Source organism: Hyphococcus sp. (assembly GCF_041986965.1).
GTDB lineage: Bacteria > Pseudomonadota > Alphaproteobacteria > Caulobacterales > Parvularculaceae > Hyphococcus.
This window is the reverse complement of the sequence record NZ_JBHIXB010000001.1, coordinates 670,239-780,244: the sequence shown is the minus strand read 5'-3', so window position 1 is coordinate 780,244 and position 110,006 is coordinate 670,239. Positions and strand designations below refer to the sequence as shown.

Here is a 110,006-nt window from a genome sequence, read left to right as displayed (position 1 = left end):
CGACCGCTCCAGGAGCGCCGCCAGCCGGTACTGGCTCGCGGCGTCCCCGCCTCGTGCAAGCGCCTCGATTTCTTTAAGGTTTTCCATTCGATCCCCGTTTGAGGCTTTGATAGCATGGGCCAAGCAAGGTAAAAACCGGCCCGGTTCTTACGGGATGTGAGATTTTATGGACGCCACGCCGTCCTCTTTTGCGAGCGCCGCCGATGGCGACCAACATATCGTTGACGTGCTGATCGAGGAGCGCGCCCACAGGCTGCGCGCATCGCGCTTCTGGCCAATGTACAAAACCCTTCTCTATCCGCTCCTGCTATACAAACCCGCCGTGAAGATGGCGGATGACATCGCCGACAAATCCGCGCGCAATGTGTTCGATTACATCAGCGATCTGTTGACCCTTGATGTGGACGTTTCGGGGCTGGAGCATCTTCCTGAGCAAGGACGCGTTCTTATTGCGTCGACGCATCCCACCGGCATTCCCGACGGCGTCGCCATGTTTGACGCCATCAAATCCCGCCGCCGCGACATGACCTTCTTCGCCAATCGCGATGCGCTTCGCGCCGCGCCCGGCCTTGAAGACATGATCATTCCTGTCGAATGGGTGGAGAAAAAGCGCACCGCGGCGCGCTCGCGCGAGACGCTGGAGAGCGCCATCAAGGCGTTTCAAGAGGAAAAATGCGTCGTTCTTTTTCCTTCCGGACGCCTCGCCTACATGAATGACGACAAAAGGCTGACGGAGCAGGAATGGCTCGCCTCTGTCGCGATCTTTGCGCGCAAATATGATTGCCCGGTCGTGCCGGCGCATATCGATATGCGCAATTCCTGGCTTTATTACTGGTTCTGGAAGCTCAACACCGAATTGCGCGACATCACGCTGTTCCACGAGCTGTTGAACAAAAAAGAAAAGACCTATCGCATCACCTTCGGGCCGAAGATCGATCCGGCGGCCCTGAAAGGCGACGCAAAGGCAGTCGCAGACGCGCTGAGAGAACACGCCATGACGCTTGGAGACACTCCCGCGCCATGGCGGCCGATCGGATAATCTACCGGATAATCTACGGCGTCACCTTGATGGGACGGCGCGCCAGCACTTTCTTGTTCCCCTGAATATAGCGTAGCTCGTAATCGCCCGGCTCTTTGGGCATGCGAAGTCTCGCGGGGCTGCCGCCACGGACATAGACATAGGTCAGATATTTCACGTCCGGCTGATCGAGCTGTGACACAGCAATGTAATCGCCCTGCCCCACCGGCGGCCCTGTAAAGGTCACCTCAGCCACGCTATCCGCCTTGGCCGAGGCCGGCGCGTCGAGCGTCGCGGTCGCCGCCGTTACACTTATCGGCCTGCGCGCAAGCACTTTTTTGTTGGCCTGTACAAGGCGGAGTTCATACTCACCTGCATCCAGCGGCATGCGAATTTCCGCAGGGCTGCCAGACCGCGTGTATTTGTAGTCCGTATATTTGTTATCCGGCGCATCAGGCTCAATCACCGTAACCCAATCGCCCTGGCCCGGCGCCGGGCCTGTAAACTCAACACTCACCGTCTCACCGGCAATAGCCGTGTCTTTTGCAGAAAGCGTCGCCGTCGCCGCGGTGATCGTGATGGGCTGACGGGCGATGACTTTCTTGTTGCCCTGCACGAAGCGCAATTCGTAGTCGCCCGCCTCAAGCGGCATGCGGATCGTTCCGGGGCTGCCGTTCCGGGTGTAATGATAATCGTTATACTTGTTCGCAGGATCATCCGGCGCCGTCACGGTGATCCAGTCGCCCGACGCCGGCTCCGGCCCTGAAAACTCGACCTGCACCTCTTCACCGGAAACCGCTGTTTCAGGTCCGGAGATGGTCGCAAGCGCCACTGTGACGGTGATCGGTTTGCGGGCCAGCACTTTTTTATTGTTTTGCACGAAACGAAGTTCGTACTCCCCCGCCTCGAGCGGCATGCGGATCGTCGCAGGGCTGCCCTGTCTCGTGTAATGATAATCATTGTATTTGTTGTCGGGGGCGTCCGGTTTGACGACCGTGACCCAGTCGCCGGAACCCGCCGGCGGTCCGGTAAACTCAACACTCACTTCTTCGCCTGCAATCGCCGTGTCCGGCGCTGACAATGTCGCCGTCGCGGGCGTCACCTTGATCTCAGCGCTCGCCAGCACGCGGATCGGGCGGCCAAGCATGTAACGAAGTTCATAGTCACCCGGCTCCACCGGCAGGCGAAGCTCCGCCGGGTTGCCTTGCGACGTATAGCGATAGGAAATGTAACTTCCCTTGTCGGCGCCCTTCTCGGCAATGGCGATGTAATCGCCGCGGCGGTCGGGGCCGGTCCAGTGACCTTTGATATTTGTGCCCGCCACGCCTTCTCCGGCCGGCTCAGCGCGCACCGTCGCCTCCACCGGGAAAGTGAGCGCAATTGTCACTGTCTTCCAGGTGTTCTCGGCGACCTTGAATGATTTCAGTTCGCCTTTGAGCCCATCCGCAGGCCGCGTTACGGCGATATCGTATGTTCCGGGCTCAATATCGATGTCGACGCTGCCGGCGCCGTCCTGCGTAAAAACGGGATCGCCGCCGCCCGCCGGCGTCACCGTCCATGTCAGCCCTTCTTCGATGACAAGGCCGCCTTCAAGCTCGGTGGCGCGCAAGCGCACTTTCGTTTCCGTCACGACTTCGGGCGCGGCGACGACTGTTCCTTCCAGCGCTTCGGTCAACTCGCCGGCATTTGACGCCGACACGAACTGGCCGCCCGTATTGTCGGCGATGCAGCGCAACTGCGCCTGGGCGTTTTCTTCCGTCACGTCAAAGCCCACCACATGCACGGTGAAATCCACACCGGCGGCTTCCAGCGCGGCGGCGACGCCGCACGGATCTGGCGCGCAGGTTTCGATGCCATCGGAAACAAGAATGACCGTCGCTTTTTCCTCGGTGTATTTCAGCTTGTCCGCGGCAAGTTTGATCGAATCCGCCATGGGCGTTTTGCCCTTGGGATTGAGCTTTGCGACAGCGCCGGAAATGGCGGCGCGATCCGTTCCCACGGCGGCGAGCTCTTCAATGTCGGCGCAATCGCCCGTGCGTCTGTGGCCATAGGCGATGAGGCCAAGGCGGCGCTCCGCAGGCAGATCTTTCAAAAGATCGGCGAGCACGGATTTGGCGATGGTGATTTTCGCTTCACCCTCAATCTGGCCCCACATGGAGCCGGAAGCATCCAGCACCAGGATGGAATCGCCCGCCCCGGCCTCAGCAGAAGCGTTCTGCGCCGCCGCCGGCAGAGCAGTGATCAAAAATACAAATGTGGAAAAGACTGACAGAATTGCGCGCGCGGCCATGAAACTCCCCTTCTCGATGGCGACGGGGGAACCTAGCGCCCGTCGCGCTCCGGTGGAAGCTTTGAGGGCGCCCTAATTGGCGCGCGGGGCCTTACCCTTTGTTATGATAGGTAAGTTCAAGGAAGACATCTTCGAGATCGGCCTCGACCGTGGTGATGTCTTTCACGGAAACCCCGGCGGTGTTGAGCCGCTCCAGAATCTCGGCGACCCGCGTTTCGCTCGGCTGATAGTGGATCGCCAGATTGCCGTCCGGTTTGAGGTCCACCGATAGCGGGCCAAGATCCGGCGCGGCGGCGACGTCTTCATTCGGCGTCACCATCAGTGTCTTGCGGTCAAGCGAGGAAATGAGTTTTTCCGTAGGCTCGCAGGCGACCACCTCACCATGATTGATGATGGCGATTTCCTTGCACAGCTCCTGCGCCTCTTCGAGATAGTGCGTCGTCAGAACAATCGTTACGCCCTGCTCGTGAAGCTTCAGGACATATTCCCAGAGCTGTTTCCTGAGCTCGATGTCGACCCCGGCAGTAGGCTCATCGAGGATCAAGATCGGCGGCGAATGCACCATGGCCTTCGCGACCAAGAGGCGTCGCTTCATGCCGCCGGACAGCATCCGGACATAGGCGTTGGCTTTATCCTCAAGCCCGAGCGCTTTCAAAATCTCCATGGAGCGGCGCTGGCTTTTCGGCACGCCATACAGCCCCGCCTGGATCTCCATGCCTTCAAGCGGCGTGAAGAACACCTCCATGTTGATTTCCTGGGGCACGATCCCAAGGGCGGCGCGCGCCTGACGCGGATTGCGGTCGATGTCAAAACCCCAGACCGACACCTCGCCCGCGCTTTTTTTCACAAGCCCGGCAAGGATGTTGATAAAGGTCGACTTGCCCGCGCCATTCGGCCCCAACAGACCGAAAATCGTGCCGCGCTTGACGAAAATATCGACGCCTTTCAGCGCCTCTTTCGGCGGCGACTTGCCGTTGCCGCCATAGGTTTTGCGTACGCCCCGCGCGGCGATGGCGTATTCAGCGTTGGTATTGAAATCCATGGAATGATCATCCGGCATGTATATGGCGCTTATCGCGCCGCAGCAGACGAGGGTCAACCATCAGGAGCGGGCGAAGACGCCGCTCACAAAGACTTGACGAGAAGGCCCGGCAGCGGCAATCCATGAGGAAACAAGCCATCAGAAGACCTATCCTGCCATGAGCGAACACCAAACGCCGGCGAAATCCGCCACACCCGATCCGGAAGTCATCTATACGGACAAACGCCGCGTCTCCTGCGATGGCGGCGGCGGGGCGCTCGGCCATCCTGTCGTGTGGTATTCACTCGAAGACGGCGAAGCCGAATGCGGCTATTGCGACCGTAAGTTTATCTATAAGCCAGGTGACAGCCACTAAAACGGGCCGCGAGGAGATGCTTTCATGATTGGCGCTCTCGCCGCCCTTTTTGTTTCCTCCGCCGCACCAGATATTCACGTCGATTTTGACACAAGCTTTGCCAATGCGGTGTTGGCGGAAGTTTGCTCAGACGGCGACATTGACGAAGCCGCGATCCGCGCTTCCGAGACGGCGCAGATCATGGTGGATCATTTTCATCAATTCCGCGACGACTTCACCATGGATGCTTATGTGGAAGCGCGTCGAGCCGCCGCGAACTGCGAAACGCCTGAGCGCGATATTTTCCGCTTTGCAGAGGTCATCGAGCGACGCGAGGAACTCCGCGCCGAGATCACCTTGCTCGAAGACCGGCGTGAGAAAATCGGCGACACGATCGCTGACATGCTTAACGCCTATACGCCTGCGGGAATTTCCTTCTCCGGCGCCGCCGTCGTCGTGACGGGCAGCCCTTCCTGCGGCGGCTGGTCCAGGGGCGCTGCTTTTTTCGTCGATCTTCCCTGCTTGAAAGGCGACCATGACGGCCTCACTTATCTCGCCGCGCATGAAACCTATCACGCCATTCAAAGCCGTTTCATGCCCGGCCCATCGGAAAGCAATGAAACGCTGTCGATCTTTTCAGAGATCATCCGCGAAGGAACAGCGAGTGTTGTCGCGGACTTCAGCGAGATCGACACCGACGGCGCCTACACGCAACTTTCGCAGCAGATCATCAAAACAAACAACCGGCGCATGGACGCCAATTTTGATCTTCTCAACATAGCGTTCTTTTACCTCAGCAACAGCGGGGACGAAGAAGCATCGCATAAAGTAAAAGCCATCGGCCTTTCCGGCTTTTTTGACAGCCCCTTCTACGCTATTGGCGCTGGCATGACGCGCATCATTGACGGCGCTTATGGGCGCGACGCCCTGCTCTGCCTGATGGCGGCGCCGCCGGAACAATTTTTCCTTGCCTATGACCGCGCGGCACAAGAAACAGATGAAACGCGCCTTGGCGCTAATGTGATGGACGCCGCCAGAAAAAACTCCAGCCATAAAAACGCCGCCTCCGCCAAGGCCTGTTTCTAGGCGGTCGAGGGCGGCGGCGCTTCCTCCGGCTTTTGCGCCGCCGGCGCAGGCGTCTCGGTTTCAATTCCCGACAACAAACGACAGGCGACGAGATCGCCGGTGACATTGACGCTGGTGCGCGCCATGTCGAGGAGGCGATCAACGCCGAGCACCAGCGCGAGCCCGTTCAGGGGAATGCCAAAGCTTGTCGCCGTCGCCGACAAAACTGCGATGGAGGCGCCGGGCGCGGCGGGCGCGCCGATCGAGGCGCCGGTGAGCGTGATCATGACAAAGGCGAGATCGCCCGGCGACAAAGAAACGCCTGCGATATTCGCCAGAAACACAATCGCCGCCGACTGATAGAGCGCCGTCCCCGCCATATTGATGGTCGCCGCAAGGGGAATGACGGCACCCGCGAGCGACGGCGAGGCGCCCAGTTTTTCCACCGCGGTTTTCATGGTGAGCGGCATCACGGCGGCGGAGCTTGAGGTCGAAAACGCCAGAAGCTGCACCGGCGCGACGGCGCGCAGGAAATTCCAGGGCGTCATACCGCCCAGAAACGCAACAATGACGAGGTAAACAATCAGCAACATGAAAAGCCCGCCGATCACAACGCCGCAATAAACGGCGAGATCGATCAGCGTGCTGAGGCCGTTGACCGCTGTCGTTTCCGCCATCAGACCGAACACCGCGAGCGGCGCAAAGCGCATCGCCGTGCGAATAACCGTCATGCAGACTTCCAGGACAGCGCCCGCGAGCGCCACCAGCGGTTTCGTCAGTTCACGCTTGTCGCTGGTCACGGTCGCGACGCCGATGAACAGCGCGAAGACGACAATGGCCAGCATGTCCTGATCGAGGATTGAGGCGGAAACATTTTGCGGAATGAGACCTGAAATCATCGACGGCAATTCGCGGCCGATGGCTTCAATCGGGGAGGCCGCCGCTTCCACCGTCGCCGGATCGGGCTTCAGCCGCGGGGTCGGCGGCGTGCCCAGCATCACGCTTTTTCCGGCGGAAACGAGGCTGGCCAGACCGCCGCCAATCGACGCGCCGATCAGCGTCGTGACCAGAACGAACGCCGTCAGCCGCAACCCGATGCGGCGCAGATTGGCGCCAGCGCCCGCTGCGGCGATGCCCATCACGATGGAACTGACCACCAGCGGAATAATGACCATGCGAATGAGCGCGAGAAACAGCCGGCCGGGTAAAGCCAGCCAGTCTCCCGTGGTCTGCGCAACCTGGCGAGAGACCAGCGACAGATCGGGGCCGAACAGCGCCCCCACCGAAACGCCCAGCGCAATGGCGATCAGGACCTGAAGCCATAGCCGTCCGCGAACGAGAACATCAAGACGGCGATTAAGGCGGTTATAGCGAAACCGGGATCTGGGCATTTGCGCCTTGCGTAAAAGCTGCTGCTTTCCTGGCGCGGGTTTTACAGGCTGCTATTAAAAACGCCACTGCGCCAATCGGCGCGGCGGCTTCTAAACGATGCGCGCCACATTTGCGCCTTACGCCGCGTCCTGCCGCGCCAGACGCCAGACTTCGCGCGCTTTCGGCGGCGAGGATTGCAGGATCGCGTTACGGAAGATGCGGCCCAAAAAGCGCACCAGCACAATCGCAAAGGCGAGCATGAAGGCGGTCGCGCCGACAACCTCCCATAAGGGCGGATCGGCCGCCGCACGCATCATCACCGCATAGGGCGTATAGATGGGAATCCAGGTCAACAGCGACGCGATAAAGCCATTGGGATTTTCAAACACCATCACCATGAAGGGCAGCGGCGCGAAGACGAGCAACATCACCGGGCCCATATAGGACTGGGCGTCCTGCAGGGAATTCGACACGGCGCCGATGGCGAGGAAGATCATCGCGAAAATCGCATAGGCGCAAAAGAAATAGAAAAGATAGATGAGAAGCAGCGGCGAGGAAAAAAGCGCCGCAAAGACGGGCCCAAGGAAACTCGCGCCGCCGGCGCCGAGGGCCACCGATCCGGCGAGCCCGCCGAAGAGAAAAATCGCCGGCATGGTGAGCCCCACAGCGGCGATGCCAATCAGCTTGCCCATCATCAACTGCCCCGCCGTCACCGACGAGAGAAGGATTTCAACGATCTTGTTGGAGCGCTCTTCAATGGTGTTGGTGAGCAGGAGATTGCCGACGCCGAAAATAATGACCAGCAACATATAGGTGAGCGCCGCCGGCATCAGGGTTTCGATCCGGTCCTGCATGTCGAGCTGGGCTTCTTCGGCTTCGCGGTCGGGACGATAGGCTTCAAACGGCGCCGCGATGGCGGCGACATCGTCAAGCGCCGCGCGCGGCAAGCCTAGCGCTTCGGCCGCTTCGCGCTTCAGCGCGGCATCGAGGGCGTTGCCGACAAGGTCTTCCAGCGCCGTGTCAGTGAGGTTGCGGCTCCAATATTGCGCCGAGGGCGCGTCCTCGTCATCCTCATTGGCGACGCCGAAGCCTTGCGGGATCAAGACCGCCGCAAAGAGCGGCGCTGCCTCGCCATCCGCGCGAACCACGCTGCGTTCTTCAAGAAGATAAGGACGCAGGATGCTTTCGGCGTCTTCCACCGAAGACGCCGCCGCAAGTTCGGCGGGACCGGCGACTCTTTCGAATTGCCCGCGCGGGGCGGTGAAAGGCGGCGCGCCGGGGCGCAGCATATCGGCGACCGCCGCTTGCGCGGCCGTATATCCACCCGCCTCATCAATCGCCTTCACGCGCGCGTCACTGACGCCGTCCGGCGCGAACGGCGCCGGCAGCGCCTCCGCCGCCTCGGCGGGCGCATAAGCCGCGAGATAGATATTCCAGGCGTTCAGCGTCGCCAGCGCATGGCGCCGTTCAATCTCCCGGTCGATCTCATCTGCATACTGACCGGTTTCATCATAGACGACAAAAACGCGGGTCGGCTTGCTGCGCTCCACAAACCCCATGGCCGCTGTCAGCCCCGCAAGGCCCAGAGGAAACATCACCAGAAAAATCAGAAAGCCGCGCGAGAGGACATATTGCTTGTATTCGCGCCAGGCGATGAGGAGAATCTGTTTCATTCCGCCGCCTCCGCGCGCGCACCCTCATGGGGCGCCAGCGCCTCATCTCCCGCCAGCGCAACGAAGATATCGTGGAGCGTGGCGCCTGCCTGTTCAAAGCGCGTGAGGACAAGCCCGGCGGCAATCGCTTGATGCAAAAAGTCCTGCGGATCGGCGTTTTCTGCAAGCTCGATGTCGTAATCGCTTTCATCGCCGCCGCGTTCGAGCCTTACGGAAAGAACGCCCGACAACGCCTCAAAAGCGGCGGCCGGCGCCGAGGAACGCACATGAATGTGGCGGCCAAACCCCGCCCGCGCTTCAGACAGGGTCCCTTCAAACCGCTTTTCCCCCTTGGCGATGATGAGGAAACGGTCACACAGACGTTCCGCATGCTGCATCACATGGGTTGAAAAAATGATGGTGCGCCCGCCCGCCCGCTGATCGGCGATCAATTGCTCCAGCGTCTGCTGATTGATGGGGTCGAGGCCGGAAAAAGGCTCGTCCAGAATGAGCAGCTCCGGTTCATGGGCGATGGTCGCCAATAGCTGAACCTTTTGCGCCATGCCTTTCGAGAGAGCCTCGTTTTTGGCGCGCGCAAATTCGCCGAGCCCGAACTCTTCGAGAAGCGCATGGGCGCGTTTCTTCGCCGCGCCGCCGGAAAGTCCGCGCAGGCGCGCGAAATAAGCGATAGAGTCGGCGGCCTTCATCTTGCGGTATAGCCCGCGCTCCTCCGGCAAGTAACCGATACGCCGGCGCACCGAAATCGCCGAGTGCGACCCGAGCACCGAAATACGCCCGACGGTCGGCTGCACAATATCGAGAAGCATTCGGAGCGTTGTCGTTTTCCCGGCCCCGTTCGGCCCCAGAAAGCCGTAGATTTCGCCCTGTTTCACCGCAAAGGAGAGATCGTTCACCGCCGTGAAGGCGCCGTATCGCTTGGTGACATTTTCAAGCTGAACGGGAAGATCCGTCATTGGCGAACTTTCTATCGGGAGCGCTTCGGGCGGGCGCTGTAATGTCGACTTGCGGGCGTTAAGGAAAAGCTAAGCTCTTACCAGCTTCCGGTGTTTTCCATCGAGGCCCAGGGCTCCGCAGGGGCGAGGCTCTCGCCTTTTTGAAGAAGTTCAATGGAAATATTGTCGGGCGAGCGCACAAACGCCATATGGCCGTCGCGCGGGGGACGGTTAATCACGACGCCACCATCCTTCAATTTCTGACAGGTCGCGTAAATATCATCCACCAGATAGGCGAGATGGCCGAAATTGCGGCCGCCGTCATAATCTTCCGTATCCCAATTATATGTGAGCTCCACCAGCGGCGCTTTCTTTTCTTTCGCCGCCTCGGCGTCTTCCGGCGCAGCGAGGAAGACCAGCGTAAACCGCCCCTTTTCGTTCTCCATGCGATGCACTTCGACGAGCCCGAGCTTGCCGCAATAAAAATCGAGCGATTGGTCCAGATCCTTCACCCGCACCATGGTGTGCAAATAACGCATATCGTTCTCCCTATTCTTTTGCTCGGATCAGTTCATCGCGCAGATAACCGGGGCGGCGCGAATGAAACCGGCGCATAAAAAACCAGACGATGACAAGCCAGGCGGCCATCACGCCGAAAAAATAATAGAATCCTGCAAGGTCGCGCACGTAATAGAGCGCGGCTTCGGGCGGCGTTTCCTTGAAGATAATCAGCTTGTCGTCTTCGACGAAAACACGATCGGCGACATCGACGGGTTCAGGAATGAAGCCGGCGGCGTCCGCAGCCCAAAGTCCGAGGCTCAGCACCGCAAAGGTGACCGGCAGCGAGATGAAAAAAGACGCGATTGCGCCAAGCGCATATTTCGGAAAACGCGGCGTGTGCACCTTCGCATAAACCTCACGGAATTTATCCTCGGTGATCCCGTCCAGAAACTCCGGCTCATGCTTTTGAAGATGCGCCCATTCGATCGCTGCGCCTTCGGCGACCTCTTCGGCGATTTTCACCCGCCAGCGCCAATAAAGCCCGCCAGCCAGGGCGAGCAGCGCAAACACAACAAGGAAAAAGCCGAGCATTTGGGTCCCGTTCGTTTTAGGAAGGCTCCGTTTAGCCTAGCCCCGCGCTTTTCCCAAGGCGTCTGACAGCGCTTCGGCGAACCGGCCCCGCTCATCCGGGGACAGGAACGAGCCGAGGATCAGGGTCTCGCCCTTGGAGGTGACGCGCACCTGGCTTTCATGGCCCACAGGCCGCTCGATGAAGACCCTTGTCCAGAAGGGCTGGAGCCGCCAGCGCGTCTCGTGGCCTGAGGGGAGAACCCGCGCCACCCACATATCTTCCTCGGTGACCCGCACCCGTTCGCGCAGGCGTCCTTGCCGGTAGCTCAATTTGAAGGCGAGCCAGACCGCAAACACGTCGAGCCCGCAAAACCCGACCACCGGCCAGGCGCCTTTCATGAAGAAATAGGTCCCGAAAAAAAGGTTGGAGAGGATGACGATGGTCATCACCGCAACGAAGCCATTATTCGGCAGCGACCGGTTCGGCGACAGGACGGCGTCAAAGAGGCTGGCGCCCTCGGCGACATCGTCCAACCCCGACGCACTGGAGGCCCGCCCCTTTTGCACCGGGGCCATGGTTTCGTAATGGCGGTTACGCGGCATGGGGAAAACATAAGCGCGGCGCCCCGTTCCCGCAATTCACTTTGCGCGGAACTTTACCTTCCGGTGACGCGCGTTATGGTCGCGCCACCACTTCCAAGAGAGCCAAGATGCCCAAAATGACGCGCGCTATTGCGCGGAAGATTTTCGAGCGCCTCGCCGAAGCGAGCCCTGAGCCCCAGACCGAACTTTATTTCAAGAACCCGTTCACGCTGGTCGTCGCCGTCGCCCTCTCCGCGCAGGCGACCGACGAAGGCGTCAACAAGGCGACCAAGACCCTATTCGAGATCGCGGACACGCCGAAGAAAATGGCGGCGCTGGGCGAGAAAAAACTGGGCGATTACATCAAGACCATCGGGCTGTGGCGCAACAAGGCGAAAAATGTGATCGCGCTGTCGGAAAAGATCATCAAGGATTTCGGCGGCGCGGTGCCACAGACCCGCGAAGAACTGGAGACCCTGCCCGGCGTCGGCCGCAAGACCGCCAATGTCGTCATGAATGTCGCCTTCGGCCAGCCCACCATCGCCGTCGACACCCATATTTTCCGCGTCGGCAACCGCACCGGGCTCGCCCCCGGCAAGAATCCGCTGGAAGTCGAGCTTGGCCTTGAGAAAATCATCCCTGATGATTTCATGCTGCACGCCCATCACTGGCTGATCCTGCATGGGCGCTATATCTGTAAGGCGCGCCGCCCTGAATGCTGGCGCTGTCCCATTTTCGATCTCTGCGGTTTCAAGGACAAGGTGATGTCGCCGGATCAGCCGAAAAAGGAAAAGGCGAAAGCTGTGAAGAAAGCGGCGCCCGCCAAGAAGAAAAAAGCAGCGAAAAAGAAACTAGCCGCCAGGCCGAAACTGCGGACGGCAAAGAAGAAGGCAAAGGCGGGATGACGTCTGTATCACCCCGCCGCTCATCCCTGCGAAAGCGGGAACCTATGCCCCAAGCGCTGACCTGGAATGGATCCCCGCTGTCGCGGGGATGATCGGAGTAAAATATGAACGCAAAGGACCGCCTGATTATCGCCCTCGATCTTCCCTCTACGGAGGATGCGCAAACCGCGATCAACGCCATCGGCGATGAAGGGACATTCTACAAGATCGGTTATCAGCTGATGCCGATCGGCGGGCTCGATCTGGCGAAGCGGCTTTCACAGGAAGGCAAGAAAGTTTTTCTCGATTTCAAATTTCACGATATCGGCGCCACGGTGGAGCGCGGCGTGAAAAGCGTCGCAAAACTTGGCGGCGATTTTCTCACCGTCCACGCCGAACCCGATGTGCTGAAAGGCGCGGTCGACGGGCGCGGCGACGACAAGCGCCTGAAAATCCTCGCTGTCACGGTGCTGACGAGCCTCAACCAGGACAGCCTGACGAAGATGGGGATCGATATCGCGCTCCCCGATCTCGTTCTCAAACGGGCGGAATTTGCCGCGGAAGCGGGCGCTGACGGCGTCGTCGCCTCGGCGAAAGAAGCGGCCGCCATCAAGGCGCGGTTCGGCGACGCGCTCAAAATCGTGACCCCGGGGGTCCGCCCGGCGGGATCGGACGCCAATGACCAGAAAAGGGTGGTGACGCCCGCCGACGCCATCGCCGCTGGGGCCGATCATCTGGTGGTCGGCCGGCCCGTCATCGCCGCCAAAGACCCGGCGGCGAGCGCCGCCGCCATTCAGGACGAGATCGCCAGAGCGTTATAGACGGCGATCATGTCAGCCGCCGTCGGCTGTCACAATGATCATCGCCGAACATGCTGACCTGCCGGTTCTGCGGTAGCTGTGCGGCGTGCTGCTATCGAAATAAATCGCATCGCCTTCATCGAGAATCTGGTCTTCACCGTCGATCGCAATGGTGAGCTGCCCTTTCATCACATAAACCAGCTCAACCCCGTCATGACTGTGGGGCTCTGACGGTTCGGATTTCATGGAAAACTCCGCCAGGAAACCGTTGAGCTTTCTGTCCGTAGCCGGAAAATTCAGACTTTCGAAAAAATAGGTTTCGCCTTTCGCTCCTTGCCGTTCGGGAAAGCGCATCCGCTCTTTCTTGCGTGTGACGGCGATCAAGGGACGGTCGTTATCTTCAACAAAAAAGTGATCGAGACCGACGCCATAGACCATCGCGATGCGCAACAGGGTCGGCAATGTCGGAATGATCTGGCCGCGCTCGATTTTCGACAGCATGCCGACCGAAAGGCCCGAATGCTCCCCCAATTGCGCGAGCGCCATACCTTTATCGAGGCGCAAGGCCCGGACCTTCGATCCGATTTCATATTCTTCGAGGCCTTTTGAGAGCGTATCTGTCAGCATCTGGCGTCCGTTTTTTCTTTAGACAAAAAATAGCGGCGTCGATTTTTCTTTACAAGAAAATACTGTCTATCCTCACGAAACTTTTATTATCATTCAAAGTTATTTTCTTTATATGAAAGCCGTCGACGGCGCTCACCAGCGCCTCTCGCCGGCTCCGGCCCCCACGGAGCGGCATGTGCAGCAAAGGGAGAACACCAATATGAAGATCAATTTTACGAAGACGCTTATCGCCGCTGTCGCCGCTTTCGCGGCCGCCTTCGGCGTCGCTAACGCCGATCATCACGGCAAAGCCAAGAAAGACATCGTCGACACCGCGGTTGCGGCGGGCGATTTCACCACGCTGGCCGCCGCACTGGAAGCCGCCGGTCTGGTTGAGACGTTGAAGGGCGAGGGCCCGTTCACCGTCTTCGCGCCGACGGATGCGGCCTTTGCAAAACTGCCGGAAGGCGCAGTTGAAAACCTGTTGAAGCCTGAAAACAAGGATCAACTGATCGCTGTCCTCACCTATCATGTCCTGCCCGGCAAAGTGATGTCCGGCGATATCGCCGGCAAGACGCTGGACGTGGAAACCGTTCAGGGCTCAACAATTTCTGTCGACGCAACCGACGGCGTGAAAGTCGACGACGCGTCCGTCACGAAAGCCGACATCAAAGCGTCCAACGGCGTCATTCACGTCATCGACGCTGTCGTGATGCCGTAACCCCAAACCCATGAGCGGCGGCCCGGCGCTGGCCGACGGGTCGCCGCCTTCTGACCTCATAACAAACCAGTCCGCGGAAAAAATTCCGTCTTAAAATATAGGGAAAAGGAATCATGACTGCTTTTAACCGCCTGTCCGCCGCGCTTGTTGCGATCACACTCATGTCGGGCGCCGCGCAGGCAGAAGGGTATTACGCCTCGCTATCCGGCGGGGTTTCACTGCTCGGCGATTCTACAAATGACGGCGCTTTTGCCGGCGCCTTCACGACCGGCGAAGGAACGACGATACCTGCGGGAACCGTCCTGCCAGACGGAACGCCGGTTGGCTGGGAAACGGATTTCGACACGGGCTTTTCTGTCGCTGGCGCAGTCGGCAAACGCTATGGCGCGTTTCGCAGCGAACTTGAAGTCGCCTATCAGGTGAACGATGTATCAACTCATGTCGCTGTCGCCGCCGGCGGCATTGCCCTTGATGGTGAAGACGCCGGCGTTCTGATCACCGGATCGCCGAATCTTGGCGTCAGCGTTGGCGACCTTGTCGCGGATGGCCAGGGCGATGTGTCGAATATTTTCGTCATGGCGAATGTCTTTTACGACTTCGACACTGGCGGGCCGTTGAAACCCTATCTCGGCGCCGGCGTCGGCGTTGGATTTGTGGATGTGAATTATTCGCCGTCCGACGTTCCGATCATTCAGGATGACGCGACGGCCTTCGCTTATCAGGGAATTGCAGGCCTCGCCTATGAAGTTTCACCATCGGTGGACCTCACGGTCGCCTATCGATACCGCGCAACAACGGACATATCCGTAGAAGCCGGCCTTTTCTCAGCAGACTTCGATATCGAAAACAGCGCCTCCATCGTCGAGGCCGGTCTCCGATTTAATTTCTAATCCCCTCGGGCGCTTCCTCCCCCCACACGACCCGAAGCGTCCAAACTCGCCGCCGCCATTCCCTTCTATGGCGGCGGCTTTTTTTTACGCCGATCTCAGCTTTCTGTGCGGCCAGCGCCCGGGCGCCCAAGGCCAAATCCGGCGATAGAGCGCTGCTTTTTCTGGAATTTCCGCCCCGCCTCCCCTAAATTAGACCCAACGAGGGGAATAACAGGGACAATTCGGGGCGGAAGGCGGTCTTGGGACATGGGTGATCCGGTCAAACGCATCGAGCGCCGGTCGCGGCGCGCGATTTTTCAGGCTTATCTCGAGAATGCGCGGCGCGAGAAGAAAGACAAAGTCGTCATCACCGATGGCGACGGGCGCAAGCTGACGCATAAGGACATTACACAAGGCGCCTTTGCGCTGGGCGGCGCGCTGGCGCGCGTGACGGAAAAGAATGAGCGCGTGGGCGTTCTCCTGCCCACCAGCGCTGGCGCTGTTATCGGGCTGTTTGCCCTGCTCTCCCGCGGGCGCGTGCCGGCGATGCTCAACTTCACCTCCGGTTCAAAAAACCTACTCGCCGCCTGTAAGGCCGCCGAAGTCACAAAGATCATCTCTTCGCGAAAATTCGTGGAGATCGGCGGGCTTGAAAAGCTCATGGGCGAACTCTCCGCCGTGGTGGAGATCATCTATCTCGAAGATGTGCGAGAACAGATAAGCCCGCGCGACAAGGCGCTGGCGCTTCTGGGGCCCATCTTCCCGTCTGTCCTCGCGGCGACGCCGAACCCTGACGATCCCGGCGTCATCCTGTTCACCTCCGGCACTGAAGGCGCGCCCAAAGGCGTCGTTCTGTCTCACCAGAACATCATCGCCAATATCGAACAGATCTCCGCGCATGTGGAACTTCTGCCTACGGATATTTTCTTCAACCCGCTGCCGACCTTCCATTGCTATGGTCTGACAGCCGGCGCGTTATGGCCGATCCTCAATGGCTATCCGGTGGTGTTTCATCCCTCTCCGTTGCAAACGAAAATCATCCCCAAGCGGATTTTCGAAACCGGCTCGACCGTCCTGTTCGCGACCGACACGTTTCTCTCGCAATATATGCGCGCGAGCCCCGATGGCGGCATGTCCTCTTTGCGGATCGCCGTTTGCGGCGCTGAGCGGGTGCGCGACGAGACCCGTCAGGCGGCGGAAAAACGCTTTGGTTTCGAGGTATTAGAAGGCTATGGCGTCACCGAAGGTTCGCCGGTGCTGGCCGCGAACCAGCCCGGCGACATCCGCTCCGGCACAGTGGGCAAGCTTCTCCCCGCCGTCGAAACGCGGCTTGAGCCTGTCGAGGGCCTTGAGGGCGCCGGGCGCTTGTTCGTACGCGGACCGAATATCATGAAGGGCTATCTGTCGCCGGATAATCCGGGCGTCATCACGCCGCTCGCCGATGGCTGGCACGATACGGGCGACATCGTTTCCATCGATGACAATGGCTATATGTCGATCCGCGGCCGTCTGAAACGCTTCGCCAAAATCGGCGGCGAAATGGTCTCGCTCGCGGTCGTTGAGAACTGCGCCTCCGCCGTCTGGCCGGACAATCTCCACGCCGCGGCGATCATGCCGGATCCGAAAAAAGGCGAGCAGGTGATCCTCGTCACCGACCGCACCGACGCGCAGCGCGGGCTTCTCCTCTCCTGGGCGCAAAGTCACGGGGTGCCTGAAATCGCCGTGCCGAAAAAGATCGTCTCCGTCGACGAAATCCCTGTCCTCGGCACCGGCAAGATCGATTACCTCAAAGTCAAAACGCTTGCCGAAGACGCAATGGCGGCGGCGGAAGCGGCGAAAGAAGAAGCGCCCATGACAGCCTTCGACAAGAAGGAGCTCAAAAAGCGCGAAGCGGCGGAAAAAGCCGAAAAGAAACGGCTCGAAAAAGAAGCCAAAGCCGCCGAAAAAGCGGCGGCGAAAGAGTCGAAGGAAGCGGATCAGGCCACGGAAACCAACGCGCCCAACCTCGAGTCTGATTCTACATCCGAGCCCGCCGCCAGCCCGGCCAATGACGAAACAGGCGAGCGCAAGGACGCTGCGGAATAATCAGGAAACGCCACGCGCCGCATTGGCCGCGCGTTCGGCCTCTTCGTCATTATGGATGTGGTCGTCGCCTTCCGGGTCGTCATGGAGTGACGAGTCGGCCTCAACAGGCGTCGTCGTCCCATCCTGCGCCGTCTCTTCCGAAGCCGCCGCTGCGTCTTCTTCAATCTCTTCCGCGGACTCTTCGACGACAGGCGGCGCGAGCAGAAGCCGCACTTCTTCGGGCGCGAGGCCGGCCGTCGCCTCCTCAATCGGCGGCGGCGACAGCCGCGCATATTCCATAAATTCGCGAATGAGGCGCGCCCAGCCTTGGCGCGTCAGGTTGAACGCGCCCTCGGCCCCGGGGCGCGGATCACGCGGCGCAGAAGCGGCGTGTTCATACCAGATTTGCGCCGCCGCCTCGCCTTTGAGGCCCGCCGCAGCTTTCGCCATCAGGGAAAAGGCCGCGGGGCTCGCCGTCTTCGTCACATGAGCCTCAAGCGCGTCGACGGCGCGCTGCCAGTCTTCGGTGAGCGTCGCGGCGCGCGCCCGCAACAACGCCGCCTCGTCAGAGGCAGGATTTTTCTCAGCAAGTTTTGTCAGTTTCGACGCACGTTTTTCCGGCGTTTCATCCTTGTAAAGACGATCATATAGCTTGATCAGCGCCGGATGAGCGCTGGCGGCGAACCCGGTTTCCAGTAATTTCGCCGCCTTGCCGGTCTTTCCTTCATCCATGGCGATGCGCGCGGCCAGCACGGACGCCGGCGTAAACTCAGGCGCCAGCTTCAGCGCCGCTTCCGCTTCGCTCATTGCCGAGGCCGCATCGCTTTCCGCATAGGCGTCGGCGGTCAACAAGGCTGCGCGGGCGCGGTTGGCGCGCGCGTCGTCGATCACCTTGTTCTTTTGGGCCTGGATCACCGCCTCTCGGGTTTCGTTCCAGGCGCCGCGCTCCAGCCCGAGATCGAACACCGACTGAAACGCCCAGGCGGCGTTAGGGCGCAGGCGGAAAGCGCGCTCCGCATAGCCTTTAGCGGCGCCGGTTTCGCCCGCCGCCATGGCCTGCGCGTAAAGCCCCTTGAGCCCGATAAATTCGGTCTCCGGCGCGGCAAGCATCGCGGAAAAGCTTTCTTTCGCCGCCGCCGCGTCGCCTGAAAGCTGCGCCGCCTGCGCGGTCAGGAGCCGGGTCAGCGCCACGTCATCGAGATTGCGGCGCGCAACCCGCGCGTGATGGGCTGCGTCCTCGCCATCGCCAGCGGCCGCCGCCTCAAGCCCCCGGGTCAGGGCTGCGATGCCGCGCTCGCGCTTCGTCTGTGCGTCCTTGGCTTTGATCTTCGCCGGGATCGCCATGATGTCCTTGATCTTGTGGGTCAGATAGATCGCAACGAGAAAAAGAACTGTAAGGCCGCCGATGATGAGCCCTGACGGGCCGTCGAAATGATAACCGAACGCCTCCCCTGTGATGCGGCTGTCGAGGCTGGCGAAATAGGTAATCACAAAGGCGAAAAAGACGGCGCCCAGCAAAAACATCAGAATACGGATCATGGACGCCCCCTACTCACCTTCACCGGCGATGCGCACCGTGAGCGCTGCGACCGCCGACTTCGCCTCTACGCGCGCGCGGGCCGCCGCCATCCATTCGGACATGGCTTCTTGTGCGGGCAAAGGCAGATCTTCAAGTTGCAAAAGCGCGAATTCAAGCTCGCCCTCTTCCAGCGCGTGTTCCGCGCGAGACAGGATCGCGCCCGGATCGTCGCCGTCGAGCGGACGGGCGGGGCGGACGCTGACGAGATTTTTCGCCCGGGCCACAATTCCGCTGATCCCGCCGCCGGCTTCCGCCTGACCCGCCGCCGCAAGCGCCTTGCGCGCCGCCGCGTCAAAGCCGATCCGAAGGGCGGCGTCGGTCGCGACGCCGGTTTCGGCATGCGCTTCCAGCGCGGCCTCAGCGCCCGGCTCAAACTCTGCGACAGCGGCAAGCTCTTGCGTGAACGGCTCACCCTGATCCACCGCGCGGGAGAGGGCGGCGACAGCAAAGGACGCCTTCATACTGCGCTGGGACATCGTCACACCCTCGCGGCGGACACGGGAAAGCTCACTGCGCATGGCGGCGACTTCGTCTTTCAGGGCGGCCTCACGCGCTCTTGCAGCGTCAAGCTGGGCGCGCAGGTCGCGGATATCGGTGTTTTGTTCGTTATTGATCCGGCGGGCGCTATCAAGCGCCGCGGTCAAGTCCGCTCGCTCCTCCTCAAAGGCGGCGCGCATGGATTCCATTTCCGATTGCAGCGCCACCGCTTCGTCTTCAATCGGGGCGTTGTCGACAGGCGCCGCGTCACTGCCCGGCTCATTATCCGCAACCGTATCGTCTTCGGACGGCTGCAATGACGCCTGCTCTTCGGCGGCGGCCTCTTGCGCCGCCGCTTCAGGAGCATCCTCCTGTAATTCTGTGGATGGAGCCTCCTCCAGATCAGCCTCTGCGCTTTCGGCGCCCTCATTGTCGGCAGCCAGCGCGTCAGCGCCAGCCCCTTCCACAGCATCATCTGTAGGCTGACGATTACCCGGCGCCCCTTCCGCCTCCTCATCGCGGCGCATGGCGTCCTTCGCGCCTTCTTCAACGGAATTGGCGATTTTTGCCGCGCCTGCTTCCGTCACCGGCGGCAGGAAACCGCTGCTTTCGGCCCCGTTCTCCTGCATAGCGTCTCCCGCTGGCGGCGGCGCAAGGTCGTCCTTGGCGAGATTGTCGATCTTCGCTTCCTGTCTCGGAGGCTCTTCAACTTCCGGCGCCGGGTCGGACGCCGTTTCGGATTCGGCGGCAGTCCCGGTCTCTTCTTGCGGCGCAGGCGTTGTGGGCGCCGTTTCTTGCGCCACAGGCGCGGCCTCTTCCACCGATATTTTGTCTTCGGGATTCAACTGAAAACGCCAGACGCCGAAAGCGATCAACGCCACAACTACAAAAGCAAGGAACAGCATGACCCCGGGGGTCAGGGTTGATTTGCGTTTTCCGGCGGCGTCAGAAGAGGGTCCATCTCCCGCATCACCTTGAACCGCATCCGGCGACGGCGAAGCCTCCGGCGCGTCATCTTCAAACGCGTCCTCAGGCGACGGCGTCTCACTGACAAGTTCCGCCTCCACCTCAGGGAGGCTTTCTTCTTCTTTCTTAGCCTGTGGGTCGCCATCCTGCGTCACGTTTCATCCTCAATTGAGCGCGCTTTCTAGATAAGGCCCGCTTTGGCGGCGCTCAAGCGCGGTCGCCCTCGCCAATAATCGTTTCGAGCATGCTTTCCGCCGTCCGGTCGCAGGCTACCACAATCCCGCCCCAGGCAACGGCCGCCGCCGCCTCCGCCACCGCCGCGCTGAGACAGGCGGCGCGCATCTCCGGCAGCCGCGAAGCAAGCCCCGCCTTTTCGGCCAGCGCGAGAAACAACCTCACCGTGCGCGGTGAGAAGAAGGTGACCCAGAGGCCGGACTCCGTGCGAAGGCTCGCTTCAGCCTGCGCCGAAAGGGCGCTTGCGGCCTCCGCGCGATAGAGCGTTTGACGCCGCGCGGCGATCCCGCGCGCGGTGAGCGCCGTCACCAGATCCCCGGCCCGGTCGGCGCCGGCGACGTGCAAAAGGACTTTCCCGACCAGTGCGTTTTCGGAAGCGATATGACCCGCGAGCGCCTCAACATCGCCGCCCGCCAGGCTGACATACTCAAAGCCCGCGGCTTTCGCAGCCTCCCCCGTCACCGGCCCGACGGCGAATACCGGCAAAGACCTTTGAGGCGAATTCGCCGCAAAGGCGCGCACGCCATTGGCCGAGGTAAAAGCGATTGCGCCGACATCGGCGAGGTCGATATCGGCCTTTTCGATCTCGATGCGCATTACCGGGGAGAGAATGGGATCGAGCCCATGAGAACGGCAGGCGTCAGCAAATTCCGACGCGTCAGGCTCGGCGCGGGTGATGAGGACGCGCGTCACACCGCAAGCCTTTTGAAAAAATCGGGACCCGCCTTTTCCCTCAACTCCATCGCGGCCTCGGCGCCGGCCTGCGCGGCAACGAAGGCGCAACCTTCCGTATACGGAAGGCGCCGCTCCGCCGTAAAACGCTCCTTGCCGTCGAGCGACAAGAGCTCACCGCGAAACCGGACCTCTCCCTCCTGCACGATCGCAAGGCCCCCGATCGGCGTGCGGCAGGAACCATCGAGCCCCGTTAAAAAGGCCCGCTCCATAATAACGCAAACGCTCGTTTCCTCGCAGTTGAAAGAGGCTGCAATGGCGCGGGCCTCGTTGTCGTCTTCGCGCGTCTGGACGCAGAGCGCGCCTTGACCCACCGCCGGCAGCATTTCGTCAGTCGCCATGATTGCCGTCGCGTGCCCTTCAAGGTCGAGCCGGTTGAGCCCCGCAAGGGCGAGAAAGGTGGCGTCGGCCTCCCCCCGCTCAAGCTTGTCGAGGCGGGTGCCCACATTGCCGCGCAAGGCGACGATGTCGATATCCGGCCGGTTGGCCAGCAATTGCGCGGCCCGCCGGACCGAGGCCGTGCCGACCTTCGCCCCCTGCGGCAGATCCCAGGGGGTTTTCGCCACATAAGAGATGAAGACGTCTCGCGGATCTTCGCGCGCCGGGATCGCCGCCGTAACAAGCCCCGGCGGACTTTCAGCCGGCATATCCTTCATGGAGTGAACGGCGAAACGCGCAGCGCCCGATAGCAGCGCCTCCTCGATTTCCTTGGTGAAAAGCCCCTTGCCCCCTACATCTGCGAGCGAGCCCTGAAGATTGCGGTCGCCGGAGGAGACATATTCCTGAAGCGGCGCGGCTTCAGGCGAAATTCCCGCGGCCTTCGCGATCATCGCCTGCACCTGCCGCGCCTGGGCCAGGGCAAGCGGCGAGCGGCGGCTGGCGATGGCGAAAGTCTTGTCGTTGCTCACTCGTTTCGCTTTCGCAAATGTGGCGGGCGGCAAATTCTGCGCGGGGCCTTGCGCCGCAACAAGCTTTGCTGTCCATGCGGGGGTTCCTTCCCCGGGGCTTATCCTTGGGGCTTAACGCAGTCCTCCAGCGGGAAGCAAGAAGACAGACTGATGCGGATGCGATGTTAGTTCTGGGTCTAGAGACGAGTTGCGATGACACCGCCGCCGCCATTGTGCGGCGCGACGATGACGGCGCGTGCCGCATTCTCTCCAACGAGGTCTGGGCGCAGCATGAAGACCACGCCGCCTTTGGCGGCGTCGTGCCGGAGATCGCCGCGCGATCCCATGTGGAGCGTCTCGACGGAACCATCGAGCGAGCCGTCGCCAAAGCAGGCATCAGCTTCGCCGATCTCGATGCGGTGGCGGCGACCGCGGGACCCGGCCTTGTCGGCGGGGTGATGGTCGGCCTCACCACCGCCAAGGCCGTCGCCATGGCGCACGGGCTGCGGCTCGTTCCGGTGAACCACCTTGAAGGCCACGCGCTCTCCGCAAGGATGACCGAAGACGCGCCCTTCCCCTATCTCCTCTTGCTCATCTCCGGCGGCCATACCCAGCTGATCCGGGTGACCGGCGTTGGCAAGTATGACCGGCTCGGCACCACCATCGACGACGCCGCCGGGGAAAGTTTCGACAAGACCGCCAAGCTGTTGGGGCTCGGCGCGCCCGGCGGTCCCAAGGTGGAATCGGCGGCGGTGGGCGGTAGGGCCGACCGGTTCGACCTGCCCCGGCCGCTCTTGAAACATGAAGGCTGCGACTTTTCTTTTTCCGGGCTCAAGACCGCCGTGCGCGAGGCGGCGACAGGGCTGGAAAACCCGACCGGTCAGGATCTCGCCGATCTCGCGGCCTCGTTTCAGGAAGCCGCCGCCCGCCATCTCGCCCACAGGACGGAAAAGGCCATGGCCATGATGCCGGAGGCGGGCCGCCTGGTGGTCGCCGGGGGCGTCGCGGCCAACTGCGCCATCAAAAAAATGCTGCAGCAATTGTGCGCAGCAAATTCATGGGGCTTGATCGCCCCGCCGCCAAAATATTGCACGGATAATGGGGCGATGATCGCCTGGGCGGGGGCCGAAAGGCTCGCCGCCGGTCTTGCGGCGCAACAGGACGAAGCTATGGCCATGGCGCCGCGGGCGCGCTGGCCCCTGGCTGATCCCGGCGAGGGCAAGCGCTTCGGCTCCGGCCGAAAGGGGCCAAAGGCCTGATTTCACTTACTTTGCTGCAGATAATTGCTGCAACATGAAGCGCAGCAGAACGGATTATGCTGCGCTTTTTGCTGCAGCAACGCCTGCAGCAATTTCCTTGACGAATTGCTTCAGGGTGACGCCTTCAAGCGAGGCGAGAAAAGCCGCTTCCGCTGCATCGCCCACAGCGGTTAGCGCCGGGGTGATATTGCAGCCCACCGGACAGGCCGGGTCCGGCGCCGCGCGCGGCAAGGGAAAGAGGCCCGGCGCTTCGACAGCCCGGTAAATATCGGCGAGCGTGATTTTCTTCGGCCCCTTGGCAAGGCGGGCGCCGCCGCCTTTGCCAAGATCGGATTGGGTCAGACCGGACTTCGCCAGCACGCCAAGAAGGCGGCGAACGACCGCCGGATTGGTGCCGAGGCTTTTGGCGAGCGCCTCCGACGTCTGCGGTCCGTCGCGGTGACGGGCCAGCAGGCTCATGATGTGGGCGGCGGCGGCGAAACGGGTCGATCCGGGCATGGCGCTCTCCCAGCTGGCTTGCCGCAAGCCTTAGCTGAAAGCGTTGAAATTGTGTAACGCACACAGTTTCATTTTAGCTGGACGGCGAAATCCCGAATTTTTTTGCAAAAAAATAGCGCGGAAGCCGGGGCAGGCTTCCGCGCCAGGGGTGCTGCTTCTAAGGGAGGGTGCGTCCTTAAGGGGATGGGGACGGAAGCAGCAGGGTCTCGGGTTTATCCTTAGCCAGTGATGACGCCGCGGGTGGCGTAATCAGCGACATTGAACAGGATCGCGCCAAGGGCGCCGGTAAGGGTCAGGGTGACGGCCGCTTGAACGGCGAAATTGCGAAATGTGCTCATCGGGTTTCTCTTTTCTTTGTCAGTTCGTTTCTTGATCTTGGCGCCGCGGTGGCGCGTCGGTCTTTTCTGGTTTTAACGCCGCAGGGGCGCATTTCCGGCGGCGATTTCACCGTCGGCAGGCGGGAGATATGCGCCCTATGAAGATTTGTCAATGAACGAAATCATAAATATTCATTGTTTAATCGTAATTTTTTCTAAATAGGTCATTAGGGCCATATATTTCAATGGTTTAAGAGCGACTTCGGATAGCCTGGGGACACTCTCATTAATAATTCAGGGCTATTTATTGAAGCAATCCGCTTCTAATCACGCCTGTTTGCGCTTCTCAAGGGCTGCGCGCTTGGCTGCGCGATAGGCGAAACCATCAAGAATGAGGTCGACTACGCCATTCAGTTCCGCCGCGAGCTCGTCAAAGTCGCCTTCGTGGAAGACCGCCGGGCTGGTGAAGCGATAGCCGGCGTCCTGCAGGATCTTGGCGGTCTCCGCGGCGTTTTCCACAGCGAAGACGCCCGCCGCGTCTCCCTCTATGAGAATCTCGGCGAGCACGCGGCCCTCCGCATTCTCCCACTCGATCCCGACCTTGGGCCGGGACGTCAGAAGCTCGCTGGAGAGCTCATAGGCCTTTGGCTTGTCATGAAAGCGTTCATAGGCGAGCTGAAACTTTCGGAGGAAAAATGATCTCAGCTTTTCCGCCGGGCTTAACGCCCCGTCATCGGCGACGGCGCGGAGCCGCGCCACCTGCTCGCGCCGGAGCACGCGCACGAACATTTCCGCGATGTCGAGCTTGGACGGGAAGTAGCGATAGAGATTGCCCGTGGACATGTTGCAGTCCTGGGCGATCTCCGACATGGTCGTCTTTCCATAGCCATAATGCAGGAATCGCCGGCTTGCGGCGTCGAGGATCTGCTTTGCGGTGTCGTCGAGATTTTCGATAGGCATTGGGGCCCGCATGTTTATGTTGAAATCTTTATAAACCGTTCAGTCGTCATTCGGCAATGAAGCAAGTGAATCGCCTCTTATGAATTCCGGCGCTCCTTTCCAATCGGTCGGCGTTATCGGCGGCGGCGCCTGGGGAACGGCGCTGGCATCGCTCTGCGCCGCCAACGGCGTTGCGACGACCCTGTGGGCGCGGGAAGACGCGGTCATACGCGCCATCAATGAGCGTCACGAGAACACCGAATTTCTGTCGGGCGTTCCCCTGCCCGGGAGCCTCAAAGCCGCGCAATCACTGGGTATGGCCGCGAGTTCAGAGGCCATACTTTTCGTGGTGCCGGCCCAGTTCGCCCGTCCCGTCTTCGCCGACCTCAGAGAAGCGACCCAGGCAAAGCCGGTACCGGTAGCGCTTTGCTCAAAAGGCATTGAGCAGTCCACGGGCATGATGATGACCGAGGTTTTGAGCGCGGTATGGCCGGAGGCTGAGCCCGCCGTTTTGTCCGGGCCGAGCTTTGCGCGCGACGTCGCCATGGGACTGCCCACCGCCGTGACGCTCGCCGCCGGCGACCCGGAGCTTGGCGCGCGCTGGATGGCGACAATCGGGGGGCCCCATTTCAGGCCCTATCTTTCCGACGACCTCACCGGCGCAGAATTGGGCGGCGCCGTAAAGAATGTGCTCGCGATCGCCGCGGGCGTAGTCGTGGGCCGCGGTCTTGGCGAAAGCGCCCGGGCGGCGCTCATCGCTCGCGGCTTCGCGGAGTTTCAACGCCTCGGCGTGGCGCTGGGCGCCAAGAAAGAGACCATGGCCGGGCTGTCAGGCCTTGGCGACCTCATCCTGACCGCCTCCTCGCCGCAATCGCGCAACATGTCGCTCGGGATTGAGCTCGGGAAAGGCCGAACACTCGACGAGATCCTCAGCGAGCGGAATACGGTGAGCGAAGGCGTCGCCACCGCCGGCGCCATTCACGCCCTCGCCGAAAAGGCCGGCGTCGAGGCGCCGGTCTGCGAAGCGGTGGCCGCCCTCGTCTCCGGCGCCAAGTCTGTCGACGAGATCATCGCCGCCCTGATGGCGCGGCCATTAAGATCGGAAACGTAACGATGCCCCAATTTGTTTTGTTATGCCGGGACAAGCCGGACTCCCTCGCCTTGCGCATGGAGACACGGCCCGCACATCTCGAATATTTTCAAACTTATGGAAATAAGCTCCATCTCGCCGGTCCGATGCTCGACGGCAAGGGCGACCCGATTGGCTCTTTGCTGATTATAGAGGCCGCCGATGAGGGGGAAGCGCGCGCCATCGCCGCCGAGGATCCCTACAACAAGGCGGGGCTCTTCGCCGATGTGGGCGTCATCCCGTTCAAGACGGTGATCGAGAATTTTTCGAGCCTTAAGTGAGGGAATTCACGTCAGGGCGTGGCGAAAATAGCGGTTTCCGAGGACCGGAGCGGAATGTGCAAAACGGCACCTGAGCACCGGAAGCGCAGGAAATCGCTATTTGCAGCCCGCGATGGCGTGAATTAGCGGCGGCGCTTGTAGGAGCGGCAGCTCGCCTCATAGGGCCGGCCGGAAAGGCGCGCATTCCAGCCCGCCGTCCAGGCGTCGCCGGCGTCGACCCCGCCCCGGGCCCGGCACTGCTGAAAGCCTGTGCGGTATTCGGGCGAAAGCACATCAGTCTGAGACGCCAGGGAAAAGGCCGCGTCATAGCACTCGCAAACCAGATCCTGCCCGGCGGAGGCCATGATGGTCGGGGTGGGCGCGCTCGGAGAATAGCTCACTTCCGTCGCCGCCGGCGCGGTTTCCACGCCGGAGCCCGAGCTGAAGGAGGTGTTCATCACCGCGTAGAGGGCGACGCCCAGCACAACAAGCGCCAGAACGCCCCCAAAAATGGCTTCAATATTACGCATCTCCACCCCTCGCTCTCGCCGCCCCTCGCCCCAGCGTCCTTGGACCGGGGCGAATGTCCTGTTCGGACGGGACAGATGCTACCCCAAAAGGCGTGGTTAAAAAAGGGTTAAGGCTTGCCCGTGCGGGCCTGTTCGGCCTTGAGGCCTTCCATGATCAGCCTTTCGGCCTCCTCTGCGCCGCGCCAGCCGACGATCTTCACCCATTTGTCGAGCTCAAGGTCTTTATAGTGGGCGAAGAAGTGGCTGATCCGCTCGATCATGATGTCGGGCAAATCCTCATAGGTCTTGATCTTGGCGTAATAGCGGGTCAGGCGTTCCGACGGGACGGCGAGGATTTTCTCGTCCATGCCCGCCTCATCTTCCATCAACAAAACGCCCACCGGCCGGCCGGCGACCACCGCGCCTGGCACCAGCGGCCGGTTGCCCATCACCATAACATCCACCGGGTCGCCGTCATCGGCGAGGGTTTGGGGAATGAAGCCGTAATTGCAGGGGTAGCGCGTCGACGTATAGAGGAACCGGTCGACGAACATGGCGCCGGAGGCCTTGTCGATTTCATATTTGATCGGCTCGCCGCCAAGCGGAACCTCGATCACGACATTGATGTCCTTGGGCGGGTTCACGCCGGGGGTGATTTTTGAAAGATCCATCTTACTCTTTTTACTCTGCGTTCTTGTTACGGCGCGCTAGGAGCTTAAGCCGCAATGCGTTCAGTTTTATGAAACCCTCGGCGTCTTTCTGGTCATAGACCATGTCTTCTTCGAAGGTGACATGCGCTTCGGAGTAAATCGTTTTTGGCGACGCCCGGCCGATGACATTCGCCGAGCCTTTATAAAGCTTCACCTTCACGGTTCCCGCGACCTGTTCCTGGCTCTTGTCGATCGCCGCCTGAAGCATTTCGCGCTCCGGCGAGAACCAGAAGCCGTTATAGATCAGCTCCGCATAGCGCGGCATCAATTCGTCTTTGAGATGGCCTGCGCCGCGATCGAGGGTGATCTGTTCGATGCCGCGATGGGCGGCGAGCAGGATCGTCCCGCCCGGCGTTTCATAGATGCCGCGCGACTTCATGCCGACGAAACGGTTCTCGACGAGATCGAGGCGGCCAATGCCGTGCTTGTGACCATACTCATTGAGCTTGGCGAGAAGCGTCGCCGGAGAATAGGGCTTGCCGTCAATGGAGATGGCGTCGCCGCGGTCGAACCCGATCTCGATCACTTCCGCCTCGTCGGGCGCATCTTCAGGATCAACCGTGCGCTGGAAAACATAGGAAGGCGCCGGCTCGGCCGGGTCTTCGAGCACCTTGCCTTCCGACGAAGTGTGCAGGAGGTTGGCGTCCACCGAGAACGGCGCCTCGCCGCGCTTGTCTTTTGGAATTTCGATCTGATGTTTTTCCGCCCAGTCGATGAGCTTTTCGCGTGAGTTCAGATTCCATTCGCGCCATGGCGCGATGACGCGGATGTCGGGGTTCAACGCATAGGCGTTCAGTTCGAACCGCACCTGGTCGTTGCCCTTGCCGGTCGCCCCATGGGCGATGGCGTCGGCGCCGGTCGCTTCAGCGATTTCCACGAGGCGCTTGGCGATCAAGGGCCGCGCAATCGACGTGCCGAGAAGATAGAGCCCTTCATAGACGGCGTTCGCCCGGAACATGGGAAACACGAACTCGCGCACAAATTCCTCGCGCAGGTCCTCAATGTAGATTTCCTTGACGCCGGCGCGCTCAGCCTTGCGGCGGGCCGGCTCCAGCTCCTCGCCCTGACCGAGATCAGCCGTAAATGTCACGACCTCGCAATTATACTCTACCTGCAGCCATTTCAGGATCACTGAAGTGTCGAGACCGCCGGAATAAGCGAGCACCACTTTTTTCACGTCTTTTTTTTCGGTCATGGGCTTCCCCGTTCGAGATTGCGCGGGCGCTATACCGCACCTGCGAAGGAAGCGCCAGCCGCGATTGCGGAACAGGCGCCGCAGCGTCCGTGTTCGCCTCACAATGCATCGACCGCACGCACCAGCCAAAAGGAGAACGTCATGGCCCGCCCCAAGACCCGTCAGGAAGCGCTCGAAGAGAAGGAATATCTGGGTGAGCCGGGAACGCCCGCCCATGGCGGGACAGCAGGCGGCGACCTTCAGGAAAAGAAAGGCAAGCTCGACGAAATGAAGCGCGCCAAAGAACGCCCGGCCGGCGTCACACGCGTGCGCAAGAGCGACGAAAAAGAAAAGGAGTAAACGACATGGAGAAAAATCACGGGCCCAGCATCAAGGATGATGAGACCTATCAGGCGTTGCGCGACGATGGCGCGAGCAAGGAAAAAGCCGCGCGCATCGCCAATGCGCAGGCAAACGAGTCTCAACACCCCGCGGAAAAAGGCGGCGCAGCCAAACCCTATGAAGAGTGGAAGAAAGACGATCTTTACGATCGTGCAAAAGAAATCGGAATCAAAGGCCGCTCTAACATGACCAAAAAGGAACTGATCAGCGCGTTGCGCAATCATTAAATGAAAACGGCGCCGCTGCCGGCGCCGCTCTTTTGTTGTCATTGCATTCCATTGCGTTCAATCAGCCGCGAATATAAATCTTCCGGCCTTCGGCGTAGCGGTAATACATGCGCATCCGGCGATCATATTTCAGCGGCGGGCGCGCTTCATGGCGGCCCCAGGCGTAACCGCGTCCGCGATAATCGGCGCGGCGCAGCTCCCGCCTGTCGGGCTGATAATAAAAGGCGCGGATCGGACAGACGGTCACCGCCGCGTCCCGGCGGTTTTCGCGGCGGTCATAACGATCTTCGCGACGATCGCGGCGGCCATGGTCTACGCGCCGGTCACGGCGATCCTCAATACGGTCATAGCGGTCTTCGACAAGATCTGGACAGGCGCGCGGATTGAACTTCCATTCTCCTGCAAAAGCCTGCGTCCCGAAAAGAACGAGCCCTGCCCCGGCGACGCTTGCAACAACTTTCCTCAACATGATCTCTACTCCAACTCCCTGAGACGTAAGAGCCCCAAGCCCGAGCAGTCTCATGACAGTGAAACGTGAGGCTGAACCGCCGCCGTCGGCGGGAGTGAAGGTCTTTCCGGGGTCTTTTCATGGCGAAAACAGGGCGGGTTTGCCCCGCGCCCGCCGGGCAGATAGACTTCTCCGCGACGGGCGGCTTAACCCAATGAGGGGGAAAACAATGCGTATCTTGCTTTTCACGGCGGCGTTCTGCGCGCCTTTTTTCGCGGTAGCCGCGGCGGAAACATCGACCCATCAAAGCATCAAGGAAATCGACGTCGAGAACTTCTTCGGCACAGTGAAGATTGAAACGGTGAGCGGCGACGCCGTCAGCCTCGAGCGCATCGACGGCAAGGATGCAGACTATCCGGTTCATGTGACGACGCGCGACGGGGTCCTCATGATCTCGAGCGATGAAGACCCGGACGACATCCGCTGGCAGGACGACGTCAAATGGCGCAAACACCATGATGACGCCTTCCGGGTTTTCCTTGAAGATTATCCGACGCTAACCTTGCGCATTCCCGTCGGCGCCGCGCTTGATTTCGACAGCGCCGTCATCATGCTGTCCGCCGACGACACGCGCGGCGCGCTGTCGATCCGTGAGGGCCATGTTATCGGCGTTGTCGGCGACCTCGCCTCGGCGGATATTTCCATTCATGGCTCCGGCGATTTGAAAGCCGGCGACGTCGAAGGCGATTTCCGGACGGCGATCTACGGCTCCGGCGACCTGACCGCAAAATCCGCCGGGACTCTTACCGCGAAAATTCACGGCTCCGGCGATATTGTTATTGGCGATATTGGCGGGCCCGCCTCGCTCGACATTCACGGATCCGGCGACATTATGCTCGGCCGCATCGACGGCGCGCTTGATCTTTCCATTCGGGGCAGCGGCGATGTGGAGGCGGGCGATGTCGAAGACGGCGCCATGATCTCCATTCACGGCTCCGGCGACGTGGAGCTTGCAAGCCTTCGCGGCAAGGGCGGCGCGGAAATCAACGGCAGCGGCGACATCGAGATCGATGGCGGGCGCGTCGAAAACCTGATGGTCGAGATTCGCGGCTCCGGCGGGTTCGATTTTGACGGCGTCGCCGTCAATCCGACCATCTATGCCGGCCATAGTGGATCGGTTCACATCGCCCGGCATGAAGGCGACATCCGCGCGCGCGGCGACGGCGATATCGAAATCAGCGGCGTCCACTATGGCGATGACGACTGACGCCTGAAGGCCCTTTTTCAATCCATCAACCCCGCAGCATGCAAGCCCGCTGCGGGGTTTTAGCCGCCAAAGGCCAATGCATTTTTTACGATGCTGAGAATGATTTTTGCCGGCTGCCGGGACGCCGGTTAACCGAACGGGAACAGCGGGCGCCGGGCGCAAGGCTCCGTTTCCGCCCCAAACCAAGGCGCCGCGGCGAAACTTTCCGAAGCGCCCGGAATACGATGGCGGCGAAAACGCGCGACAGCGTTAACGCCCCTTCTATAATTTTCAAAAAACCTTTGCCGCCTTTTTAGGCTCCGGGAGGCAACAGTGTCGCGGCCGCCAGCCATGCCAGCTAGGGGAATACCGGATGTCCGACGTCAATATTCCAGCCGCTGACCACCCACAAGAAGAAGCGCCGAAAGCGCCGACCATTCTCATCGCCGAAGACAATGACGTGAACCTGAAGGTTCTCGAGCATTATCTGGCGAACTTTGAATGCCGCTCCATCGTCGCCAAAAACGGCAAGGACGCCGTCAAGCTGTTCCACAGAAATGACGTGGACCTAGTGCTGATGGACATCATGATGCCCGTCATGGACGGGCTCGAAGCCACGCGAAAAATCCGTTCCTTCGAAAAGAAGCGCGGCGAGAAACAAACTCCCATTCTCGCCATTACCGCGCATATTAGACCCGCCGACCAGCATGTCTGCATCGACGCCGGGATGAACGATTATCTTTCAAAGCCTTTGAAGAAAGGCGACCTGACCCATCGCATGAAGATCTGGGCGCCGCATCTTCACGAAGCCCCACCCAAACAGGCCCCGCCCAAACAGGCGGCGCCCGCGTAAGCCTTACGCAGGACGCTTCATTATTCCTCCTTAAAAAGCGCAATCGCCGACAGGGTCATCGCCTCCACCGCCGACTTGATTGCGGGTTCAGGCTCGATGATGAAAAACGGCGAATGGTGCGACGGCGCATCGTCAACTTCCTTTTCCGGCGTGCCGCCAACACTGAAATAAACGCCTTTGACGCCAAGTTCCGGCGTGACGAAATAGGCGAAATCCTCAGCGCCCATACCCTGACGCGGCTCTTCAAAGAGGGCGTCTTCGCCCATTCCTTCAGTGATCGCGGCGCGGACAAGCTGCGCCGTCGCGCTGTCATTGATGGTCGGCGGCGTCGTTTCCGTCTTTGAACGGATCACTTCCGGCATCAGCTTTTTCGGCACGCCAAGAGAAATGGCGACGCCTTCTGCGACCCGGTCGATGCCGTCCAGCAATTGTTCGCGCACCTCATGATCGTCGGAGCGCACAGTGAGCTGCATATGCACTTCGTCGCCGATGATGTTGTGTTTCGTTCCACCATGGATCGAGCCCACGGTGATGACGCCGGCGTCGAGCGGCGCGATGGTGCGCGAGACGACAGATTGCAGCGAGACGACGATCTGCGAAGCGACCAGCACCGGGTCGACGCCCTTATGGGGCGACGCGCCATGGGCGCCGACGCCATGCACGATAATGTCGACGCTGTCGGATGAAGACGCGTAAATGCCGAGGGGAACCTCGATCTTGCCGGCGGGGCTGCCTGCAGAAACGTGAAAGGCGAGCGCGTAATCGGGCTTCGGAAAGCGCTTGTAAAGCCCGTCCTCAATCATGTCCCGCGCGCCGGAAATGCGTTCTTCAGCCGGCTGGCCGATCAGGACGAGCGTGCCCGACCACTGATCCTTGCGCGCAGCCAACTGGCGCGCGGTCCCCACAAGACCGGTGACATGGGTGTCGTGCCCGCAGGCGTGCATCACTGGCTTGACGATCCCGTCGATATCTTCCTGCGTCGCGGTCGATTTGTAGGGAAGGTCGTTGTCTTCCTTCACCGGCAGGCCGTCCATGTCGGCGCGGATCATCACCGTCGGCCCGGCGCCGTTTTCCATCACCGCGACAACGCCTGTGCCGCCAACGCCTTCGGTCACATCATACCCAAGCGTGCGGATTTCATCGGCCAGGCGCTTGGCGGTATTGAACTCGCGATGGGAGAGCTCGGGGTTTTGGTGGAACCATTGAAACAGCGATTCCAGATTGGCGTCGTAATCGGCGGCGACGTCGCTTTTCAGATCGGATTGAGCGGCGGCTGGCGCAGATAGAGCAAGCGCAAGAGCGCTGGCGGCGATGCGAAATGTCATGAAAATGGCTCCCGTGAAGTTCCCGGGCGCCAGTTAACACCAATCCGTCGGCTTTGTCAGACCACGCGCAGAACTATGCTGCAGAAAAGCTCACCATCTGGCGGCGTTCCGTACACCACAGCGCCAGACGGGCGCAGCGGATGGAATCGCGGATGGTCATCACCGGGAGCGACAGCAAGTCTTCGCTCGCTTTGTAGCATTCCATCAGCCGGTAATTGGGAATCCGGCTCGCGAGATGGTGGATGTGGTGGAGGCCGATATTGCCGGAAAACCAGCGCAGCGGCGTCGGCAGCTTATAATGCGAGGAGCCGAAAATCGCGGCTTCAGCATAATTCCATTCCGGTTTCGCCGCCCAATAAGTGTCCTCATATTGGTGCTGAACGAAGAACAGCCAGGTTCCCGTCCAGGCCGCCACCGTCACTACGGGAAGGAAAACCAGCGCCACGGTTCCAAGCCCCAGCCACAGCGAAAGCCCGCCATAAAAAGCGACAAGCGCCAGGTTGAGCGTCGCCACCGAGCGCCAGATCTGGCGCAGCTTCATGCCGTGATAGACTTCGGCGAAAGGCATCGGACCAGCGAGCGGCAACCTTTGCAGGAGGAAAAAATAAAGCGGGGCGCCGATCACGATCATCACGACGGGATGGCGGTAGACGCGGTAGATAATCCGCTTTGCAGGACTTAAAGCGCGATATTCCTCAACGGTCAGCGTGTCGACGCCGCCGACACCGCGCCGGTCGAGATCGCCGGAGCTTGCATGGTGACGATTATGGGCGTCGCGCCAGAAACCGTAGGGCGTGAAGGTCAGGATGCTGATCAAAAAGCCGAGCGCGTGGCTGGCGCGCTTGTTCTTGAAATAGCTGCCATGGCCGCAATCATGCTGGATCGTGAAGAGCTTCACGAGGAGAAGCCCCGCGACCGGCGAGAGCAACAACGCAATCGGCCAGAACCCGGTTTTGACCAGCGCGATCAGCCCTGCGATCGACGCAAAATATAGCGTCAGGGACAATGCAGCCTGTCCGATGGAGCGGCCGAGATCGACCGTCTGGAATTTCGCGCAATGCTCAACGATCCGGCGCAGCATTTCCGCGCGCGCATTGGCGGCCCCTTGCGAGAAATTATGGGCCGCATGATCGGCGGCCTCCTGAAGCTTGGCGAAATTCCGGGAGACGGCGGCAGGCAATGTGTTTGGCATGAAACGCAGAGTACTCGTCATTTACGCCGGTTCTGTAAATCCGGCCAGCGGGTTTCCAATTCGATTTTTAAGCCCTGCTTAACCAGTTTCTCCGGCAAAGGGAAATCGCAGCGGCTCACGTCTGCGGCGCCATCCGCGTGCTAATAGGGGCTTGCAATCACATTGGTACCATGGTACCAATTCATCATGACTGAGCTCCGAAAGACCGTGACCCGCGTCCAGACCGGGGTGCGCATCGAAAAGCGCATCCTCAAGACGCTGAAAATCATCGCCGCCCACAAGGAGATGAGCCTTGGCGACCTTCTTGAAGGGATCGTTTTGCACGCCTTTGAAGGCAAACAGCCCTTCAGCGACGAAACTTTGAAGCTGATCGCCGAGGCGAAAAAATCGGCCGGGCTCGACCTGACCGCTCATGACAGCCACCTTCTCGATGAGGCCGCGCCATGACCGTCCCTCTCGTCGCCGTTGAAAAACCCTATCGCCGCAAGCGCACCGCCAGTTTTGACATTGCCGCCAGACCGGACGCCGTCTTCGCCATGATGTGCCCGGTGCGCGAATATGAGTGGGAGCCGGGCTGGCTGACCAATCTCATCCTTTCTGAATCGGGGCTGGCCGAAGAGGACTGCATCTTCACGACGCCTGCCGGCGCTTCCTTCGCCAGCGACGAAGGAAGCGCCGAAGCGATCTGGGTGACGCCGTTTTACGATCCGGAAAAGCGCCGCCTCACCATGATCAAGGTGACGCCGAAAGAATGCGTGACGCGCCTCGATATCGCTGTTGATGAAACAGACGACGGCGCGTCGGTAACAGCGAGTTACGAACACACTGCGCTCTCAGCCAAAGGCCGCATCATCGTCGATGCGCATACGGAGCAATCCTACGCCGCCCTCATGACCGGCTGGCGCGAGGCGCTAAGCGCGTCCCTCGCCTAGACGCTCAGCCGAGTCTTGAAAAATTCGAGAATTTCATCCCGCGCTGCAAGGGTCGGCGAGCCTGCTTCATCGCGCAAATGCACGGTGACAACGCTATGGGGCGTCGTGACATGGCTCTCGAAAAAGGGCGGCAGGCCATCCTCTTTCGCGGCGCTGTCAGGCAGAACACGGCCGATAAAGCGCTTGCCCAAAGCCTTTTCATAAGCCGCGAAGCGAGCCGCCTGGCAGAATTTGTCGCCTTCAAAGCGAAAGCCCATCACGGTGAGATCGTCCTTGTCGAGCCTGGCGCGCACCGCCGCCAGCTCTTCCGGCGGACTTTCGACGGCGGCGGGATCGTCCATGGGCAAGGAGGGCTGCGCGAGGACCGGCGCCAGCATGGCCGGCTCGAGCATCATCGACAGGGCGAAATTACCGGTGAAACACATGCCGACGGCGCCGACGCCCGGGCCGCCGCATTCCTGATGCGCGAGGCGGGCGAGCGCACGCAGCCACTGCGTCACCGGGCTTGACCCGTTTCCGGCGAAAGCGTGAAACTCCGCACTCACGCAGGCCCGCCGAAAGACCGCCGCCCCTTCATCCGCAGACGGAACAACGCCGTCACGGCCAAACAATGACGGCATGTAGACCGTGAACCCCGCCTCGCGAACCCAGCGGGCGAAACGCGCCACATGAGGGCTGATCCCCGGCATCTCGGTCATGACGATGACCGCAGGGCCGGTTCCGCTCACCAACACCTGCTTTTCCACATCTTCAAGCGTGATCGCGCGCCGATCGAAATCGTCGAGCGGATCGTCTTGCAAAAGACTTTGTGCGGTCATGGGGCCCTCCTGATACCGAATTTGGAACTCAGGGTGTTTTGCGCTAGCTAATACCGGATGTCAAACTCAGCTTCGCCAGACGCCTCCATCCGCCGCCGGGCGCTTGTCCCCAAGGAAGCCTGCCCCATGGCCATGGCCGCTGAAATTCTCGGCGACCGCTGGACGCTGCTCATTCTCCGGGAGGCGTTTTACGGGGTGCAGCGCTATGACGACATGCGCGCCGATCTGGGGGCGCCGCGCTCCATGCTGACGGACAGACTGGCCAAGCTGGTGGAGATGGGGCTTTTGGAGCGCCGGCCTTATCGCGAACCCGGCAAGCGCACCCGCGAGGCCTATGCCTTGAGCGATGCCGGGCGCGGCCTCGCTCTCACCCTGATGGCCCTCACCCAGTGGGGCGAGACTTATGTCCTGAAAGGCCCGGCGCCGGTCGAGATCATCGACCGCAAAACCGGCAAGCCTTTGCGCGTAGCGCTGGTCGACGAAAAGGGCCGTCCCGCGAAACTCGAAAACGCCGTGCTGGCGCCGAAAGCGCCTTAACGGCATCATTGCTTCCCAACGATAAAACAAACGGGAGAAAGCTATGGACTGGGCCGACGCCTATCTGCTGATCAATGCGCTGGTCGTTCCCGGCTGGGCGCTGCTCATTTTCCTGCCGCGCTCCAAACTCACCGCCGGTGTCGTTCATTCGATGCTTTATCCGGCGATGATGGGCGCCATTTATGTGGCGGCGCTCGGCGCGGGAATCTTTCTCGGCCAGTCAGCAGACGGCGCCGGCTTTTCCTCCATCGACGGGGTCGCCGCGATCTTCGATCACCCGAACGGCATCATCATCGGCTGGACGCATTATCTCGTCTTCGACCTTTTTGTGGGCGCCTGGATCGGACGTGATGCGATCCGCAGCAAACTCCCGCATCTGGCGGTCATCCCCTGCCTGTTGGGGACCTTCATGTTCGGGCCTGTCGGCCTTCTCGGATATCTTTTGCTACGGTTCTCGTTGCGCAAAAAATTCTCGCTGCAGGAATAATGGGCGAAAAGAAAAAGGGGACGCACTCATGACCAAAACGCTTGGCGCACTGCTGGACGATTTCAACGATTTTCACGCCTGGCTCGCTCATTCGCAGGCCTCCATCTGGGTGCTGAACGCGGTCTCGCGCTCGCAGCTGCTCGATCATCTGGGCGATGAACCGACGCCCATGGAGGAGCTTGCGGCGCGCGCCGGCATGAAGACGGACATGCTGCGCCGCGTGATGAATTTCCTCGCCTCGCAGGAAGTCATCGAGATCGACAGCAAAGACCGCGTCAGCCACACGGCGCGCTCACGCGCCTTTCAGGCGCGGCAGGAAGTGGTGCGCTGGCTCAATGTGAATTTCCCGCCGGGCCTGAAGCTCGATCAGGCCATGAAGACCGGCGTCTCCTCTTTCGAGCAGCATTACGATAAACCGATCTTCGATTATCTGAGCGACCGGCCTGCGCTCGCGGATGAATTCGGCAAGCTGATGTCGAGCATCACGAACGCCTTTGAAACCTTCATTTTCAGCCAGCACCAGTTCAAGCCCTTTACCCGCGCAGTTGACATTGGCGGCAGTCACGGGCGGCTAATGACGCGCCTCCTGACCGAATACCCTTCAGCGACGGGCGTCATCTTCGACCTTCCGGGCACGGCGGCGCAGGCGAAAGAAAACCTCGCCGCCTCGCCGCTGAAAGACCGCATCGACATTGTCGGCGGCGACTTTTTCAAAGCGGTGCCAGAAGGCGGCGATCTCTATTTGATGAAACAGATTCTCCATGACTGGGGCGATGAGGAATGCGTCGCCATCCTGAAGAACATCCGCGCGGCGATTGCGAGCGGCGGCCGCCTCGCCATCATCGACTTTCTGCTGCCCGAAAAACCCTCGCCGCATCCGGGCTATGCGCTCGACATCAATATGATGAACCTTTTGACCGGCGGGCGCGAGCGCCGTCTTTCAGAATTCGAGGACATGCTGTCAGCGGCCGGCTTCAAGCTCGACCGCGTCACCGAGAACCCGCGCGGGCAGAGCCTCTTTGAAGCCGTCCCTGTCTGATGAAGGCTGCGCCCTAGGGCGTCCACCGCCCTGCCGTCGCCGCCACCGTCGGGGGAGAGGGAAAGGCGAAAACAGGCAGGACGGCGGACATGGTTGCGGCGGCGGCAAGGAGAGCGGCGCCGCCGCCGGAGGGATTAAGCGTCCAGCGCGGCGCGAACACCGGCGGCGTAGTCGGGGTGAACCTGCGCAAAGAGTGCGAGCTGCCGCTCGACAATTGCGTCCGGAACCCCCTGCATCGCCTCGGCGATGTTCGAATAGAGCCGCTGTTTCTGCGCATCGTCGAACAGGTTGAAGAGCGCACGGGGTTGCGAGACATCGTCATTGCCTTCGCGGTGATCATAACGATCGGCGTCACCCGAAATCTTCAACGGCGGCTCTGCGAAGCTTTTGTCTTCGCGCGGCGCGCCGTCGACGGAGTTCGGTTCATAATAAGCGTCCGCATTACCCGTTTGCTGGCCCTTGAAGTTCATCACGCCGTCCTTGTGATAGTGATGGACAGGGCAGCGCGGCTGATTGACCGGCAGGCTCTCATAATGCGTGCCAAGGCGGTAACGATGCGCATCGGCATATGAGAAGATCCGCACCTGCAACATCTTGTCCGGAGAGAAACCGACACCCGGCACGACATTGGACGGGCTGAACGCCGCATTCTCGATTTCCGAGAAATAATTTTCCGGGTTGCGGTTCAGCTCCATCACGCCGACATCGATCAGCGGATAGTCGCCATGGGGCCAGACTTTCGTCAGATCGAAGGGATTGAACGGCGCCGCTTCAGCTTGCGCCTCGGTCATCACCTGGATTTTCAGATCCCATTTCGGATGGAAGCCGCTTTCGATGGCGCCGAAAAGCGCCTCCTGATAGGCCTCGCGGGTCTTGCCGATTTTCACCGACGCTTCGTCATTAGTGTAGTGGTCATGGCCCTGACGGGTCTTGAAGTGATATTTCACATAGACCCGCTCGCCCGCTTCATTGACCATGGAATAGGTGTGCGAGCCATAGCCGTTCATATGCATCGGCGTCGTCGGGATGCCGCGATCGGACATCAGGATCGTCACCTGATGCAGCGACTCCGGCGACAATGACCAGAAATCCCACATGGCGGTCGCGCTTCTGAGATTGGTTTTCGGATGACGCTTCTGGGTGTGAATGAAATCCGGAAACTTATAGGCGTCGCGCACGAAAAAGACCGGCGTGTTGTTGCCGACCAGATCCCAGTTGCCTTCGTCCGTGTAAAATTTCAGCGCAAAGCCGCGGACGTCTCTTTCCGTGTCCGCTGCGCCCATCTCGCCGGCGACAGTGGAAAAACGCGCGAGCATCGGCGTTTCCTTGCCGACCTTCGAAAAGATGTCGGCGCGCGTGTATTTCGTAATGTCGTGGGTGACCGTGAAGGTCCCGAACGCGCCCCAACCCTTGGCGTGAACCACACGCTCCGGAATACGCTCGCGATTTTGATGGGCGAGTTTTTCGAGAAGCTGATAATCCTCCACCAGCAAGGGCCCGCGCGCGCCCGCCGTCTTTGAATTCTGGTTGTCCGCAATCGGCGCACCCGCCGTGGTCGTCAGTCTCGAATCCGTCGCCATGATCTTTCTCTCCGTTTCTCCAGCTCGAAAAGAGCGGGGGTTGAGGAAGACATGGCGCTGGGCGATTTATAGATCAAACAGATAATTTAAATCAGAAACATTGGCTTTTTCGATTCAAGTTACGGCGTGCGTCGCCGCTCAGGGTCGGCAAGAACGATGTTGCATCGCAGCATGAATGGTCTATGGAGGGCCTCGCCTTCCTTTTCCCGCGCCCTGCACAAGGTCCCCCCCGTGACGAAAACAACCTTCGCCGCGTTCGCCGAACGCTTGACCTTTGCCGACTGGACGACGTCCGATCTCAGCAAGTTCACCCCGGCTCTCCTGAAAACCGAAATCCTGTCCGGGCTTACGGTGGCGCTGGCGCTGGTGCCTGAAGCGGTCGCCTTTGCTTTTGTTGCGGGCGTGCATCCGCTGGTGGGTCTTTATGCGGCGTTTATCGTCGGCCTGATCACCGCGCTGATCGGCGGCCGGCCGGGCATGATTTCCGGCGCCACCGGCGCCCTTGCTGTCGTGATGGTGGCGCTGGTCGCCGACCATGGCGTTGAATATCTGTTCGCGACCGTCGTCCTCATGGGCGTATTGCAGATCCTGGCGGGACTGTTTCGCCTTGGAAAGTTTATCCGCCTGGTGCCGCATCCGGTGATGCTCGGTTTCGTCAACGGGCTCGCCATCGTGATCTTCCTCGCCCAGCTCAGCCAGTTTCAGATTCCGGGCAGCGCCGCAGCGAACGCCGGCGAAGGTCACGCCATGGGCGTCACCGGCGAATGGATGACCGGCGCGCCCTTGTTCATCATGCTGGCGCTGACGGCGCTGACCATGGCCGTTATTTGGGCGACGCCGAAACTCACCAAGGCGATCCCGGCGCCGCTGGCCGGCATCGCGCTGACCACCGCCATCGTCATCGGGCTCGGGCTTGAGGCGCCGCGTGTCGGCGATCTCGCCTCCATCAAGGGCGGCCTGCCGGCGCTTCACCTGCCGCTCGTGCCGCTTAATTTTGAAACGCTGGAAATTATCTTTCCCTATGCGCTGATCCTCGCCGCCATCGGCCTGATTGAAAGCCTGCTGACCCTGAACCTCGTCGGAGAAATCACCCATCAGCGCGGCGGCGCCTCGCGCGAATGCGTGGCGCAAGGAACGGCCAATCTGGTCACCGGATTTTTCGGCGGCATGGGCGGCTGCGCCATGATCGGCCAGTCCATGATCAATGTGAAATCGGGCGGGCGCACGCGCCTCGCGGGCGTGGCGGCGGCGCTGTTCCTGCTCGCTTTTATCCTGTTCGCGTCAAAGCTGATCGAACAGATCCCGCTCGCCGCCCTTGTCGGCGTCATGTTCATGGTGGTGATCGGCACTTTCGCCTGGCAGTCCTTGCGGATCATGCGGCGCATCCCGCTCACCGACGCCTTTGTCATCGTCCTCGTCACCGCCGTGACCGTCATGCACGACCTTGCCGTCGCCGTGGTGGTCGGCGTCATCGTTTCGGCGCTCGCCTATGCCTGGAACAACGCCAAACGCATTCACGCCGTCACCCGCGAGAGCCACACTGAGGCGGGCGCCAAGGTCTATGAGATCGAGGGGCCGTTATTCTTCGGCTCCACAGACGGTTTTGCGGAATTGTTCACGCCCGACAAGGACCCGAATGTGGTCATCGTCGACTTCATGCGCTCACGCGTCGTCGATCAGTCGGCGCTGCAGGCGATTGAGGATCTGGCGAACAAATATGAAGCGCGCGGCAAGACCATCCGCCTGCGTCACCTGACCCGCGACTGCCACAAGCTGCTCAATCACGCCGGGCAATTGCTGGTGGATTCAGACGACGATCCTGAATATGCGCTGGCCGTGGATTACTCAGTGCGAACGGGGATTTTCGGCGGCGGGCATTAGAGACCGCCCGCCTAAAGACACCCCTCAACATACTGGATCGCAGGGCCCCCGGCCTGGATCGTTTGAACCTTGCCTTCCTTGTCGATGACATAGCGGATGCCGCGCGCGGTCTCATCCTGCACATAATCGGGACCCGTCTGACCGGTCTTCCAGACGGTGATATATTCCGCCGGCGCCTCAACATATTTATGCGGCGTCACGATGGCCTCGCCGTCATATGCTTCCTTCACTTCTTCAGCGGATGCGCCGAGACCGAGCCCCGCATCCGTTTTCACGGCGGCGCCGCGCATCAGCTTGATCCGCGCCAGCTTTTCATTGACGAGCATGAGGAGAAACCCGTCCGGCGCGTCTTCCGGCCGGTATTCATCGCAACTTTCCGGCTCAGGCCCGCCAACCGCGTCCGGATTGGCGTCAGGACCGTAAGCCGCCGTAATCTCTTCGCGCGTCATGCCGATGCGCAGGCCTTTCCAGCCATCCGGGGTCAGCGCGTCCGACGACGCCGGCGTCGGCGCAGGGGCCGGCTGGGGCGCGAGCCGCTCCGCATCGGTTACATATTCAGCCTGTTCTTCTCTATCGCCGCCGCAGGCGGCAAGGCCAAGGGCAAGCATCGCAGCAAAAAGGGTTTGTTTCATATCAGGGGCCTCCGGTCTTTTTTATCGGGCCTGATGGAGGCAACAGCGTGGCTGCTGAAAGGTTCTCACAAGGCGAAATGCTGCGGCTTATGCTGCGCAACAAAACTTCCCTGATACTAGCTTGCATCCGACAAAATCGGACAAAAGGTTAGGAGCCGGCCGTCACGGCCTCGGCGTCGGCCAGCTCTTTTGCGGCGGCGGCTTCAGCCTCTTCGGCGATCTCATCGAGGTCGACCGCATCGCCCGGCTCATCCGCGCCTTCGGCCTCATCCGCCGCGTCAGCAGCGTCAGCGGCGTCATCGATGAGATCCTTCACCGCTTCTTTTCCGTCGAGCTCAAGAGCGGCGACATCTTTCCTGGCGTCGTCCTGATTGGCTTTTTCGACCTCATCGGCGAGTGCGGCCTCCGCAGTCAGGAGCCCGTTCACCTTATAGGCGCCGGTGATGACCCCACCCACATCGCCCTCGGCCAGCGCTTCGGAAAAGGCTTCCTTGCTCTCGCCAAGTTCTGTCGCAACCTCGATCTGTTTGTCGAGCAGAGTCTCACGCTGTTTGATCTTGAAAAGGTCGTATCCGGATGGTTTTTCCTGAACGCCGCCGGTGACATCGACAATCAGCGCGGGCGCATCGGAGCCGCCCGCACGGGCGGGGCCCGCCGGCGCGAGGGAGGCCCGCGTCTGGCTCATCAACGCCGCAGCGATATTCGCGCTTTGAATTCCGACCATACCGGCCCCGGATAACGGTTTCAGACCGGGGTGAGCTTAGAGATTCTTGCTTTCGGCGCCCTGAACCCGTTCGGTTGGATTTTATCCAATCGGCCGATGCTCCATGCGCCCAGCCAAATCCGTCACCGTGATTTTATCGCTTTAAAAGACCTGCGGCTCAATGCAGCTGGAAATGCCGCCGGGCGCTTAGCGCTGTCAGAAACAGCATGATTACTGAAAAAAATGACTGCAGGGTCGTCACAAGCCGCACCATGAATTTGTTGAATGCCCCATTGCCGAACAAAAGCTCGCTTTCGAATGTCGAAGATCCGAGTTCGGAAACAGCCCAATGACTAAACGGGCGGAAAACCGCGCGCGCCGAAAAGTCCAGGGCCTCGAACGAAACGCTTTCAACCGGCGTCTCGTGTGAAAACAGCCCCCACCACCCGGCGTATATTTGCGCCATGATTAGCGTTACGACAATAACGGTTATCAGCGGACGCCACATGGAAGCGCCAAAGTCGCTCGTTATCTGGTACATTCTGGATAGAACATGTTCAAACCGGCCGGTCTTGTCCTGGCGACGGCGCGCCAAAAGCTCAAGGCGGTAAAGGCGTTGCTCCCCCAACTTGTCGCGGGCGTTCTCCAAAGCATGCTTTAGTGAACGCGCGCCATTTTCCAGCGCACGATAATGGAGCGGGATTCGTTTCCTGTATTCGACGAGATAGTTTCGAATAAATTCTTTTTTCTGGGCGCGCGACATGCCCCCATCTCTGTTGTCAGGACCGCGATAGGCTATCGGCGGCATATTGAAAAACCGGGAAGCAACCTCGCTCGCCGGATCGTCTTCAGCGCCGAATTGAAATGTAGCGGACTCTGCCGCACGACCGTCATCATCAGGCGATATCGACAGACCAGAAGAGTCTTGCTGGGATCGACGTTTACGTTCAGCCTCACGGCGCAATTCTTCTTCCTTCACGGCCAATGCGCGCGCCGCGCTGGCTTCCGCAATCTTGGGGCTGCGGACATTCTTGATTATCTTTCCAATTGCGGCGTTGTTATAGACAACATCATCGTTCAGCCTGACCTCGCTATAAAAAATGGCGCCGTCGAAAGCTGCGAAAGCGCCGAAATCCGCCCCGCTAAAATCGGCAAGTCTCTGAAACTGCGCATCCAGAAAACACTGTACATAGTCATCGGGAAGATCGGGCCAGGTCGCAAAGCGAAAGAGGCAGGCTTTTTCGAACGCGACGCCGCTGAACCGCACTAAATTCTCGAAAGATGCGTTTGTGAAATGAGCGTTTTCGCGGAAAGCCGAGTTGAAAAAGTTTGCAACGCCTTGGAATTTTACATCCGTGAAGTTTGCCGCCCTGTTAAACGCCACATGCCGAAAATATACAGAGTCGGCGAAGCTGGCGTTTGCAAAACCGGCGCTGGCGTTGAAAACAGCGTTGTCAAAATTTGCGCCGTTATTGAATGTCGCTTTCGAAAAATTGGCGCTCTTATTGAACACTGCACCGTTGAAATAAGGCTTCCCTTCAAAAATGACATCTCCAAAATATGCGGATTGAAAATTTGCGCCAAAAAAATCCGACCGACCGCCAAAAACAGCGTTTAGAAAATCTGCGTAGCGAAAAGTCGCGTTGGAAAAACCAACATCTGATAAGCGAGCATTCCAAAAACTGGCGCTGCCAAATTCTGTGCCGGCCCATTTATATCTTAGCGATAGCCAAGCGTGTTTCGCATGAATCGAGATTGGCGCTCCATCTTTTTCCTTGACGATAGGAATTCTAGGAACATCCTGCGCCACAATGCCTTCAAGATGCGCAACGCGCCTTGTTTCCAGCGCATCGGTCAGTTTTTGCGAGAACGCCTCCAAGGCTGCTGTACGTTCTTCCCTCGACCAATCAGCCTTACCCGTCGGTTCGCCATTGCGCCAATGAAACGGCAAATGAATGCGCGTCCACAAGGTGCCATCCGGAGCCTCGATCAGATGGTCTGCTTGATCCGCCCAATAATCCTGAAGCGTCCCGGGGCCAGACCAATTGCTCTTATGAGCCAGCCCTTCCCAGGAATAGTCTTCCTCCCACCAAGCCGCCCACCAAGCCGCTTCGCGGTCTGCCGCCGTTTCTTGCATGTTGCCCCCGACAAGAACTTTCCCCTTTTAAGTATTGCCTAGAATACTCATAAAGAAAACCGTCGGAGGAACTTGTCAGATAGAGCCCGGCAAATACATCACCTTATTACGTCTTGTCGCCGAGCCTTAGACCTTCTCAAGCTGGAATGACCTAAAACGCGCCAGTAGCGACAGGCGGATTGGAAATCCTTCCTCAGACCCTCGCCAAAAAAGCTGCGATAAGGTATTGAGAAACTATGTTCCGTCGGATGCTCACCGCCCTGGCCGCTGCAGGTTCAGCGGCTTTCGCCAGCGCCCTCGCGCAAGACCGTGAGTTCGTGCCCACCGGCCCGATCCAGCCATTGCAGAAAGGCACCACAGCGCAAACGGCGAACCCGGGGCGCACGGTAGTGACCTCCTCATCCATGGTGGGCGAAGGCGCCGGTATCGGGCGGAGTTGGGGCACGCCCATCATCTCCAATGGCCGCCGCGAGGACGAAACACTTTTCGTCAAACACCAGATGAAGTTTGTGAATCCCGACCGGCAGAAGTCGGCGACGGTGCGCATTTCCTGTTTCGCCCTTGATGGAAAACCCGCAGCACCTTCCGGCAAGGTCACCCTGTCGCCGCTCAGCGCAACCTATCATGTCTTGACGACGAGCTTCAACGAAGCCGGTGTTGGCGAGGGATGGTGTTATGTTCAGGCGTCGCTCCCGATCATAGCAACCGGTCAGGTTATCACCTTAAGTTCGCGGGCCCTTGCGCAGGACCGGTTGGAGACTTTGGAGATTCCCTATTTTGTTCTCGCCAAATAGGCCGGGCGCATAAGGCGCCGCGCTAGAGGCTGCTTTACGATCCGCCAGAGAAAGGCGGTCCTACTCCGCCCCCAGCAAATCCATCACCGTGAAGATGTCCTTGTCGCCGCGCCCGCACATATTCATGAGCAGGATCTGGTCGCGATCCATTTCGGCGGCCTTGTCGATGGCGCGGGCGAGCGCATGGGACGGCTCCAGCGCCGGAATGATGCCCTCTAATTTTGCGCATAACTGAAACGCGTCGAGGGCTTCGCTGTCCGTCGCGGAGATATATTTCACCCGGCCGGTCTCATGCAGCCAGGAATGTTCCGGCCCGATGCCCGGATAGTCGAGCCCCGCCGAAATCGAGTGGGCGTCCTGGATCTGGCCGTCGTCATCCTGAAGCAAGTATGTCCGGTTGCCGTGCAAAACGCCGGGCCTACCGCCGGTAAGGCTGGCGGCGTGTTTGTCCGTATCGACGCCGAGGCCCGCCGCCTCAACCCCGATGATCTCGACATCCTTGTCATCGAGGAACGGGTGGAAGAGGCCGATCGCGTTCGAACCGCCGCCGATGCAGGCCATGATGACGTCAGGAAGGCGGCCCTCCATCTCCTTCATCTGCTCTTTCGCCTCGACGCCGATCACCGACTGGAAATCGCGCACCAGCTCCGGATAGGGATGCGGGCCGGCGGCGGTGCCGATGATGTAAAAGGTTGAGTCCACATTGGTGACCCAGTCGCGCAGCGCGTCATTCATGGCGTCTTTCAAGGTCGCCGTTCCCGAGGTCACCGGCACTACCTCAGCGCCCAGGAGCTTCATGCGAAAGACATTCGGCTTTTGCCGCTCCACATCCGTCGCGCCCATATAGACGATGCAGGGAAGGCCGAAGCGGGCGCAGACGGTCGCCGTCGCGACGCCATGCTGGCCGGCGCCGGTCTCGGCGATGATCCGGGTCTTGCCCATGCGTTTGGCCAGCAGGATCTGGCCCATGCAGTTGTTGATCTTGTGCGCGCCGGTGTGGTTCAGCTCGTCGCGCTTGAAGTAAATTTTCGCGCCTTTTTTGCCGGTAGTTCCTGATTTTTCATCAGCCATACCACGGACATACTTGGTTAACCGCTCGGCGTAATACATCGGCGAGGGCCGGCCCACATAATGTTTGAGGTAGTACTCCAGCTCAGACCGGAAGGACGGGTCGTTCTTCGCCGAATTATATTCCTTCTCCAGCGCGAGGACGAGCGGCATCAGGGTCTCGGCGACAAAGCGCCCGCCATAAATGCCGAAGCGGCCTTCCTCATCGGGTCCGGTGCGGTAGGAGTTGAGTTGGGTCACGTCTTCATATCCGTCAATCTGCTTGGGCCTCTTAGCACCCAAGGAGATTTTGTCATCCCGCCCCCCGGATCAAGTCCGGGGCAAGCTGTTACACGAGCCCAAAAATCGAAAGATTTTTGGCTGCGAGCGTTAGATCCGGGATCTATGACTAGAGATCCCGGATAGCTCAATTTTTCACCCAAATCATAGATTTGGAAAAAATTGGCTTCCGGGATGACAAGGGAGGCTATGCCCCGCCTACTCCACCGCAGGCGTGACCTTCGGGTAACGCACGAGGAGATCAACCCGCGCAATCGCCTGCCAGTCGCTGGGGTGGACGAGCCAGATGACGCCGGACGGCACCTCATCCTCACGCCCCCTCGCCGTCGCGCCATAGAGCGGCGCGATGTTGGAGTGGCTCGACAGGATAATGTTGGCGCCGGGATTGGCGGCCAGCTCTTTCGCAACCTTCGCCTTCATGGCGGCGACATCCGTCGCTTTCTCGCTGATCTGAGACGGGTGCGGCTCAACCGGCGCGCCCGCGGCGGCGAGCGCCGCCGTATCCCAGGACCGGCACATGGGGCTGGTATAGGCCTTGGCGATTTTGACGCCGTTCTGCTTCAGGATCTCGCCAATCGCCCGCGCCTGAAAGAAACCTTCGGCGTCGAGGCCGCGCCCCTCGGCGAGCTTGCAACCCTTGGAAAGGCCGACCGCCCCGGCCTGTCCGCCCGGCGAATTGGCGTGGCGCATGACGATGACATAGCCGCCGCGTTTCAGCGCCTCAAAGGCGACGGAGGCCGCCGCCTCGTTCTCGCGCACAATCGGACCGGTGGCGCAGGACGCCAAAAATGCTGCAGCAATTGCTGCGCACAAAACCCGCAACATAAGGCTTTCCTTCTTTATGCTTTCGCAGCCGAGATAAAGGCTTTGACGAGCGCGTCATCCTTTTTGCCCGGCGCAGTTTCAACGCCCGACGAAACATCGACGCCGAGAAAACTTTCCCGGGCGCCCTGCCCTTTGACGGCGTCAGCGACATTGTCCGGCGTCAGGCCGCCGGCGACGATATAGGGCGTTTCGCCCTCATAGGATTTCAGCAGCGTCCAGTCGAAGGAAACGCCATTGCCGCCGGGACGACCGGCGCCGGGCGGCGGCTTGGCGTCAAACAGCAGAATGTCCGCCGCATCCTCATACTCTTTTGCGCCGCCAATATCGGCGGCCTCGGTGACGGGGATCGCCTTGATCACCTCGATCCCGAATTCCTCGCCAAGCTCGCGGCAACGCTCGGGGCTTTCATGGCCGTGAAACTGGAAATGGGTGAGCAGCGGCGCCGCCTCTGACAATTCCTTCTCCCCGGCGTCGACAAACAGGCCGACAATGCGCGGCATGTTAAAGCCCTCGTCAAAGGCCGCCTGTTTGAGATCGAGAATGATCTCTTCGGCGGCCTCGGGCGTCACGAAGCGCGGTGATTTCCGGAAAAAGACGAAGCCGAGATAATCGGCGCCCGCCCGGGCCGCCGCAATGGCGCTGTCCGCGTCCTTGAGGCCGCAGATTTTAACGTGAGGTCCGCTCATAAGGATCAGATCTTGGGGATGACATCAGATGCTGGTTGCTTCGAGTTTGGGGGGATCGGCCGGATCGTCGGCGTCTTCATGACGCGCCGTCTTGCCGCGGGCGGCCTCGTCCCGTGCTGTCAGGACCGCCAGTTCCTTTTTCGCCGCGCGCAGTTCGCGGCGATTGTCTCTCGCCTGGGCTCTCGCCTCACGCCCCGACAGCCACTGGCCGGCCGCGCCCAGGGCGACGCCCAGAAACAGCATGCCCATCAGCCAAAACCATAACGGCAGGGCAGGCGTCGACAGCGCCGGGTTCTCCGGGCGGAAAGGATCGAGGCTGATCGGAACCAGCGTGCGGTTCGCCACGAGGAACAAAACCGCCACGATCAGGATCGGGATCCAGACTATGCGAAACAGCCATTTGCTCATTGCCCGGCATTTTCTCACATTCTCAAGGGTCTAGGCAACGCTCATCACGGATTGATTGGCGCAGGGATTGGAGGTTTTCCTGCACTGCGCTATCTCGGCATCAGGAAAATGCAGAAAAAGCCGCTGGAGGCCGCCATTTTTATCGAGATTGAAAATCTTCTGACCGATCAGGAGCTCGCCCGGCTGGACCAGATTTTCGCGACCGGGAAGTTCGCCGACGGGCGGCTGTCCAATCCGCACAACCAGACCAAGTATAATCTGCAAATCGACACCACGACCGATTTCTACCGGGAATCGAGCAATCTCCTCGGCCAGTGCCTGTTGCGCTCTGAGGAAGTGCGCAATTTCGCCTTCGTCAATCGCCTCGCGCCTCCCCTGATGGTGCGCTACCGGCCGGACATGAAATACGGCAAGCATCCGGACAACGCTTTCCTGCCGATGCAGCCGACGGCGCTGCGCTCCGACATTTCCTGCACCATTTTTATCGCCGACCCCTCAACCTATGACGGCGGCGAGCTGACCATCCATCTCGGGTCGAAACCGATCTCGATCAAAGGCAAGCGCGGCTCCGCCGTGCTTTATCCGTCAACGACGATCCATGAGGTCCAGCCGGTGACCCGCGGCGAACGCCTCGTCGCGATCACCTTCATGGAAAGCCAGATCTGCGACGAGAAAAAGCGCGATCTTCTTTACACGCTGAACGAGGTCGCGGCGCTTGAAGGCCTTAAAATGGAGTGGGACAACCGGGTGCGGCTTGAGCATGTGCGCCAGTCGCTGCATCGCATGTGGTCGACCTCCTGACGGAGGAAGCCGTTACGTCCAGCGATCAAGAACGGCTTTTGCAGATGGCGACGCGGCGCCGAGACGGTCGAGCCAATCAAGGCCCTTTTGAATTTCAGCGCCATGGTCGCGGCGCGCATCGGCGATGATGCGCGCGCGCAAGGCCGCGTCATATTCATGATCCGGCGATTTCGAATAACGCTTCATGATCGGGCCGGCGATGGCGGCCGCGATCTTGTCCTCGGGCGCCGCCACGCCGAGCGCCGTAGCGATGGCGCCGAGGGTTTCTGCCGGCGCCGTCAACAGGGCGTCGAAGTCGAAGACCGGCAGGCGCGCGCGCGCCGCCGCATCCGTTTCCGCCAGCCAGCAGAGCGCGGCAAGCTCGCCATTTGAAAACTGCGCCAGCGGCGGCAGGGGGATATGCGCGTTGAGGCGGCGCCAGCGCATCTGCGCGAAAGCGCGCAAATCATTCACCGCGTTGCGGCCCGCAAGAAGAACGGCGAGGTGAATGTCCGCACGCTGCGAGACATAAACCGCCTTGGCGCCGGCCGGCAGAAGATCGGCGGCAAGGCCGGTGCAGATGCTGGTCGCCTTGACGACCGCCGCGGACGCGCCGCGGGCCCAGAGCCTTTCGAGCAGCGACAGTCTTTCCCGCGCCTTTTCAGGCGTCAGCATGGCGCCGCCGCCCTCGGCCCGGTCGAAGGCGAGGGCGCGCAAGGGCAAAGGCTCGCGCAGCGCAATCGCATCGCCTGCCGCGCCCAGAAGCCGCGAGACAAGCGTCGAGCCGCAATGGCCCGAATGGAAGATATAGCTGACAGGCGCCGACGGCAGGGCGGCCGCCGCCGCGGCGACCTGCTGCGCCGGGATCCAGACGCCTTGTGTTTCCCGCGTGAGGATGCGTTCGTCGAGAAAGCTCGCCTCGCGCAAAGTCGCCACAGGTAAGCGCGCCAACAATATCTGATCCATCGCCGGCGCATATTGATGGGGAAAGACGCCCGGATCGCCGCCAAGCGCCGAGAGAAACTGGTTCGCCAGATTGGTGTTCATGGCCCTTCCGCCGATGGCGGCCTTAGCGCGGGATCTTAAGCCGTCTTATTCCGCAGGTCCGCGCGCGGCGCCGGAAAACCGGCCTTCGCCATTAAGACGGTCGCGAAGCTCCTTGCCCGCCTTGAAGAAAGGCGACCATTTCTCTTCGATATGCACCGCTTCACCGCTTCTCGGATTGCGGCCGGTGCGCGCCGGCCGGTGCTTGACCGAAAAGGCGCCGAAGCCGCGAAGCTCGACCCGGTCGCCGCGGGCGAGGGCGTCGGAGATTTCCTGATACACGATGGAGACAATGCGCTCGATGTCCCGGTGAAACAGGTTCGGGTTTTCATCAGCGAGCTTTTGAACGAGTTCGGACTTGATCATGGCGGCTCCCCTTGCCATTGGCCGCGGCGCCAAAAACACCGCGAAATTCAATTGGTTACACTGTCAAAAGGCGGATGCGGCGTCAAGGCGCTTTTGTTAGGCGGGTCAAGGGATTAAGCCATTTTCATGGGAATGACGCGTGACGATGAAACATCCTTTGGCTTTCGCACCGTGAAAACGGGCGATAAGGCGCGCCTGGTGCGCTCGGTCTTCGACAGCGTCGCGTCGAAATACGATCTCATGAACGATCTCATGTCGGGCGGCGTTCACCGGATCTGGAAATCGGTGCTGCTTGACCGGATCGGACCGCAGCCGAACGAACGCCTGGTGGATGTCGCGGGCGGCACCGGCGACATCGCCGCCGGGTTTTTAAAGCGCGCCGACGCGCGGCCCTCCGCGGACAGGAAACCGCCAGCCAAGGCGATCATTTGCGACATCAATTACGAGATGTTGAAAGCGGGCGAAGACCGCCCCGACATGGCGGCCTTCGGCGATCGCCTGACTCGCGTTACGGGCGACGCTGAAACTCTTCCGTTCCCGGATAAATCATTCGACGCCTATACGATCGCTTTCGGCATCCGCAATGTCACCGACATGAACGCCGCGCTCCGCGACGCCTATCGCGTGTTGAAACCGGGGGCGCGTTTTTTCTGTCTGGAGTTTTCTCATCCGATTACGGACGGATTGCAGAAAGCCTATGACGCCTATTCCTTCAACGTCATCCCCAAGCTCGGCGAAATGGTCGCCAATGACCGCGACAGCTATCAGTATCTCGTTGAATCGATTCGCAAATTTCCGGCGCAAGACGCCTTCGCCGCGCGCATTCGTGAAGCCGGTTTTTCAAACGTCAAATATGAAAACCTGACCGCCGGCGTCGCCGCGATTCATTCCGGCTGGCGGGTATAGGCGGAACCGATGTTTTCCGCCCTCGCCGATTACGCCCGCCTTTTCCGCGCCGGCTGGACCCTGTCCCGCCGGGACGCGCTTATCCCCCATGAGTTTGCGCATATGGCCCCGGCGCCGGTGCGGATGGTCGGCGCGCTGTCGCGGATCGGCGCCAACCGGACCGGGCGGCCGGGCGAACGCCTCGCCCATGCTTTCGAAAAACTCGGCCCCGCCTATGTGAAGCTCGGCCAGTTCATGGCGACGCGGCCTGACATTATCGGCTTTGAACTCGCCGCCGATCTCGGCCGGCTCCAGGACAAGATGCCGGCCTTTTCCGAAGAGGCTGCGCGCAAGGAGATCGAGGCCGCCTTCGGCAAGCCCGTGGATGCGCTATTTGACGATTTTTCCGCGCCCATCGCCGCCGCCTCCATCGCACAAGCGCATCAGGCGAAATTGAAAGACGGCCGCAAGGTCGCCGTCAAAATCCTCCGGCCACGGATTGAACAACGCGCCGGAGACGAATTTCGCGCTTTCGCCCGCGCAGCGCGCAATCTCGAAGCGATCTCCAAAACCGTGCGCCGCATGGAGCCGGTGAAATTCGTCGAGACCCTGAAAGCCGCCGCCGCGATCGAACTCGATTTGCGGATGGAGGCCGGCGCGGCTTCAGAACTCGCCGAAGATCTCGCAGGCGAGCCCAACACCCGCGTGCCGGAAGTGATCTGGCCCTTCACCGCGCGGCGCATTCTCACGGTCGAATGGATCGACGGCACGCCCATGGGCGATCTCGCCGCGCTCGACCGGCGCGGCGTCGACCGCAAGGCGCTGGCGAAACTTGTCATCCACGTATTTCTGAAACAGGCCCTCCATACGGGCTTTTTTCACGCCGACATGCATCAGGGGAACCTGATCGTCGACAATGAAGGCCGCCTCGCGCTGGTCGATTTCGGGATCATGGGCCGGCTCGACGAGAACACCCGCAATGTGTTCGCCGAAATTATTTATGGCTTCATCACACGCAATTACGCCCGTACGGCGGAAGTCCATTTCGCCGCCGGCTATGTCCCGCCCGGTCATTCCATGGACGCCTTTGCACAAGCGCTGCGCGCTGTCGGCGAACCTCTACAGGGGCGCAACGCCGCGCAGGTCGACATGTCCCGCGTGTTGCAACAGCTCTTTGACGTCACCGCCCTGTTCGACATGCATCTGCGGCCCGAGCTCGTCCTCTTACAGCGCACCATGGTGACGGTCGAAGGCGTGGCGCGGTCCCTCGATCCGGAAATCGACATGTGGGCGGCGGCGACGCCGGTCGTCAAAGACTATGTGAACAAGGCGATTGGCCCCATGGCGCAGGCCGAAAAGCTGAAAGCCGCCACGGCGAAAGCGATCGAGGTGGCGCCGAAGCTCCCGCATTATGTGGAGGCCATCGGCAAGGCGGCGGAAATCTATGCGGCCCAAGGCGCGGCGCCGAAGCCGGCGGAGAACGCCCGCGCTTCCCGCCTCGCCCTCTGGGCCGTCGCCGGCGCCGTGGCGCTGCTCGCCGCCGCCGCCTTCATTCGATAAAATTTGAATTACATTTCTAAGCGTTTTTTCGCAGTCCTATCCGATAGGTAAGTTTCATACGAACGGGAGGGCGACAACATGTTCGGCTTTAAGTTCGGGGGAGCGAAAAAACAGGAACCGGCGCCCGATTGCGAATTCATCATCGCGCGCCTGAACGCCAAAGTGCAGCCGATTGACCGCGGCGATTATTATGAAGACCCGTTGACCGAAACGCTTGAAGCCAAAGGCCTCGGCGAGGTCACGGGCGGCGGCACGCAGCTTTCCAGCGAGCCCTGCGGCATCGAGTTTTGCGATCTTGAAATTCGCGTTCATGAGTCCGGCGATCAGACCGTCGCGGCGATTATTGAGCGCCTGGAGGCTCTCGGCGCGCCCAAGGGCTCGCGCCTCATCATTGAATCGACCGACCGCCAGATCCCCTTCGGCGTCGCCGAAGGCGTCGCGGTCTATCTCAACGGAACCGACCTCGCCGACGAAATTTATCGCGACTGCGACGTTAATCATGTGATCGACGAGTTCGACCGTCTGTTAAAAGGCAAAGGCGCCTTTCGCGGTTACTGGGAAGGCGAGCGCGAAACCGCGCTTTTCTGCTACGGCGCGTCCTTCTCTGAGATGAAAGCCGCGCTGGAGCCGTTTCTCGCCGAATACCCGCTTTGTGAGCGGGCGCGGGTCGAGCAGATCGCGTGACTTTGAGGGCCCGAAGCCCTATTTAGGGGCCATGGACGCCAAACGTATTCTTCTCATCATTGGCGGCGGGATCGCCGCCTATAAAAGCCTTGAACTCATCCGCGAGCTTTCGCGCCGGGGGATCAAAACCCGTGCGATCCTGACGCGCGCGGGCGCCGAGTTCATCACGCCCCTATCCGTCGCCTCGCTGACGGGCGAGAAATGTTTCACCGATCTTTTCGACCTCACCGACGAGGCGGAGATGGGTCATATCGAGCTGTCGCGCTCGGCGGATCTGGTTGTCGTCGCGCCCGCGACAGCCGACCTCATGGCCAAGACTGCAAACGGCATCGCCAATGACATCGCTTCAACAGCGCTCCTCGCCACCGACAAAAAGGTCATGTTCGCGCCGGCGATGAATGTCAGGATGTGGGAGCATCCCGCGACCAGGCGCAATCTCGAAACCCTGAAAAATGACGGCGCGATGATTGTCGGCCCCGACAAGGGCGACATGGCCTGCGGCGAATACGGATTTGGCCGCATGGCGGAGCCTGCAACCATCGCCGACGAAATCGAGGCGTATTTCCTGAAAGATTCCCACGGGCCTTTAAAAGGCCGGCGCATTCTGGTCACTGCGGGCCCGACCGTGGAGCCCATCGACCCGGTGCGTTTCATCGCCAACCGCTCATCGGGCAAGCAGGGCTACGCCATCGCCGAAGCGCTCAGAAATCTCGGCGCCGAGGTCACGCTCGTCACCGGCCCGACCCATGAAAAAATTCCGGCGGGCGTCGAAACCATTCAAGTGAAGACCGCGCGCGAGATGATGGACGCCTCCAACGCCGCCCTGCCGCTCGATTGCGCCGTCTGTTGCGCCGCCGTCGCCGATTACCGCCCGGAAATCGAAACGACCCACAAGATCAAGAAGGAGCGCGGCGGCCTCACCAATATTCCGTTGACGGAAAATCCGGACATTCTGAAAACCCTGTCGCAGATGAAAGAGGGCCGCCCGCGCCTCGTTGTGGGTTTCGCCGCCGAGACCGACGACGTCCTCGGTCATGCGGAAGCAAAGCGCAACCGCAAGGGCTGTGACTGGATCGTCGCCAATGACGTCTCCCCCGGCGAGCACTGCGCCATGGGCGGCGACCGCAATTCCATCATCCTCATCACCGACAAGGGCGACGAGGAATGGCCGGAAATGTCGAAGATGGAGGTCGCGCGCAAACTCAGTGAGCGCATCGCCGACGCCCTCAAGGGCCCCGCCCTCGTCAAAGCGGCCGAATAGGCGGCTTTACCGGGGCGATGGGGGGCGTTCTCGACTTTCTGACAGGGATGATCGGCGGCCGGCCGATCGAGATCGTCGCCTTCTTTCTCGGCATCGCCAACATCACGCTGCTGGTGCGCCGGTCGATCTGGAACTATCCCTTCGGGATCGCCATGGTCTCGCTCTATGCGTGGATCTTTTACGGCGCGAAACTTTATTCCGACGCGCTCCTGCAAATCTTCTTCTTTGTGGTGCAGGCCTATGGCTGGGCGCACTGGCTGACCCGGCGCGATGAGGAAGGCCTCGTCATTGTCGCCCGCCTGTCGCCGCGCGGCGCCGTCACCGCGGCCCTCGCCGCTGTCGCCGGCACCGCCGCGCTGGGCGGGGTCATGGAGACATACACCGACGCCAGCTTTCCCTTCTGGGACGCGTCCGTTGCGGTGTTGTCGGTCATCGCGCAGATCATGCTCGCCCGGCGGCTTCTCGAAAACTGGGCGCTTTGGGTCGCAGTCGACATCATCGCCATCGGGCTTTATTGGACCAAGGGTCTTTACCCCACCGCCGTGCTTTACCTGATGTTCCTCGTGATCTCCGCCATCGGCTATTTCAACTGGCGCCGCGCCTATGACCGCGGCGAGGCCGTGACGTGAGCGAACGCGCGCAACAACGCCTGACCCTCCTTGGCCCGGAAAGCGTCGGCAAGACCATCCTGGGCGAGCGCCTCGCCAAACGGTTCGACACCCGCCTCGTGCGCGAATATGGCCGCACCTTCGACGAGAAGATCATGCAGCCGCGCTATAAGCACGGCAAAGGCTGGCGCGAGGACGACCTCATCAACATCACCGAAACCCACGCGGCCATGCGCGCCGCGCTCTCACCGCTCGCCGGCGCCCTGCTGATCGAGGACACGGACGCGCTGATGACCGCGGTGTGGGCGGAATATCTGTTAGGCGAGCCGTCGCCGGTAATCGAGGCCATGGCGCGCGCCACCCTCGCCGATCATTATCTGCTTTTAACGCCGGAAACGCCGTGGACGGATGATGGCGTGAGATATGCGGGCAAACAGGAAGAGCGCGAGTGGTTTTTCAACGCCGCCAAAAAACGTCTCGACGCATGGAAGGCGCCTTACACCATCATCTCCGGCGCCGACTGGGACGACCGGGAGAGGCAAGCGGTGAAGGTGGCTGAGATGCTTCTAGCAAAGTAATCATATACAGATCGCTAGAATCGCAGTGATCTTGCTTTCATGAACTTAGATTCAATAGAAAAAAGAAAGCTCTATTCAAGGTGGTTTGAAGGGTGGTGGGCCGAGAATTTCTCGGTAAGCGGGCCCCGCACAGGAGCTATTTATCACCAAAATACAATCAATATGAAATCCTACCCCCTCACTTGGAAAGGGGAAACAAGAGAATTTTTAAAGCTTTACTATCCTTACTATGATGGCGATTGCCGCCCCACTCCCAGGCATAAGGATTTTAAAAATAGCGGGGAATTCCCCAAGGCGCAGCTAGATGAATTGCGCCAGGAAAATAAATTCAGCGAAACCTTCAAAGCAATTTATTCGAAAGCATCCAACACCTCAGAAGGCTGTGCCGATGGAATTATTTTTCCAGAGAACCTTGATTTGGGGGATAAGGATTCAGTCACGCTGACAATGCGCTATGCGAGTATGCCAAAGTTTCTCAGGCTTAGAGTGCGCACAAGCGGCTATGCAAACTGGCACAAAGCTGATTTTTCAAAAGCAATCTTCCCCTTCGGATTTGATTTTGAACGTACGCAATTCAACAAAGTTACAAAATTTTGTTCAGCAGTATTTCTCGATGATGCAATTTTTAGAAGCGTTCGCTTCATGGGTAGGTCAGAATTTATAAATGCTGAATTCGCGCGTCTAACAAGCTTTGATGGAGTTGAGTTTGCTGCATCAACTGAATTTGATTGGGTTATCTTCCATGGCGTAGCAAGGTTTCGTGGATACTCTAAGTATGTAACGGAGGAAACTTCACCAAGTCAGTTTCATGTGTGCAGCTTTAAAGATGCCGCATTTCACGATGATGCGATTTTCAACAACCGAGTCTTTCGTGATCGCACGGATTTCTCAGATGTGCGATTTTACAAGGCCCCACGGTTTCATCAATGCAGTATTCATCAAGACACTGCTTTTCCAGATGAGAATGGCTTTATAGAGCGGCACAATAAAACCGCACCTTCGGCCAACAAGGAAATAGAGCGCGCATACAGAACCTTGCGGTTAGAAATGCAAAGGACTGGTGCGCGAAACGAAGAAACTATGTTTCAGGCTTTTGAATTGGAGGCTCGAAGTTATCGTCGTGACACTGGCGCCCCGTTCCCTGAAAGAGTAATGATACGAGACTACGGATTAACCAGCAAATACGGACAAAGTTTGCTACGTCCACTTCTCGTCGCGATTTTTTGCGCAATTATTTTTTTTGGAATCTACTATTGGTTTTCTCAAATTGCTCAACTTGCCGACGATAAATCAATATGCACCGCTGATACCCCGCTTGAGGACGTTGCCGTATTTTCTCTGAAACAAATCCTCCGCCCATTTCATATTTGGGGAGATGGTTTTGATCGTTTCATTGCAAGTGAAAGTGTTCCCTGTTGGCTAAAAAGAACGGAACACACCTTTCCTTTGACATTGAGATTATACGCCACACTCCAATCTCTTATTTCTGTTTTCATGATCGGCTTGTTTTTCGTAGTCCTGAGAAGAAAATTCCAACTATCGTAGATTTCACTCCGCCCCAATAACGGGAAAAACACCCCAAAACCGCGAATTCTTCGATATTTCCCTGTGTCGGTGAATAGTTATCCACCACCTCCAGACCTCCCTTATGATCGAAAACAGTCCGGACAACGGAGAGGCGGTGAGCGCTGCCGTAACTCATCGGTCCGGATCGCGGCGCGCAAGAGGAAAGGCCTGCAATTACGGAGGGCGTTTCCTGTTGGCCGGTCGCAGAGCCCGGGCTTTCTGGCGGCGTGAACTTTGACGCGTAAAAACCGTCAGGGGTCGTCATTACGGCCGGGCCCGCCGACGCTGAACAACGCCGCCCGCGCGAGGCGCAAAGCCTCCGCACTAAAATTGATCTGGAAGTTTTGCGTCTCGCGCAACCTCTCCATTTCACGCGTTCGGACTCTCATGAGTCGCGGCGATGTTTGCGTTTACCCCCCTCTCCCCCTTGGGGGGAGAGGGGGCAGCCCGAAGAAACGAAGACTGTTGAAAGTAATTTAACCGTGTACGGATTTTTGAATGAATATAGGTGCGACTTTGAAAGCATTCGCCCTCACCCCAACCCCTCTCCCGCCAGCGGGAGAGGGGCTTTAAGCGCCAAGCTGATTCAGCAACGCCTGCATCGCCTCCGGCGGCGGCGCCTCGGCGACGACCGGCTCCTTGTTCTTTGAAATCGGAACGATAAGGCGGCGCGCATGGAGCATCATCGGCTGCGCCCGGTCTTCCTTGGAAAGCTCTCCATACTGAGGATCGCCCAATATCGGCGCGCCAAGACTTTCCAGATGCACGCGGATCTGGTGCGTGCGCCCGGTTTTCGGTTTCGCCTCGATAAAGGCAAGGCCGTCTTTTTGCGCCAGCGTGCGATAGGTGGTGACGGCGGGCTGGCCATCATCAGCGATGACCACCCGCCAGCCGGACCCGCGGCTTTCTTTTTTCAGCGGCGCATCAATGGTCCCTGACAGTTTTTCGGGAACGCCTTTCGTGATCGCCCAATAGGTCTTTTCGACCTCGCCGCCGGAGAAGAGTTTTCCGAGTTTGCGCAAGGCTTTCGGGTGGCGCCCCAGCGCGAGGCAGCCCGAGGTGTCGCGGTCGAGCCGATGCGCCAGCGCCGGATCGCGCGGCAGGCCGAAACGCAGCGCCTCAAAATAGTTTTCGAGATTGTCGCCGCCACCGGGCCCGGCATGCACCGGCAAGCCCGCCGGCTTGTCGACAATGAGCATCAGCCCGTCGCGGTAGAGGAGACGATCCAACAAGAAATCCGGAGAATATTTCGGCGCGGAGGCCATTTATTTTTGAGCGCGCAGGAAGTCGCGCAAGGGTTTGAGCCCCTCGACCACATCCTCATAGACGGGCCGCTTGAACGGCACGATCAGCCCCGGCGCCTCTTCCAGTTCGCCCCAGCGCCAGTCATCGAATTCCTGATGATCGTCCGCTTCCAGATCAATTTCGCCGTCCTCGCCGGTGAACAGCATCGCCGCCCATTTCTGGCGCTGGCCTTTCCAGTCTTTCTTTTTTTCTTCAGCCGGAAAACGATAGGCAAGCCAGCCGGCGCTGATGCAGAGCAGCGTTGCGGAGGAAACGCCGGTTTCCTCTTTCAGTTCGCGATAGGCGGCGGCGGCGATGTCTTCTTCCGCATCGACGCCGCCCTGGGGCATCTGCCAGCGATACCGCTCCGGCTTGCCGCCGGCATCGCCCCCTTCGATGACGCGGCGGCCGAACCAGACCTGCGCCTTCGCATTGAAAAGGACGATCCCGACATTGGGACGGAAGCGTTTGAATAGGTCTTTCTGGCTCATCGCCGGGCCTGTCTTAAGGGAAAAGGGCCTTCCCCTTACCTGCCCGGCGCGGCGGTGCGCAAGAGCGCCGAGGCCGGGGCCTGGGCGATGCCTTTTTTCTCAAGCCCGCGCGACCAGGAGGCGATCTCGTCAATCGTGGCGGCGTAGGCGTAAGTTTTGCCGAGCGCAAAGCCGTCGCGTTCGGCGGCGCTTTCAAGGGCCGCGAGCTCGCGCTGCACCTGGCGCAGATCCGCATCGTCAATAGCGGCGGGAATCATGCGGGTGACGGTGGCGAGCGGGAGGCCGCCGGCGCTGCGCGCGGCGGCGCCGGTGTCGTCGACATAACCGACGCCGGAATTTTTCAACCGTTCAAGGATCGGAGCGAGCGCATCGGCGTCGGCGGAGAATTTGGCGCCCATATAGTTTGTCGCGGCGAAATAGCCGCCAAAACGCGCCAGCAGCCAGTCGAGGCGCTGAAGGTTTTCCTGCGGCTCGCGGGAGGTCAGGAGCGCCGCCGCGCCCAGCGCCTGCGCGTTGGCGCCATAGCTCTCCATGGGCAGTTCAATCAGCACTTCATGGCCCGCATCGCGCGCTTTCTTGGTCCAGAAGTCGAGATTTTTGGCGTAAGGCGCAAAAGACAGCGAGATTTCGGGCGGCAGATCGTCGATCGCCCGCTCTGTCACCGCCGCGTTGAGGCCGAGCCCGCCGACAACAATCGCAACGCGCGGCTTGGACCGGGCGCCGTCAAAGGGCTTTGCGTAATAACTAACAGGCCGGCGTCCGTCGGCGGCGACGCGCGGCGTCTTGCCGAGCGCCGTGACGCGCAGGAGAGCGCTGTCGGGATCGGGAATGGGCCGCGCGACCGGCGTCAGCGACGCGGCCGTGACGGATGTTGCTTTCCTGGCGCCGGGGATGGTGATGATGACGTCGTCGGCGCTGTATCTGACGCCGTCATCTTCCGGCTCGAGATCGCTTTCATCATAGAGCAGGCCGTCTTCTTCATCCGTACGAAGATCATTAGCGCCCGGATAGATCAGGACGAGACCGTCCTCGGTCTCCTCACCGGACGGCGCTTGCGCAAGCTGCTGGGCGCCCGCCGGAGGCTCGCGCAGGACCGGCGCCTCAATGCGCTCTTCCGTTCCGGGCGCGGGCGGCGTGTTGCGCGCAAAAATCTCAATATGGTCGACGGGAAGCGCGATGCGGCCGGGCCCTTCGCCCGTGCGCGCAGAATAAACGAAGACACCGACCGCGCCCGCAAACAGAACGAGCGAGCCGAGCCAGGCCCAGGTGAGGCGGCTCAGAACCGGCGCTTTGATACGTCTGCGGCGAGGCATAAGTCTTCAGACAGCTTTCGACACACGCTAGCGGCGCCGTCCCCGGCATGGGGCGGCGTCCAACAGCTCACCCTAGAGAAAATAGGGTTAACCAAACGAAAACAGGGCCCCTTAAGGGCCCTGTTTCCCGTTGAAATATCGATATGTCGCCTAGTGGGCGGAGGCGTGCTCGGTGCGCGCCGCGCCGGCGTCGGCCAGCGCCTGTCCGTAAACGGAGGCGTCCGCCAGAATTTCAAGCGCGCGCTTGAGCTGGCAATCGACCGGGGTCTCGCCGTCTTCCTCGAACGAGCAGAGGAACGGCTCGACTTTCGGCTCGCCGCCCTCACCGTCTGCGGCCGCGACCTCCTCGGTTTCGGCCTCTGCATCCGTGTCTTCCTCGGCGACATCGAGCGCATTCGGCAGATCTTTCTCGCCCGGGCGTTCGATCAGCTCATCCTGACCCGGATAGATCACCGGCATGGCGATGTCGGGCTCGATGCCCATGGCCTGAATGGAGCGGCCGGAGGGCGTGTAATAACGCTGGGTGGTGAGACGCAAAGCGCCCTGAAGCCCGTTCTGAAGAGGGATCACGGTCTGGACCGACCCCTTGCCGAACGACTTGGTGCCGAGCAGCAGCGCGCGGTTGCGGTCCTGCAGCGCGCCGGCGACGATTTCCGACGCCGACGCGGAGCCGCCATTGATCAGCACGATCACCGGCTTGCCGTTCAGCTTGTCGCCGGGCGTGCCCATTTCACGCATGGTGTCGCGCGGACGGCGGCCGCGGGTCGAAACAATCTCGCCGCCGCTCAGGAACGTGTCGGACACCGCCACCGCCTGGTCGAGAAGGCCGCCCGGATTGGAGCGCAGATCGAGAACAAGGCCTTTGGCGCCGCCGGGGATATCCTTGTCGAAGCTCTTCAGCGCTTTCATCAGGCCGTCGCGGGTCTGTTCGCTGAAATTGGTGATGCGCACATAACCGAACTGGTCGTTCTCCACGCGCGAGATCACGGACGGGACATTCACGATGTCGCGGACCAGGGTCAGATCGAACGGCTCTTTCTCGCGGTCGCGGACGACGCCGATGTCGATCTTCGTGCCCTTTTCGCCCTTGAGCTTGGAAATCGCTTCGTCGAGGGACATGCCATAGACATCCTCGCCGTCGATCTCGACGATGAGGTCATCGGTCTTCATGCCGGCCCGGGCGGCGGGCGTGTCGTCAATAGGACTGACGACTTTCACATAGCCCTTGTCCGGGCCTTCATTGTCCATCTGCACCGTAATGCCGAGACCGGCGAAGGAGCCGCGCGTCTGCTCCTGCATAGTCTGATAGTCTTCCGCGGAGAGATAGCTTGAATGCGGGTCGAGGGTGTCGAGCATGCCGTCAATGGCGCCTTTGATGAGGTCGGCGTCCACCGGGTCGGCGACGTAATTTTCATGCACCTGCTCAAAGACCTCGCCGAAGAGATCGAGCTGGCGGAACGTATCGGCTGAAATCGACGGCCGCGCAAAGACGGCGCTCGACAGGACGCCAAAGACAAGGGCGCCGCCACAGGCGGCGGCCACGAGGGCGCCGCTGGAGTAGCGCTTGCCGCGCGAATGAACCGTCGAGGAGCGAAGAGCGTGTTTCGGGCTTTTGACCATGGGTAATCTACACCTTGCTAGGGCCTCCGATCAGCGGAGGCTTTCGATAGTTTTACGGGAGAGCCACAATGCCGGGTTAACAGGCTCTCCATTTTTGCGGATTTCGAAGTCCAGCACGCCCCCGCTGGACATTTCCGCCACCGGCTCGCCGGCTGTGATGCGCTGGTTTTCCTCAACCAGGAACCGGCCAACGCCCAGAAACAATATATGGTAGCCATCGCCCACGTCCAGAAGGATGAGATTGCCGACGCCGGGCCAGCTTTGAGCAAATTTCACCCTTCCCTCAAATGGCGACGTCACAATGGCTTGATCTCGCACGGAAAAACGCAGGCCCTCGAAAATTCCGCCTTCCGGACGCCGTTTGCCGAAATCTCCCGTTAACCTTCCTGCGACAGGCGAGCGCAGGGCGCCGCGGGCGTCCCCAAAGGCCTTTGCGGTGATCACCGGCTGCGGCTCCACCTGCTTGATGCTGGGCAGATTGGGCGTTGAGGAAACGGGCGCCGGCGCCTCTTTCGGCGCGGGCGGTTTCAGGCGCGGCGTAATCGAGTGGGCGAGCCGCGACAGGCGGTCAATGAGCTCGCGCAGGGAAGAGGCCTGGGCGGCGATCCGCGCGGTCTCGCGCTGGGCGGAGGCGGCGAGCGCCTCAGCCACATTATGCTCCTGCTCTTTCTTGGTGAGGAGTTCGGCGAGGACATCACGGCGGGCCGCAAGGGCGCCGCTCTCCCTGGCGAAACTGGCGCGGTCGCGGTCAAGCTCTTCAGCGAGCGAGGCGAGGCGCTCAATGGCGGCGCGAAGACGCGCGGCGCGCGCCTCCACTTCGGGCGCCGCATCGGACAGGAGCATGGCGGCGCGGGCCGCCTTGTTAGCGTCTTCCGGCGTCACCAGCAGCGCGGGCGGACGCGACATTTCAAGCGACTGGAGCGCGGCAAGCACATCGGAAAGATTTTCGCTTTCCTTTTTCAGGGCAGCTTCGGCTTCGACTTTTTCGGCTTCCAATTCATCAATGGAATCTTCGAGGTCAGCGATCTTGCGTTCCGAGTCCTGAATGGAGTTCGCGGTTTCAATCAGGCTGTTGCGCAGCGCCGAAACTTCGCGCTGCTTGGCGGCGGCCTCGTCTCTCAAGCGTTTTTCTTCTTCTGCGCGTTCTTTCAGCTGTTCTTCGACAGCTTTGAGCTCATCAGAATCGACCTGCGCGCGCGCGCTGAGCGGCGCCGTCACGGCAAGAGCCAGAAGGAAAAGCCGCAAGGTCATGAGCGGTGATAAGGGTGGCCGGACAGGATTGTCATGGAGCGGTATAGTTGCTCCGCCAGCATCGCCCTGACAAGCATGTGCGGCCAGGTTGCTTTTCCAAAAGAGATGAGGTGGTCGGCTTTGTCGCGCAACGCCTTGTCGTGCCCGTCGGCGCCGCCAATGAAAAACGCCGCCGCCGGCGCGCCGTCGTCGCGCAAACGGCCCAATAACGCAGCAAGGTTTTCGCTGGAAATATTTTCCCCACGTTCATCCAGAACAAAGGCTCTGCCCCCTTCCGGGGCGGCGGCGAGGAGAAGCTCGGCTTCGCGTTTTTTGAGCGCAGGCCCCGACAACGCCCTTGGCGCCTCGAATTCCTGCAAAGCGACATCGGAAAAGCCAATGCGGCGCCCGAAGCCGCGCGCCCGGTCAAGATAGTCTTCGACGAGCGAAGCTTCGGCGCGGCCGCGCATTTTTCCGATTGCGGCGATCAGGAGCCGCATGAGCGGGGCTTCCTTACAACTAGGCCAGCTTAGGCGTCAGATTTCGCTGACGCAGAAGAGGGGGTGTGCGCCGCTTCCGACCAGACGCGTTCAAGATTGTAAAAGTCGCGCACTTCGGGACGGAAGAGATGAACAATCACGTCCTCAGCGTCGATCAACACCCAATCGCAAGCGCTCGCGCCCTCGATCCGGGCGCGGCTCATGCCGGCGTCTTTCAACCGCCGCATGACCTTGTCAGCCATGGCGCTCACATGACGCTGGGAGCGCCCGGAGGCGATGACCATGGCGTCGGCGATATCAGACTTGCCGGCAAGCGAGATGGTCACGACATTCTCGGCCTTGTCATCGTCAAGCTCTTGAAGAATGAGGGATAAAATGGCCTGGCTGCGTTCTTCGGGAGAGAGGTTCGCCAATGCGCCCTCTTTCTCCTGCTCCAGACCGGCCTGGCTGGATACCAAGCCCATAGCGGCCTTTCCGGCGGCCGCGGCGCCTTGCTGTGCGTTCAGCTCCGCTCTCCATACGCTGCACGGGAACTTTCCCGTGTGTTAGATATAAGGTCGTTTCCCATCGGCTCCAACCGGGGCGGCCAAATTAGCTGTTGCTTAAAAGGCACGCGCCGAACCAGCCCTTTTCATCCGTCCATGATTTCTCAAGGCGCCAGGGGGTTTGGTTAACCAAACGCTCCAGCTTTTCGAAGGTGAATTTATGAGAATTCTCGGTGTGCAGCGTCTCGCCGGGGACAAACCCATAAGCTTCGCCGTCGATCTCAATCGCTGTCGCGCACTGAGCGCGCAGGTGCATTTCGATGCGATCTTCGACGTCATTGTAAAAGGCGTAGTGTTCGAAATCGTCGAGATTGAGCTTGGCGCCCAATTCCGATTTCATCCGTTTAAGGAGGTTCATGTTGAACGCCGCCGTCACGCCGCGCGCGTCATTGTAGGCGGCTTCCAGAACGGCTTTGTCTTTGACGAGATCAATACCGATGAGGAATTGCGCATTCTCACCGAGCGTTGCGGAGGCTCGTTCCAGAAAATTCTTGGCGGCGCCAAGCGTCATGTTGCCAAGGGTCGACCCCGGGAAATAGCCGAGCCAGTGGTCCGCCGGCGGCAAGACGCTTTTGGGCAGTTCAATCGGCGAATGAAAGTCAGCGCAGATCGCCGCGACCGGAATCGGCAAAACCTCTGCGATAGAAGAGGCGTTTTCGAGAAGGTGGTCGCGCGAAATATCCATGGCGACATAAGCGGCCGGTTCTTTCAGCCCCTTGACCAGCCATTCGATTTTCTCGCTCGAGCCGGAGCCATATTCAAAGATCGCCGCACGCGGTCCGATAGCCGCGGTTATTTCGCCGGCGTTTTCCAGGAAAACTTCTTTCTCGGTGCGGGTCGGGTAATATTCTTCAAGCTCCGTAATTTGATCGAACAGTTTGGAGCCTGCTTCGTCATAAAAATATTTTGGCGAAATGGTTTTTTGCGGCAGCGACAATCCTTCGATCACATCGGCGCGGAAATCACCGAGATCGGGATGAAGATCGAGAAAGAAGGCGAGCGCGCCGCACGGCGCGATAAGGTCATCGGATTGGTCTATGGTTAGAGAGTGACTGATTTTTCTGCTCCTGATGGCGGTTGAAGAAAGCGGGTTTTCCGTATCGGGCAAGAACACCCAGACGGGCGGTTCGGTTGCACAGAGCGACATGGCGTCTTCAGGATCAATCCGAAAGACGCCGAGTTCTTTTGCAGCTTCGCTCGCAAGTGCATCAGTTTCATGACCCGGCCGATTGAAAACGGCGATGGGCACAGTTTCTGCGATGTGACGCCAGTCTTTCCAACGATGAAAATTCTCAAGCCCGTCAGCGCCCATAAGCCAGACAAAGGCGGCGTTAGGATTGATCGCCTGCAACGCGTCCAGTGTCTCGGCCGTATAGGTGAGGCCGCGACGGCGCTCGAAGTCGCTGACGACAATGTCGGGATGATTGGCGACAACTCGCGCAAGGCGCAAACGGTCCTCATAAGCCGCATAAATCTTGGGGTCTTTCAACGGGTTGCCGGGAGTCACCAGCCACCACACAGCGTCAAGCCCCAGCCTTTCGAGCGCCGCGAGCGAAATCTCGCGATGGCCCTGATGCGGAGGATTGAACGAGCCGCCCAGCAGCCCGATGCGGCGGCGCTCTGTCTTCTGGCTTGGCGGCAAGGACCATCCCCGACTACGGCGGGCCCTACTTAAGGGGGGCGGGATCAGAATCCAACCGGCAGCGTCATCAAACAGCCGTTACGGCGTCCATTGGTCTTCTTCCGGTTCCGAAATCTCATCCGGTTTCAGATATTCACCGCGCGCAGCCGCGGCCAGCGCCATCAGCTTGTGCAACAGCGGCTGCATGCCCATTCCGGCCGCCCCCGAAATCACTTCAACATTAACGCCCGAAGCGTCTGCAAGCGCCGCCTTGCGGGTTTCGATGTCTTCCGGCGTCAACGCATCGATCTTGTTCAGCACAACAATCTCCCGCTTTTGCGCAAGTTCGTGGCTATAGGCCTCAAGCTCACCGCGCACGGTGCGATAGGCGTCCGCAACATCTTCCTGCGTTCCATCCACCAGATGCAGTAGCGCCGCGCAGCGCTCCACATGGCCAAGGAAGCGGTCGCCGATGCCGGCGCCTTCATGGGCGCCTTCAATGAGGCCCGGAATATCGGCGAGCACGAAGCTTTGTCCTTCGCCGACGCGCACCACGCCAAGATTGGGGTGCAGCGTCGTGAACGGATAATCGGCAATCTTGGGTTTCGCCGCCGACACCGCGGCGAGAAAGGTCGACTTGCCGGCGTTCGGCAATCCCACAAGACCGATATCGGCGATCAGTTTCAGGCGCAGCCAGATCGTGCGCTGCTCGCCCGGCTGACCGGGATTGGCGCGCCGCGGGGCCTGATTGGTCGACGATTTAAACCGCGCATTGCCGAACCCGCCATTGCCGCCCTTGGCGAGCAACACGCGTTCGCCCGGCGTATCGAGATCGGCAATCAGGGTTTCCTCATCTTCCTCAAAGATCTGCGTGCCGACCGGCACCTTGATGACAAGATCGTCGGCGGAAGCGCCAGTGCGGTTAGAGCCCTCGCCCGGGCGTCCGTTCTGCGCCTTGAAATGCTGCTGGTAGCGATAGTCGATCAGCGTGTTGAGGTTTTCCACCGCCTCAGCCCAGACATGACCGCCCGCGCCGCCATCGCCGCCATTGGGCCCGCCGAACTCGACGAATTTCTCGCGCCGGAACGACAGACACCCCGCGCCGCCGGCGCCGCTCTGGATATAGATCTTGGTGCGATCGAGGAATTTCATGGGGGCCATCTACACGCCCGGCCGCGCCAAACCAACCGGATTCTCACATCACTGCGATGCGCCCGTGCCTTTTGGGCTCCCGCTCAGTATATGTGCAGCCGTTTGAACATCTTCACAGAAAGCCATCATGACCGATACGCGCATCCTTTTTGAACCCGTCGAATTCGCCAATCTCTCCCTCAAAAACCGCATCGTCATGGCGCCCATGACGCGAAGCTTTTCACCGGGGAACATCCCCGGGGACGATGTCGCCGCCTATTACCGCCGCCGCGCCGAAGGCGATGTGGGCCTTATTCTCACCGAAGGCGTCTCTACAAATGAAGATACAGCCACCGGCACGCCCAATGTTCCCAATATCGTCACAGACGCCGCCAAGGCAGGCTGGCGCAATGTCGTTGATGGGGTTCACAAGGCGGGCGGCAAGATCGGCATCCAGCTCTGGCACGAGGGCCCGTTTCGCAACCCTGAAAACACGCCGCATCCCGAAATTCCGTCATGGTCCGCCTCGGGAATCAAAATGCCGGGCAAACCGCTTTGGGAGCCCATGAGCGAAGCGGAAATCGAAACGGCGATCACCGAATTTGTCGACGCCGCCGTCGCAGCGAAAGAGATTGGCTTTGACGCTGTCGAGTTTCACGGCGCCCATTCCTATCTCATCGACAGTTTCTTCTGGGACCAGACCAATCTCCGCGATGATAAATGGGGCGGCGACTGGGACGGGCGCACACGCTTCGCCTCAGAAATCATTCGCCGGACACGAGCCAAGGTGGGCGCTGACTATCCGCTCATCATTCGCCTCTCGCAATGGAAGCAACAGGATTTCGCCGCCAAGACTGCTGCGACGCCGCAGGAGCTCGAGCGATGGCTGACGCCGTTGGTTGAGGCCGGGATTGATGTTTTCCATATGTCGCAGCGCCGTTTCTGGGAGCCCACCTATGAAGGCTCTGAGCTTAACGACGCAGGCTGGGCGAAAAAACTCACGGGCAAGCCGGCGATTTCCGTCGGGTCCGTGGGCCTTTCCGGGGAATTCATCGCCGCCTATGCTGGCGAAGCTTCAGAGCCCGCAAGTCTCGACCGCCTCGTTGAAATGATGGAGCGCGAAGAGTTCGATCTTATCGCCGTCGGGCGGGCGCTTTTGCAGGATCCGGACTGGGCGGTGAAAGTGCGCGACAACCGCAATGACGAGCTTCAGACCTTCACCAAGGACGCGCTCGGGAAACTCTTTTAGGAAACATCTTTATGCTGACGGTTCATCACCTTGAAAACTCCCGCTCGCAGCGCATCCTCTGGCTGCTTGAGGAGCTTGGCGTTTCCTATGAGGTCAAGCGCTATGAGCGGAACAAGCAAACCAACCTCGCGCCGCCGGAGTTGATGCAGGTGCATCCGCTCGGAAAGTCGCCGGTGATCGACGACAACGGCAAGGTCTTTGCGGAAACCGGCGCGATGATCGAACATATTCTCGACGCCCATGGGCGCGGCAAGCTCCGCCCCGCGCCGGGAACGCCTGCCTATGATCAATATCGCTACTGGATGTATGCGGCGGAAGGAACCTATATGCCGCCGCTCGTGTTCACGCTTTTCGTCAATCGCATTGAAACGGCGCCGATGCCGTTTTTTGCAAAACCGATCGCGAAGAAGATCGCCGGGTCCATTCGCGACGGCTATCTTAATCACACGATGAAGGCGCAATATGATTTTCTCGAATCGACGCTGGAAAACACGCCCTGGCTTGTCGGCGACGACATCACTGCGGCGGACATCATCATGAGCTTTCCTGTCGAGGCGTTTTCCGCGCGCGGCCAGGACAATCTGAAAGGCGGCGAATATCCCAATATCGCCGCTTACCTGATGCGGTTTCAGGCGCGGCCCGCCTATGCGCGCGCGCTGGAGCGGGGCGGGCCCTACGCGCTGATGAAGTAACGATTTCGTGTGGCCTTTGTGTGTTGGAGCCATGTCCGCGCCATAATCGCGACTTCCTTTGGACACCGCCTTTTCCTAGACAGGCCGCAAGATAACCGGAGACGATCCATGAGCCTTGCGCTTTTATCCGCGATTTCCCTGATGTGTCTCGACGGCGCCATGGCCGCCCGTCCTGCTCAGGAAATTGTTCTGGCCCAAGCGGAGCAAACGACGGCGGAAACGCCTGCTGGCGCTGAAAGCGCTGCGCCCGGCGAAATCCTCATTGAGGAAATCAGCCAGCCCACAGTGAAAACCGCCGAGCCCGGCGCCGACGCCGTGAGCGCGGACTTGCGCGAGGAGTATGATGGCCCGCTCGCCTTTGAAGACGAAAGCGACGAGGCGGTTGTCGAAAAAGTCATCGCCTGGCTTGAAGGGCTCGATACGCTGAAAGGCGACTTCACCCAGATCGCCCCTTCCGGCGCGATCTCAGAGGGCAAGTTTTACCTGCGCCGGCCGGGGCTTTTGCGTTTCGAATACGAACCGCCCGCGCCGCTGCTGATCGTCGCCAATGGCGGCATTGTCTATGTGCGCGACGAGGAACTTGAAACCACCGACTCCTATCCCGCAGGCAAGACGCCGCTGAAATTCCTGTTGCAGAAAAAAATCGACCGCGATGATGCGCGCGTCGTTTCGGTTGACCGCGGCGTCGACACCGTCGCCATCACTTTTGCTTCCAATGACGAAGAAACCGAAGGCGAACTCACCGTCATCGCCGATGCGCCGGATCTTAAATTGCGCCGCTGGATCGTGCGCGATCTTCAGGGCGGCATCACCGTCGTGACCCTCGACAAGGTGGTCTATGGCGAGCGTCTGGCGAACAGCCTTTTCAGAGCGCCCGAGGCGGGCGGCCGGTTCCTGGACAGGTAGGCCAAAACGGGTCAACCCGGCTTGCCATTTTGTAACAGTGTCACACGCAAGTTTTTTTTCGCCGTCCTATTGAAAAAACGCCTCCTGATGCGTTAATGTAACACTACGCGAGAGGCATCAATGTTGGGCCGGCGTTGCCCCCCCGCTTGCAGGCCCGATAGCCAACCGCGTCGCCGGAATATCCCCTCCCGGCGTAGGCGCAACAGCGCAGCTTGGCGTCCGATCTTCGTGATCGGACGCCTTTTTTATGGGCTCCGCGCGCCCTATGTCTGGCTTGCCGAACCGCCCATCCCGGAAGGACCCTTTCATGGACGAAACCGACCTCGAAGATCTGGAAAGAGAGCTTCCGGGCCTCGCCCGCCTCTCCCGCTTCGCCCGTTCGCTCGACCGCATCCCGTGGTTCGCCAATATCGGCGAGGCGCTGACCCCCGGGGCGAAGGCCGCGGCCCATGACTATTGTTCCGGGCTGGGTTTTCCGGACGCCGAAATCGCCATGCTCATGGACTGGGACGACGCCGCCGATGTCGCGGAAAGCCTCGACTGGCAGAGCCCCGCCTGGGAAGCCGAAGAATCGCTGCGGGCGGATCTGACGGGCCGGGCGCTGGAATTGCTCTCAGAAGACGCGCTGCGCATCGGCATGGCGCTGATCGCAGAGAAAGTCTCCGAGCCCGCAAAGGACGCAGTCGAGGAAGTCTCCTATCTCAGCGATCTCGATGACGAGCAGATCAAGACGCTTTGCGTCGGGGCCGCCGTGCAGGCGGCCAATGGCGCAGCGCTCGCCCTTATCGCCGCGGCGGACAGTGATTTCGACGCCGAAAACCATCCCCTGGCGGCGAAGTTTCGCCTGTTCGAATTCGGCCGCTGGCCGGTTTCCATCACCGGCTCGTCCTTCAACCTGTTCTGAGCTCCATCAGCGCGGCGGCGATCAGGTAGACCGCCACCACGGAAAGGATCAGGCGAAAGCCCCGGCGAAAGGTCTCCTCCGGCATGGCGCGCAGATAGTGCGTGCCCACATAGGTGCCGGCGAAACCGGAGATCAGAATCGCCCCCAAAAGCCACGCCCATTCCCCATAGGCGAAGCCCAGAAGGCCAAAGGCGGTGATCTTCACAATGTGCTGGATCACCATGGCCGCCGCATGGGTGGCCACGATATTGAGCCGGCCGAGCGCCGTCGCGGACAGCATCGCCGCCACAATCGGCCCGGTGGCGCTGAAAAACATGGTGAGAACGCCGGTGACGACGCCGACCGCGAAATAGGTTTTTGTTCCCGGGGCGAAGCTTTTCAGTTTCGGCCCCCAAAGGGTCCAGATCACAAAAGCGCCAACGCCCCCGCGCAAGAGCCAGACCGGCGTTTCCACGGCAAGCCGTCCGCCGATCGCCGCCCCAATCAACCCGCCAAGGCTGAACCAGAGCACGATGGGCCAGACCACCTCCTTGCGCTGGAGGTAGAACCGCCCGGCATTCGCCCCGGCCTGCGCCGCCCCATGGACCGGGACCACGGCCGCCGCGGGGAAAACCGCGCTCATCACGGCGAGGAGCGCCAGCCCGCCCCCAAGCCCGAAAGCGGCCGTGATCGCGCCTGTGAAAAAGCTCGAGAAAACGACCAGCGCCGCGGCCCAGAGGGGGACCGCTTCGGGTAAAAATTGGGCGAGGTTCTCCATCAACCGCCGCTCCTACGCCGCGCCGCGCCTCCCCGCAATTCGCATCCGGCGATTCCTGACGGCGCCAGCCGCCAGAGGGCGGCCATATCCCGTCTTGACGCTCCCCGGCCTCGCCCCTATCCGAAGCCTTGGCCCCGCCCGCTGAGAGTCTGCCCGCCTGATGAAAATCGCCACCTGGAACATCAATTCCGTCCGCCTACGGATCGATCATGTCACTCGCTTCCTTAAAGAAGAAGCGCCGGACGTCTTGTGTCTTCAGGAAATCAAATGCCTCAATGACAATTTTCCCGGCAAGGCGCTCGCCGCCGCGGGATATGAGCATCAAGCGGTGTCGGGACAGGCGGGGTATCACGGAGTCGCCATTGTTTCGCGGCTGCCGCTGAAAAATGTCGAGATCCGAGGGTTTTGCGACAAGGGCGATTGCCGTCATATCGCCGCAAGCGTTTCAGGCGGCATGCGCATTCACAATTTCTATGTACCGGCGGGCGGCGATGAACCGGACCCGAAGAAAAACGACAAATTCGCGCACAAACTCGATTTCCTTGACGAGATGCGCGACTGGTTTGCAGAGCTTGGCCCCCGCTCGAAAGCAGTGCTGGTGGGCGATCTCAATGTGGCGCCGACGGAGAACGACGTCTGGTCTCATAAACAGCTTTTGAAAGTCGTCTCTCACACACCCATCGAAGTTGAAAAACTGAATGCCGTGATTGCGTCTCATGGCTGGGTCGATGTGGCGCGCGAGCTGATCCCCGAGCCGGAAAAGCTTTACACATGGTGGTCTTATCGCGCCAAAGACTGGCGCGCATCGAACCGCGGCCGCCGCCTCGATCATATCTGGGTGAGCCCGGCCCTTAAAAAACCCGCGCTAGCGCTGGGGCGGGAAGGTTATCGGATTCATGACGACGCCCGCGGTTGGGAAAAGCCGTCCGATCACGCACCGGTGTCGTTGAAGTTCGACTTATAGATGCGGTTCAATCGCCGCGATCAGCGCGTCGATATCTTTTTCATCATTGTAAAGATGAACTGAAATTCGCACGGCGCCGAGGCGTGTATCGTGACCGACGCCGGCTTTTGCAAGCGCCGCCGCGGCCGCCTCGTAATCGCGCACCTTGATGAGCGCGGCGGACCCGCGCGCGCCCTGCATTGTCGAGGACAAAAACGCATCCCGCGGCAGCGCATCGAAGAGGCGCGATAAAAGATGCTGATTATGCGCATAGATCGCTTCAACGCCATGAGCGTTGATGATCTCATGCGCCGCAGCCGCCCCGGCGAAGGGCGCAACCGAGGGCGTGCCGCCGGTGAAGCGCGCGGCGCCCGGCGCATAATCAAAATGATGAATGTCGAACTCGAATGGATCGGCGTGGGAAAACCAGCCCACATCAAGCGGCTTGCAGTCCTTCGCCGTGTCGGGATTGGCCCACAGCCACGCCGCGCCGGCGCCGCCGCACAGATATTTAAGCGATGTACCGACAGCGAAATCCGGCCGCCAGTCATTAAGCTTCAAGGGAACGGCGCCCGCCGCCTGAGCGGCGTCCACAAGCGAGAAAACGCCGGCTGCGCGGGCGCGTTTTGCGATCTCCTCGATCGGTGCCAGCACTGAGGAGTTGGAATAGACCTGAAGCGGTACGACCATCTGCACGTCATCGGCGAAGGCGCGGAACCACGCATCCGGGTCCGCAAGACGATCGCCACCGGGAAGAAACTCAAGCTCATATCCATGGCGCGCGCCCTGCTCCAGCGCAAAACCCACTGTCGGAAAGGCGTCCTCGGTCAGGACGATTTTGGTGCGTCCTTTGCGCTCAGGCAGAGAGAACAGAATTTTTGAAACGCCGCCGGAAACATTCGCCTGCGGACAAATGTCCTCCGGCGCCGCGCCAATGATCGGCGCCAGCCCCGCCTTAAAGCGTTCAAGGGCGGCGAACCACGGGTCCCAGACATCGAAGCCTTCGGTTCGCCAGGGCGCGGCGTAACCCGCCATGACTTCGGCCTCCCACGCCTTTGGCTGCGCGCCGACGGAATGGGACAGGAAATAGTGCTTTCCCGGCAGGTGAAACTTGTCCGCGTCCATCAGCCTGCGAGCCGCCGCAATTCATCCCGCGTCATTTCGCCGGGAACGACCGTCACGGGGATCCGGCGCGCGCCGAGATAGGCGGGGTTTTTCGCAAGCGATGACACGAGCGGGCCCGGTCCGGCGCTTTCCGTGGAGGCGCCAAGGACGAGAATGGAAATGGCGGGATCTTCTTCGATCAGTTTGCGAAGCTCCTCAACAATCACGCCTTCGCGGACGATCTCTTCGGGGTCCTCGCCTGACTGCGCTTTCACCTCCGCGGCGAATTCGCGGAGGACCCCTTCCGCCTTTTCATAGGCCTCCGCGCGCATGGTCTCGGCGACCGTGGCCCAGTGGCCGAACTCCGGCGGCTCCACAATGGCGAGCAGCGCGACACGCGCATTGGAGCGGCGCGCCCGCCGGCCTGCAAAAAACGCAGCGAGGCGCGCTTCCGGCGCCCCGGAAGCAATCACCAGAAATTTGATGCGGTCGTCGCCGGCGGCGGCGGTGTTGGCTTCGCTCATGGCGCGCAGCATGCCCTGAAACGGGTTCTGCCGTCCACTTTACCTGTCTGCGCCTGTCCCTTTAGCTGTCTGCGCCCCGACTTGACCCCACCACCCCGAGCCGGTAGGCGCGGATAAAGCAAGGGGCTTTTCATGCGCGGTTATTTCGGCGTCGGATCGGAACGCATCTCCAAGGCAATGAATCTGGGCGCCGTCCTGCGGACCGCCCACGCCTTTAACGCCAGTTTCGCCTTCACCATCAACGCTCATCACAAGGCGCGCGAAGTCAAGCTCGCCGACACGTCGAAGTCGGACGCGCATCTGCCGCTTTATGAATGGAACACACTCGATGAGATGCGCCTTCCCAAGAGTTGCGTCCTCGTGGGGGTGGAGCTCGATGACCGCGCGGTCGACCTGCCGAGTTTTCGCCACCCCTTAAACGCCGCCTATCTGTTGGGACCGGAAAAGGGGAGCCTTTCGCCCGAGGCAAGCGCGCTCTGCACGCATCTGGTGAAAATCCCGACGCGCTTTTGCGTCAATCTTTCCGTCGCCGCGGCGCTCGTAATATATGACCGGATGATTTCCATGGGCGGCTACGCGCCACGGCCCGTCAGCGCAGGCGGCCCGCCGCCGACAGCGGAATGGCGGGCGCCGCGAAGACGATAAAGAAAAACGCCGCCAAAATGGCGGCGTTTTCGCATCATCAAAATTTCGTGAGATTAACGACGTTTGGCGCCGCGCTTTTTCTTCGTGGTCTTGCGTTTCGCCGTCGTCTTGCGCTTTGCCGGCGCTTTTTTCTTGGCGGCTTTTTTACGCGTGGTTTTCTTTTTGGCCGGCGTGGCGGCGCCTTCAGCCATCTTGTCGAGGGCTTCGGCGTAAGCGCGCAACGACTTCATGAACGCGGCCTGCTGCGTTTTCGGAAGCACGGCGAGCGCCGCGTTTTCAGCCTTGGCGACTTTGGAATTGGCGGCCGTGAGCATGCGCTTGCCGGCTGGCGTAATCGACACGGCGTTGGCGCGCGCATCTTCCTTGGTGCGCTTGCGCGACAAAAGGCCTTTTTTCATCATCCGCGCGATCATGTCGGCAAGGGTCGACCGATCGATGCCGGTCTGCTGCACAAGGTCGGTCTGGCTGAGGCCGGCATTCTGCGCGACGACATGAAGCACCTCATACTGGCGCGGCGTCGGGCCATTGGCGCCGACTTCGGTGGAGTAGAGGTCGTGAGCATATTGCTGCGCGCGGCGCAGAAGGTGGCCTGGCGAGTTCTTGAGTGAGTAAGCCATTTTCTTCTCCGTTTTTGGCTACTGGAAGGCGAATAGAACGTGGAAAGGCGATTTTGCGCTATCTTAGATCACCGACGCTCCATCCATGGCGGAAATTGAGAACGCGTTCCGAAACAGCCGCTCTCTTGTTCACGATCTCCACCCTTGTCTTTGCTGCGCCGCCCGAGAGCGTCGCCGCAAGCGCGTGTCCCCGCGCTTTTAAAATTACGCCCGATGCGGACGGTTTCGACTGCTTGACTTCTTGAGGTAGCATATCGCGCGCCGCATTCGAAAATGCAATACCGTCGTATGCGGAAAATATACGTTTTGAACGGATCGTCCGTATGCTTCATCAGGACAGGGACAATGCCGAAAATGCACGAACATGAACCGAAATTCATCCGCACCATTCCATCCGGCGATTCCATGGAGCGCGATGTGTGCGCGACGTGCGGGTTCGTGGATTATAAAAATCCGAAAATCGTCGTTGGCTCTGTGGTCACATGGGGAGAAAAGATTCTTCTGTGCAAACGCGCCATCGAACCGCGCAAAGGCTATTGGACGCTGCCCGCCGGTTATCTTGAGCTGAACGAGACCGCCGAAGACGGCGCCGCCCGCGAAGCGCAGGAGGAAGCCCTGGCCGATATCGAAATCGAACGCCTGCTCGCGGTCTATTCGATCCCGCGAATATCGCAAGTCCAGTTGATGTTTCGGGCGCGACTGAAAAGCGCCGAGATCGGCGCCGGCCCTGAAAGCGAAGAAGTGGGACTTTACGACTGGGCTGACATCCCGTGGCCCGACCTCGCCTTCCCATCGGTCGGCTGGGCTTTGCGCCATTATCGCGAGACGAAGGATCGCAAAGACTTTCCGCCCTTCTCCAATCCCGTGGACGGGCTTTAGGCGCCGGGCTTGTCGTCTTTCGACCCGTCTTCGCCGGTCCCTTTGTCTTCGGGCCCATGCTCTTCAGGCATGTGCTTGGCGATAAAGGGCGCCTGGACAGCCGTGAAGACAAGGCTGACCGCCGTGAAGCCGAAAACCTTGATTTTCACCCAGTTGGCTTCCCCTGCGCATTTGGCGACCTGCTCGATGCCACACTCGGTCAGGAGCCACGCCCAGCCGCCCGACGCCGACACGGGAAGCGCAGGCTCCGGCGGGCACCCGGCGGTGAGCCATCGCCAGGCGATTTCATTCGCCACCGCAAGCGCGGCGAAAAACAGCGAATAGCGGATTGTCAGGATGCGCCAGGCGTCATCAGGCATATGCAGCGCGCCATCAAAAAGCGTGCGCAGGAAATTCCGTTCTGTGCGCAGACCGGCGTAAAGCAGCGCGGCGAAAAGCGCATAGACGATCGTCGGCTTCATATAAAAGAACGTCTTGTTGTGAAGAACCAATGTCAGCGTGCCGAGGACGCCGATAATAACGCCGCTGACAAGCAGCATGGGGGCGATGCGTTTTTCCTTCCAGACACTGTAAGCAAAAGCGAGCGCGAATGACGGCATAAAGGCCGCGACGGCGAGATACATTTCCGAGCCTTCGCGAAGGCACCATTCATGACCGGTAAGAGACCCCGCCAGAGAAACCAGACGGCCGCCGAAAAAATAGGAGATCATAAAAACGGCCAGCGGGCCCATCTCCACGGCGAATTTGGCGCCGCCGGTCAGTTTCTGACCCTTCACTTGCACTTCAGACGTCATTGGAAATCCTTGAATTCAACTTGCGGCGCTATGCGGCGGTGCCCGCCAGCGCCTTTGAAAAGGCATCGGCGTTAAAGCTTTGCAAATCCTCAACACCTTCGCCGACGCCAATAAAGTGAATCGGCAATTTGAATGTGTCCGCAAGGGCGACCAGGACGCCGCCGCGGGCCGTACCGTCAAGCTTGGTCATCACAAGGCCGGTGACACCCGCGATCTCCGTAAAGGTTTTCGCCTGGCTGAGGGCGTTCTGTCCGACCGTGGCGTCAAGCGTCAAAATCACGTCATGCGGCGCCGTTTCATCGAGCTTTTTGACGACCCGCACGATCTTAGCGAGTTCATCCATCAGTTCCTTGCGGTTTTGAAGCCGTCCCGCCGTGTCGATCATCAAAATATCGACGCCTTTTTCCTGCGCCTCTTTCACAGCATCGAACGCAAGCCCCGCGGCGTCGGCGCCGGCCTTGCGGGCGATGACGGGCGCCCCGGTGCGCTCGCCCCAGACCTGAAGCTGCTCGATCGCCGCCGCCCGGAAAGTGTCGCCCGCAGCAAGCATCACCGATTTCCCGTCATCGGCAAACTTTTTCGCCAGCTTGCCGATCGTTGTTGTCTTCCCGGCGCCATTGACCCCGACCATGAGAAGGACATGGGGCTTTTTCACGCCGTCGATCAGAAGGGGTTTTTCGAGCGGCGCAAGGGTCGCAGCGACCTCGCTCGCCAGCGCGGTGCGGACCTCCTCATCGGTAATATCCTTGTCGAACTTGTCTCTGGCGAGCGCCGTTGTAATCCGGGTCGCGGCGGGCACGCCCAGATCGGCGGTGATAAGCAGGTCCGTCAGTTCATCAATCGTATCATCATCGAGCTTGCGCTTGGTGAAGATTGCGGTGACGCCTTCGGAAAGCTTGTCCGAGGACTTGGACAGCCCGTCGCGAAGGCGCGACAGCCAGCCTTTTTTCTTTTCCGGGGCGGGCGCGGGGTGTTCGGCCGGCGGATCGGGTTCCGGCGCCGGTGGGGGGCCGGCTTCCTGTTCAGAAACGGGCGGCGCCGGCTCCCCGGCCGGGTGTAAAGCCTCCGTTTCGGACGGCGCCTCGACCGTTTCCTCTTCGGTTTTTTTCTTTCCGAACAAACCTGACAAAAATTTATTCGCCACGGAGCCTCTGACCCTCTTGAAAAGTTTCTATACTGTATAATTATCTAGGCACGGCCGGAATTCTCCGCGCCGCTTATGGAGACCACTATGGCGAACGCCAAACCACAAGCCAAACCTGCCGACAAAAAGCCGCAAACCAAACCCGCCGGCAAACCATCGCCGAAACCGGCTGGCAAACCTGGTAAGTAACAGGTCCCAACATCTAAAAAGAGCCGCCCCATGAAAAGGGCGGCTTTTTTTGTGAGTAAAAATCACGCCGTCGCCCCCACTGGCGCTCCCGTCAGCACGCCATCGGAGTGTCCGGTGATCCGTACGGAAACCACGTCGCCGACCCGGCCCGGCGCCGCAATGCGAAACACGGCGAAATTCCCAAGCCGCGCCCGGCCGCCGCTTTCAAGGATGGCGTCCTCCGTCCGGCCGATAAGGCTTTCCAGCAACGCCGTTTCCGCCGCTTCCCCCTTCGCGCGAAGGCGGGCGGCGCGGGCCTTCACCTCGCTGCGCGGCAGTTGCGGCATGCGGGCCGCCGGCGTTCCCTGACGCGGCGAAAAGGGAAAGACATGGAGCCAGGAGAGCCCCGCCTCATCGACAATATCGAGGCTGTTTTGAAACATCTCTTCAGTCTCGGTCGGAAAACCGGCGATAATGTCCGCGCCAAAAGCCACCGCCGGGCGGCGCGCGCGGATGCGATCGCAAAGAGAAATCGCATCTTCGCGACTGTGACGGCGTTTCATGCGTTTGAGGATCATGTTGTCGCCGGACTGGAGCGACAGATGGAGATGCGGCGCAACCCGTTCATCACCCGCCATGCGCTCGAACAGTTCGTCATCGATTTCCGCGCCGTCAATGGAGGAAAGCCGCAGGCGGTAAAGGTCCGGGACCTGGTCAAGGATCGCCGCCACAAGAGCGCCAAGACGGGGGCTTGCCTCAAGATCGGCGCCCCAGGAGGTGATGTCGACGCCCGTGAGAACAAGCTCGCGATGACCGGCGTCCACCAGCTTCTTCGCCTGCTCGATCACCTGGACGATCGGCGCCGACCGTGAATTGCCGCGGCCGTAAGGAATGATGCAGAAAGTGCAGCGGTGATCGCACCCATTCTGGATTTGCAGAAAAGCGCGGGCGCGGTCGCCATAGCCGTCGATCATATGGCCGGCGGTGTCGCGCGCCGACATGATGTCATTGACGCGGATGATGTCGCCATCTTCGAAGACCGGCGCATCGCGCGCCAGCTCAGTCCATTGCGCCGCGTCGAGTTTTTCCTGATTGCCGAGAACGGCGGCGACTTCCGGCATTGAGGCGAAGGCGTCCGGCTCCGTTTGCGCCGCGCACCCCGTCACGATAATGCGCGCATCCGGCCGCTCGCGCTTTGTGCGGCGGATTCTCTGACGTGCTGACCGCACGGCTTCATTGGTGACGGCGCAGGTGTTGATCACCACCGCGTCAGCGATCCCGGCGCCGGCGGCAAGCCCGCGCATGGTTTCGCTTTCTGCGGCGTTAAGCCGGCAGCCAAAAGTGATGATGTCGGTGGTTTCCGCCATGGCGGCTATTTGGGCCATTAGGCCCGCACACACAAGGCGCCAGACCGGGCGCCAGGCCGGGCCGCAGACAGGCGGAACGAGCTTTTGATGGCGGCGTTAGCCAGCGACGGCGGCTGTGTCCGTCGCAATATTGTCAGCGCGCCTGTCCGCCTCCCGGTTCGGGAAAGCGATATCGCGCAGCGACCGCATCACCTGATAGAAATCATGACGGGCGACGCAGGCGCCGAGATCCATTGCGCTATTGAGCTCAGGCGCGCTTTCCAGCGCTTCGCTGAGGATCGCCGCGGCTTCCGTATTCGACAACTGTCCGGCGACGGCGAGCTGGGCGATATAATAGGCACGCTTCAAGGGCGTCGTCGCCTCTTCAGGGGTGATGGCGTCTTTGAGGCGGAGGATGTGGGCCCCTTCGGTCTTGACCCGGAGCCGCGCATTGCGATCGCCATTCTCAACGACAACGCCATTAATCATGAGCTCTTCGTGAGGACGCAGTTTCAGGATCAGCCCGCTCATATGCCTCTCGCCTGTTCTAGCTCCGCCGGCAACCGGCCGTTGCGATTACCGCAACCCATGATTGCAGTATATACAACTATAACGAGAAGATTGACAAGCTGTTAAACAAGCGTCCCGGTCAGTTCTCCATGGCGAGGATGATCGAAAACCCGACCACCATGAAGATGGCGAGGGGGAAAAAGGCGCCGATGATCGCCGGGACCACGCCGAGAGAGCCGAAAGCGAGCGCGAGATTTTCGGCGACAAAATAAGCGAAGCCGAGGGCGGCGCCGGTCACCGCCCGGGCGAGCAGAACCCCCTGACGATGCACGCCGAAACCGGCGATGGCGCCCAAAAGCGGCATCACCAGGGTCGCCATGGGTTTGGAAAAACGCGACAAGAGCGCCGTCATGGGCGCGCGGGTGTCGGCGCGGTCATTATTGAGCTGATCAATCTTCGCGGAGAGCTCTACGAGGCTTGTCTGCTCCGGCTCGAGCGTCATGGCGAACAACAGCTCCGGATTGAGACTGTTGGTCCAGATGACTTCGTCGGCCTGGAAAACCGTCTGATCGACAGCGCTGAGATTGCGCACCCCATAAAGCCGCCATGCGCCGTCTTCAAACCGCGCCGAGCGCGCTTCGATCGCGCCATTGAGAAGCCCGTCACTGACATCATCAATCGTGACGCCCGTCAGCACCACGGCGTCGCCATAACGCGCCGCGCTTTCCGCCGCGATAAACTCGCCGTCATAGTTGATGCGGATGTCGGTTCGCGTGTCGCTTTCGGGCGGCAGGTCGACGGCGTAGTCGTTCACCTCCCAGTAGTCGAGAAGCTCGGACGTCCGCACCGTCACTGTTTCGTGAAAGATGAAATGGGTCAGGGTGATCAGCCCACAGACGAATCCCAATGGAAAGAGCACGCGATTGACCGACATACCGGCGGCGCGCATCACCGTGATTTCACTGGTGTGCGACAGCCCGGCGAGCGTCAGGACAACGCCGAGAAGCGCCGCGAAGGGCGTGAACTGGCTGATGATCTGGGGCGTGCGCAAGGAGATATACCGCAGCACCGAAGGCATGCCAGCGCCTTCGGGCGACAGAATGTCGCTCGACCGGTTCAAAAGATCGAGCATCTGCAGAATGATCACAAAAAAGATCAAGAGCCCGATGAAGCGGACGAAGAACATCCGCCCCACATAGTTGGTGAGAATATTGCGCGCGTAGTTCATTCAGCCGCATCCGCCGCCGGCGCGGCGATCCGCACGGTCTCGCTCGTTCGCCGCGACATGACCTTCGTCTTGCGCGCCTGATCGATGGAGCCGCTATAGAGAAACGCCGATAAAAGCGCGAAAATAAGGAATATCCCCCACATGCTGATGAGCGGCGAGAGCACGCCATTGGCCGCGACCACCTTGCCCCATTCCTCCACCACTTCGTGATAGACAATCAGGATGGCGACGCCGAGCACAGGTTTCAAATTGGAGGCGCGCCGGCGCCCCGTCACGCCCATGGCGACGGCGAGGATCGGCAACACCAGAAAGGTCAGCGGGTGCAGAATGCGCCAATGCAGGCCCGCCTTGTATTCCCCGTAAAGCTCGGCGCTTTGCGGCTGGGTGCGCAGATAGCGAACAACCTCGTTGATCGTCGCCTCGCGCTCGTCGCCGCCGCGCTCCCTGAAGACACCGATTGCTGGCAAATCCACCTCAAGATCGAAGCTTTCAAAATCGAGGGACTGAATGCGGTCGCCAAGCGCATTAATGATGACCTGACGCCCGCTTTGTAATTTCAAGAGCAGCGACGTGATTTCAGGCGTTGTTGAGATCGATCCATAGCGCGCGGTAATCACCGTGCGGCCGCCGTCTCGCGCCTTGCGCTCCAGAAAAATATCGCGCGCATCGCGTGTCTCGGTGTTGATCTCGCCAAGACGGATCGTCACGCCGTCGCTGATCTCGATGAACTCGCCGGCGGGGATTTTGATGCCGAGCGCGCCGGAGGTCACGTCGAACCGGATCTGCTGATATTTGTACCGCGCGAAAGGCTGGATGTAGGAAACCAGCAAGAAGTCGAACACCATGATGATGGCGATGAGCATGTAGACCGGCCGCATCAGCCGGCCGAAAGACGCGCCGGAGGAATTCAGCGCATCGAGCTCAGACGACATGGAAAGATTGCGGAAGGCCAGCATGACGCCAAGAAAAGCGCCGAGGGGAAGGGCAAGCCCCAGATAATGCGGCACCAGATTGGCGAGCATCCGCCAGACGACATCGACCGGCCCCTGCTCGGCCAGCACGAAATCAAACAGCCGCAACATGTGCTCCATCAAAAGCAGCATGCCCGCCACCGACAGCGCCAGAATAAGCGGCGTCGATACGGCGCGCAGAATGTAACGGTCAATAAGATGCATGGGCGGGAGCGCACCTGCCGAAAAACAAAAACGGGCGGCGCCCGGCCGGGCGGCGCCGGCCCAGTCATCGCCTGGGACATGGGTCTCTAGCGAATTCCGGACCAATTCGGAAGGCGATGACCCAAAAACGCTGCGCCTTCAAGGAGATTTAGGACGCCACGGCCGCCGCAGCGGCCCTGCTCCGGCTATCGGGCCCGACTTCGGCGCGGGCAAGGTGAGCGGTCGCAAAGAACATGGCGATGTTGAAGATCTGGGAAAGCCCGGCCTCCGCCACCAGCATGCCCGCCACGGCGGCCTCGGGCGCGCCCACAATCGGCGCGAGGGAGAGGGCCGCGCCGAGATAGACAATGTCCTGATTGGGCAGGAATGGGACGCGGGAGAGGACAAGCTGCATCGCAATAAAGGTCATCCACGCCATCACAGGCGCCCCGGGCAGCGCCGAGGCGTACATGGCCGCATGAAGAAGAATGATCAGCGCCTGGCGCCCGCCATGGACGCCGATGAGGCGCGGCATCACCCCTTTAGGCAAGGCCATCAGCTTGTCGCGGAAAATCATGACGAGGACCGAGAGCGTGCCCGCGGAGAGGAAAGCGAGCGCAAAGAGCCAGCGCGCGCCCGGGAAAGCGTCCAGCCCCGCCTTCAGCCCGCCGGTCGCCGCAAGCGTGAGCAAGAGCACCACCGTGGCGGCGTTGGACGCAAAAGCCGAAAGAAGGTTGTTGTCCTTGACGCCGACAAGAATGGTCTTGTGCGGCAAAGATAAACAACGGCGCGCCCAGATGGTCAAAAACGCTTCGCCGGAATATCCCATCACCGCGAAGTTATAGACACGCTTTCGAATGAAGACGAAGAAGTGGCGCACCAGCGGGCGCGACCAGACGATTTCGTAAAGCGCCAGCTCCGATATTGGCAGCGCGAGAAAGCGCAACACAAAGAAAAGATAAAACCACGGACTCTCCGGCAGCGACCCGATCACTTCGCGCCAGCCGACATGGGTGAGCTTGTAGAGAAGATAAACAACAATCGCCGCCAGAAGCGCGTATTGAAGACCTTTGAGGCCCTTTTGCACTTCCTCGCGCTCGCGCAATTTTGACCAGCGGCGCGCAGCGCCATTGGCGGCGGACTTGATCAAAGGAACGATCATGGGCGGACGTCAGGCGGCGCGCTGGCGCGCAGATGTTTCGGCGCGCGCGCGCGCGTGACGGCGGCAGGGCTGAAACTCGTCAAGCGCCTCGTAATAATGCCCGACAAGTTCGGCGAGCACTGCGTCCCAACTGAAGCGCGCTGAACGCTCGCGCGCCGCCTTGCCGAAACGCTGGCGCAAGGGGCGGTCTTCGGCAAGCAGCGCCAGCTTTTCCGCAAAGCTCGCGGCATTGGGCTCGGCCACATAACCGGTGACGCCGTTTTCAATAAGCGAGCGCGATCCAGCGGCGGCGGCCCCCACGGAAGGAAGACCGGAAGCCATAGCCTCGAGCGTCACATTGCCGAAGGTTTCCGTGATGGATGGATTGAAGAAAATATCGGCGCTGGCATAGGCGCGGGCGAGATCAGGCCCTTGCAAATAGCCTGCAAAGACGCCGTCGGGCAGGAGGTCGGCGAAGGTATCCCGTTCCGGCCCGTCCCCCACAATAAGCGCCTTAAGGTTGGGCGCATTGACTTTGGCGCGGTTGAAAGCATCGACGAAAATATCGATGCCCTTTTCTAGCACCAAACGGCCGACAAAGGCGGCGACCACGTCGTCCGCATCAAGCCCGTTAGCTTCGCGCCAGGCCATGTCGCGACGCGCAGGATTGAAGATATCGCCATCGACGCCGCGCGCCCACAACCGGATGTCACGGCCGATCCCGTCGCGCTTGAGCTCGTCAGCCATGGAATGGGACGGCGGATAAACATGTTCGCAACGGCCGTAGAAATAACACATGTAGCGCGTCAGATATTTCTCTAGCCATCTCATGCCGTAATAGCGCGGATAGGTGTCAAAGCGCGTGTGGAAAGACGCGACAGCCGGGACGCCGAATTTGCGCGCATAGTTGAGCGCGCCGAAGCCGGTGTAGTCAGGCGCCGCGATATGAACGATGTCGGGACGGAAACTGTCGAGCGCACGCTTGGCCTTGCCATGCAGGCCAAGACCCAAACGGTATTCGCTGCGCCGGCCCGGCAGGGGAACGGATGGAATAGAGATCAGCTTTCCGGCGTGACTGAAAGCCGGCGTTGACGTCGTTGGCGCAAAAACCAGCACCTCATGACCTTCACGCTCGAGATACGCGACAAGCGTGTTGAGCGCGCGCACCGGCCCATCCATGACGTAATTGTAGTTGCCCGAGAAAATAGCGACGCGCAGCTTTTTTTCAGATGTCATGGAAGGCGCGTTCATTTAAATACTCGTGGTCGCTTGCCGGGCCGTCAGCTCCGGCTCGGGCGGGCATGAGCGCCCGGAAGCTGTCTCGAGAGGCCACAAAAGGCCTCGTGAAGGGCGCGAAACAAGCATTATATGCGCGATTTATCAACTCCCTGTGACGCCGCGACAGCGCGATCAGGTTTCGCGCTGGCCCTCGGTCCAGTCCCAGAACAATGACGAGATGTCAGCGCCGCCGAAGCGCCGGACTTCCTGGACCCCGGTCGGCGAAGTCACATTGATTTCAGTAAGATAGTCGCCAATGACGTCGATCCCGACAAAGATCAGGCCGCGCTCGGACAGGACCGGGCCAATGCGGTCGCAGATCTCCTGATCACGTTCATTCATCTCCACCGCTTCGGCGCGTCCGCCCACATGCATGTTCGATCGGGTCTCGCCCGCCGCGGGGACGCGGTTGATCGCGCCCACCGCCTCGCCGTCGACCAGAATGATGCGTTTGTCGCCCTGACGCACCGCCGGCAGAAATTTCTGAATGATCGCCGGCTCCGCATAGGCTTCGGAGAAGAGTTCGAGCAACGCATTGAAATTGGAATCGTCGCTGGACAGTTTGAAAACACCGGCGCCGCCATTGCCGTAAAGCGGCTTTACAATGACGTCGCCATGGGTCGCGCGGAATTCGCGCATGGCCTCGGCGTCCCGGGTGATCAATGTCGGCGGCGTTAAGTCCTTGAAGTCAGTGACGAAGAGCTTTTCCGGCGCGTCGCGAATAGAGCGCGGATTGTTGAGCACCAGCGCCTCCGGCATCAGGCGCTCCAGAATCTGCGCCGCCGTAATGTAGGCCATATTGAAGGGCGGGTCCTGACGCACCAGCACCACATCGACCTCATGGAGATCGATCACTTTCGGCGCGGCGAGCGTCACATGGGCGCCCTGCTCCCGCTTCAAGCTTTCCACCTTGCGGGCGCGGGCCCTGACGACTCCGCTATCGAGCTGCAGCATTTGCGGCTGATAGACCCAGATCTCATGGCCGCGGCCAAAGGCTTCCAGGGCGAGATCGAACGAGGTGTCCGCGTTGACGTCGACCGCCTCAATGGGGTCCATCTGGATGGCGATCTTCAGCATGGGAATGGGTCTCCGGGGGCCTGACGTTACGCCCCCAATCTACTGAACCAGCGGCCCGCGCAAGGCAACGTGGCTCACGACTTTTTCAACGCCCGCGACTGTCCGCGCAAGCTCCACTGCCCGGTCCAGCTCGGCCTGGCTGCGGGCGGCGCCCAGAAGATAGACAACGGCGTTGGACACCGCGATTTTGTAGTCGCCGCTGACGACGTCCTTGTCGCCGATCAGCCGGGCGCGCAGCACCTGGTCGATGCGGCTGTCCTCAACGCCCTGACCGAAGCCCGTGCCGTCGCCCACAAAGACCTCGTCAATGACCTCTTTGACGCCATCGGCTTTCCAGGCGTTTTCAATGAGCTTGGCGCGGCCCTGATCGGATTTCATGGTGCCGGTCAGCATCAACCGTCCCTCATAAAGGGTAAGATCGATATCGCCATAATCATGGGTGCGGTCGGCGAAGAGGACGCCTTTGAGCTCTGCATTGCCGGACAGATCGGAAAAGGCCTGATCGAGATTGCGGCTCGAGGCGCAAGCGCCGAGCGCCAGAAACGCGCCCAGAACAAGAACTGTCTTGGCGGCGGCGAGAACAGTGCGGGAAAGACGGATGGCCATGGGTAAACTCCCTCAACTCGATGAATGATCCGGAACACCCCATTCCATGGGACCGTTCGCAGGTAATGAAAACCGGGGGCGCCTAGCGCTAGTCGCCGTCGCGCCAGGCGTCCGGCAGATGTTTGAGCCGCCAGCCTGCAACCGCGACGATATCGTAACGCGTGGCGCAATCTGCAAGGTCCGGGCGGCGCGACAGAAAAAGCACCGCCGCCGCCGCGATGCGCCGCCGGGCCGCATAGGTCACCGCCTCAATCGCCGCGTCATGACGCGCCCTCGCCTTCACTTCCACAAAGGCGAGAAGCCTGCCCCGCCGCGCCACAAGATCGACCTCGCCCAGCGGTGTTTTGTGACGGCTGGCGATGATTGAAAACCCTTTGAAGCGCAACAGCATCGCCGCCAGCCATTCGGCGCGCCGGCCGCCGCGTTCAGCGAACTGGCGAGACTTGCGGGACGGCGCCGCGCTCATCCGGCGCCTTTCAGTTGCAGCGCACGGGCATAAGCCTCCTTGCGCGGAATCGAAAATTGTTCGGCCGCCGCGGCGGCGGCTTCCTTGACGCCGCCTTCGCCAAGCGCCGCGATTAAAAACGCGTCTATGTCGCCCGCGTCAGCGGCTTTTTCCTCCGGCGGGAAAACGACAATCACGATTTCACCCTTTGGCGGCGCATCTTTATAGGCGCTGGCGAGTTCGCTGAGCGCTCCTTCGCGAAACTCTTCGTGAAGCTTTGTCAGCTCGCGCGCGACGACGGCTTTCCGGTCGCCCAAAACCGTTTCCATGGCGGCAAGCGCATCGCCGAGGCGCGGCGCCGTTTCATAGAAAATCAGCGTCGCGTCGACCTTTGCGATTGTTTCCAGCGCCTTGCCGCGCGCGCCCTGTTTTGCGGGTAAAAATCCGGCGAAGAAAAACCGGTCGCTTGGCGCGCCGGCGGCGGACAAGGCGGCGATAGCCGCGCTCGGCCCCGGAAGCGGAAAGACCGGAACACCGGCGTCGCGCGCATCGCGCACCAGCTTGTAGCCCGGATCGGAGATCAGCGGCGTTCCCGCATCGGAAACGAGACAGATGACGGCGCCGTCTTGCAGATTTTTAATAATCTCGGGCCGGACCTTCGCCGCATTGTGGTCGTGATAGGGCGAGCGCGGCGTCTCCACCCCATAAGCGGCGCAAAGCTTGGCTGTCTGGCGGGTGTCCTCACACAAAATGAGATCGGCTTTTTTCAGAATATCGACGGCGCGATAGGTAATGTCGGCGAGATTGCCGATAGGCGTCGCCGTCACATAAAGGCCCGGTTCCGGAGGTAAGTCTTTCATCGACATGGAATAAGGGATGGCCGGGGCGGCGCGCGAAGACAAGCCCTCAACGCCGGGGGCCCAAACCAGGGCTTCTGGCCGTTTACGCGGGGCCCGGGCCCGGCTAGTCTCGCGCCCGACCACAAGGCCCCGAAAGCGGGCGGAAAATAAGGGATTTCAGGGGATGCGGTTCAGTCTCACAAAGACCACCAAGGCGGGCGTCAAGGCAGGGATCGCCGGCGCGCTGTTGGCGCTGATGGCGGCCTGCGGCTCCACCGGACCGACGCGGCCTTCAGGACCGGTGATCGCACGCCCCGACGAACCGCTTCCCGATCAGGATACGATCTATGAAGAGGGCGGCCTTTTTGAAGAAGCGGAGCGTTATGACCGCCGCAACTTCATGCGCCCGCCGCATATGGATGGCGAGGACCCGGTGCGGGTCGGTTTGCTGCTTCCTTTCTCATCGGATAACGAAGCCGCCCGCCGCATCGCCGCCGCCATGTTCGACGCCGCGCAGCTCGCCGTGTTCGACGCAGGCGAAAAGAATTATCTCCTTATCCCGAAGGACACGCGCGGCGACGCGGAAGGCGCCGCCGCCGCCGCACGCTCAGCGCTCGCGGACGGCGCGGAAATCATTCTCGGGCCCCTGTTTTCAGAATCCGTTGACGCCGCCGCCATTGTGACGCGCGCCGCCTCAACGCCGATGATCGCTTTTTCTTCCGACCTTAAAGCGGCGGGCGATGGCGTCTTCCTTCTTTCCTTCCCTCCGGAACTCGAAATCTCGCGCGTCACAGAATACGCCATGAACCAGGAGATGGTGCGGTTCGGCGTCCTGGCGCCGATGACAAATTATGGCGACCGGGTCTCCGGCGCGTTCGCCGAAGAAGTCTTCGCCCGCGGCGGCGTCATCGTTCACGAAGAACGCTATGTTCAAGAGCCCGATGAAATGCTCGCGCCAGCCAAACGTCTGGCGCAATATTCGAAAGAGATCATCCCGCTGGAAATGCGCCACGGCTATGAGGGCGACCGCACGAAACCGGTCGCGGAAAACGCCAGCGCCGAAGCCGGCTACACCCAGGGCTATCAGGCGGTGTTGATGCCGGAACAGGGAACGCTTCTGCGCGCGCTCGCGCCGCTTCTTCCTTACTACAATGTCGACATCAACCGGGTGAAAATTCTCGGCGTTTCCTCGTGGAACAATCCCCGCCTGACGCGCGAACCGGCGTTGCGGGGCGGCTGGTTCGCCGCGCCCGACCCGACCATCACGGCGAGCTTTGAAAAGCACTATGAAGACGCGTTCGGCGCCAATCCGCCGCGCCTTGCGTCGCTTGCCTATGACGCAACATTGCTGTCGGCGCGTCTCGCCGCCAATGGCCGGCGCCGCGACCGGTTCTCCGAAGACGCCATCGCCGACCCGAACGGATATTTCGGCGCGGACGGCCTCTTCCGCCTCAACGCCGACGGCACCGTGGAGCGCGGCCTTGCGATCCTCGAAATCCAGCCCGGCGGCATTCAGGTGATCGACCCGGCGCCGCGCAGCTTCTCCCCGGGCTACTAAGCCCCATCCGAGTACGGAGTAAAAATTGAACTTTTCCTTTTTCCGCGCCGCTGCAGCGGTCTGCGCTTTCACGCTGTTGCTTTCGCCCGCAAGCGCCGAGACCGCGCCTGAAGGAACGAGCCTCACGCTCCTGACTCAGGCGGCGCAAAAAGCCGAGGACTTCGCCCATTATCGCTACGCCTATACGGTGGAGCACTGGACCCGCAATGGCGAGAACGAAACAACACTTACGCTGCGCTTCGATCCGCGCCTTGAAGGCGACGCGCGCTGGCAGGTCCTGACGCCCGCAGAAGAAGCGCTCAACAAGCCACAGCAGAAAGCGCTGAAACAACTGCGCAAGGGCGAGATGGAGGACAGCCCCATCCTCTATGACAGCCTCGACGACATGATCGGCGACGCTGAGCTTGTTTCCGAAAGCGAGACCGAAGCCGTCTATGTGGCGCAGCTTGACGATGATGACGCGCCGAAAGACGCGCTTGAGGTCTTCATCACGCTCAACAAACCGGGCGCCTATATCTCCTCCATCGAACTCAAATCAAAAAAGCCTTTCAAGCCTGCGCCCGTGGCCAAGGTGAAAAAACTTGTCCAGACCCAGCGCTTCGCCGCGCCCGAAGGCGACGGCCCGGCGCTGATCGTCACCAGCGAGGCGCATATCGAAGGCGAGGCGATGTTCAAATCCTTCTCCACCGATACGCGCCAGACCTTTTCCGGGATCGAACAAGTGGAAGTTGCGGTCGAGGAAAGCGACGAAGGCTAAGCGCTTTCTCGCACGCGCCTGAAGGCCTATATTAGCGCAATGCAGAAATTCCTGATCACCGCCGGGATCATTCTCCTCGTCACCGGGCTGTTATGGCCGGTGATTTCGAAATTGGGATTGGGCCGTCTGCCCGGCGATATTGTGATCAAGCGCGAGGGTTTTGCGTTTTATTTCCCGCTGACGACGATGATTATTATTTCAATCGTCCTGACGCTGATTTTCAGGTTTTTCGGAAAGTAACTTCTAAGCAAGACGTCGCAGTTGAGGCGAATAAGCGTCAGGCCTTTCCGCCAAACGCCGGGACATGAGCGGACTCGCCGTTAGCGCTGCGCGGACGAAGCTTTCCCACGCTTTCCTGTCATTCCCGTCGAAATTGCCGCCCTGAATGGCGATGTGTTCGAGATAGTTGAGAAACAGCTCGGCGATAGTGAGTGCTCGATTATATTCCGGATGTGCAGGATCGATGTCGGCGCCGTCAAAGAAAAATGGCCGCAATTGCGGATAGGCGACGAGATGCTCACGGAAATCCGCTGCCTGATCATAGATCGCCGATTGCGCGCTGCTACGGACGGAGCGCCCTAACTGCCGCACCTGAACAATGATAAAAATAAACCCGATGACCGTGGCGGCGAGACCGGCAAGATCAATATAGTTTTCGAATGTTTCAGGATCCAAGCCGAACATGAAGCCCCCGATTGACAATCAAACCCCGGTTGACCCAAACCCGCCAGCGCCTCGCGCCGTGTCGTCAAGCTCGTCCACTTCCTCGAACGCCGCCTGGAAAACCGGGGCAAAGACCATCTGGCCGATGCGGTCGCCGCGATTGATGACAAAGTCTTGATCCCCGTGATTGATGAGGATGACCTTCAGCTCGCCGCGATAATCGGCGTCAATGGTGCCCGGCGCATTGACGCAGGCGATGCCGTGTTTCGCGGCGAGGCCGGAGCGCGGGCGCATCTGCGCCTCCCAGCCCGGCGGCATGGCGATGGCGATGCCGGTCGGGACCATGAAGCGTTCCCCCGGTTTCAGGGTCAGCGGTTCCGTCAACGCGGCGCGCACATCGCAACCGGCGGCAAGCTCGGTCTCATAACGCGGCAGGTCGAGCCCGGCCCCATGGGGAAGGCGCTTCACCCGCACGCTCAGCGCAATTTCAGTTTGCGGCTTCAAGGCGGTCGCAGACATGGAATTCTCCTCGGTCATTCGAAACGGACTATCGCCTGACTCGCACCGGATTGTTTCCCCAATTTATCCCCGGATTTTTCCCATGCCGGGGCAAAAGAAAAGGGCGCCGAAGCGCCCTCAACCTCTTTGCATGCAAGGAAAGCCTTAGAGCGCCGTCTGAAGCTCTTTCAACTGCTTCAGCTCCATCTCGGAGTGGCGGCGCGTTTCCGGCAGCGTGTCCGCGTCCGCGAGATCTTCCTCGCAGTTCTTGATGCGCCGGGCGATACTGTCGGCGTCAAGATCCTTCACCATCACCGCCTCTTCGGCGAGGACCGTGAGGCCCGCCGGCGAAATCTCGGCGAAGCCGCCGCGCACGAAGATGCGCGTTTCTTCCGAGCCGTCCTTCACCCGGACAACGCCGGGCGCAAGGATGGTCATCACCGGGGAATGCTTCGGCAGGACGCCGAGCGTGCCTTCGGCGCCCGGAATATCGACCTGGTCCACATCCGTGGACATCAGTTCGCGTTCCGGCGAGACGAGACTGAAGTGAAGCTTGTCAGCCATGATCCGTTACGCCGCTTCCGCTGCAAGACGTTCGGCTTTTTCAAGCGCTTCATCGATGGAGCCGACCATGTAGAACGCCGCTTCCGGCAGGTGGTCATAATCGCCCGCGACGAGGCCCTTGAAGCCTTTGATCGTGTCTTCAATGGAGACGAGCTTGCCCGGCGAACCGGTGAAGACTTCGGCGACGTGGAAGGGCTGCGACAGGAAGCGCTCAACCTTGCGCGCGCGCGCGACGACGAGTTTGTCTTCTTCGGAAAGCTCGTCCATGCCGAGGATCGCGATGATGTCCTGCAGCGCCTTGTAACGCTGGAGAATGCCCTGCACGTCGCGAGCAACCTGATAATGCTCTTCACCGATGACGCGCGGGTCGAGAATGCGCGACGACGAGTCGAGCGGGTCCACAGCCGGATAGATGCCTTTTTCCGCGATGGCGCGGTTCAGAACCGTCGTCGCGTCGAGGTGCGAGAACGACGTCGCCGGCGCCGGGTCGGTGAGGTCGTCGGCCGGCACGTAGATCGCCTGCACCGAGGTAATCGAGCCTTTGGTTGTCGTCGTAATGCGTTCCTGCATGGCGCCCATGTCGGTGGCGAGCGTCGGCTGATAGCCCACCGCCGAGGGGATGCGGCCGAGAAGCGCCGACACCTCGGAGCCCGCTTGGGTGAAGCGGAAGATGTTGTCGACGAAGAAGAGAACGTCCTGTCCCTGATCGCGGAAATGCTCCGCAACGGTGAGGCCAGTCAGCGCAACGCGCGCGCGGGCCCCAGGAGGCTCGTTCATCTGGCCATAGACGAGCGCCGCTTTGGAGCCTTCCGTCTTGCCGCCGGTTTCTTTCGGGTCGACGTTCACTTTGGATTCGATCATCTCCCAGTAAAGGTCGTTGCCTTCCCGGGTGCGCTCGCCGACGCCGGCGAACACGGAGTATCCGCCATGCGCTTTCGCGATGTTGTTGATGAGTTCCATGATGAGAACGGTCTTGCCGACGCCCGCGCCGCCGAAGAGGCCGATCTTGCCGCCTTTCGCGTAGGGGCAAAGGAGGTCGACAACCTTGATGCCGGTGACGAGGATTTCCGCTTCCGTCGACTGCTCAACAAAGGACGGCGCTTCCTGGTGAATGCCGCGCTTGGTTTCGTGCGGGATCGGGCCCTGTTCGTCCACCGGCTCGCCGATGACGTTCATGATGCGCCCGAGCGTGCCGTCGCCTACGGGCACGGAGATCGACGCGCCCGTGTCCGTCACTTTCGCGCCGCGCACGAGACCCTCGGTGGAGTCCATGGCGATGGTGCGGACGGCGTTTTCGCCGAGATGCTGCGCCACCTCAAGGACGAGGCGGTTGCCGTTATTGTCAGTTTCCAGGGCGTTCAAAATCGCCGGCAGACCGTCGTCGAAAACGACGTCCACGACAGCGCCGATAACCTGACTGATGCGGCCTTCGTTGCTCATGACTTCTTCCTTCAGCTGTTCGTCTATCTTCGGGGCTTCGGCCTTTAAAGGGCTTCGGCGCCGGCGATGATTTCAATCAATTCGGTGGTGATCTGCGCCTGGCGGGCGCGGTTATATCTCAAATTCAGCTTGTCGATCATTTCGCCGGCGTTGCGCGTGGCGTTGTCCATGGCGGACATGGAGGCGGCCTGTTCCGACGCGACGTTTTCGAGCAACGCGCGGAAGACCTGCACCGCCACATAACGCGGCAAGAGCGCCGTCAGAATGTCCTGCTCGTCCGGCTCATATTCATAGATCGCGCCGCCGAGGTCCGGCGTTTCAACGCCTTCCGGCGCCACAGCCGGAATGATTTGCTGCGCGGTCGGGACCTGGGTGACGACGTTTTTGAACTTGCCGTAGAACAAGGTCGCCACATCGAACTCGCCCGCATCGAACATCGAGAGGACTTTTTCGGCGATTTCATGGGCCTCGGCGAAACCGACCTGTTTAATGTCGACGAAGTTTGTCTTCCAGACAATCAACTCGCCATAAAGCCGCTTTAGCTGGTCATTACCCTTACGGCCGACAGTGACGATTTTCACCTTTTTGCCTTCGCCCTGAAGCTTCGTAATGCGCTCGCGCGCAAGCCGGACGATGGACGAGTTGAAGCCGCCGCAAAGGCCCTTGTCGGCCGTCGCCACAATCAGGAGATGCGTTTCGTCCTTGCCGGTGCCCGAAAGCAGCTTCGGCGCGTTCGGATTGCCCTTGGCGCTGGCTGACAAATTGGCGAGCACCGCCTCCATCCGCTCCGTATAGGGACGAGCTTCGGTGGCGCGCTCTTCGGCCCGGCGCAGCTTCGCCGCGGCGACCATCTGCTTCGCCTTGGTGATCTTCTGCGTCGACTTGACCGACGAGATCCGGTTTTTGAGGTCCTTAAGAGACGGCATTGCGTCGCCTTTTCGTCCTTACTTACGCGAAGTTTTTCGTGAATGTGTCGAGAGCCGCTTTCAGCTTGTCTTCGACATCCTTCTCAAGCTTGCCGGTTTCACGGATCGTCTTGAGAATGTCGCCATGGTCGGCGTGCATCTTGCGGAGAAACTCCGCTTCGAATTCCTGCACCCGGTCCTTGGCGATCTTGTCGAGATAGCCTTGGGTCCCTGCGAAGATCACGCAAACCTGCTCTTCCACCTGAAGCGGCGAGAACTGCGCCTGCTTCATGAGTTCGGTGAGGCGGTCGCCGCGGTTCAGGATGCGCTGGGTCGTTGCGTCGAGATCGGAGCCGAACTGCGCGAAGGCGGCGAGTTCGCGATACTGCGCAAGCTCACCCTTAATCTTACCGGCGACCTGCTTCATCGCCTTGATCTGCGCGGAAGATCCCACGCGCGACACCGACAGACCGACGTTCACCGCAGGACGAATGCCCTGGAAGAAGAGGTCCGTCTCAAGGAAGATCTGACCGTCGGTGATCGAAATCACGTTGGTCGGAATATAAGCCGACACGTCGTTCGCCTGCGTCTCAATGATCGGCAGCGCCGTCATGGAGCCGAGGCCATTGTCTTCGTTGAGCTTCGCAGCGCGCTCAAGCAGGCGCGAGTGAAGATAGAAAACGTCGCCAGGATAAGCTTCGCGGCCCGGCGGACGGCGAAGCAGGAGCGACATCTGGCGATAGGAAACGGCCTGTTTCGACAGGTCATCGTAAATGATGAGCGAGTGCATGCCGTTGTCGCGGAAATATTCGCCCATGGCGCAGCCGGAGAACGGCGCGAGGAACTGGAGCGGCGCCGGCTCGGACGCCGTCGCGGCGACGACGATGGAATATTCAAGGGCGCCATTGTCTTCGAGCGTCTTGACGATCTGCGCGACGGTGGAGCGCTTCTGCCCGATGGCGACATAGACGCAGTAGAGTTTTTTCGACTCGTCGTCGCCCTGGTTCGCCGTTTTCTGGTTGAGCATGGCGTCGACGCAGATCGCGGTCTTGCCGGTCTGGCGGTCGCCAATGACAAGCTCGCGCTGGCCGCGGCCGACCGGGATCATGGCGTCAATAGCCTTGATGCCTGTCTGCACCGGCTCGTGCACGGATTTGCGCGGCAGGATGCCCGGCGCTTTCACGTCCACAAGGCGGCGCTCGGTCGATTCAATCGGGCCCTTGCCGTCAATCGGATTGCCGAGCGGGTCGACAACACGGCCAAGCAGCCCCTTGCCCACCGGCACGTCCACAATCGCCTTGGTGCGCTTGACGGTGTCGCCCTCGCCGATGGCGCGGTCGTCGCCGAAGATCACGACGCCGACATTGTCAGCTTCGAGGTTCAGCGCCATGCCTTTCACGCCGTTGGCGAACTCGACCATCTCGCCGGCCTGGACATTGTCGAGGCCGTAGACGCGCGCGATGCCGTCGCCGACCGACAGCACCTGGCCGATTTCCGAGACTTCGGCGTCCTTGCCGAAGTCCTTGATCTGCTGTTTCAGAATGGAGGAGATTTCCGCCGCATTGAGTTCCATGTCGCTCAGGCCTTTTTCATTACGGTCTTCAAACGATTAAGTTTGGTCTTCAAGGATGCGTCGACCATTTGGGAGCCGATCTTGACGACAAGACCGCCCAGCAAATCCGGGTCGACGCGGGTTTCGAGATTGACCGCCTTGCCGACCAGCGCCTCGATCTCAAGGCGCAGGGCCTTAACCTGATCGTCGGTCATGGGGGCGGCGGTCGCAGCCTCGGCGCTCACTTCGCCGCGGTGATCGGCGGCGAGCGCGCGGAAGGCGCGGATCATGTCGGTAAGCGCAAACAAGCGCCGGTTCTTGGCGATGAGCTTCAGGAAGTTCGTCACCAGCGCGCCAAAGCCCGCTTTTTCCGCCAGCGCCCCGATCGCAGAAAGCTGATCGTCGCGGTCATAGACGGGGCTGTTCAAAAACGCCTTCAAGTCTGGCGATGCGTCGATCGCGCCCTGAAGGGTTTTAAGCTCGCCTTCGACGGCCTCAAGCGAGCCTGCTTCCAGCGCAAGCTCAAAAAGCGCTGAGGCGTAACGGCCGGCGACTCCGGAAACGGGGGCGAGATTTGCTGACGCGGTGCTGGTCGACACTGGCGCTTTTCGCTCCTGACACATTGGACGCCGCCGATGGGGGCGTCTAAGTTTTTGAAATTACATACGAAAAGAAGACGACGTCCGGTAACAGCCGCGCCTTCCTCATGAGATCGCGCGAGGGCGTAGCATGGGCCCCGCCGCGACGCAACAATTGCCGGTGCGGCGGAATGGCGATCTTTTCAGACCGCTGTCACCAACCCACGGTTGCACTCCCCGGAAAAGTGTCGAAAGCTTGCGCGCGGGCGTCATCACACGCCCATGGGGCTTGTTGTTTGGAGGGGGCTTTTATGTTCCGCGCACCGCGCTTTTGGCGCTTTTTTATCTCATTTTTTCTGGCGCTCGGCATTTCAGCCGCCGCAGCAGCGCCGGCCGCTGCGCAAGAAAAAGCAACCACACCCGACGCCATCTATGACGTTGACCTTTCTTCGGACGGAAAAAGCTACGCCATTCTGCGTGAGTTTCAGGGCCAGACGATCGTCGCCATTTATGACGCGGATGATGCAACCAAACCACCGCTGGCCGTCGGGCTTGGCGACCTGCCGACCTGGGATTTCGCATGGGGCGGCGACAGCCATGTCCTGGTTCGGGTCAGCGCAGAGCGATCCGGACTTCGCACCACTGACGGCCTTCAAACGATACGCTTTTCCCGCTGGATGGTGATCGACAAGGACACCGGCGAACTCCACACCGTGTTCGGCAATGAGACCGGTCAGGACTATGGGTATTTTATCGGCTCCTCGGGGGATCTTATATCCACCTTGCCTGACAAACCCGGTCATGCGCTCTTTGCGAGAACAAGCGTCTCCATCAGCTTGACCCGCCCAAGCCGGCTGGAGCAAGGGGCGGACGATTTAACTTACTCCCTACAGGAACTAAATCTGAAACGCACAAGAGCGCGCGAAGTCGAGAGTGGCGATGAGGAGACGGTCGACTGGGTGGTGACTGAATCAGGTGACGCTATCGCTCGAATTGATTCTCCTCATGAAGACCGTCTCACTGTGTTTGCCAGCCCCTCCGGCAAGGGCGGGTTTAGCAAGATCGCCGACATCAAGTATGATGAAAGCCCATATAGTAAGGTCCAGTTTTATGGCCTCACGACAGACGGGGACGCCATTCAGGCGCGCGTCACGGAAGATAGCGGCGCTCAAAAAATGATGGCGCTGGATCTTCACTCCGGCGAGTTTTCAAAAGTTTTGTACGCGCCGGCCTCCGGCTACATTCAAGACGTTGTCTATGATCACCGCAGCGCAGCAGCGTCCGCCGTCATCAGTAGCAACGGCGTTCACCACCTCGACCCCGCGGAGGAAGATATTGCCGGGAAGCTGGAAACCGCCGTGCCCGGATCAACGATGCTGATCCTGTCGCAATCCGTGGGCGGCGCGCGCCTGATCGCAAAAGCATTCATGCCTGACGGCAAGGCGCAGTATTATTTCTATGACGCGCCCGGAGGACGCCTCGAACTGATCGCGGCCGAATAAGCGACGTCGACAGGCATATCGGTCAATGAAGCATAGCCTGCCTGCACCCGACTCTAAGGCGCCCTAGAGATAACAAAGCTAATGGGATTGCTGGGGGATATAAAAAACAGACTTTTGGCGCGCTATAAAACCGGCGTTGTTTTTCTCCATGCGCAAAAATGCGGCGGGTCTTCGCTGGAGACGGCGCTGTTTCAGCATTATCGCCTGTCGCGGGAACGCATTCTTCCGATTGAAGCGCGTTATGCTGTGCGATCTATCAATCATGGGCCAAATTCGTCTCTGCCGGAAACCGAAGCGAGCATAGAGCGCCAGTTTCTTCTCGCTTATGCATTGCAACGCGGCGTCAAATGCGTAACCGGGCACGCGCCGTTTGATCGCGCGCTGCAACAGCAATATGGCGACACTCACAAATTCATCACCATTCTTCGCGAGCCGGTAGAGCGATTCTGTTCGCATTTACGCTATGCCTATGACAGCGGCATGGAAACATCCGCCGGCGCTGACATAGACGCATTTCTCGACAGTCGCCGTGCGCGTTATTTTGGCGGCCTTTACGCCTATCATTTCGGCGACTGGCGCGATCCCGATACGCCCGTAATGCGAAAGCACATAGACGACGCCCGGCAGAACATTCTCGGCCTCGATGCTGTGGGCTATCTCGACCGGCTGCCGGTTTTTCTTGAGGAAATCAACGCGTTTCTCGGCGCTAAAATCGTCATGGGTCACCAAAACAAAACGACGGAGCGCAAAACGTCATTTCGCGGCGACTTCACGCCAGCGCAGATGGAGAAAATCCGCAAGCTCTGCGCGCCCAGCATGGAAATTTATGAAACTGTGCGGGAAAAGCGCCCGCCCTTCCCTTAAAAGGAGAGGCCGACGCGCACACCGAGATGGTCAAGGCCTTCATTGTCGGAGCACAGACCGGCGTTGGAGATGTGGTTCCAGTGGACGGATGCGGAAACACGGTCGGTTAGGTTATAGCCTGCATCAGCGGCAAGGCGGAACAAGGCGCGGCACCCGAAAAAGATGGTGTCATCGACGCGCGCGGCGTCTGCGACAGGATCATAACGATCGGTCTCGCCATCATGGACCGTAACGCCAAGGCCGGCGGAAACAAACCAGCGCGAAATATCGGCGCGCCATTCAAGGCCTGAATAAAACTGGCTGGTGGCGCCTTCCTGTGTTGCGATGCTTGCGCCGATCACGGGGCGCGGCTTGGCCAGCACCGACAAAAATCGCGGCGATGAAAACACCGCCTCGCCATTGAGCGCGACCCCGCCCTCCTTCGAGGACCCAAAGCCGCAACAGCTATGAGCGAGCACGCCGAAACGAAGCTCGTCGAGCTCGACCGCCCGGGCCTGACTTGCAAATGAAGCCATGGCGAGCGCTGCAATGATGATGCGCGTAAGTCGTTTCATTTCCCGTCCCGCATAAAAAAGCAGGACATATTAGACCCATAAAGGGTTAACCTAGCGTTTACCGAAACCGCCGAAGGAGGCTCTGCGGCCCGCTTCTTGCTCTGTGAAGGGCGCTTTTCGCCGATATTCCAAGGCCAGTATGACGCCCGCCTCACCCCAGATGACGACCGTTCATTCGATCCAGTTTCTGCGCTTTGTCGCGGCGGCGCTCGTGGCCGCCTATCACGCCTTTCATTTCGTGGATTTGAATGTGATCGCGATGGGCGCACGCCTGATGCATTTTGCAGCCGCCGGCGCTTCAGGCGTTCATATCTTCTTCGTCATCAGCGGCTTCATCATGGTGTGGACAAGCGAAGGCAAATTCGGCAAGGCGGCGAGCATCGGTGGATTTGCGCGGCGCCGCTTCATCAGAATCTATCCCATCTACTGGGCGCTGGCGGCGATCAACATTGTCATCGCAGCGGCGTTTCACCTGGGCTTTCCGCAAAGCGTCAGCGACGCCGTTGGCGCAACGCTGCTCGCGCCCGGCCATTCCTCCAAACTCATTTTCGTCGGCTGGCCCCTCACTTTCGAGCTGTTCTTTTATGGCGTCTTTGCTGTGCTGCTGCTCTTGCCCAAACGCCTCAGCGTCATTGCACTTTCAGTTCTCTTCACCAGCCTCGCCGCGATCGGCGTGCTGTTCCATCCGGCGCATCCAACCTTGCATGTCGCAACCAATACGCTGTTGCTGGAATTCGTCATGGGCGCATGGATCGCGGTGATCGCAAGATCGGATATTCCCTTGCCGCGCTGGGGCCCGCCTGCGATGGCGGCGTTCGGGATCGCCGGCTTCATTGGCGCGGCGATCATCGGCCCGGCGGCCCTGCCGACAGTGATCAGCTATGGGGTTCCCAGCGCGCTATTGATCTGCGGCATGGTGCTGATGGAAAAACAGGGACGCCTGTCAAAGACCGTCAAACGCTTCACGCCGCTGGGCGACAGTTCCTATTCTCTCTATCTTGTACATGCGATGATCCTGCCGCCGGCGACAATGCTGGCCGCGGGCCTTTTTGGTGCAACTTACTGGGCGGCTTTTGCGCTCGCCATTGTGCTGACGCTTTTCTGCATCGTCTTTGCCCATGGCGTTTATCTGTGGCTTGAGCGCCCGCTGATAAAAACCGTCAGAAATTTCATCACTCCACGAAAAGCCTAGAGGAAAGAATAAGGGTTGATGTCGACAGTGACGCGCACCGGGCCCGGAACTTTCACCTTCGCCAGCCAGTCTGCGAGATAGGCTTGCAGGCTGACATTGCGCTTCGCCTTAACAAGCAAGCGCATCCGAGCGACGCCGCGAAGCCGGTAGATCGGCGCGCGCGCCGGGCCCAAAACCTCAACGCCATCCGCATAAGGCGCCGACGCTTTCAAGGCGTTCGCCGTCTTGTCTAATGCCTGCTCATCGAGAGATCGCAAGGTTACGGCGGCGAGCCGTCCATAAGGCGGAAAGCCCAGATCGCGGCGGCCGATCGCTTCGGCAGCCAGAAAAGCGTCACGATCACCGGTCGCAAGCGCGGCAAGCACCGGCGCATCAGGCTGGTAAGTCTGCAGGAACGCGCGGCCCGGTTTTTCAGCGCGGCCCGCCCGGCCCGTCACCTGACTGAGTAATTGATAGGTCCGCTCCGCCGCTCTGAGGTCACCGCCGGCAAGCCCGAGATCAGCATCGACAACACCAACAAGCGTGAGGTTTGGAAAATGATGGCCTTTCGCCGCCACCTGGGTTGCGATCAGAATATCGATCTCGCCCGCCTTCATGGCGTCAAGCACTTCACGCATGGATTTCGGCCCCGGCGCCGTATCGGAAGACAAGACCGCAATGCGCGCTTCGGGCCAGCGTTCCTTAGCCTCTTCGGCGACGCGCTCAACGCCGGGCCCGCAAGGCGTCAGCGCATCGACAGCGTTGCAGACCGGGCAAGCTGACGGTTTCGGCATGGAGAACCCGGTGTGATGACAGACGAGCCGGTTTTCGAACCGGTGCTCGACCAGCATGGAGTCCGAGCCCGGGGCCGTCATCTTGTGGCCGCAGCGCCGGCACAGGGTCAGCGGCGCATAGCCGCGACGGTTCAGGAACAAGAGAGACTGTTCGTGTACAGATAAATTACGATCGATTTCACGAACAAGCGCCGGCGACAGCCATCGCCCCTGCTCCGGCGGGTCTTCACGCATGTCGATCAGGCGAATGTCCGGCATCGCCGCATCGGCGAAGCGGGACGAAAGCCCCACTGCGTCATAGCGGCCTTCATCGACATTGACGACGGTTTCAAGGGACGGTGTCGCGGAAGCGAGCGCAACCGGAAAACCGGCGAGACTGCCGCGCGCCACGGCCATATCGCGGGCGTGATAGATGACGCCTTCTTCCTGTTTATAGGCGTTGTCATGCTCTTCATCGACGACGATGAGCCCCAGTTTTTTAAACGGCAAAAACAGCGCCGACCGGGCGCCCACGACAAGCCGCGCGCTCCCTTCGGCAACGCGCCGCCAGGTGCGCCGTCTTTGCGCGGCCGTCAGGTCCGAATGCCAGGGCGCGGGCGCGGCGCCAAAACGCTCCTCGACGCGCGTCAGAAAGGGGAGCGTCAGCGCGATTTCAGGGAGCAGGATCAACGCCTGCGCCTCCGGGTCTTTTTTCAACGCCGCGACGACGGCCTCAAAATAGACTTCCGTTTTGCCGGATCCGGTCACGCCATCAATCAGGACCGCCTTGTGGCCACCTTCAGCGATGACATCCGTCAGCGCATCTGCGGCAAATTGCTGATCGTCGGAAAGCGCGGGCCCTTGCCGCTCGAGATCCGGCGGATCGAAAGGCGGGTCGGGATCCACCTCGACACGGGTGAGGGCGCCGGCGTCAGCAAGGCCGCGGACCACCGCCTCGCTAACCTCGGCGGCGGACGCAAGCTCGGAAGCGAATTGCGGCGTCTGCGAGGCGGCGGCGAGCACGGCCTTGCGTTGCGCCGTGATCCGCAATCCCTCCGGCGTCCCTGCGCGGACATACGCCGTCTGCATGCGCGGGCCTTCCAGCGCATCGGAAACCCGCATCACCATCCTCAGGAGCGCGCCCTTCGGAAACATCGTATAAGCCGCCGCCCAGTCGATGAACGCGATCAGCTCCGGCGAAAGCGCCGGCGCATCGAAAACTCCCGCCAGCTTTTTCAGCTTTTCAAGCGGCGGAGCCTCGCCTTCGGACGGCCAGACCACGCCTGTCACCTCGCGCGGGCCGAAAGGCGCTGTCACAAACGCCCCCAGAGGCGGGGCCCCGCCTTCGCAGGCGTAATCATAGGCTTTGGGCAGCGGCATGGGGAAAAGCACGCTCACACGCCCGCCCGATGGCGGCGCAGCGCCGTCTTCAGAGCTGTTTTCCGTCGGGGGTGAAGCCTTATTCATCTCTGATGCGCTTGATCCTCGGGTCAGTTTCGGCTGAATTACGCGCCAAACAAAGCGCCATTGTGGCGATGAGTAATTTTCGGGCCCCGCTCAATGCGTCTTATCCTTTTATCGATCCTGGTATTTGCTCTCAGCGCCGGAGGCGCATCAGCGAAATACAGCTTCTGCAACAAGTCGAGCTACGCCCTTTCCGCGGCCATCGGCTATGTGGACGGAGACCGCCTCGCCACAAGAGGCTGGTGGCGACTGAGACCCGGACAGTGCAAAGTGGTGCTGACGGAAACGGCGAAACCCGGCCGCTACTTTGTTTATGCGGAGGCGATCCCCGGACACAAGGGCCCCTTGAGAACCTGGTCCGGCGACACGGCGCTCTGTGTGGAAAACAACGGCTTCTTCAATCTGCGCAATCAGGACGTCTGCCGCGACGATCCCATGCGCCAGCGCAAATTTTTCAATGTGGAAGTCACCGAGGCTGCGGGCGGCGCGTGGCAAACCGATTTCACCGAAGCGTCGACTTTCACCGTTTATTCAGCGGAAGTCGCCGGCGTACAGCGCCTTCTTTCCGACATCGGCAAGAACACCGGCGAGGTTGACGGCGCCATGGGCCGCGAAACCCAGCGCGCGCTCGCCAATTACCGCAAGGAAAAGGGGTTGCCGGACGGCTATAACATCGATGACGAACTCATCGACGCGCTGATCGAAGACGCCAATGCACGCGAGGCCAAGCTCGGCTTTTTCTACTGCAACAAGACCGACAACGCAGTCTGGTCCGCCGTCGCGGAAAATGAAGACGATGAGCAATACCGCTCCCGGGGATGGTGGAAAATCGAGCCCGGCGATTGCGCCAAGATCATCAAGGGCGCGCTCGAAAAAGATCACTACTATGTCTACGGCCTGATCGAGGATCCCACCGGCGAGCGCGTCATGACCGGCGGCGAGAAGGTTTTCTGCACGAATCTCGTGATGTTCAACAGCGTCGACGACCTTTCCTGCGCAGATCAGGATCTCGATGAAGCGCAATTCCGCCGCGTCGAAATCGGCGGCGCAGAGTCCGCCACCTTCGACTTCACGCCGGAAATGTTCTCCGCGCCGTCCGCAGATGATGGGGCCGAGTGAAGCAACGCTTAAGAGCAGGGACGTGACGACAGACCTTCGACATGTAGAAAGCTGGGTCTTCGATCTCGACAACACGCTTTATTCCGCCGACTGCCAGCTTTTCGCACAGATCGATGCGCGGATGACGGCGTTCATCCGCGACCGTTTCGACATGGAGCATGGCGAGGCGAGACGGCTGCAAAAAGCCTATTACGTTGAATATGGCACGACGATGAGCGGTCTTATGACCCGCCATGACGTCTGCCCCGACGAGTTTCTTGAATTCGTGCACGACATTGATGTGAGCAATGTGCATGAAAACAAGGCGCTCGGCGCCGCGCTGTCGGCCCTTCCCGGCCGCAAATTCATCTTCACCAACGGCTCGGTGAAGCATGCGGAAAATGTCGCCGGCGCGCTCGGCGTTCTCCATCATTTCGATGAGATTTTCGACATCAAGGCGGCGGGCTATGCGCCAAAGCCGCGGCGCGAACCCTATGAAAAATTTCTCGCCTCCCATGCGATCGAGCCGCAAGGCGCAGTCATGTTCGAGGACATTGTCCAAAACCTTGAAGCGCCCCATGCGCTTGGCATGACGACGGTGCTTGTGCATTCCGACGCCGCCTGGCTTGACGACGAGCCTCACGAAAAAAGGCCGGCCAAGCGGGGAGACATGGCGGCTCATGTGCATTATGTCACCGACGACATCACCGCCTTTCTCAACGCCGCAACTATCTCGGCTTAACCGCTCAAAAAAAGTAACATCATGACCGACTACTCCTCGCTTCAAGCTGTCATCGACAATGCGTGGGAAGACCGCGCGAATGTCACGCTCGAGACCAAAGGCGAAATCCGCGACGCTGTGAACGAAGCCCTTTCGCTTCTCGACAGCGGCGCCGCGCGCGTCGCTGAACCCCATCAAGGCGGTAACCTCACCGAGTGGCGCGTCAATCAGTGGCTGAAAAAAGCGGTGCTCCTTTCGTTCCGTCTCAATGACAACGGCCTTGTCGAAGGCGCGAACGGGCCGTGGTGGGATAAAGTGCAAACGAAATTCGAAGGCTGGACTGCCGACGATTTCCGCAAAGGCGGTTTTCGCGTCGTTCCGCCCGCAACCGTGCGGCGCGGGTCGTTCATCGCAAAGAACGCCGTCTTGATGCCCTCTTACGTCAATATCGGCGCCTATGTGGATGAAGGCGCAATGATCGACACCTGGGCGACAGTCGGCTCCTGCGCGCAGATCGGCAAGAACTGCCATATCTCCGGCGGCGCCGGCATCGGCGGCGTTCTCGAGCCCTTACAGGCGAACCCGGTTGTCATCGAAGACAACTGCTTTATCGGCGCGCGCGCCGAAGTTGCTGAAGGCGTCATCGTGCGCGAAGGCTCGGTCCTCTCCATGGGGGTTTATCTCGGCGCCTCCACGAAGATCGTCAATCGTGAAACGGGCGCGGTCACCTATGGCGAAGTGCCGCCTTATTCGGTCGTTGTTTCCGGCTCCATGCCGTCGGCGAAAGGCGGGCCCAATCTTTATTGCGCCGTCATCGTCAAACAGGTCGATGAAAAGACCCGCTCCAAAACATCCGTCAACGAACTCCTGCGCGACTAACGCGCCGCAGTCGCAATCCTCACATATTCAGCGGGCGTGCAGAATTTTATCGGTCTTTCGCGCCCGAGGCCTATAAGCGCCTCAAGAAACTGCTCGACCCGCTCGGCGGGCCCCAGATTCCGGATTGCAAAACAAAACCCCGGCTGTTTGCCCTCAGACAACGCCGCCTCAAGCAACGTCTTGAGCCTGTCAGGCGCATATTCTTCCTGAGGCCGCAGCATCATCCGCGCGCGGTTGCGGCGAAAACCGGTGGTGATGCTGGAATAGGCGGATACAAGCCACATGCCGGGACGCGTGAAATCATCGCGCGGATAAGAGGCGAGCGGCAACACCCAGAAATCATCATTATCAGCCGCATAGGGCCGGAACGGCGCCATTGGCGCGCCCAGCATTGAGGGCCGGGCGCCTTTGCTGCCAGTGCCCGGATACAGGGCGGCTATCCCTTGCGGGCGCAACCCTGTTTCAAGCGTGATGTCATACCGGGCCCCGCATCTGGCGATTTGCGCCATGCAGGCCTTGCTCGTCCACATATCGCCCATGCGCGCCGCATCGCAATTTCGCCCAAAGACCGATTTAAAATTGGCGAACGCCTCATCAACTGTTTCGCAAACTGCGCGTTCATCAGCATAGTTCGCCCGCCAGCCGCCGTCGCGCCGCCGTTCAATGGCGTGAATATGGAGCCCGATTTCATCGCCGGCGCGCGCGGCTTCATCAAGCATCGGTTTGTATCTATTGGCGATGGCGCAGGGATCGCCGTAAAGCGCTCCAATATGGCGGTCCATGCGCACATACCAGCCGAATTGCGCCGGGACGCCCGTCGCCGCCTCAATCTCGCCGCGCCAAACCGCCATCCGCTCCAGCGCAGCGCCGGCATTGTCATATGTCTTGTTATCGTCTCCGGGAAGACGTTCGTCCGGCTCCAGATCAATAGAGAAGTGAATGGGAAACGGATTCATTGCTGCGACATACGTAAAGCCTAAAAGATGAGGCCATCATCGCCGCCAAGGATGAATTTTTTCAATATTTGTCGCCATTCTTTCGGTATAATGTCCAGGCGCCGTTTTCCTTTACAACCTTCATGTCGACATCGGGATCGGTGTAGCTGGCGGTCTCGTCCGGCGATCTGGTTCCCACTTCAAGAAAAACCGCATCGCCGTCCGATCTGTTGACGAGCATATGCCCGTTTTCGACGCCGGCCTTGAACGCCGCAACATCGCCCGGCTTCAGAACCGTCTCGCCGTCATCCTCAACCAGCACCGCCTCGCCTTCGAGCATATAGACAAGCTCATCTTCTTTCAGATGCCAATGCCGATGCGCGGAGGCCGCCCCCGGCGTCAGGCGCGTGAGATTGACGCCGAACTGGTCGAGGCCGCCCAGATCGCCGAGGGCGATTTTTGACCGCCCCTTACAGTGATCGGCGAGCCTGCCCGGATAAACACAGCTCGTTCTGACGGGCGCGTTAGACAGGTCGAGTTTCGGCATCCTTGAACTCCGGCTTGTTTCCGTTTCGCGCCTAGTCTACCTCATCGCCATGAGCGAGATCGATACACAAACATATGACCCGGTGGAGATCGCCCGCGCGTTGATCCGCTGCCCTTCGGTCACACCCGCTGATGAGGGCGCCCTCGATGTTTTGCAAAAGGCGCTTTCCGGTCTCGGCTTCCGCTGCACGCGCCTGCCATTCGAGGATGTAGACAATCTCTACGCAGAGATTGGCGAGGGCGGCCCGCATTTCTGTTTTGCCGGGCACACTGATGTGGTGCCGCCTGGCGACGCTGATGAATGGACGTCCCCGCCTTTCGACGCGGCGGTGAAAGACGGCAAACTCTGGGGTCGCGGCGCGTCGGATATGAAAGGCGCTATCGCCGCCTTTGTCGCCGCCGCCGCGCGCGCGCTGAAAGACGGCGCCGCAAATGGAACGCTCTCTCTCCTCATCACCGGCGATGAAGAAGGCAAAGGCGTCAACGGCACAGTCAAAGTTTTGCAATGGCTGCGCGATCAGAACATCAAAATCGACCACTGCCTTGTTGGCGAGCCGTCAAACCCCGACGCCATGGGCGACATGATCAAGGTCGGGCGCCGCGGCTCAATCAATTGCTGGCTGACCGTAACGGGCAAGCAAGGTCATGTCGCTTATCCGCACCGCGCTTCAAATCCGGTCCCGGCGCTCATGCGCAAGCTGTTGCACTTAAGCGAAACACCGCTTGATGAGGGCTATGAGCGCTTTCAACCGTCAAGCCTTCAGGTCACGGATATTCATATCGGCAATCCGGCGCACAATGTCATTCCCGGCAAGGCGTCTGCGCGCTTTAATATCCGCTTCAATCCCAACTGGACGGGCGCCAGCATACAGGACTGGCTCAAGGCGCAGATCGACCCTATCGCTAAAGAAATCAACGCAACCTACGCGCTCGACTGCGTTGTTTCAGGCGAGGCGTTTTTAACCACTGACATGCAATTCCTTGGGCTGCTTTCATCTTGCATCGAATCCAAAACCGGACGCAAGCCGGAACTGTCGACCTCCGGCGGCACGTCGGATGCGCGCTTTATCAAGGATTATGCGCCGGTCGCCGAATTCGGTCTTGTGGGCGCAACCATGCACCAGGTGGATGAGCATGTGGATGTTGGCGATGTTGAATTGCTCGCCGACATTTATGAAACGGTCATCGCAAAATATTTCGAGACCTTTGCGGCCTAGCTTTCAATATTCCGCCCGCACGAAATAGAGCCCCTCCGCCGGGGCGACGGGGCCGCAGCGGGTGCGATCAACGGCGTCAAGCGCCGCTTTCAAATCCCTCGCACGCCATTTGCCTTTTCCAACTTCGACAAGCGTGCCAACGAAAGACCGCACCTGATTATGAAGGAAAGACCGCGCAGCACAGCGGATATAAATATCTTCACCGAGACGAGATGCCGAAATTTCATTCAGCGTCTTTACAGGTGAATCCGATTGGCAC

Annotated in this window: 116 protein-coding genes and 1 pseudogene (2 of these 117 cut by a window edge); 47 read left to right on the top strand and 70 right to left on the bottom strand. The window is 60.4% G+C overall.

The genetic code is table 11. From position 1 onward, the window contains the following. A protein-coding gene (locus ACFC5L_RS03890) for a 2OG-Fe(II) oxygenase (RefSeq protein WP_375201591.1) crosses the window boundary here: on the bottom strand, nt 1-87 show its start. The gene continues 1,173 nt to the left of window position 1, outside the view; only the first 87 of its 1,260 coding nucleotides appear in the window; the start codon lies at nt 85-87; its stop codon lies off the left edge, out of view. Nucleotides 88-166: 79 nt separating this feature from the next. Between ACFC5L_RS03890 and ACFC5L_RS03885 the strand changes: the two genes are divergently transcribed. Beyond that, complete coding sequence (locus ACFC5L_RS03885) at nt 167-1,039, top strand: 1-acyl-sn-glycerol-3-phosphate acyltransferase (protein ID WP_375201592.1); 873 nt, start codon at nt 167-169, stop codon at nt 1,037-1,039. Nucleotides 1,040-1,052: 13 nt separating this feature from the next. Here ACFC5L_RS03885 and ACFC5L_RS03880 read toward each other — a convergent pair whose 3' ends face one another. Both ACFC5L_RS03880 and ACFC5L_RS03875 read right to left on the bottom strand, forming a co-directional pair. Continuing rightward, nucleotides 1,053-3,308, bottom strand: a complete 2,256-nt coding sequence (locus ACFC5L_RS03880) for a VWA domain-containing protein (RefSeq protein WP_375201593.1) — start codon at nt 3,306-3,308, stop codon at nt 1,053-1,055. A 91-nt stretch (nt 3,309-3,399) separates the two neighbouring features. Further along, the gene (locus ACFC5L_RS03875; RefSeq protein WP_375201594.1) at nt 3,400-4,368 is read right to left on the bottom strand and encodes an ABC transporter ATP-binding protein; all 969 of its coding nucleotides are present in this window, start codon (nt 4,366-4,368) and stop codon (nt 3,400-3,402) included. A 139-nt stretch (nt 4,369-4,507) separates the two neighbouring features. Between ACFC5L_RS03875 and ACFC5L_RS03870 the strand changes: the two genes are divergently transcribed. Then, a complete protein-coding gene (locus ACFC5L_RS03870; protein ID WP_375201595.1) occupies nt 4,508-4,705 on the top strand; it encodes a zinc-finger domain-containing protein in 198 nt (65 codons plus the stop codon). A 24-nt stretch (nt 4,706-4,729) separates the two neighbouring features. Next, nucleotides 4,730-5,770, top strand: a complete 1,041-nt coding sequence (locus ACFC5L_RS03865; protein ID WP_375201596.1) for a DUF5700 domain-containing putative Zn-dependent protease — start codon at nt 4,730-4,732, stop codon at nt 5,768-5,770. Here ACFC5L_RS03865 and ACFC5L_RS03860 read toward each other — a convergent pair. The 6 genes and pseudogenes from ACFC5L_RS03860 to ACFC5L_RS03835 form a co-directional block, all read right to left on the bottom strand. Continuing rightward, complete coding sequence (locus tag ACFC5L_RS03860; RefSeq protein WP_375201597.1) at nt 5,767-7,140, bottom strand: dicarboxylate/amino acid:cation symporter; 1,374 nt, start codon at nt 7,138-7,140, stop codon at nt 5,767-5,769. The two genes, ACFC5L_RS03865 and ACFC5L_RS03860, sit on opposite strands and share 4 nt — an antisense overlap. A 117-nt stretch (nt 7,141-7,257) precedes the next feature. Next, nucleotides 7,258-8,793 carry an ABC transporter permease gene (locus tag ACFC5L_RS03855; protein ID WP_375201598.1) on the bottom strand — a complete coding sequence of 512 codons (1,536 nt, stop codon included), beginning with the start codon at nt 8,791-8,793 and terminating at the stop codon, nt 7,258-7,260. Next, a complete protein-coding gene (locus ACFC5L_RS03850) occupies nt 8,790-9,746 on the bottom strand; it encodes an ABC transporter ATP-binding protein (RefSeq protein ID WP_375201599.1) in 957 nt (318 codons plus the stop codon). The genes ACFC5L_RS03855 and ACFC5L_RS03850 overlap by 4 nt, the downstream gene beginning before the upstream one ends. Before the next feature lie 77 nt (nt 9,747-9,823). Further along, nucleotides 9,824-10,264, bottom strand: coding sequence for a lactoylglutathione lyase (gene gloA, locus ACFC5L_RS03845; RefSeq protein ID WP_375201600.1), 441 nt, complete (start codon nt 10,262-10,264; stop codon nt 9,824-9,826). Between the two features lie 10 nt (nt 10,265-10,274). Next, a pseudogene (locus ACFC5L_RS03840) lies at nt 10,275-10,832 on the bottom strand (hypothetical protein); the annotation flags it as partial. Between the two features lie 21 nt (nt 10,833-10,853). Beyond that, nucleotides 10,854-11,399, bottom strand: a complete 546-nt coding sequence (locus tag ACFC5L_RS03835; protein WP_375201601.1) for a DUF2244 domain-containing protein — start codon at nt 11,397-11,399, stop codon at nt 10,854-10,856. Nucleotides 11,400-11,506: 107 nt separating this feature from the next. Here ACFC5L_RS03835 and nth point away from each other — a divergent pair, with 107 nt between their 5' ends. Further along, a complete protein-coding gene (gene nth / locus ACFC5L_RS03830; protein ID WP_375201602.1) occupies nt 11,507-12,283 on the top strand; it encodes an endonuclease III in 777 nt (258 codons plus the stop codon). 104 nt (nt 12,284-12,387) lie between these two features. After that, nucleotides 12,388-13,083 carry an orotidine-5'-phosphate decarboxylase gene (gene pyrF, locus ACFC5L_RS03825; protein ID WP_375201603.1) on the top strand — a complete coding sequence of 232 codons (696 nt, stop codon included), beginning with the start codon at nt 12,388-12,390 and terminating at the stop codon, nt 13,081-13,083. 12 nt (nt 13,084-13,095) lie between these two features. Here pyrF and ACFC5L_RS03820 read toward each other — a convergent pair whose 3' ends face one another. Beyond that, nucleotides 13,096-13,689 (bottom strand): helix-turn-helix domain-containing protein, encoded by a 594-nt coding sequence (locus ACFC5L_RS03820; protein ID WP_375201604.1) that lies wholly within the window; start codon nt 13,687-13,689, stop codon nt 13,096-13,098. A 199-nt stretch (nt 13,690-13,888) separates the two neighbouring features. On the opposite strand from ACFC5L_RS03820, the gene ACFC5L_RS03815 reads away from it, so the two are divergent. The 3 genes from ACFC5L_RS03815 to ACFC5L_RS03805 all read left to right on the top strand — a co-directional run bounded on the left by ACFC5L_RS03815 (nt 13,889) and on the right by ACFC5L_RS03805 (nt 17,343). Continuing rightward, a complete protein-coding gene (locus tag ACFC5L_RS03815; RefSeq protein ID WP_375201605.1) occupies nt 13,889-14,389 on the top strand; it encodes a fasciclin domain-containing protein in 501 nt (166 codons plus the stop codon). Between the two features lie 113 nt (nt 14,390-14,502). Next, nucleotides 14,503-15,279: an outer membrane protein gene (locus tag ACFC5L_RS03810; protein WP_375201606.1), complete on the top strand. Its 777-nt coding sequence runs from the start codon at nt 14,503-14,505 to the stop codon at nt 15,277-15,279. 246 nt (nt 15,280-15,525) lie between these two features. Next, on the top strand, nt 15,526-17,343 hold the full coding sequence (locus ACFC5L_RS03805) for an AMP-binding protein (RefSeq protein WP_375201607.1): 1,818 nt from the start codon (nt 15,526-15,528) through the stop codon (nt 17,341-17,343). On the opposite strand, the gene ACFC5L_RS03800 is transcribed toward ACFC5L_RS03805, so the two are convergent. Genes ACFC5L_RS03800 through hemC form a run of 4 tightly spaced genes read right to left on the bottom strand, consistent with a single transcriptional unit; the run spans nt 17,344 to nt 22,218 of the window. Beyond that, nucleotides 17,344-18,861, bottom strand: a complete 1,518-nt coding sequence (locus ACFC5L_RS03800; RefSeq protein ID WP_375201608.1) for a heme biosynthesis protein HemY — start codon at nt 18,859-18,861, stop codon at nt 17,344-17,346. Nucleotides 18,862-18,870: 9 nt separating this feature from the next. Next, entirely contained in the window at nt 18,871-20,499 is a 1,629-nt protein-coding gene (locus tag ACFC5L_RS03795; RefSeq protein ID WP_375201609.1) for a COG4223 family protein, read from the bottom strand. A 52-nt stretch (nt 20,500-20,551) separates the two neighbouring features. Beyond that, a complete protein-coding gene (locus ACFC5L_RS03790) occupies nt 20,552-21,271 on the bottom strand; it encodes a uroporphyrinogen-III synthase (protein WP_375201610.1) in 720 nt (239 codons plus the stop codon). After that, the gene (gene hemC, locus ACFC5L_RS03785; protein WP_375201611.1) at nt 21,268-22,218 is read right to left on the bottom strand and encodes a hydroxymethylbilane synthase; all 951 of its coding nucleotides are present in this window, start codon (nt 22,216-22,218) and stop codon (nt 21,268-21,270) included. Before hemC ends, ACFC5L_RS03790 begins: the two co-directional genes overlap by 4 nt. Nucleotides 22,219-22,379: 161 nt before the next feature. On the opposite strand from hemC, the gene tsaD reads away from it, so the two are divergent. Further along, nucleotides 22,380-23,456, top strand: coding sequence for a tRNA (adenosine(37)-N6)-threonylcarbamoyltransferase complex transferase subunit TsaD (tsaD, locus tag ACFC5L_RS03780; protein WP_375201612.1), 1,077 nt, complete (start codon nt 22,380-22,382; stop codon nt 23,454-23,456). A 54-nt stretch (nt 23,457-23,510) separates the two neighbouring features. Here the strand turns inward: tsaD and ACFC5L_RS03775 are convergent, their stop codons facing one another. Together ACFC5L_RS03775 and ACFC5L_RS03770 are read right to left on the bottom strand one after the other, a co-directional pair. Continuing rightward, entirely contained in the window at nt 23,511-23,954 is a 444-nt protein-coding gene (locus ACFC5L_RS03775) for an Rrf2 family transcriptional regulator (RefSeq protein ID WP_375201613.1), read from the bottom strand. A 644-nt stretch (nt 23,955-24,598) separates the two neighbouring features. Continuing rightward, on the bottom strand, nt 24,599-25,231 hold the full coding sequence (locus ACFC5L_RS03770; protein WP_375201614.1) for a TetR/AcrR family transcriptional regulator: 633 nt from the start codon (nt 25,229-25,231) through the stop codon (nt 24,599-24,601). A gap of 79 nt (nt 25,232-25,310) precedes the next feature. Here ACFC5L_RS03770 and ACFC5L_RS03765 point away from each other — a divergent pair, with 79 nt between their 5' ends. Together ACFC5L_RS03765 and ACFC5L_RS03760 are read left to right on the top strand one after the other, a co-directional pair. Then, nucleotides 25,311-26,321 (top strand): NAD(P)H-dependent glycerol-3-phosphate dehydrogenase, encoded by a 1,011-nt coding sequence (locus ACFC5L_RS03765; RefSeq protein ID WP_375201615.1) that lies wholly within the window; start codon nt 25,311-25,313, stop codon nt 26,319-26,321. A 2-nt stretch (nt 26,322-26,323) separates the two neighbouring features. Further along, nucleotides 26,324-26,620, top strand: a complete 297-nt coding sequence (locus ACFC5L_RS03760) for a YciI family protein (RefSeq protein ID WP_375201616.1) — start codon at nt 26,324-26,326, stop codon at nt 26,618-26,620. Between the two features lie 122 nt (nt 26,621-26,742). Here ACFC5L_RS03760 and ACFC5L_RS03755 read toward each other — a convergent pair whose 3' ends face one another. The 3 genes from ACFC5L_RS03755 to ACFC5L_RS03745 form a co-directional block, all read right to left on the bottom strand. After that, nucleotides 26,743-27,129, bottom strand: a complete 387-nt coding sequence (locus ACFC5L_RS03755) for a hypothetical protein (protein WP_375201617.1) — start codon at nt 27,127-27,129, stop codon at nt 26,743-26,745. A 107-nt stretch (nt 27,130-27,236) separates the two neighbouring features. Beyond that, the gene (gene ppa, locus ACFC5L_RS03750) at nt 27,237-27,779 is read right to left on the bottom strand and encodes an inorganic diphosphatase (protein ID WP_375201618.1); all 543 of its coding nucleotides are present in this window, start codon (nt 27,777-27,779) and stop codon (nt 27,237-27,239) included. Nucleotides 27,780-27,789: 10 nt separating this feature from the next. Beyond that, nucleotides 27,790-29,013 carry an argininosuccinate synthase gene (locus ACFC5L_RS03745; RefSeq protein WP_375201619.1) on the bottom strand — a complete coding sequence of 408 codons (1,224 nt, stop codon included), beginning with the start codon at nt 29,011-29,013 and terminating at the stop codon, nt 27,790-27,792. Nucleotides 29,014-29,154: 141 nt separating this feature from the next. Here ACFC5L_RS03745 and ACFC5L_RS03740 point away from each other — a divergent pair, with 141 nt between their 5' ends. Together ACFC5L_RS03740 and ACFC5L_RS03735 are read left to right on the top strand one after the other, a co-directional pair. Beyond that, a complete protein-coding gene (locus ACFC5L_RS03740) occupies nt 29,155-29,352 on the top strand; it encodes a hypothetical protein (RefSeq protein WP_375201620.1) in 198 nt (65 codons plus the stop codon). A 5-nt stretch (nt 29,353-29,357) separates the two neighbouring features. Then, entirely contained in the window at nt 29,358-29,621 is a 264-nt protein-coding gene (locus ACFC5L_RS03735; RefSeq protein ID WP_375201621.1) for a DUF7218 family protein, read from the top strand. A 61-nt stretch (nt 29,622-29,682) separates the two neighbouring features. On the opposite strand, the gene ACFC5L_RS03730 is transcribed toward ACFC5L_RS03735, so the two are convergent. After that, nucleotides 29,683-30,090, bottom strand: coding sequence for a hypothetical protein (locus ACFC5L_RS03730; RefSeq protein ID WP_375201622.1), 408 nt, complete (start codon nt 30,088-30,090; stop codon nt 29,683-29,685). 208 nt (nt 30,091-30,298) lie between these two features. Between ACFC5L_RS03730 and ACFC5L_RS03725 the strand changes: the two genes are divergently transcribed. Beyond that, nucleotides 30,299-31,336: a GIN domain-containing protein gene (locus ACFC5L_RS03725; protein WP_375201623.1), complete on the top strand. Its 1,038-nt coding sequence runs from the start codon at nt 30,299-30,301 to the stop codon at nt 31,334-31,336. 352 nt (nt 31,337-31,688) lie between these two features. Beyond that, complete coding sequence (locus tag ACFC5L_RS03720) at nt 31,689-32,168, top strand: response regulator (protein WP_375201624.1); 480 nt, start codon at nt 31,689-31,691, stop codon at nt 32,166-32,168. 20 nt (nt 32,169-32,188) lie between these two features. Here ACFC5L_RS03720 and ACFC5L_RS03715 read toward each other — a convergent pair whose 3' ends face one another. Next, the gene (locus tag ACFC5L_RS03715) at nt 32,189-33,493 is read right to left on the bottom strand and encodes an amidohydrolase (RefSeq protein ID WP_375201625.1); all 1,305 of its coding nucleotides are present in this window, start codon (nt 33,491-33,493) and stop codon (nt 32,189-32,191) included. Nucleotides 33,494-33,566: 73 nt separating this feature from the next. Continuing rightward, complete coding sequence (locus tag ACFC5L_RS03710) at nt 33,567-34,706, bottom strand: fatty acid desaturase (protein WP_375201626.1); 1,140 nt, start codon at nt 34,704-34,706, stop codon at nt 33,567-33,569. 165 nt (nt 34,707-34,871) lie between these two features. Between ACFC5L_RS03710 and ACFC5L_RS03705 the strand changes: the two genes are divergently transcribed. Beyond that, a complete protein-coding gene (locus ACFC5L_RS03705; RefSeq protein ID WP_375201627.1) occupies nt 34,872-35,132 on the top strand; it encodes a hypothetical protein in 261 nt (86 codons plus the stop codon). Beyond that, nucleotides 35,129-35,617, top strand: a complete 489-nt coding sequence (locus tag ACFC5L_RS03700) for a hypothetical protein (RefSeq protein WP_375201628.1) — start codon at nt 35,129-35,131, stop codon at nt 35,615-35,617. The genes ACFC5L_RS03705 and ACFC5L_RS03700 overlap by 4 nt, the downstream gene beginning before the upstream one ends. Here ACFC5L_RS03700 and ACFC5L_RS03695 read toward each other — a convergent pair. Next, nucleotides 35,614-36,435: a dienelactone hydrolase family protein gene (locus ACFC5L_RS03695; protein ID WP_375201629.1), complete on the bottom strand. Its 822-nt coding sequence runs from the start codon at nt 36,433-36,435 to the stop codon at nt 35,614-35,616. The two genes, ACFC5L_RS03700 and ACFC5L_RS03695, sit on opposite strands and share 4 nt — an antisense overlap. Before the next feature lie 126 nt (nt 36,436-36,561). Here ACFC5L_RS03695 and ACFC5L_RS03690 point away from each other — a divergent pair, with 126 nt between their 5' ends. Genes ACFC5L_RS03690 through ACFC5L_RS03680 form a run of 3 tightly spaced genes read left to right on the top strand, consistent with a single transcriptional unit; the run spans nt 36,562 to nt 38,498 of the window. After that, nucleotides 36,562-36,972 carry a winged helix-turn-helix transcriptional regulator gene (locus ACFC5L_RS03690; protein WP_375201630.1) on the top strand — a complete coding sequence of 137 codons (411 nt, stop codon included), beginning with the start codon at nt 36,562-36,564 and terminating at the stop codon, nt 36,970-36,972. Between the two features lie 43 nt (nt 36,973-37,015). Then, the gene (locus ACFC5L_RS03685) at nt 37,016-37,459 is read left to right on the top strand and encodes an ABA4-like family protein (protein WP_375201631.1); all 444 of its coding nucleotides are present in this window, start codon (nt 37,016-37,018) and stop codon (nt 37,457-37,459) included. A 28-nt stretch (nt 37,460-37,487) separates the two neighbouring features. Then, nucleotides 37,488-38,498, top strand: coding sequence for a methyltransferase (locus tag ACFC5L_RS03680; protein WP_375201632.1), 1,011 nt, complete (start codon nt 37,488-37,490; stop codon nt 38,496-38,498). A 134-nt stretch (nt 38,499-38,632) separates the two neighbouring features. Here ACFC5L_RS03680 and ACFC5L_RS03675 read toward each other — a convergent pair whose 3' ends face one another. Beyond that, the gene (locus tag ACFC5L_RS03675; RefSeq protein WP_375201633.1) at nt 38,633-40,078 is read right to left on the bottom strand and encodes a catalase; all 1,446 of its coding nucleotides are present in this window, start codon (nt 40,076-40,078) and stop codon (nt 38,633-38,635) included. A 231-nt stretch (nt 40,079-40,309) separates the two neighbouring features. Between ACFC5L_RS03675 and ACFC5L_RS03670 the strand changes: the two genes are divergently transcribed. After that, entirely contained in the window at nt 40,310-41,959 is a 1,650-nt protein-coding gene (locus ACFC5L_RS03670) for a SulP family inorganic anion transporter (RefSeq protein ID WP_375201634.1), read from the top strand. Nucleotides 41,960-41,970: 11 nt separating this feature from the next. On the opposite strand, the gene ACFC5L_RS03665 is transcribed toward ACFC5L_RS03670, so the two are convergent. The 3 genes from ACFC5L_RS03665 to ACFC5L_RS03655 all read right to left on the bottom strand — a co-directional run bounded on the left by ACFC5L_RS03665 (nt 41,971) and on the right by ACFC5L_RS03655 (nt 45,104). Further along, complete coding sequence (locus ACFC5L_RS03665; RefSeq protein WP_375201635.1) at nt 41,971-42,591, bottom strand: hypothetical protein; 621 nt, start codon at nt 42,589-42,591, stop codon at nt 41,971-41,973. Nucleotides 42,592-42,739: 148 nt separating this feature from the next. Beyond that, nucleotides 42,740-43,315 (bottom strand): hypothetical protein, encoded by a 576-nt coding sequence (locus ACFC5L_RS03660; RefSeq protein WP_375201636.1) that lies wholly within the window; start codon nt 43,313-43,315, stop codon nt 42,740-42,742. Nucleotides 43,316-43,472: 157 nt separating this feature from the next. Further along, on the bottom strand, nt 43,473-45,104 hold the full coding sequence (locus ACFC5L_RS03655; protein WP_375201637.1) for a pentapeptide repeat-containing protein: 1,632 nt from the start codon (nt 45,102-45,104) through the stop codon (nt 43,473-43,475). Nucleotides 45,105-45,667: 563 nt separating this feature from the next. Here ACFC5L_RS03655 and ACFC5L_RS03650 point away from each other — a divergent pair. Next, complete coding sequence (locus ACFC5L_RS03650) at nt 45,668-46,225, top strand: hypothetical protein (RefSeq protein WP_375201638.1); 558 nt, start codon at nt 45,668-45,670, stop codon at nt 46,223-46,225. A gap of 60 nt (nt 46,226-46,285) precedes the next feature. Here the strand turns inward: ACFC5L_RS03650 and trpB are convergent, their stop codons facing one another. From trpB to ACFC5L_RS03630, 4 genes are all read right to left on the bottom strand, one after another. Then, nucleotides 46,286-47,533, bottom strand: coding sequence for a tryptophan synthase subunit beta (trpB, locus tag ACFC5L_RS03645; protein ID WP_375201639.1), 1,248 nt, complete (start codon nt 47,531-47,533; stop codon nt 46,286-46,288). A gap of 237 nt (nt 47,534-47,770) precedes the next feature. Continuing rightward, a complete protein-coding gene (locus tag ACFC5L_RS03640; RefSeq protein ID WP_375201640.1) occupies nt 47,771-48,397 on the bottom strand; it encodes a histidine phosphatase family protein in 627 nt (208 codons plus the stop codon). 14 nt (nt 48,398-48,411) lie between these two features. Beyond that, entirely contained in the window at nt 48,412-49,083 is a 672-nt protein-coding gene (locus ACFC5L_RS03635; protein WP_375201641.1) for a phosphoribosylanthranilate isomerase, read from the bottom strand. A 24-nt stretch (nt 49,084-49,107) separates the two neighbouring features. Next, nucleotides 49,108-49,491: a DUF1049 domain-containing protein gene (locus ACFC5L_RS03630; RefSeq protein WP_375201642.1), complete on the bottom strand. Its 384-nt coding sequence runs from the start codon at nt 49,489-49,491 to the stop codon at nt 49,108-49,110. Between the two features lie 108 nt (nt 49,492-49,599). On the opposite strand from ACFC5L_RS03630, the gene ACFC5L_RS03625 reads away from it, so the two are divergent. After that, complete coding sequence (locus ACFC5L_RS03625) at nt 49,600-50,292, top strand: Fe2+-dependent dioxygenase (RefSeq protein WP_375201643.1); 693 nt, start codon at nt 49,600-49,602, stop codon at nt 50,290-50,292. A gap of 12 nt (nt 50,293-50,304) precedes the next feature. Here ACFC5L_RS03625 and ACFC5L_RS03620 read toward each other — a convergent pair whose 3' ends face one another. Together ACFC5L_RS03620 and ACFC5L_RS03615 are read right to left on the bottom strand one after the other, a co-directional pair. Beyond that, nucleotides 50,305-51,318 carry a hypothetical protein gene (locus ACFC5L_RS03620; protein WP_375201644.1) on the bottom strand — a complete coding sequence of 338 codons (1,014 nt, stop codon included), beginning with the start codon at nt 51,316-51,318 and terminating at the stop codon, nt 50,305-50,307. A 45-nt stretch (nt 51,319-51,363) separates the two neighbouring features. Continuing rightward, a complete protein-coding gene (locus ACFC5L_RS03615) occupies nt 51,364-51,681 on the bottom strand; it encodes an integration host factor subunit beta (RefSeq protein WP_375201645.1) in 318 nt (105 codons plus the stop codon). 126 nt (nt 51,682-51,807) lie between these two features. Here ACFC5L_RS03615 and ACFC5L_RS03610 point away from each other — a divergent pair, with 126 nt between their 5' ends. The 7 genes from ACFC5L_RS03610 to ACFC5L_RS03580 all read left to right on the top strand — a co-directional run bounded on the left by ACFC5L_RS03610 (nt 51,808) and on the right by ACFC5L_RS03580 (nt 58,802). Then, nucleotides 51,808-52,587 carry a class I SAM-dependent methyltransferase gene (locus tag ACFC5L_RS03610; RefSeq protein WP_375201646.1) on the top strand — a complete coding sequence of 260 codons (780 nt, stop codon included), beginning with the start codon at nt 51,808-51,810 and terminating at the stop codon, nt 52,585-52,587. 9 nt (nt 52,588-52,596) lie between these two features. Next, nucleotides 52,597-54,126 (top strand): 2-polyprenylphenol 6-hydroxylase, encoded by a 1,530-nt coding sequence (gene ubiB, locus ACFC5L_RS03605; protein ID WP_375201647.1) that lies wholly within the window; start codon nt 52,597-52,599, stop codon nt 54,124-54,126. A gap of 78 nt (nt 54,127-54,204) precedes the next feature. After that, nucleotides 54,205-54,810, top strand: coding sequence for a hypothetical protein (locus tag ACFC5L_RS03600; protein ID WP_375201648.1), 606 nt, complete (start codon nt 54,205-54,207; stop codon nt 54,808-54,810). A 31-nt stretch (nt 54,811-54,841) separates the two neighbouring features. Beyond that, entirely contained in the window at nt 54,842-56,071 is a 1,230-nt protein-coding gene (coaBC, locus tag ACFC5L_RS03595; protein WP_375201649.1) for a bifunctional phosphopantothenoylcysteine decarboxylase/phosphopantothenate--cysteine ligase CoaBC, read from the top strand. A gap of 17 nt (nt 56,072-56,088) precedes the next feature. After that, nucleotides 56,089-56,700 (top strand): nicotinamide riboside transporter PnuC, encoded by a 612-nt coding sequence (gene pnuC, locus ACFC5L_RS03590; protein WP_375201650.1) that lies wholly within the window; start codon nt 56,089-56,091, stop codon nt 56,698-56,700. Continuing rightward, nucleotides 56,697-57,257, top strand: a complete 561-nt coding sequence (locus ACFC5L_RS03585; RefSeq protein WP_375201651.1) for an AAA family ATPase — start codon at nt 56,697-56,699, stop codon at nt 57,255-57,257. The genes pnuC and ACFC5L_RS03585 overlap by 4 nt, the downstream gene beginning before the upstream one ends. 39 nt (nt 57,258-57,296) lie before the next feature. Further along, nucleotides 57,297-58,802: a hypothetical protein gene (locus ACFC5L_RS03580; RefSeq protein ID WP_375201652.1), complete on the top strand. Its 1,506-nt coding sequence runs from the start codon at nt 57,297-57,299 to the stop codon at nt 58,800-58,802. Nucleotides 58,803-59,392: 590 nt separating this feature from the next. Here the strand turns inward: ACFC5L_RS03580 and ACFC5L_RS03575 are convergent. The 9 genes from ACFC5L_RS03575 to obgE form a co-directional block, all read right to left on the bottom strand. Continuing rightward, nucleotides 59,393-60,055, bottom strand: coding sequence for an RluA family pseudouridine synthase (locus ACFC5L_RS03575; RefSeq protein ID WP_375201653.1), 663 nt, complete (start codon nt 60,053-60,055; stop codon nt 59,393-59,395). A 33-nt stretch (nt 60,056-60,088) separates the two neighbouring features. Beyond that, nucleotides 60,089-60,598 carry an RNA pyrophosphohydrolase gene (locus tag ACFC5L_RS03570; RefSeq protein ID WP_375201654.1) on the bottom strand — a complete coding sequence of 170 codons (510 nt, stop codon included), beginning with the start codon at nt 60,596-60,598 and terminating at the stop codon, nt 60,089-60,091. Between the two features lie 35 nt (nt 60,599-60,633). Then, nucleotides 60,634-61,911, bottom strand: a complete 1,278-nt coding sequence (locus tag ACFC5L_RS03565; protein WP_375201655.1) for a divergent polysaccharide deacetylase family protein — start codon at nt 61,909-61,911, stop codon at nt 60,634-60,636. A 150-nt stretch (nt 61,912-62,061) separates the two neighbouring features. Beyond that, nucleotides 62,062-63,531, bottom strand: coding sequence for a S41 family peptidase (locus ACFC5L_RS03560; protein ID WP_375201656.1), 1,470 nt, complete (start codon nt 63,529-63,531; stop codon nt 62,062-62,064). Nucleotides 63,532-63,561: 30 nt separating this feature from the next. Next, nucleotides 63,562-64,749, bottom strand: coding sequence for a murein hydrolase activator EnvC family protein (locus tag ACFC5L_RS03555; RefSeq protein ID WP_375210735.1), 1,188 nt, complete (start codon nt 64,747-64,749; stop codon nt 63,562-63,564). A gap of 29 nt (nt 64,750-64,778) precedes the next feature. Beyond that, a complete protein-coding gene (rlmH, locus tag ACFC5L_RS03550; protein WP_375201658.1) occupies nt 64,779-65,261 on the bottom strand; it encodes a 23S rRNA (pseudouridine(1915)-N(3))-methyltransferase RlmH in 483 nt (160 codons plus the stop codon). 29 nt (nt 65,262-65,290) lie between these two features. Then, nucleotides 65,291-65,725, bottom strand: coding sequence for a ribosome silencing factor (gene rsfS / locus ACFC5L_RS03545; RefSeq protein WP_375201659.1), 435 nt, complete (start codon nt 65,723-65,725; stop codon nt 65,291-65,293). A gap of 127 nt (nt 65,726-65,852) precedes the next feature. Further along, a complete protein-coding gene (gene egtD, locus ACFC5L_RS03540) occupies nt 65,853-67,448 on the bottom strand; it encodes an L-histidine N(alpha)-methyltransferase (RefSeq protein WP_375201660.1) in 1,596 nt (531 codons plus the stop codon). 78 nt (nt 67,449-67,526) lie between these two features. After that, complete coding sequence (gene obgE, locus ACFC5L_RS03535) at nt 67,527-68,579, bottom strand: GTPase ObgE (protein WP_375202351.1); 1,053 nt, start codon at nt 68,577-68,579, stop codon at nt 67,527-67,529. 127 nt (nt 68,580-68,706) lie between these two features. Between obgE and ACFC5L_RS03530 the strand changes: the two genes are divergently transcribed. The 4 genes from ACFC5L_RS03530 to ACFC5L_RS03515 all read left to right on the top strand — a co-directional run bounded on the left by ACFC5L_RS03530 (nt 68,707) and on the right by ACFC5L_RS03515 (nt 72,309). Continuing rightward, complete coding sequence (locus tag ACFC5L_RS03530; RefSeq protein WP_375201661.1) at nt 68,707-69,807, top strand: NADH:flavin oxidoreductase; 1,101 nt, start codon at nt 68,707-68,709, stop codon at nt 69,805-69,807. An 11-nt stretch (nt 69,808-69,818) separates the two neighbouring features. Then, nucleotides 69,819-70,499 (top strand): glutathione S-transferase family protein, encoded by a 681-nt coding sequence (locus tag ACFC5L_RS03525; RefSeq protein ID WP_375201662.1) that lies wholly within the window; start codon nt 69,819-69,821, stop codon nt 70,497-70,499. A gap of 108 nt (nt 70,500-70,607) precedes the next feature. Continuing rightward, nucleotides 70,608-71,405: a LolA family protein gene (locus ACFC5L_RS03520; protein WP_375201663.1), complete on the top strand. Its 798-nt coding sequence runs from the start codon at nt 70,608-70,610 to the stop codon at nt 71,403-71,405. 307 nt (nt 71,406-71,712) lie between these two features. Next, on the top strand, nt 71,713-72,309 hold the full coding sequence (locus tag ACFC5L_RS03515; protein WP_375201664.1) for a hypothetical protein: 597 nt from the start codon (nt 71,713-71,715) through the stop codon (nt 72,307-72,309). Here the strand turns inward: ACFC5L_RS03515 and ACFC5L_RS03510 are convergent. Beyond that, the gene (locus ACFC5L_RS03510) at nt 72,296-73,066 is read right to left on the bottom strand and encodes a TSUP family transporter (protein WP_375201665.1); all 771 of its coding nucleotides are present in this window, start codon (nt 73,064-73,066) and stop codon (nt 72,296-72,298) included. The two genes, ACFC5L_RS03515 and ACFC5L_RS03510, sit on opposite strands and share 14 nt — an antisense overlap. 160 nt (nt 73,067-73,226) lie before the next feature. Between ACFC5L_RS03510 and xth the strand changes: the two genes are divergently transcribed. Further along, a complete protein-coding gene (gene xth / locus ACFC5L_RS03505; RefSeq protein WP_375201666.1) occupies nt 73,227-74,030 on the top strand; it encodes an exodeoxyribonuclease III in 804 nt (267 codons plus the stop codon). Here the strand turns inward: xth and ACFC5L_RS03500 are convergent. Then, nucleotides 74,025-75,134 carry an aminotransferase class V-fold PLP-dependent enzyme gene (locus tag ACFC5L_RS03500; RefSeq protein ID WP_375201667.1) on the bottom strand — a complete coding sequence of 370 codons (1,110 nt, stop codon included), beginning with the start codon at nt 75,132-75,134 and terminating at the stop codon, nt 74,025-74,027. The genes xth and ACFC5L_RS03500 overlap by 6 nt on opposite strands. Next, nucleotides 75,134-75,637, bottom strand: a complete 504-nt coding sequence (locus tag ACFC5L_RS03495; protein WP_375201668.1) for a universal stress protein — start codon at nt 75,635-75,637, stop codon at nt 75,134-75,136. Before ACFC5L_RS03495 ends, ACFC5L_RS03500 begins: the two co-directional genes overlap by 1 nt. Before the next feature lie 132 nt (nt 75,638-75,769). Between ACFC5L_RS03495 and ACFC5L_RS03490 the strand changes: the two genes are divergently transcribed. Beyond that, complete coding sequence (locus ACFC5L_RS03490) at nt 75,770-76,282, top strand: RNA methyltransferase (protein ID WP_375201669.1); 513 nt, start codon at nt 75,770-75,772, stop codon at nt 76,280-76,282. A 53-nt stretch (nt 76,283-76,335) separates the two neighbouring features. Here the strand turns inward: ACFC5L_RS03490 and ACFC5L_RS03485 are convergent, their stop codons facing one another. Then, a complete protein-coding gene (locus ACFC5L_RS03485; protein WP_375201670.1) occupies nt 76,336-76,899 on the bottom strand; it encodes a MarR family winged helix-turn-helix transcriptional regulator in 564 nt (187 codons plus the stop codon). A 345-nt stretch (nt 76,900-77,244) separates the two neighbouring features. On the opposite strand from ACFC5L_RS03485, the gene ACFC5L_RS03480 reads away from it, so the two are divergent. Then, nucleotides 77,245-77,778 (top strand): NUDIX hydrolase, encoded by a 534-nt coding sequence (locus ACFC5L_RS03480; RefSeq protein WP_375201671.1) that lies wholly within the window; start codon nt 77,245-77,247, stop codon nt 77,776-77,778. Here the strand turns inward: ACFC5L_RS03480 and ACFC5L_RS03475 are convergent. The 12 genes from ACFC5L_RS03475 to rsmI all read right to left on the bottom strand — a co-directional run bounded on the left by ACFC5L_RS03475 (nt 77,775) and on the right by rsmI (nt 89,571). Continuing rightward, the gene (locus ACFC5L_RS03475) at nt 77,775-78,572 is read right to left on the bottom strand and encodes an inner membrane-spanning protein YciB (protein ID WP_375201672.1); all 798 of its coding nucleotides are present in this window, start codon (nt 78,570-78,572) and stop codon (nt 77,775-77,777) included. The genes ACFC5L_RS03480 and ACFC5L_RS03475 overlap by 4 nt on opposite strands. A gap of 28 nt (nt 78,573-78,600) precedes the next feature. Next, entirely contained in the window at nt 78,601-79,716 is a 1,116-nt protein-coding gene (gene ftsY / locus ACFC5L_RS03470; protein ID WP_375201673.1) for a signal recognition particle-docking protein FtsY, read from the bottom strand. A gap of 251 nt (nt 79,717-79,967) precedes the next feature. Further along, nucleotides 79,968-81,269, bottom strand: a complete 1,302-nt coding sequence (mtaB, locus tag ACFC5L_RS03465) for a tRNA (N(6)-L-threonylcarbamoyladenosine(37)-C(2))-methylthiotransferase MtaB (RefSeq protein WP_375201674.1) — start codon at nt 81,267-81,269, stop codon at nt 79,968-79,970. Nucleotides 81,270-81,347: 78 nt separating this feature from the next. Then, complete coding sequence (locus ACFC5L_RS03460) at nt 81,348-81,761, bottom strand: flagellar biosynthesis repressor FlbT (RefSeq protein WP_375201675.1); 414 nt, start codon at nt 81,759-81,761, stop codon at nt 81,348-81,350. Nucleotides 81,762-81,879: 118 nt separating this feature from the next. After that, a complete protein-coding gene (gene lptG / locus ACFC5L_RS03455; RefSeq protein WP_375201676.1) occupies nt 81,880-82,968 on the bottom strand; it encodes an LPS export ABC transporter permease LptG in 1,089 nt (362 codons plus the stop codon). Further along, complete coding sequence (locus ACFC5L_RS03450; RefSeq protein WP_375201677.1) at nt 82,965-84,143, bottom strand: LptF/LptG family permease; 1,179 nt, start codon at nt 84,141-84,143, stop codon at nt 82,965-82,967. The genes lptG and ACFC5L_RS03450 overlap by 4 nt, the downstream gene beginning before the upstream one ends. Nucleotides 84,144-84,291: 148 nt before the next feature. Further along, nucleotides 84,292-85,284 carry a hypothetical protein gene (locus ACFC5L_RS03445; protein WP_375201678.1) on the bottom strand — a complete coding sequence of 331 codons (993 nt, stop codon included), beginning with the start codon at nt 85,282-85,284 and terminating at the stop codon, nt 84,292-84,294. A 9-nt stretch (nt 85,285-85,293) separates the two neighbouring features. After that, a complete protein-coding gene (locus ACFC5L_RS03440; RefSeq protein ID WP_375201679.1) occupies nt 85,294-86,499 on the bottom strand; it encodes a glycosyltransferase family 4 protein in 1,206 nt (401 codons plus the stop codon). A 174-nt stretch (nt 86,500-86,673) separates the two neighbouring features. Then, nucleotides 86,674-87,618 (bottom strand): glutathione synthase, encoded by a 945-nt coding sequence (gshB, locus tag ACFC5L_RS03435; protein ID WP_375201680.1) that lies wholly within the window; start codon nt 87,616-87,618, stop codon nt 86,674-86,676. 39 nt (nt 87,619-87,657) lie between these two features. Beyond that, nucleotides 87,658-88,224, bottom strand: a complete 567-nt coding sequence (locus ACFC5L_RS03430; RefSeq protein WP_375201681.1) for a BON domain-containing protein — start codon at nt 88,222-88,224, stop codon at nt 87,658-87,660. Nucleotides 88,225-88,312: 88 nt separating this feature from the next. Continuing rightward, nucleotides 88,313-88,690, bottom strand: coding sequence for a YraN family protein (locus ACFC5L_RS03425; protein ID WP_375201682.1), 378 nt, complete (start codon nt 88,688-88,690; stop codon nt 88,313-88,315). Beyond that, nucleotides 88,687-89,571: a 16S rRNA (cytidine(1402)-2'-O)-methyltransferase gene (rsmI, locus tag ACFC5L_RS03420; protein ID WP_375201683.1), complete on the bottom strand. Its 885-nt coding sequence runs from the start codon at nt 89,569-89,571 to the stop codon at nt 88,687-88,689. The genes ACFC5L_RS03425 and rsmI overlap by 4 nt, the downstream gene beginning before the upstream one ends. 121 nt (nt 89,572-89,692) lie before the next feature. On the opposite strand from rsmI, the gene ACFC5L_RS03415 reads away from it, so the two are divergent. The 3 genes from ACFC5L_RS03415 to ACFC5L_RS03405 are packed head-to-tail and all read left to right on the top strand — an operon-like array spanning nt 89,693 to nt 92,063. Then, on the top strand, nt 89,693-91,066 hold the full coding sequence (locus ACFC5L_RS03415) for a penicillin-binding protein activator (protein ID WP_375201684.1): 1,374 nt from the start codon (nt 89,693-89,695) through the stop codon (nt 91,064-91,066). Nucleotides 91,067-91,091: 25 nt separating this feature from the next. Beyond that, complete coding sequence (locus ACFC5L_RS03410) at nt 91,092-91,823, top strand: hypothetical protein (RefSeq protein ID WP_375201685.1); 732 nt, start codon at nt 91,092-91,094, stop codon at nt 91,821-91,823. A gap of 39 nt (nt 91,824-91,862) precedes the next feature. Next, nucleotides 91,863-92,063: a DUF2905 domain-containing protein gene (locus tag ACFC5L_RS03405; protein WP_375201686.1), complete on the top strand. Its 201-nt coding sequence runs from the start codon at nt 91,863-91,865 to the stop codon at nt 92,061-92,063. A gap of 3 nt (nt 92,064-92,066) precedes the next feature. Here ACFC5L_RS03405 and ACFC5L_RS03400 read toward each other — a convergent pair whose 3' ends face one another. The 7 genes from ACFC5L_RS03400 to ACFC5L_RS03370 form a co-directional block, all read right to left on the bottom strand. Further along, nucleotides 92,067-92,507: a hypothetical protein gene (locus ACFC5L_RS03400; RefSeq protein WP_375201687.1), complete on the bottom strand. Its 441-nt coding sequence runs from the start codon at nt 92,505-92,507 to the stop codon at nt 92,067-92,069. An 18-nt stretch (nt 92,508-92,525) separates the two neighbouring features. Further along, nucleotides 92,526-93,005 carry a dUTP diphosphatase gene (dut, locus tag ACFC5L_RS03395; RefSeq protein ID WP_375201688.1) on the bottom strand — a complete coding sequence of 160 codons (480 nt, stop codon included), beginning with the start codon at nt 93,003-93,005 and terminating at the stop codon, nt 92,526-92,528. A gap of 144 nt (nt 93,006-93,149) precedes the next feature. Continuing rightward, nucleotides 93,150-93,548: a F0F1 ATP synthase subunit epsilon gene (locus ACFC5L_RS03390; protein WP_375201689.1), complete on the bottom strand. Its 399-nt coding sequence runs from the start codon at nt 93,546-93,548 to the stop codon at nt 93,150-93,152. Between the two features lie 6 nt (nt 93,549-93,554). After that, the gene (gene atpD, locus ACFC5L_RS03385) at nt 93,555-94,988 is read right to left on the bottom strand and encodes a F0F1 ATP synthase subunit beta (protein WP_375201690.1); all 1,434 of its coding nucleotides are present in this window, start codon (nt 94,986-94,988) and stop codon (nt 93,555-93,557) included. A 44-nt stretch (nt 94,989-95,032) separates the two neighbouring features. Beyond that, a complete protein-coding gene (locus ACFC5L_RS03380) occupies nt 95,033-95,914 on the bottom strand; it encodes a F0F1 ATP synthase subunit gamma (RefSeq protein ID WP_375201691.1) in 882 nt (293 codons plus the stop codon). A gap of 22 nt (nt 95,915-95,936) precedes the next feature. Continuing rightward, a complete protein-coding gene (atpA, locus tag ACFC5L_RS03375; protein ID WP_375201692.1) occupies nt 95,937-97,466 on the bottom strand; it encodes a F0F1 ATP synthase subunit alpha in 1,530 nt (509 codons plus the stop codon). A 5-nt stretch (nt 97,467-97,471) separates the two neighbouring features. Beyond that, a complete protein-coding gene (locus ACFC5L_RS03370; protein WP_375201693.1) occupies nt 97,472-98,044 on the bottom strand; it encodes a F0F1 ATP synthase subunit delta in 573 nt (190 codons plus the stop codon). Between the two features lie 290 nt (nt 98,045-98,334). On the opposite strand from ACFC5L_RS03370, the gene ACFC5L_RS03365 reads away from it, so the two are divergent. After that, nucleotides 98,335-99,525: a hypothetical protein gene (locus ACFC5L_RS03365; RefSeq protein WP_375201694.1), complete on the top strand. Its 1,191-nt coding sequence runs from the start codon at nt 98,335-98,337 to the stop codon at nt 99,523-99,525. A 114-nt stretch (nt 99,526-99,639) separates the two neighbouring features. Then, nucleotides 99,640-100,389 (top strand): hypothetical protein, encoded by a 750-nt coding sequence (locus tag ACFC5L_RS03360; protein ID WP_375201695.1) that lies wholly within the window; start codon nt 99,640-99,642, stop codon nt 100,387-100,389. Here the strand turns inward: ACFC5L_RS03360 and ACFC5L_RS03355 are convergent. After that, the gene (locus tag ACFC5L_RS03355; RefSeq protein ID WP_375201696.1) at nt 100,386-100,943 is read right to left on the bottom strand and encodes an acyloxyacyl hydrolase; all 558 of its coding nucleotides are present in this window, start codon (nt 100,941-100,943) and stop codon (nt 100,386-100,388) included. The genes ACFC5L_RS03360 and ACFC5L_RS03355 overlap by 4 nt on opposite strands. A gap of 139 nt (nt 100,944-101,082) precedes the next feature. On the opposite strand from ACFC5L_RS03355, the gene ACFC5L_RS03350 reads away from it, so the two are divergent. Continuing rightward, nucleotides 101,083-102,135, top strand: coding sequence for an acyltransferase family protein (locus ACFC5L_RS03350; protein ID WP_375201697.1), 1,053 nt, complete (start codon nt 101,083-101,085; stop codon nt 102,133-102,135). Here ACFC5L_RS03350 and ACFC5L_RS03345 read toward each other — a convergent pair. Then, complete coding sequence (locus ACFC5L_RS03345; RefSeq protein WP_375201698.1) at nt 102,132-104,354, bottom strand: primosomal protein N'; 2,223 nt, start codon at nt 104,352-104,354, stop codon at nt 102,132-102,134. The two genes, ACFC5L_RS03350 and ACFC5L_RS03345, sit on opposite strands and share 4 nt — an antisense overlap. A gap of 93 nt (nt 104,355-104,447) precedes the next feature. Between ACFC5L_RS03345 and ACFC5L_RS03340 the strand changes: the two genes are divergently transcribed. From ACFC5L_RS03340 to dapD, 3 genes are read left to right on the top strand one after another with little or no spacing between them, the layout of a single operon-like run. Continuing rightward, nucleotides 104,448-105,470, top strand: a complete 1,023-nt coding sequence (locus ACFC5L_RS03340; RefSeq protein WP_375201699.1) for a DUF1036 domain-containing protein — start codon at nt 104,448-104,450, stop codon at nt 105,468-105,470. A 22-nt stretch (nt 105,471-105,492) separates the two neighbouring features. Next, nucleotides 105,493-106,191, top strand: coding sequence for a pyrimidine 5'-nucleotidase (locus ACFC5L_RS03335; protein ID WP_375201700.1), 699 nt, complete (start codon nt 105,493-105,495; stop codon nt 106,189-106,191). A 21-nt stretch (nt 106,192-106,212) separates the two neighbouring features. Next, nucleotides 106,213-107,049, top strand: coding sequence for a 2,3,4,5-tetrahydropyridine-2,6-dicarboxylate N-succinyltransferase (gene dapD / locus ACFC5L_RS03330; RefSeq protein WP_375201701.1), 837 nt, complete (start codon nt 106,213-106,215; stop codon nt 107,047-107,049). Here the strand turns inward: dapD and ACFC5L_RS03325 are convergent. Beyond that, on the bottom strand, nt 107,046-108,005 hold the full coding sequence (locus ACFC5L_RS03325; protein ID WP_375201702.1) for a hypothetical protein: 960 nt from the start codon (nt 108,003-108,005) through the stop codon (nt 107,046-107,048). The genes dapD and ACFC5L_RS03325 overlap by 4 nt on opposite strands. A 61-nt stretch (nt 108,006-108,066) precedes the next feature. Beyond that, nucleotides 108,067-108,531 carry a cupin domain-containing protein gene (locus ACFC5L_RS03320; protein ID WP_375201703.1) on the bottom strand — a complete coding sequence of 155 codons (465 nt, stop codon included), beginning with the start codon at nt 108,529-108,531 and terminating at the stop codon, nt 108,067-108,069. A 49-nt stretch (nt 108,532-108,580) separates the two neighbouring features. On the opposite strand from ACFC5L_RS03320, the gene dapE reads away from it, so the two are divergent. Next, complete coding sequence (gene dapE / locus ACFC5L_RS03315; protein ID WP_375201704.1) at nt 108,581-109,747, top strand: succinyl-diaminopimelate desuccinylase; 1,167 nt, start codon at nt 108,581-108,583, stop codon at nt 109,745-109,747. A 3-nt stretch (nt 109,748-109,750) separates the two neighbouring features. On the opposite strand, the gene truA is transcribed toward dapE, so the two are convergent. Further along, nucleotides 109,751-110,006 carry the 3' end of a tRNA pseudouridine(38-40) synthase TruA gene (gene truA / locus ACFC5L_RS03310; RefSeq protein WP_375201705.1) on the bottom strand. Its footprint extends 482 nt past the window's final position, so 256 of the gene's 738 nt are visible here — the last part of the coding sequence; its start codon lies beyond the right edge, outside the window; it ends in the stop codon at nt 109,751-109,753.

What these genes read in the sequence shown, in the direction of transcription:
- lptG (WP_375201676.1), bottom strand. Translation starts at nt 82,968, where the DNA reads ATGAACTACGCGCGCAATATTCTCACCAACTATGTGGGGCGGATGTTC.
- coaBC (WP_375201649.1), top strand. Translation starts at nt 54,842, where the DNA reads ATGGACGCCAAACGTATTCTTCTCATCATTGGCGGCGGGATCGCCGCC.
- ACFC5L_RS03625 (WP_375201643.1), top strand. Translation starts at nt 49,600, where the DNA reads ATGCAGAAAAAGCCGCTGGAGGCCGCCATTTTTATCGAGATTGAAAAT.
- ACFC5L_RS03865 (WP_375201596.1), top strand. Translation starts at nt 4,730, where the DNA reads ATGATTGGCGCTCTCGCCGCCCTTTTTGTTTCCTCCGCCGCACCAGAT.
- tsaD (WP_375201612.1), top strand. Translation starts at nt 22,380, where the DNA reads ATGTTAGTTCTGGGTCTAGAGACGAGTTGCGATGACACCGCCGCCGCC.
- ACFC5L_RS03500 (WP_375201667.1), bottom strand. Translation starts at nt 75,134, where the DNA reads ATGGACGCGGACAAGTTTCACCTGCCGGGAAAGCACTATTTCCTGTCC.
- ACFC5L_RS03815 (WP_375201605.1), top strand. Translation starts at nt 13,889, where the DNA reads ATGAAGATCAATTTTACGAAGACGCTTATCGCCGCTGTCGCCGCTTTC.
- ACFC5L_RS03640 (WP_375201640.1), bottom strand. Translation starts at nt 48,397, where the DNA reads ATGTTGCGGGTTTTGTGCGCAGCAATTGCTGCAGCATTTTTGGCGTCC.
- ACFC5L_RS03520 (WP_375201663.1), top strand. Translation starts at nt 70,608, where the DNA reads ATGAGCCTTGCGCTTTTATCCGCGATTTCCCTGATGTGTCTCGACGGC.
- dapE (WP_375201704.1), top strand. Translation starts at nt 108,581, where the DNA reads ATGAGCGAGATCGATACACAAACATATGACCCGGTGGAGATCGCCCGC.
- dapD (WP_375201701.1), top strand. Translation starts at nt 106,213, where the DNA reads ATGACCGACTACTCCTCGCTTCAAGCTGTCATCGACAATGCGTGGGAA.
- ACFC5L_RS03690 (WP_375201630.1), top strand. Translation starts at nt 36,562, where the DNA reads ATGGCCATGGCCGCTGAAATTCTCGGCGACCGCTGGACGCTGCTCATT.
- ACFC5L_RS03675 (WP_375201633.1), bottom strand. Translation starts at nt 40,078, where the DNA reads ATGGCGACGGATTCGAGACTGACGACCACGGCGGGTGCGCCGATTGCG.
- ACFC5L_RS03800 (WP_375201608.1), bottom strand. Translation starts at nt 18,861, where the DNA reads ATGATCCGTATTCTGATGTTTTTGCTGGGCGCCGTCTTTTTCGCCTTT.
- ACFC5L_RS03695 (WP_375201629.1), bottom strand. Translation starts at nt 36,435, where the DNA reads ATGACCGCACAAAGTCTTTTGCAAGACGATCCGCTCGACGATTTCGAT.
- ACFC5L_RS03805 (WP_375201607.1), top strand. Translation starts at nt 15,526, where the DNA reads ATGGGTGATCCGGTCAAACGCATCGAGCGCCGGTCGCGGCGCGCGATT.
- ACFC5L_RS03885 (WP_375201592.1), top strand. Translation starts at nt 167, where the DNA reads ATGGACGCCACGCCGTCCTCTTTTGCGAGCGCCGCCGATGGCGACCAA.
- ACFC5L_RS03345 (WP_375201698.1), bottom strand. Translation starts at nt 104,354, where the DNA reads ATGAATAAGGCTTCACCCCCGACGGAAAACAGCTCTGAAGACGGCGCT.
- ACFC5L_RS03415 (WP_375201684.1), top strand. Translation starts at nt 89,693, where the DNA reads ATGCGGTTCAGTCTCACAAAGACCACCAAGGCGGGCGTCAAGGCAGGG.
- ACFC5L_RS03515 (WP_375201664.1), top strand. Translation starts at nt 71,713, where the DNA reads ATGGACGAAACCGACCTCGAAGATCTGGAAAGAGAGCTTCCGGGCCTC.
- ACFC5L_RS03850 (WP_375201599.1), bottom strand. Translation starts at nt 9,746, where the DNA reads ATGACGGATCTTCCCGTTCAGCTTGAAAATGTCACCAAGCGATACGGC.
- ACFC5L_RS03835 (WP_375201601.1), bottom strand. Translation starts at nt 11,399, where the DNA reads ATGCCGCGTAACCGCCATTACGAAACCATGGCCCCGGTGCAAAAGGGG.
- ACFC5L_RS03765 (WP_375201615.1), top strand. Translation starts at nt 25,311, where the DNA reads ATGAATTCCGGCGCTCCTTTCCAATCGGTCGGCGTTATCGGCGGCGGC.
- ACFC5L_RS03775 (WP_375201613.1), bottom strand. Translation starts at nt 23,954, where the DNA reads ATGCCCGGATCGACCCGTTTCGCCGCCGCCGCCCACATCATGAGCCTG.
- ACFC5L_RS03475 (WP_375201672.1), bottom strand. Translation starts at nt 78,572, where the DNA reads ATGACGTCTGAAGTGCAAGTGAAGGGTCAGAAACTGACCGGCGGCGCC.
- pnuC (WP_375201650.1), top strand. Translation starts at nt 56,089, where the DNA reads ATGGGGGGCGTTCTCGACTTTCTGACAGGGATGATCGGCGGCCGGCCG.
- ACFC5L_RS03680 (WP_375201632.1), top strand. Translation starts at nt 37,488, where the DNA reads ATGACCAAAACGCTTGGCGCACTGCTGGACGATTTCAACGATTTTCAC.
- ACFC5L_RS03565 (WP_375201655.1), bottom strand. Translation starts at nt 61,911, where the DNA reads ATGCCTCGCCGCAGACGTATCAAAGCGCCGGTTCTGAGCCGCCTCACC.
- ACFC5L_RS03440 (WP_375201679.1), bottom strand. Translation starts at nt 86,499, where the DNA reads ATGACATCTGAAAAAAAGCTGCGCGTCGCTATTTTCTCGGGCAACTAC.
- ubiB (WP_375201647.1), top strand. Translation starts at nt 52,597, where the DNA reads ATGTTTTCCGCCCTCGCCGATTACGCCCGCCTTTTCCGCGCCGGCTGG.
- dut (WP_375201688.1), bottom strand. Translation starts at nt 93,005, where the DNA reads ATGTCTGCGACCGCCTTGAAGCCGCAAACTGAAATTGCGCTGAGCGTG.
- ACFC5L_RS03660 (WP_375201636.1), bottom strand. Translation starts at nt 43,315, where the DNA reads ATGGTCGGAATTCAAAGCGCGAATATCGCTGCGGCGTTGATGAGCCAG.
- ACFC5L_RS03485 (WP_375201670.1), bottom strand. Translation starts at nt 76,899, where the DNA reads ATGGCTTACTCACTCAAGAACTCGCCAGGCCACCTTCTGCGCCGCGCG.
- ACFC5L_RS03320 (WP_375201703.1), bottom strand. Translation starts at nt 108,531, where the DNA reads ATGCCGAAACTCGACCTGTCTAACGCGCCCGTCAGAACGAGCTGTGTT.
- ACFC5L_RS03855 (WP_375201598.1), bottom strand. Translation starts at nt 8,793, where the DNA reads ATGAAACAGATTCTCCTCATCGCCTGGCGCGAATACAAGCAATATGTC.
- ACFC5L_RS03610 (WP_375201646.1), top strand. Translation starts at nt 51,808, where the DNA reads ATGGGAATGACGCGTGACGATGAAACATCCTTTGGCTTTCGCACCGTG.
- ACFC5L_RS03525 (WP_375201662.1), top strand. Translation starts at nt 69,819, where the DNA reads ATGCTGACGGTTCATCACCTTGAAAACTCCCGCTCGCAGCGCATCCTC.
- ACFC5L_RS03720 (WP_375201624.1), top strand. Translation starts at nt 31,689, where the DNA reads ATGTCCGACGTCAATATTCCAGCCGCTGACCACCCACAAGAAGAAGCG.
- ACFC5L_RS03810 (WP_375201606.1), top strand. Translation starts at nt 14,503, where the DNA reads ATGACTGCTTTTAACCGCCTGTCCGCCGCGCTTGTTGCGATCACACTC.
- atpD (WP_375201690.1), bottom strand. Translation starts at nt 94,988, where the DNA reads ATGAGCAACGAAGGCCGCATCAGTCAGGTTATCGGCGCTGTCGTGGAC.
- ACFC5L_RS03570 (WP_375201654.1), bottom strand. Translation starts at nt 60,598, where the DNA reads ATGAGCCAGAAAGACCTATTCAAACGCTTCCGTCCCAATGTCGGGATC.
- ACFC5L_RS03685 (WP_375201631.1), top strand. Translation starts at nt 37,016, where the DNA reads ATGGACTGGGCCGACGCCTATCTGCTGATCAATGCGCTGGTCGTTCCC.
- ACFC5L_RS03725 (WP_375201623.1), top strand. Translation starts at nt 30,299, where the DNA reads ATGCGTATCTTGCTTTTCACGGCGGCGTTCTGCGCGCCTTTTTTCGCG.
- ACFC5L_RS03705 (WP_375201627.1), top strand. Translation starts at nt 34,872, where the DNA reads ATGACTGAGCTCCGAAAGACCGTGACCCGCGTCCAGACCGGGGTGCGC.
- gshB (WP_375201680.1), bottom strand. Translation starts at nt 87,618, where the DNA reads ATGCTGAAGATCGCCATCCAGATGGACCCCATTGAGGCGGTCGACGTC.
- ACFC5L_RS03860 (WP_375201597.1), bottom strand. Translation starts at nt 7,140, where the DNA reads ATGCCCAGATCCCGGTTTCGCTATAACCGCCTTAATCGCCGTCTTGAT.
- ACFC5L_RS03480 (WP_375201671.1), top strand. Translation starts at nt 77,245, where the DNA reads ATGCCGAAAATGCACGAACATGAACCGAAATTCATCCGCACCATTCCA.
- ACFC5L_RS03490 (WP_375201669.1), top strand. Translation starts at nt 75,770, where the DNA reads ATGCGCGGTTATTTCGGCGTCGGATCGGAACGCATCTCCAAGGCAATG.
- obgE (WP_375202351.1), bottom strand. Translation starts at nt 68,579, where the DNA reads ATGAAATTCCTCGATCGCACCAAGATCTATATCCAGAGCGGCGCCGGC.
- ACFC5L_RS03755 (WP_375201617.1), bottom strand. Translation starts at nt 27,129, where the DNA reads ATGCGTAATATTGAAGCCATTTTTGGGGGCGTTCTGGCGCTTGTTGTG.
- ACFC5L_RS03745 (WP_375201619.1), bottom strand. Translation starts at nt 29,013, where the DNA reads ATGACCGAAAAAAAAGACGTGAAAAAAGTGGTGCTCGCTTATTCCGGC.
- atpA (WP_375201692.1), bottom strand. Translation starts at nt 97,466, where the DNA reads ATGGAACTCAATGCGGCGGAAATCTCCTCCATTCTGAAACAGCAGATC.
- ACFC5L_RS03390 (WP_375201689.1), bottom strand. Translation starts at nt 93,548, where the DNA reads ATGGCTGACAAGCTTCACTTCAGTCTCGTCTCGCCGGAACGCGAACTG.
- ACFC5L_RS03710 (WP_375201626.1), bottom strand. Translation starts at nt 34,706, where the DNA reads ATGACGAGTACTCTGCGTTTCATGCCAAACACATTGCCTGCCGCCGTC.
- ACFC5L_RS03445 (WP_375201678.1), bottom strand. Translation starts at nt 85,284, where the DNA reads ATGATCGTTCCTTTGATCAAGTCCGCCGCCAATGGCGCTGCGCGCCGC.
- ACFC5L_RS03630 (WP_375201642.1), bottom strand. Translation starts at nt 49,491, where the DNA reads ATGAGCAAATGGCTGTTTCGCATAGTCTGGATCCCGATCCTGATCGTG.
- ACFC5L_RS03740 (WP_375201620.1), top strand. Translation starts at nt 29,155, where the DNA reads ATGGCCCGCCCCAAGACCCGTCAGGAAGCGCTCGAAGAGAAGGAATAT.
- ACFC5L_RS03580 (WP_375201652.1), top strand. Translation starts at nt 57,297, where the DNA reads ATGAACTTAGATTCAATAGAAAAAAGAAAGCTCTATTCAAGGTGGTTT.
- pyrF (WP_375201603.1), top strand. Translation starts at nt 12,388, where the DNA reads ATGAACGCAAAGGACCGCCTGATTATCGCCCTCGATCTTCCCTCTACG.
- ACFC5L_RS03735 (WP_375201621.1), top strand. Translation starts at nt 29,358, where the DNA reads ATGGAGAAAAATCACGGGCCCAGCATCAAGGATGATGAGACCTATCAG.
- ACFC5L_RS03715 (WP_375201625.1), bottom strand. Translation starts at nt 33,493, where the DNA reads ATGACATTTCGCATCGCCGCCAGCGCTCTTGCGCTTGCTCTATCTGCG.
- ACFC5L_RS03600 (WP_375201648.1), top strand. Translation starts at nt 54,205, where the DNA reads ATGTTCGGCTTTAAGTTCGGGGGAGCGAAAAAACAGGAACCGGCGCCC.
- ACFC5L_RS03340 (WP_375201699.1), top strand. Translation starts at nt 104,448, where the DNA reads ATGCGTCTTATCCTTTTATCGATCCTGGTATTTGCTCTCAGCGCCGGA.
- ACFC5L_RS03530 (WP_375201661.1), top strand. Translation starts at nt 68,707, where the DNA reads ATGACCGATACGCGCATCCTTTTTGAACCCGTCGAATTCGCCAATCTC.
- ACFC5L_RS03405 (WP_375201686.1), top strand. Translation starts at nt 91,863, where the DNA reads ATGCAGAAATTCCTGATCACCGCCGGGATCATTCTCCTCGTCACCGGG.
- ACFC5L_RS03770 (WP_375201614.1), bottom strand. Translation starts at nt 25,231, where the DNA reads ATGCCTATCGAAAATCTCGACGACACCGCAAAGCAGATCCTCGACGCC.
- rlmH (WP_375201658.1), bottom strand. Translation starts at nt 65,261, where the DNA reads ATGCGGCTCCTGATCGCCGCAATCGGAAAAATGCGCGGCCGCGCCGAA.
- ACFC5L_RS03880 (WP_375201593.1), bottom strand. Translation starts at nt 3,308, where the DNA reads ATGGCCGCGCGCGCAATTCTGTCAGTCTTTTCCACATTTGTATTTTTG.
- xth (WP_375201666.1), top strand. Translation starts at nt 73,227, where the DNA reads ATGAAAATCGCCACCTGGAACATCAATTCCGTCCGCCTACGGATCGAT.
- ACFC5L_RS03820 (WP_375201604.1), bottom strand. Translation starts at nt 13,689, where the DNA reads ATGCTGACAGATACGCTCTCAAAAGGCCTCGAAGAATATGAAATCGGA.
- ACFC5L_RS03760 (WP_375201616.1), top strand. Translation starts at nt 26,324, where the DNA reads ATGCCCCAATTTGTTTTGTTATGCCGGGACAAGCCGGACTCCCTCGCC.
- ACFC5L_RS03620 (WP_375201644.1), bottom strand. Translation starts at nt 51,318, where the DNA reads ATGAACACCAATCTGGCGAACCAGTTTCTCTCGGCGCTTGGCGGCGAT.
- gloA (WP_375201600.1), bottom strand. Translation starts at nt 10,264, where the DNA reads ATGCGTTATTTGCACACCATGGTGCGGGTGAAGGATCTGGACCAATCG.
- ACFC5L_RS03510 (WP_375201665.1), bottom strand. Translation starts at nt 73,066, where the DNA reads ATGGAGAACCTCGCCCAATTTTTACCCGAAGCGGTCCCCCTCTGGGCC.
- ACFC5L_RS03430 (WP_375201681.1), bottom strand. Translation starts at nt 88,224, where the DNA reads ATGGCCATCCGTCTTTCCCGCACTGTTCTCGCCGCCGCCAAGACAGTT.
- ACFC5L_RS03460 (WP_375201675.1), bottom strand. Translation starts at nt 81,761, where the DNA reads ATGAGCGGGCTGATCCTGAAACTGCGTCCTCACGAAGAGCTCATGATT.
- ACFC5L_RS03450 (WP_375201677.1), bottom strand. Translation starts at nt 84,143, where the DNA reads ATGCATCTTATTGACCGTTACATTCTGCGCGCCGTATCGACGCCGCTT.
- ACFC5L_RS03665 (WP_375201635.1), bottom strand. Translation starts at nt 42,591, where the DNA reads ATGAAACAAACCCTTTTTGCTGCGATGCTTGCCCTTGGCCTTGCCGCC.
- ACFC5L_RS03425 (WP_375201682.1), bottom strand. Translation starts at nt 88,690, where the DNA reads ATGAGCGCGGCGCCGTCCCGCAAGTCTCGCCAGTTCGCTGAACGCGGC.
- ACFC5L_RS03730 (WP_375201622.1), bottom strand. Translation starts at nt 30,090, where the DNA reads ATGTTGAGGAAAGTTGTTGCAAGCGTCGCCGGGGCAGGGCTCGTTCTT.
- ACFC5L_RS03325 (WP_375201702.1), bottom strand. Translation starts at nt 108,005, where the DNA reads ATGAATCCGTTTCCCATTCACTTCTCTATTGATCTGGAGCCGGACGAA.
- ACFC5L_RS03350 (WP_375201697.1), top strand. Translation starts at nt 101,083, where the DNA reads ATGACGCCCGCCTCACCCCAGATGACGACCGTTCATTCGATCCAGTTT.
- ACFC5L_RS03650 (WP_375201638.1), top strand. Translation starts at nt 45,668, where the DNA reads ATGTTCCGTCGGATGCTCACCGCCCTGGCCGCTGCAGGTTCAGCGGCT.
- nth (WP_375201602.1), top strand. Translation starts at nt 11,507, where the DNA reads ATGCCCAAAATGACGCGCGCTATTGCGCGGAAGATTTTCGAGCGCCTC.
- rsfS (WP_375201659.1), bottom strand. Translation starts at nt 65,725, where the DNA reads ATGGGCTTGGTATCCAGCCAGGCCGGTCTGGAGCAGGAGAAAGAGGGC.
- ACFC5L_RS03400 (WP_375201687.1), bottom strand. Translation starts at nt 92,507, where the DNA reads ATGTTCGGCTTGGATCCTGAAACATTCGAAAACTATATTGATCTTGCC.
- ACFC5L_RS03615 (WP_375201645.1), bottom strand. Translation starts at nt 51,681, where the DNA reads ATGATCAAGTCCGAACTCGTTCAAAAGCTCGCTGATGAAAACCCGAAC.
- ACFC5L_RS03355 (WP_375201696.1), bottom strand. Translation starts at nt 100,943, where the DNA reads ATGAAACGACTTACGCGCATCATCATTGCAGCGCTCGCCATGGCTTCA.
- ACFC5L_RS03560 (WP_375201656.1), bottom strand. Translation starts at nt 63,531, where the DNA reads ATGGTCAAAAGCCCGAAACACGCTCTTCGCTCCTCGACGGTTCATTCG.
- ACFC5L_RS03870 (WP_375201595.1), top strand. Translation starts at nt 4,508, where the DNA reads ATGAGCGAACACCAAACGCCGGCGAAATCCGCCACACCCGATCCGGAA.
- ppa (WP_375201618.1), bottom strand. Translation starts at nt 27,779, where the DNA reads ATGGATCTTTCAAAAATCACCCCCGGCGTGAACCCGCCCAAGGACATC.
- ACFC5L_RS03875 (WP_375201594.1), bottom strand. Translation starts at nt 4,368, where the DNA reads ATGCCGGATGATCATTCCATGGATTTCAATACCAACGCTGAATACGCC.
- ACFC5L_RS03380 (WP_375201691.1), bottom strand. Translation starts at nt 95,914, where the DNA reads ATGCCGTCTCTTAAGGACCTCAAAAACCGGATCTCGTCGGTCAAGTCG.
- ACFC5L_RS03700 (WP_375201628.1), top strand. Translation starts at nt 35,129, where the DNA reads ATGACCGTCCCTCTCGTCGCCGTTGAAAAACCCTATCGCCGCAAGCGC.
- ACFC5L_RS03495 (WP_375201668.1), bottom strand. Translation starts at nt 75,637, where the DNA reads ATGAGCGAAGCCAACACCGCCGCCGCCGGCGACGACCGCATCAAATTT.
- ACFC5L_RS03635 (WP_375201641.1), bottom strand. Translation starts at nt 49,083, where the DNA reads ATGAGCGGACCTCACGTTAAAATCTGCGGCCTCAAGGACGCGGACAGC.
- mtaB (WP_375201674.1), bottom strand. Translation starts at nt 81,269, where the DNA reads ATGGCCCAAATAGCCGCCATGGCGGAAACCACCGACATCATCACTTTT.
- ACFC5L_RS03365 (WP_375201694.1), top strand. Translation starts at nt 98,335, where the DNA reads ATGTTCCGCGCACCGCGCTTTTGGCGCTTTTTTATCTCATTTTTTCTG.